General features: G+C 67.3%; 115 protein-coding genes and 1 tRNA gene (2 of these 116 running past the window's edge). 48 read left to right on the forward strand and 68 right to left on the reverse strand.

All coding sequences use genetic code 11. From position 1 onward, the window contains the following. The 4 genes from pstC to ACFCV3_RS03275 all read right to left on the reverse strand — a co-directional run. On the reverse strand, nt 1–242 hold the 5' portion of the coding sequence (gene pstC, locus ACFCV3_RS03260; RefSeq protein WP_376025648.1) for a phosphate ABC transporter permease subunit PstC. 763 nt of this gene lie to the left of the window's left edge; 242 of the gene's 1005 nt are visible here — the first part of the coding sequence; it begins with the start codon at nt 240–242; its stop codon lies beyond the left edge, outside the window. Continuing rightward, nucleotides 239–574, reverse strand: coding sequence for a hypothetical protein (locus ACFCV3_RS03265; protein ID WP_376025650.1), 336 nt, complete (start codon nt 572–574; stop codon nt 239–241). Before ACFCV3_RS03265 ends, pstC begins: the two co-directional genes overlap by 4 nt. Nucleotides 575–807: 233 nt before the next feature. Continuing rightward, the gene (locus ACFCV3_RS03270) at nt 808–1335 is read right to left on the reverse strand and encodes an isochorismatase family protein (protein ID WP_376025652.1); all 528 of its coding nucleotides are present in this window, start codon (nt 1333–1335) and stop codon (nt 808–810) included. Beyond that, on the reverse strand, nt 1332–5999 hold the full coding sequence (locus tag ACFCV3_RS03275; protein ID WP_376025654.1) for a DUF2961 domain-containing protein: 4668 nt from the start codon (nt 5997–5999) through the stop codon (nt 1332–1334). Before ACFCV3_RS03275 ends, ACFCV3_RS03270 begins: the two co-directional genes overlap by 4 nt. Before the next feature lie 186 nt (nt 6000–6185). Here ACFCV3_RS03275 and gndA point away from each other — a divergent pair, with 186 nt between their 5' ends. Together gndA and ACFCV3_RS03285 are read left to right on the forward strand one after the other, a co-directional pair. Then, nucleotides 6186–7625, forward strand: a complete 1440-nt coding sequence (gene gndA, locus ACFCV3_RS03280) for an NADP-dependent phosphogluconate dehydrogenase (RefSeq protein WP_376025656.1) — start codon at nt 6186–6188, stop codon at nt 7623–7625. Between the two features lie 110 nt (nt 7626–7735). Next, nucleotides 7736–8164, forward strand: coding sequence for a DUF6319 family protein (locus ACFCV3_RS03285; protein WP_376025657.1), 429 nt, complete (start codon nt 7736–7738; stop codon nt 8162–8164). Nucleotides 8165–8317: 153 nt separating this feature from the next. Here the strand turns inward: ACFCV3_RS03285 and ACFCV3_RS03290 are convergent, their stop codons facing one another. The 3 genes from ACFCV3_RS03290 to ACFCV3_RS03300 are packed head-to-tail and all read right to left on the reverse strand — an operon-like array spanning nt 8318 to nt 10704. Continuing rightward, complete coding sequence (locus tag ACFCV3_RS03290; RefSeq protein WP_376025659.1) at nt 8318–8929, reverse strand: Type 1 glutamine amidotransferase-like domain-containing protein; 612 nt, start codon at nt 8927–8929, stop codon at nt 8318–8320. Between the two features lie 9 nt (nt 8930–8938). Further along, nucleotides 8939–9949 (reverse strand): alcohol dehydrogenase catalytic domain-containing protein, encoded by a 1011-nt coding sequence (locus ACFCV3_RS03295; protein ID WP_376025660.1) that lies wholly within the window; start codon nt 9947–9949, stop codon nt 8939–8941. 11 nt (nt 9950–9960) lie between these two features. After that, nucleotides 9961–10704, reverse strand: coding sequence for an SDR family oxidoreductase (locus ACFCV3_RS03300; protein WP_376025662.1), 744 nt, complete (start codon nt 10702–10704; stop codon nt 9961–9963). A 113-nt stretch (nt 10705–10817) separates the two neighbouring features. Between ACFCV3_RS03300 and ACFCV3_RS03305 the strand changes: the two genes are divergently transcribed. Next, on the forward strand, nt 10818–11732 hold the full coding sequence (locus ACFCV3_RS03305; protein WP_376025664.1) for a LysR family transcriptional regulator: 915 nt from the start codon (nt 10818–10820) through the stop codon (nt 11730–11732). On the opposite strand, the gene ACFCV3_RS03310 is transcribed toward ACFCV3_RS03305, so the two are convergent. Continuing rightward, entirely contained in the window at nt 11718–11855 is a 138-nt protein-coding gene (locus tag ACFCV3_RS03310) for a hypothetical protein (RefSeq protein ID WP_376025666.1), read from the reverse strand. The two genes, ACFCV3_RS03305 and ACFCV3_RS03310, sit on opposite strands and share 15 nt — an antisense overlap. A 204-nt stretch (nt 11856–12059) precedes the next feature. Between ACFCV3_RS03310 and ACFCV3_RS03315 the strand changes: the two genes are divergently transcribed. Both ACFCV3_RS03315 and ACFCV3_RS03320 read left to right on the forward strand, forming a co-directional pair. Continuing rightward, nucleotides 12060–12596 (forward strand): DUF6817 domain-containing protein, encoded by a 537-nt coding sequence (locus ACFCV3_RS03315; RefSeq protein ID WP_376025667.1) that lies wholly within the window; start codon nt 12060–12062, stop codon nt 12594–12596. Nucleotides 12597–12641: 45 nt separating this feature from the next. Next, on the forward strand, nt 12642–13052 hold the full coding sequence (locus ACFCV3_RS03320) for a hypothetical protein (protein ID WP_376025669.1): 411 nt from the start codon (nt 12642–12644) through the stop codon (nt 13050–13052). A gap of 12 nt (nt 13053–13064) precedes the next feature. Here ACFCV3_RS03320 and ACFCV3_RS03325 read toward each other — a convergent pair whose 3' ends face one another. Genes ACFCV3_RS03325 through ACFCV3_RS03345 form a run of 5 tightly spaced genes read right to left on the reverse strand, consistent with a single transcriptional unit; the run spans nt 13065 to nt 17916 of the window. Then, nucleotides 13065–13787 carry a PIG-L deacetylase family protein gene (locus tag ACFCV3_RS03325; RefSeq protein ID WP_376025671.1) on the reverse strand — a complete coding sequence of 241 codons (723 nt, stop codon included), beginning with the start codon at nt 13785–13787 and terminating at the stop codon, nt 13065–13067. A 10-nt stretch (nt 13788–13797) separates the two neighbouring features. Continuing rightward, nucleotides 13798–15102: a D-arabinono-1,4-lactone oxidase gene (locus tag ACFCV3_RS03330; RefSeq protein ID WP_376025673.1), complete on the reverse strand. Its 1305-nt coding sequence runs from the start codon at nt 15100–15102 to the stop codon at nt 13798–13800. Next, nucleotides 15099–16256 carry an amino acid deaminase/aldolase gene (locus ACFCV3_RS03335; RefSeq protein ID WP_376025674.1) on the reverse strand — a complete coding sequence of 386 codons (1158 nt, stop codon included), beginning with the start codon at nt 16254–16256 and terminating at the stop codon, nt 15099–15101. Before ACFCV3_RS03335 ends, ACFCV3_RS03330 begins: the two co-directional genes overlap by 4 nt. A gap of 43 nt (nt 16257–16299) precedes the next feature. After that, the gene (dapC, locus tag ACFCV3_RS03340) at nt 16300–17412 is read right to left on the reverse strand and encodes a succinyldiaminopimelate transaminase (protein ID WP_376025676.1); all 1113 of its coding nucleotides are present in this window, start codon (nt 17410–17412) and stop codon (nt 16300–16302) included. An 18-nt stretch (nt 17413–17430) separates the two neighbouring features. Beyond that, a complete protein-coding gene (locus ACFCV3_RS03345; protein WP_376025678.1) occupies nt 17431–17916 on the reverse strand; it encodes a MarR family winged helix-turn-helix transcriptional regulator in 486 nt (161 codons plus the stop codon). An 86-nt stretch (nt 17917–18002) separates the two neighbouring features. Here ACFCV3_RS03345 and ACFCV3_RS03350 point away from each other — a divergent pair, with 86 nt between their 5' ends. After that, nucleotides 18003–18380: a DoxX family protein gene (locus ACFCV3_RS03350; RefSeq protein ID WP_376025680.1), complete on the forward strand. Its 378-nt coding sequence runs from the start codon at nt 18003–18005 to the stop codon at nt 18378–18380. Between the two features lie 16 nt (nt 18381–18396). Next, nucleotides 18397–19434, forward strand: a complete 1038-nt coding sequence (locus ACFCV3_RS03355; RefSeq protein ID WP_376025682.1) for an FAD-dependent oxidoreductase — start codon at nt 18397–18399, stop codon at nt 19432–19434. On the opposite strand, the gene ACFCV3_RS03360 is transcribed toward ACFCV3_RS03355, so the two are convergent. From ACFCV3_RS03360 to ACFCV3_RS03385, 6 genes are read right to left on the reverse strand one after another with little or no spacing between them, the layout of a single operon-like run. After that, nucleotides 19425–19718 (reverse strand): GroES family chaperonin, encoded by a 294-nt coding sequence (locus ACFCV3_RS03360; protein ID WP_376026441.1) that lies wholly within the window; start codon nt 19716–19718, stop codon nt 19425–19427. The genes ACFCV3_RS03355 and ACFCV3_RS03360 overlap by 10 nt on opposite strands. Nucleotides 19719–19759: 41 nt before the next feature. After that, nucleotides 19760–20023 carry a DUF3618 domain-containing protein gene (locus tag ACFCV3_RS03365; RefSeq protein WP_344165541.1) on the reverse strand — a complete coding sequence of 88 codons (264 nt, stop codon included), beginning with the start codon at nt 20021–20023 and terminating at the stop codon, nt 19760–19762. Between the two features lie 17 nt (nt 20024–20040). Beyond that, on the reverse strand, nt 20041–21084 hold the full coding sequence (locus ACFCV3_RS03370) for a glucose 1-dehydrogenase (RefSeq protein WP_376025684.1): 1044 nt from the start codon (nt 21082–21084) through the stop codon (nt 20041–20043). A 4-nt stretch (nt 21085–21088) separates the two neighbouring features. Next, on the reverse strand, nt 21089–21931 hold the full coding sequence (locus ACFCV3_RS03375) for a transglutaminase domain-containing protein (RefSeq protein WP_376025685.1): 843 nt from the start codon (nt 21929–21931) through the stop codon (nt 21089–21091). Continuing rightward, a complete protein-coding gene (locus ACFCV3_RS03380) occupies nt 21928–22872 on the reverse strand; it encodes an alpha-E domain-containing protein (protein ID WP_376025687.1) in 945 nt (314 codons plus the stop codon). Before ACFCV3_RS03380 ends, ACFCV3_RS03375 begins: the two co-directional genes overlap by 4 nt. Nucleotides 22873–22888: 16 nt before the next feature. Further along, nucleotides 22889–24385 (reverse strand): circularly permuted type 2 ATP-grasp protein, encoded by a 1497-nt coding sequence (locus tag ACFCV3_RS03385; RefSeq protein ID WP_376026443.1) that lies wholly within the window; start codon nt 24383–24385, stop codon nt 22889–22891. Nucleotides 24386–24598: 213 nt separating this feature from the next. On the opposite strand from ACFCV3_RS03385, the gene bcp reads away from it, so the two are divergent. The 4 genes from bcp (at nt 24599) to ACFCV3_RS03405 (ending at nt 28556) form a co-directional block, all read left to right on the forward strand. After that, nucleotides 24599–25066, forward strand: coding sequence for a thioredoxin-dependent thiol peroxidase (gene bcp / locus ACFCV3_RS03390; protein WP_376025689.1), 468 nt, complete (start codon nt 24599–24601; stop codon nt 25064–25066). A 315-nt stretch (nt 25067–25381) separates the two neighbouring features. Then, on the forward strand, nt 25382–27040 hold the full coding sequence (locus ACFCV3_RS03395; protein WP_376025691.1) for a substrate-binding and VWA domain-containing protein: 1659 nt from the start codon (nt 25382–25384) through the stop codon (nt 27038–27040). Nucleotides 27041–27088: 48 nt separating this feature from the next. Further along, nucleotides 27089–27169 (forward strand) — tRNA-Leu (locus ACFCV3_RS03400). Nucleotides 27170–27275: 106 nt separating this feature from the next. After that, nucleotides 27276–28556, forward strand: coding sequence for an erythromycin esterase family protein (locus tag ACFCV3_RS03405; protein WP_376025693.1), 1281 nt, complete (start codon nt 27276–27278; stop codon nt 28554–28556). Here ACFCV3_RS03405 and ACFCV3_RS03410 read toward each other — a convergent pair. Beyond that, complete coding sequence (locus ACFCV3_RS03410) at nt 28553–28987, reverse strand: VOC family protein (RefSeq protein WP_376025695.1); 435 nt, start codon at nt 28985–28987, stop codon at nt 28553–28555. The genes ACFCV3_RS03405 and ACFCV3_RS03410 overlap by 4 nt on opposite strands. A gap of 84 nt (nt 28988–29071) precedes the next feature. On the opposite strand from ACFCV3_RS03410, the gene ACFCV3_RS03415 reads away from it, so the two are divergent. Both ACFCV3_RS03415 and ACFCV3_RS03420 read left to right on the forward strand, forming a co-directional pair. Next, a complete protein-coding gene (locus tag ACFCV3_RS03415) occupies nt 29072–30298 on the forward strand; it encodes an RNA polymerase sigma factor (RefSeq protein ID WP_376025696.1) in 1227 nt (408 codons plus the stop codon). A gap of 234 nt (nt 30299–30532) precedes the next feature. Continuing rightward, nucleotides 30533–31636, forward strand: coding sequence for an IS701 family transposase (locus ACFCV3_RS03420; RefSeq protein ID WP_376025698.1), 1104 nt, complete (start codon nt 30533–30535; stop codon nt 31634–31636). Nucleotides 31637–31691: 55 nt separating this feature from the next. Here ACFCV3_RS03420 and ACFCV3_RS03425 read toward each other — a convergent pair whose 3' ends face one another. The 7 genes from ACFCV3_RS03425 to ACFCV3_RS03455 form a co-directional block, all read right to left on the reverse strand. Then, complete coding sequence (locus ACFCV3_RS03425) at nt 31692–32480, reverse strand: maleate cis-trans isomerase (RefSeq protein ID WP_376025699.1); 789 nt, start codon at nt 32478–32480, stop codon at nt 31692–31694. Nucleotides 32481–32492: 12 nt separating this feature from the next. Further along, nucleotides 32493–33155: a transglutaminase family protein gene (locus tag ACFCV3_RS03430; protein WP_376025701.1), complete on the reverse strand. Its 663-nt coding sequence runs from the start codon at nt 33153–33155 to the stop codon at nt 32493–32495. A gap of 9 nt (nt 33156–33164) precedes the next feature. Next, the gene (locus ACFCV3_RS03435; RefSeq protein ID WP_376025703.1) at nt 33165–34283 is read right to left on the reverse strand and encodes an acyl-CoA dehydrogenase family protein; all 1119 of its coding nucleotides are present in this window, start codon (nt 34281–34283) and stop codon (nt 33165–33167) included. A 75-nt stretch (nt 34284–34358) separates the two neighbouring features. Then, on the reverse strand, nt 34359–34733 hold the full coding sequence (locus tag ACFCV3_RS03440) for an ectoine synthase (protein WP_376025705.1): 375 nt from the start codon (nt 34731–34733) through the stop codon (nt 34359–34361). Nucleotides 34734–34750: 17 nt separating this feature from the next. After that, entirely contained in the window at nt 34751–35017 is a 267-nt protein-coding gene (locus ACFCV3_RS03445) for an acyl carrier protein (RefSeq protein WP_376025707.1), read from the reverse strand. Continuing rightward, nucleotides 35014–36489, reverse strand: a complete 1476-nt coding sequence (locus ACFCV3_RS03450; protein ID WP_376025708.1) for an AMP-binding protein — start codon at nt 36487–36489, stop codon at nt 35014–35016. The genes ACFCV3_RS03445 and ACFCV3_RS03450 overlap by 4 nt, the downstream gene beginning before the upstream one ends. A gap of 216 nt (nt 36490–36705) precedes the next feature. Next, on the reverse strand, nt 36706–37149 hold the full coding sequence (locus ACFCV3_RS03455) for a MarR family winged helix-turn-helix transcriptional regulator (RefSeq protein ID WP_376025710.1): 444 nt from the start codon (nt 37147–37149) through the stop codon (nt 36706–36708). Between the two features lie 139 nt (nt 37150–37288). Here ACFCV3_RS03455 and ACFCV3_RS03460 point away from each other — a divergent pair, with 139 nt between their 5' ends. The 4 genes from ACFCV3_RS03460 (at nt 37289) to ACFCV3_RS03475 (ending at nt 39273) form a co-directional block, all read left to right on the forward strand. After that, complete coding sequence (locus ACFCV3_RS03460) at nt 37289–37609, forward strand: multidrug efflux SMR transporter (RefSeq protein ID WP_132405587.1); 321 nt, start codon at nt 37289–37291, stop codon at nt 37607–37609. Between the two features lie 33 nt (nt 37610–37642). Next, nucleotides 37643–38047 (forward strand): DMT family transporter, encoded by a 405-nt coding sequence (locus ACFCV3_RS03465; RefSeq protein WP_376025712.1) that lies wholly within the window; start codon nt 37643–37645, stop codon nt 38045–38047. Nucleotides 38048–38143: 96 nt separating this feature from the next. Further along, the gene (locus ACFCV3_RS03470) at nt 38144–38629 is read left to right on the forward strand and encodes a nucleoside deaminase (RefSeq protein WP_376025713.1); all 486 of its coding nucleotides are present in this window, start codon (nt 38144–38146) and stop codon (nt 38627–38629) included. After that, on the forward strand, nt 38626–39273 hold the full coding sequence (locus ACFCV3_RS03475) for a DsbA family protein (RefSeq protein ID WP_376025715.1): 648 nt from the start codon (nt 38626–38628) through the stop codon (nt 39271–39273). Before ACFCV3_RS03470 ends, ACFCV3_RS03475 begins: the two co-directional genes overlap by 4 nt. Here the strand turns inward: ACFCV3_RS03475 and ACFCV3_RS03480 are convergent. Genes ACFCV3_RS03480 through ACFCV3_RS03495 form a run of 4 tightly spaced genes read right to left on the reverse strand, consistent with a single transcriptional unit; the run spans nt 39270 to nt 42029 of the window. Then, nucleotides 39270–39857, reverse strand: a complete 588-nt coding sequence (locus ACFCV3_RS03480) for a hypothetical protein (protein ID WP_376025717.1) — start codon at nt 39855–39857, stop codon at nt 39270–39272. The two genes, ACFCV3_RS03475 and ACFCV3_RS03480, sit on opposite strands and share 4 nt — an antisense overlap. Nucleotides 39858–39860: 3 nt before the next feature. Then, nucleotides 39861–40466 (reverse strand): RdgB/HAM1 family non-canonical purine NTP pyrophosphatase, encoded by a 606-nt coding sequence (gene rdgB / locus ACFCV3_RS03485; RefSeq protein WP_376025719.1) that lies wholly within the window; start codon nt 40464–40466, stop codon nt 39861–39863. Next, nucleotides 40463–41218 (reverse strand): ribonuclease PH, encoded by a 756-nt coding sequence (gene rph, locus ACFCV3_RS03490; protein ID WP_376025721.1) that lies wholly within the window; start codon nt 41216–41218, stop codon nt 40463–40465. The genes rdgB and rph overlap by 4 nt, the downstream gene beginning before the upstream one ends. After that, entirely contained in the window at nt 41190–42029 is an 840-nt protein-coding gene (locus ACFCV3_RS03495; RefSeq protein ID WP_376025722.1) for an SGNH/GDSL hydrolase family protein, read from the reverse strand. Before ACFCV3_RS03495 ends, rph begins: the two co-directional genes overlap by 29 nt. A gap of 147 nt (nt 42030–42176) precedes the next feature. Here ACFCV3_RS03495 and ACFCV3_RS03500 point away from each other — a divergent pair, with 147 nt between their 5' ends. The 3 genes from ACFCV3_RS03500 to ACFCV3_RS03510 all read left to right on the forward strand — a co-directional run bounded on the left by ACFCV3_RS03500 (nt 42177) and on the right by ACFCV3_RS03510 (nt 45439). Beyond that, nucleotides 42177–43349, forward strand: coding sequence for a Gfo/Idh/MocA family protein (locus ACFCV3_RS03500; protein WP_376025724.1), 1173 nt, complete (start codon nt 42177–42179; stop codon nt 43347–43349). 154 nt (nt 43350–43503) lie between these two features. Next, nucleotides 43504–44337, forward strand: coding sequence for an SAM hydroxide adenosyltransferase (locus tag ACFCV3_RS03505; RefSeq protein ID WP_376025726.1), 834 nt, complete (start codon nt 43504–43506; stop codon nt 44335–44337). A 133-nt stretch (nt 44338–44470) separates the two neighbouring features. Then, a complete protein-coding gene (locus ACFCV3_RS03510; protein WP_376025728.1) occupies nt 44471–45439 on the forward strand; it encodes a DNA glycosylase AlkZ-like family protein in 969 nt (322 codons plus the stop codon). On the opposite strand, the gene ACFCV3_RS03515 is transcribed toward ACFCV3_RS03510, so the two are convergent. The 3 genes from ACFCV3_RS03515 to murI all read right to left on the reverse strand — a co-directional run bounded on the left by ACFCV3_RS03515 (nt 45426) and on the right by murI (nt 47979). Further along, the gene (locus ACFCV3_RS03515) at nt 45426–46292 is read right to left on the reverse strand and encodes an alpha/beta fold hydrolase (protein WP_376025729.1); all 867 of its coding nucleotides are present in this window, start codon (nt 46290–46292) and stop codon (nt 45426–45428) included. The genes ACFCV3_RS03510 and ACFCV3_RS03515 overlap by 14 nt on opposite strands. Further along, nucleotides 46273–47019 carry an MBL fold metallo-hydrolase gene (locus ACFCV3_RS03520; protein WP_376025731.1) on the reverse strand — a complete coding sequence of 249 codons (747 nt, stop codon included), beginning with the start codon at nt 47017–47019 and terminating at the stop codon, nt 46273–46275. The genes ACFCV3_RS03515 and ACFCV3_RS03520 overlap by 20 nt, the downstream gene beginning before the upstream one ends. A 147-nt stretch (nt 47020–47166) precedes the next feature. Continuing rightward, nucleotides 47167–47979 carry a glutamate racemase gene (murI, locus tag ACFCV3_RS03525; RefSeq protein ID WP_376025732.1) on the reverse strand — a complete coding sequence of 271 codons (813 nt, stop codon included), beginning with the start codon at nt 47977–47979 and terminating at the stop codon, nt 47167–47169. Nucleotides 47980–48173: 194 nt separating this feature from the next. On the opposite strand from murI, the gene ACFCV3_RS03530 reads away from it, so the two are divergent. Further along, complete coding sequence (locus tag ACFCV3_RS03530) at nt 48174–48533, forward strand: hypothetical protein (RefSeq protein WP_376025734.1); 360 nt, start codon at nt 48174–48176, stop codon at nt 48531–48533. Nucleotides 48534–48546: 13 nt separating this feature from the next. Here ACFCV3_RS03530 and ACFCV3_RS03535 read toward each other — a convergent pair whose 3' ends face one another. The 5 genes from ACFCV3_RS03535 to ileS form a co-directional block, all read right to left on the reverse strand. After that, entirely contained in the window at nt 48547–49494 is a 948-nt protein-coding gene (locus tag ACFCV3_RS03535; protein WP_376025735.1) for a PLP-dependent cysteine synthase family protein, read from the reverse strand. Between the two features lie 2 nt (nt 49495–49496). Beyond that, a complete protein-coding gene (locus tag ACFCV3_RS03540; RefSeq protein ID WP_376025736.1) occupies nt 49497–49775 on the reverse strand; it encodes a MoaD/ThiS family protein in 279 nt (92 codons plus the stop codon). A gap of 1 nt (nt 49776) precedes the next feature. Then, a complete protein-coding gene (locus ACFCV3_RS03545) occupies nt 49777–50244 on the reverse strand; it encodes a Mov34/MPN/PAD-1 family protein (RefSeq protein ID WP_376025738.1) in 468 nt (155 codons plus the stop codon). Between the two features lie 72 nt (nt 50245–50316). After that, complete coding sequence (locus ACFCV3_RS03550) at nt 50317–51294, reverse strand: aldo/keto reductase (RefSeq protein ID WP_376025740.1); 978 nt, start codon at nt 51292–51294, stop codon at nt 50317–50319. Between the two features lie 10 nt (nt 51295–51304). Then, a complete protein-coding gene (ileS, locus tag ACFCV3_RS03555; protein ID WP_376025741.1) occupies nt 51305–54385 on the reverse strand; it encodes an isoleucine--tRNA ligase in 3081 nt (1026 codons plus the stop codon). A gap of 120 nt (nt 54386–54505) precedes the next feature. On the opposite strand from ileS, the gene ACFCV3_RS03560 reads away from it, so the two are divergent. Beyond that, complete coding sequence (locus ACFCV3_RS03560; RefSeq protein WP_376025743.1) at nt 54506–55465, forward strand: hypothetical protein; 960 nt, start codon at nt 54506–54508, stop codon at nt 55463–55465. Nucleotides 55466–55516: 51 nt separating this feature from the next. Here the strand turns inward: ACFCV3_RS03560 and ACFCV3_RS03565 are convergent, their stop codons facing one another. Beyond that, complete coding sequence (locus ACFCV3_RS03565) at nt 55517–56068, reverse strand: DUF2017 domain-containing protein (RefSeq protein WP_132413637.1); 552 nt, start codon at nt 56066–56068, stop codon at nt 55517–55519. After that, on the reverse strand, nt 56065–56352 hold the full coding sequence (gene clpS, locus ACFCV3_RS03570) for an ATP-dependent Clp protease adapter ClpS (protein ID WP_344152419.1): 288 nt from the start codon (nt 56350–56352) through the stop codon (nt 56065–56067). The genes ACFCV3_RS03565 and clpS overlap by 4 nt, the downstream gene beginning before the upstream one ends. Nucleotides 56353–56467: 115 nt before the next feature. On the opposite strand from clpS, the gene ACFCV3_RS03575 reads away from it, so the two are divergent. Together ACFCV3_RS03575 and ACFCV3_RS03580 are read left to right on the forward strand one after the other, a co-directional pair. Further along, nucleotides 56468–57757 carry a nicotinate phosphoribosyltransferase gene (locus ACFCV3_RS03575; RefSeq protein ID WP_376026445.1) on the forward strand — a complete coding sequence of 430 codons (1290 nt, stop codon included), beginning with the start codon at nt 56468–56470 and terminating at the stop codon, nt 57755–57757. Then, complete coding sequence (locus ACFCV3_RS03580; RefSeq protein WP_376025745.1) at nt 57754–58224, forward strand: MarR family winged helix-turn-helix transcriptional regulator; 471 nt, start codon at nt 57754–57756, stop codon at nt 58222–58224. The genes ACFCV3_RS03575 and ACFCV3_RS03580 overlap by 4 nt, the downstream gene beginning before the upstream one ends. 103 nt (nt 58225–58327) lie before the next feature. On the opposite strand, the gene ACFCV3_RS03585 is transcribed toward ACFCV3_RS03580, so the two are convergent. Together ACFCV3_RS03585 and ACFCV3_RS03590 are read right to left on the reverse strand one after the other, a co-directional pair. Continuing rightward, on the reverse strand, nt 58328–59716 hold the full coding sequence (locus ACFCV3_RS03585) for a PepSY-associated TM helix domain-containing protein (RefSeq protein WP_376025746.1): 1389 nt from the start codon (nt 59714–59716) through the stop codon (nt 58328–58330). Nucleotides 59717–59810: 94 nt separating this feature from the next. Beyond that, nucleotides 59811–61034 carry a D-arabinono-1,4-lactone oxidase gene (locus ACFCV3_RS03590; protein WP_376025747.1) on the reverse strand — a complete coding sequence of 408 codons (1224 nt, stop codon included), beginning with the start codon at nt 61032–61034 and terminating at the stop codon, nt 59811–59813. A gap of 104 nt (nt 61035–61138) precedes the next feature. Here ACFCV3_RS03590 and ACFCV3_RS03595 point away from each other — a divergent pair, with 104 nt between their 5' ends. Together ACFCV3_RS03595 and ACFCV3_RS03600 are read left to right on the forward strand one after the other, a co-directional pair. After that, nucleotides 61139–62122: a hypothetical protein gene (locus ACFCV3_RS03595; protein WP_376025749.1), complete on the forward strand. Its 984-nt coding sequence runs from the start codon at nt 61139–61141 to the stop codon at nt 62120–62122. A gap of 37 nt (nt 62123–62159) precedes the next feature. Beyond that, on the forward strand, nt 62160–63158 hold the full coding sequence (locus ACFCV3_RS03600) for a YdcF family protein (protein WP_376025750.1): 999 nt from the start codon (nt 62160–62162) through the stop codon (nt 63156–63158). On the opposite strand, the gene ACFCV3_RS03605 is transcribed toward ACFCV3_RS03600, so the two are convergent. After that, nucleotides 63155–63895 carry a sulfite exporter TauE/SafE family protein gene (locus ACFCV3_RS03605; protein WP_376025751.1) on the reverse strand — a complete coding sequence of 247 codons (741 nt, stop codon included), beginning with the start codon at nt 63893–63895 and terminating at the stop codon, nt 63155–63157. The two genes, ACFCV3_RS03600 and ACFCV3_RS03605, sit on opposite strands and share 4 nt — an antisense overlap. Before the next feature lie 20 nt (nt 63896–63915). Further along, nucleotides 63916–64617, reverse strand: a complete 702-nt coding sequence (locus ACFCV3_RS03610; RefSeq protein ID WP_376025753.1) for a FadR/GntR family transcriptional regulator — start codon at nt 64615–64617, stop codon at nt 63916–63918. Nucleotides 64618–64697: 80 nt separating this feature from the next. Between ACFCV3_RS03610 and ACFCV3_RS03615 the strand changes: the two genes are divergently transcribed. Genes ACFCV3_RS03615 through ACFCV3_RS03625 form a run of 3 tightly spaced genes read left to right on the forward strand, consistent with a single transcriptional unit; the run spans nt 64698 to nt 70360 of the window. Then, complete coding sequence (locus tag ACFCV3_RS03615) at nt 64698–65954, forward strand: SLC13 family permease (RefSeq protein WP_376025755.1); 1257 nt, start codon at nt 64698–64700, stop codon at nt 65952–65954. Then, nucleotides 65948–67336: a carboxyl transferase domain-containing protein gene (locus tag ACFCV3_RS03620; protein WP_376025756.1), complete on the forward strand. Its 1389-nt coding sequence runs from the start codon at nt 65948–65950 to the stop codon at nt 67334–67336. The genes ACFCV3_RS03615 and ACFCV3_RS03620 overlap by 7 nt, the downstream gene beginning before the upstream one ends. A gap of 48 nt (nt 67337–67384) precedes the next feature. After that, nucleotides 67385–70360 carry a BTAD domain-containing putative transcriptional regulator gene (locus ACFCV3_RS03625; protein ID WP_376025758.1) on the forward strand — a complete coding sequence of 992 codons (2976 nt, stop codon included), beginning with the start codon at nt 67385–67387 and terminating at the stop codon, nt 70358–70360. On the opposite strand, the gene ACFCV3_RS03630 is transcribed toward ACFCV3_RS03625, so the two are convergent. The 3 genes from ACFCV3_RS03630 to ACFCV3_RS03640 are packed head-to-tail and all read right to left on the reverse strand — an operon-like array spanning nt 70350 to nt 73164. Continuing rightward, entirely contained in the window at nt 70350–70916 is a 567-nt protein-coding gene (locus tag ACFCV3_RS03630; protein ID WP_376025760.1) for a DUF3105 domain-containing protein, read from the reverse strand. The genes ACFCV3_RS03625 and ACFCV3_RS03630 overlap by 11 nt on opposite strands. Continuing rightward, on the reverse strand, nt 70913–72073 hold the full coding sequence (locus tag ACFCV3_RS03635; protein ID WP_376025762.1) for a hypothetical protein: 1161 nt from the start codon (nt 72071–72073) through the stop codon (nt 70913–70915). The genes ACFCV3_RS03630 and ACFCV3_RS03635 overlap by 4 nt, the downstream gene beginning before the upstream one ends. A gap of 8 nt (nt 72074–72081) precedes the next feature. Continuing rightward, on the reverse strand, nt 72082–73164 hold the full coding sequence (locus ACFCV3_RS03640; RefSeq protein WP_376025763.1) for a ThiF family adenylyltransferase: 1083 nt from the start codon (nt 73162–73164) through the stop codon (nt 72082–72084). A 499-nt stretch (nt 73165–73663) separates the two neighbouring features. On the opposite strand from ACFCV3_RS03640, the gene ACFCV3_RS03645 reads away from it, so the two are divergent. From ACFCV3_RS03645 to ACFCV3_RS03685, 9 genes are all read left to right on the forward strand, one after another. Next, nucleotides 73664–74548: an AraC family transcriptional regulator N-terminal domain-containing protein gene (locus ACFCV3_RS03645; RefSeq protein WP_376025764.1), complete on the forward strand. Its 885-nt coding sequence runs from the start codon at nt 73664–73666 to the stop codon at nt 74546–74548. 121 nt (nt 74549–74669) lie between these two features. Further along, the gene (locus ACFCV3_RS03650) at nt 74670–75791 is read left to right on the forward strand and encodes an inositol-3-phosphate synthase (protein WP_376025766.1); all 1122 of its coding nucleotides are present in this window, start codon (nt 74670–74672) and stop codon (nt 75789–75791) included. 91 nt (nt 75792–75882) lie between these two features. Next, a complete protein-coding gene (locus ACFCV3_RS03655; RefSeq protein WP_376025768.1) occupies nt 75883–76746 on the forward strand; it encodes an SCO3242 family prenyltransferase in 864 nt (287 codons plus the stop codon). Next, on the forward strand, nt 76743–77582 hold the full coding sequence (locus tag ACFCV3_RS03660; protein WP_376025770.1) for a sugar phosphate isomerase/epimerase family protein: 840 nt from the start codon (nt 76743–76745) through the stop codon (nt 77580–77582). Before ACFCV3_RS03655 ends, ACFCV3_RS03660 begins: the two co-directional genes overlap by 4 nt. Then, a complete protein-coding gene (locus ACFCV3_RS03665; protein WP_376025772.1) occupies nt 77579–78121 on the forward strand; it encodes an EboA domain-containing protein in 543 nt (180 codons plus the stop codon). The genes ACFCV3_RS03660 and ACFCV3_RS03665 overlap by 4 nt, the downstream gene beginning before the upstream one ends. An 8-nt stretch (nt 78122–78129) precedes the next feature. Then, complete coding sequence (locus ACFCV3_RS03670; RefSeq protein ID WP_376025774.1) at nt 78130–78981, forward strand: TatD family hydrolase; 852 nt, start codon at nt 78130–78132, stop codon at nt 78979–78981. Beyond that, on the forward strand, nt 78978–80123 hold the full coding sequence (eboE, locus tag ACFCV3_RS03675) for a metabolite traffic protein EboE (RefSeq protein WP_376025776.1): 1146 nt from the start codon (nt 78978–78980) through the stop codon (nt 80121–80123). The genes ACFCV3_RS03670 and eboE overlap by 4 nt, the downstream gene beginning before the upstream one ends. Then, nucleotides 80120–81487 carry an alkaline phosphatase family protein gene (locus ACFCV3_RS03680; RefSeq protein ID WP_376025777.1) on the forward strand — a complete coding sequence of 456 codons (1368 nt, stop codon included), beginning with the start codon at nt 80120–80122 and terminating at the stop codon, nt 81485–81487. Before eboE ends, ACFCV3_RS03680 begins: the two co-directional genes overlap by 4 nt. 39 nt (nt 81488–81526) lie before the next feature. Then, nucleotides 81527–81844, forward strand: coding sequence for a hypothetical protein (locus ACFCV3_RS03685; protein WP_376025778.1), 318 nt, complete (start codon nt 81527–81529; stop codon nt 81842–81844). Between the two features lie 36 nt (nt 81845–81880). On the opposite strand, the gene ACFCV3_RS03690 is transcribed toward ACFCV3_RS03685, so the two are convergent. The 6 genes from ACFCV3_RS03690 to ACFCV3_RS03715 all read right to left on the reverse strand — a co-directional run bounded on the left by ACFCV3_RS03690 (nt 81881) and on the right by ACFCV3_RS03715 (nt 88028). Then, a complete protein-coding gene (locus ACFCV3_RS03690; RefSeq protein ID WP_376025780.1) occupies nt 81881–82945 on the reverse strand; it encodes a hypothetical protein in 1065 nt (354 codons plus the stop codon). Between the two features lie 156 nt (nt 82946–83101). After that, a complete protein-coding gene (locus ACFCV3_RS03695; RefSeq protein WP_376025782.1) occupies nt 83102–84397 on the reverse strand; it encodes an FAD-binding oxidoreductase in 1296 nt (431 codons plus the stop codon). Nucleotides 84398–84476: 79 nt separating this feature from the next. Beyond that, the gene (locus ACFCV3_RS03700) at nt 84477–84998 is read right to left on the reverse strand and encodes a HutD family protein (protein WP_376025784.1); all 522 of its coding nucleotides are present in this window, start codon (nt 84996–84998) and stop codon (nt 84477–84479) included. A gap of 5 nt (nt 84999–85003) precedes the next feature. Next, the gene (locus tag ACFCV3_RS03705) at nt 85004–85312 is read right to left on the reverse strand and encodes a hypothetical protein (protein WP_376025786.1); all 309 of its coding nucleotides are present in this window, start codon (nt 85310–85312) and stop codon (nt 85004–85006) included. A gap of 100 nt (nt 85313–85412) precedes the next feature. Beyond that, complete coding sequence (locus tag ACFCV3_RS03710) at nt 85413–86459, reverse strand: glycosyltransferase family 4 protein (RefSeq protein ID WP_376025788.1); 1047 nt, start codon at nt 86457–86459, stop codon at nt 85413–85415. Between the two features lie 15 nt (nt 86460–86474). Further along, the gene (locus ACFCV3_RS03715; protein WP_376025789.1) at nt 86475–88028 is read right to left on the reverse strand and encodes a B12-binding domain-containing radical SAM protein; all 1554 of its coding nucleotides are present in this window, start codon (nt 88026–88028) and stop codon (nt 86475–86477) included. Nucleotides 88029–88242: 214 nt separating this feature from the next. On the opposite strand from ACFCV3_RS03715, the gene ACFCV3_RS03720 reads away from it, so the two are divergent. The 6 genes from ACFCV3_RS03720 to ACFCV3_RS03745 all read left to right on the forward strand — a co-directional run bounded on the left by ACFCV3_RS03720 (nt 88243) and on the right by ACFCV3_RS03745 (nt 93389). After that, a complete protein-coding gene (locus ACFCV3_RS03720; protein ID WP_376025790.1) occupies nt 88243–89367 on the forward strand; it encodes a hypothetical protein in 1125 nt (374 codons plus the stop codon). 127 nt (nt 89368–89494) lie between these two features. Further along, a complete protein-coding gene (locus ACFCV3_RS03725; RefSeq protein WP_376025791.1) occupies nt 89495–90373 on the forward strand; it encodes an ABC transporter ATP-binding protein in 879 nt (292 codons plus the stop codon). Further along, a complete protein-coding gene (locus ACFCV3_RS03730) occupies nt 90370–91146 on the forward strand; it encodes an ABC transporter permease (RefSeq protein WP_376025793.1) in 777 nt (258 codons plus the stop codon). Before ACFCV3_RS03725 ends, ACFCV3_RS03730 begins: the two co-directional genes overlap by 4 nt. A 3-nt stretch (nt 91147–91149) precedes the next feature. Further along, nucleotides 91150–91920 (forward strand): ABC transporter permease, encoded by a 771-nt coding sequence (locus ACFCV3_RS03735; protein ID WP_376025794.1) that lies wholly within the window; start codon nt 91150–91152, stop codon nt 91918–91920. 91 nt (nt 91921–92011) lie between these two features. Then, a complete protein-coding gene (locus ACFCV3_RS03740) occupies nt 92012–92791 on the forward strand; it encodes an SDR family NAD(P)-dependent oxidoreductase (RefSeq protein ID WP_376025796.1) in 780 nt (259 codons plus the stop codon). 19 nt (nt 92792–92810) lie between these two features. After that, nucleotides 92811–93389, forward strand: a complete 579-nt coding sequence (locus ACFCV3_RS03745) for a nicotinamidase (RefSeq protein WP_376025798.1) — start codon at nt 92811–92813, stop codon at nt 93387–93389. On the opposite strand, the gene ACFCV3_RS03750 is transcribed toward ACFCV3_RS03745, so the two are convergent. From ACFCV3_RS03750 to ACFCV3_RS03775, 6 genes are all read right to left on the reverse strand, one after another. Further along, nucleotides 93382–94914 carry an AbgT family transporter gene (locus tag ACFCV3_RS03750; protein WP_376025800.1) on the reverse strand — a complete coding sequence of 511 codons (1533 nt, stop codon included), beginning with the start codon at nt 94912–94914 and terminating at the stop codon, nt 93382–93384. The two genes, ACFCV3_RS03745 and ACFCV3_RS03750, sit on opposite strands and share 8 nt — an antisense overlap. After that, a complete protein-coding gene (locus ACFCV3_RS03755; RefSeq protein WP_376025802.1) occupies nt 94911–95840 on the reverse strand; it encodes an alpha/beta hydrolase family esterase in 930 nt (309 codons plus the stop codon). Before ACFCV3_RS03755 ends, ACFCV3_RS03750 begins: the two co-directional genes overlap by 4 nt. 88 nt (nt 95841–95928) lie before the next feature. After that, nucleotides 95929–96672: a creatininase family protein gene (locus tag ACFCV3_RS03760; protein WP_376025804.1), complete on the reverse strand. Its 744-nt coding sequence runs from the start codon at nt 96670–96672 to the stop codon at nt 95929–95931. Continuing rightward, the gene (locus ACFCV3_RS03765; protein WP_376025806.1) at nt 96659–97420 is read right to left on the reverse strand and encodes a FadR/GntR family transcriptional regulator; all 762 of its coding nucleotides are present in this window, start codon (nt 97418–97420) and stop codon (nt 96659–96661) included. Before ACFCV3_RS03765 ends, ACFCV3_RS03760 begins: the two co-directional genes overlap by 14 nt. 32 nt (nt 97421–97452) lie before the next feature. Further along, nucleotides 97453–98949 carry a glycoside hydrolase family 20 protein gene (locus ACFCV3_RS03770; RefSeq protein ID WP_376025807.1) on the reverse strand — a complete coding sequence of 499 codons (1497 nt, stop codon included), beginning with the start codon at nt 98947–98949 and terminating at the stop codon, nt 97453–97455. Continuing rightward, nucleotides 98949–99758, reverse strand: coding sequence for an alpha/beta hydrolase family esterase (locus ACFCV3_RS03775; protein WP_376025808.1), 810 nt, complete (start codon nt 99756–99758; stop codon nt 98949–98951). Before ACFCV3_RS03775 ends, ACFCV3_RS03770 begins: the two co-directional genes overlap by 1 nt. Before the next feature lie 74 nt (nt 99759–99832). Here ACFCV3_RS03775 and ACFCV3_RS03780 point away from each other — a divergent pair, with 74 nt between their 5' ends. Further along, nucleotides 99833–100414 carry a TetR/AcrR family transcriptional regulator gene (locus ACFCV3_RS03780; RefSeq protein WP_376025810.1) on the forward strand — a complete coding sequence of 194 codons (582 nt, stop codon included), beginning with the start codon at nt 99833–99835 and terminating at the stop codon, nt 100412–100414. Here ACFCV3_RS03780 and ACFCV3_RS03785 read toward each other — a convergent pair. The 3 genes from ACFCV3_RS03785 to ACFCV3_RS03795 all read right to left on the reverse strand — a co-directional run bounded on the left by ACFCV3_RS03785 (nt 100411) and on the right by ACFCV3_RS03795 (nt 103685). After that, nucleotides 100411–101859: a M1 family metallopeptidase gene (locus ACFCV3_RS03785; RefSeq protein ID WP_376025811.1), complete on the reverse strand. Its 1449-nt coding sequence runs from the start codon at nt 101857–101859 to the stop codon at nt 100411–100413. The two genes, ACFCV3_RS03780 and ACFCV3_RS03785, sit on opposite strands and share 4 nt — an antisense overlap. A gap of 72 nt (nt 101860–101931) precedes the next feature. Further along, the gene (locus ACFCV3_RS03790) at nt 101932–102582 is read right to left on the reverse strand and encodes a response regulator (RefSeq protein WP_376025812.1); all 651 of its coding nucleotides are present in this window, start codon (nt 102580–102582) and stop codon (nt 101932–101934) included. Further along, nucleotides 102579–103685 (reverse strand): sensor histidine kinase, encoded by a 1107-nt coding sequence (locus tag ACFCV3_RS03795; protein ID WP_376025813.1) that lies wholly within the window; start codon nt 103683–103685, stop codon nt 102579–102581. The genes ACFCV3_RS03790 and ACFCV3_RS03795 overlap by 4 nt, the downstream gene beginning before the upstream one ends. A 112-nt stretch (nt 103686–103797) precedes the next feature. Between ACFCV3_RS03795 and ACFCV3_RS03800 the strand changes: the two genes are divergently transcribed. Further along, nucleotides 103798–104052 carry a PLD nuclease N-terminal domain-containing protein gene (locus ACFCV3_RS03800; protein WP_376025815.1) on the forward strand — a complete coding sequence of 85 codons (255 nt, stop codon included), beginning with the start codon at nt 103798–103800 and terminating at the stop codon, nt 104050–104052. Here the strand turns inward: ACFCV3_RS03800 and ACFCV3_RS03805 are convergent. The 3 genes from ACFCV3_RS03805 to ACFCV3_RS03815 form a co-directional block, all read right to left on the reverse strand. Then, nucleotides 104049–104858 carry a hypothetical protein gene (locus ACFCV3_RS03805; protein ID WP_376025817.1) on the reverse strand — a complete coding sequence of 270 codons (810 nt, stop codon included), beginning with the start codon at nt 104856–104858 and terminating at the stop codon, nt 104049–104051. The genes ACFCV3_RS03800 and ACFCV3_RS03805 overlap by 4 nt on opposite strands. Beyond that, entirely contained in the window at nt 104855–105370 is a 516-nt protein-coding gene (locus ACFCV3_RS03810) for an RNA polymerase sigma factor (RefSeq protein ID WP_376025818.1), read from the reverse strand. Before ACFCV3_RS03810 ends, ACFCV3_RS03805 begins: the two co-directional genes overlap by 4 nt. Nucleotides 105371–105438: 68 nt before the next feature. Beyond that, nucleotides 105439–107286, reverse strand: coding sequence for a bifunctional metallophosphatase/5'-nucleotidase (locus ACFCV3_RS03815; protein WP_376025820.1), 1848 nt, complete (start codon nt 107284–107286; stop codon nt 105439–105441). 105 nt (nt 107287–107391) lie between these two features. Between ACFCV3_RS03815 and ACFCV3_RS03820 the strand changes: the two genes are divergently transcribed. Further along, nucleotides 107392–108171, forward strand: coding sequence for a polysaccharide deacetylase family protein (locus ACFCV3_RS03820; RefSeq protein WP_376025822.1), 780 nt, complete (start codon nt 107392–107394; stop codon nt 108169–108171). A gap of 1 nt (nt 108172) precedes the next feature. Here the strand turns inward: ACFCV3_RS03820 and ACFCV3_RS03825 are convergent, their stop codons facing one another. Continuing rightward, nucleotides 108173–108790: a hypothetical protein gene (locus tag ACFCV3_RS03825; protein ID WP_376025823.1), complete on the reverse strand. Its 618-nt coding sequence runs from the start codon at nt 108788–108790 to the stop codon at nt 108173–108175. 48 nt (nt 108791–108838) lie between these two features. Continuing rightward, nucleotides 108839–110035 (reverse strand): homogentisate 1,2-dioxygenase, encoded by a 1197-nt coding sequence (locus ACFCV3_RS03830; RefSeq protein WP_376025825.1) that lies wholly within the window; start codon nt 110033–110035, stop codon nt 108839–108841. Nucleotides 110036–110108: 73 nt separating this feature from the next. On the opposite strand from ACFCV3_RS03830, the gene ACFCV3_RS03835 reads away from it, so the two are divergent. Continuing rightward, on the forward strand, nt 110109–110271 hold the beginning of the coding sequence (locus tag ACFCV3_RS03835) for a hypothetical protein (protein ID WP_376025827.1). Its footprint extends 680 nt past the window's final position; 163 of the gene's 843 nt are visible here — the first part of the coding sequence; the start codon lies at nt 110109–110111; the stop codon falls past the right edge of the window.

The following is a 110271-nucleotide window of genomic DNA, read 5'->3' on the forward strand; positions in this document are numbered from 1 at the left end:
GCGACGCCGATCTGGTTCGCCTCGGGCTGCCAGGACTGCTCGGTGAAGAACTTCCAGCCGTAGGTCTGGAGTGTCGGTTTCGCCTGGTAGGCCAGGAAGATGCCGATCCCGCCGGTGATCAGCAGCACCAGGCCGCCGCCACCGCGGGCGACCAGCCGGAAGATCAGGTCGGAGGGTGCGAGCGACGACCGCAGCTTGCGCGGCGCCGGCTCAGTTGCCGGCTCGAGGGCCGATTCGCTCACCGCTGCTCCCGTTGCGTCAGGTGCCCGGATGTGACCTCGGCCAGCTCAACTGCTTGCGTGAATCGATGGAATGCCCGGCGGGCGTCGATCCGGCGGGCGAACACCCCGGGGCAGCGGACATCAGGCCCGTTGTCAGCAACGAGCTCCCAGCGCCACCGTCCCTCCGGATCCCGCCGCAGGGCCGGCTCCGCGTCGCGCGCGAGCCGCCGTACCGCGGCCAGTTCTTCCTGCGGGGACTCGCGCCCGCCGCGCCCCATCGCGAGGGGCCGGTTGTTCCCCGACAGCAACCGCCAGAGCCGTTCACCTCCTCGCGGATCCTCGAGAAACTGCATCCGCACCCCCACCTCGCCCCTCCAACCTCTCCCCCAGAGCAGTCAGTCAGGTGGACTGTCGCCAGCAGCGGACAACGCGTGGTGAACCGAACCGAAGCGGTGCATGAACACGGTTGCCCCATCGGACGGGGCAGGCTGCCAACTTCTTTCCTGACGGGTGAGGTAGGGCTCTCCTGATTACGGGCGCGACCGGAATGGGAGACGTGCCGGTTCAGGAATCCACCAGTGGAACCTCAGCTGAGAGCGGCGATGTACTCCGTGCCTGTGCAGAGGGTGCCGAGCCGCGGGAAGATGTGGCTGATGGCGAAATCGTGGGCGTCCGCGTCGAGACCGGTCATCGCGTCGGTCAGATAGACGGTCTCGTAGCCGAGATCGTCGGCGGCGCGGGCGGTGGATTCGACGCCGAAGTTGGTGGCGATGCCGGCCAGGGCGAGGGTGTTGATGTCGCGGCGCTGGAGCTGTGCGTCGAGGTTGCTGCGACCGAAGGCGCCCAGCGTGTTCTTGACGATCTCGATGTCGCCGGGCTGCGGTTCGACCTCGGGTGCGAAGCCGCTGCCCTCCGGCTGGTGGTCAACACCAGGGCGCTCGACCCGGACATTGACCACCAGACCGCCGACTGAACGGGTCGCCTCAGCCAGCGCGACACAACGCACCAGCACCTCGTTTCCCTTCAGGGGCGCGGTATCCAGAGCGATGATGCGCGGCATCAGGTCGATCAGGACGAGCGCCGTACGGCGGGGATCAAGGCTGAGCGTGGTCATCCACCGAGCGTAGCCGCCAAGGTGTTCGCGTACGTCACGTCCCGTTCGGTCCCCGAGAAGCCCACCCGCCAGGTGCCACCGTCGTACGTACCCTGCGGCCAAGCGCGGCCGCCGGGTTGCCACAGCGGCTGCCAAGCGACGCCGTCGCTCACCGGGTCGTACCAGTGGTTGTCGTTGGACCAGGCTTTGTGGTGCGCGGTCACGAGGCTCAGACCGGGCCCAGTCGCCATTGACCACTTCGGGAGACCGGGGACATCGCCCTCGCGCCCGAAGCCGCCGGGATCGCCCTGATCCGGAAGGGCCGAATCGACATTGAAGGCCACCTCCCACAGCGACGCACTCGTTGCCCCGTTCACCTTCCAGGACAACCCGGTGTCGAAAGTCCGAGCGCCGAAATCGAACGTCCAGTCAGCCGTCACAGGCTCGTCGCCGAACGGGATGCCGGTCAGCTTGAGACTCGTGTCAGTGGCGTCGACCTGGGCAGCCGGTCCGGTGATGTCAGTAGCGCCGAAACCACCAACTCCCAGGTACGGCGCGGTCGCGCGACCCGTCGAGTCGAGCGCCGCCCGGTACTGGCGTTGGCCCGTGGGATCGACCTCCAGACTGGTGATCGCCGCTCGCGGACTGGTCTGGATCGTGGCGCGGTAATGCTCGTTGCTCACCACGTGCCCGTTCGTCACCTCTTGCCGTGCGAAGTCGAGCGGCGCCAGGAACAGCCCGCCCTTCCCCCAACCAGCACCAGTCACGTACCAGTCGTCGCCATCCTGCACGACCTCCGCGGCGTGCGCCTGGATCGTGCCGACGAGTTGGTCGACGGTGAAGTGCAGCGGATCCTTGCTCTTGTAGACCTTTGTCGACTCGTAGCCGCCGTCACAGCAGACGAACAGGTACCAGTCGGTCCCCCGCTGGACGACGAACGGTGACTCCGTCGGACCGCCGTACGTGCCTGTCGCCGGATGCTGGAACGCGGTCTGCCGCGCGGACCAGTGCTTCAGATCGGTACTGGTGTGGTAGGCAACGATGTGGTTGCCGCCGGACGGCGTCGAGTTGGCCGTGTAGTACATCACCCACTGGTCGCCGACCTTGCGAACCATCGGGTCACGACCGTCGAAACCATCGGTGAACAAGGGATTGGCTGCATCACGCGTCCAGGTCTTGAGGTCTGTGGAGGTCGCGAGGTGCATCCGGTACGCCGTGTGGTCCGGCGTGCCGGCCGCGTAGAAGAGGTAGTAGGTGCCGTTGTCGTAGATGGCATGCGGCGCCCAGATGTGACTCTCACCGGCGTTCGGATCCGCAACCAACGCAGGCGGCTGCTTGGTCCACGGCCCGTTCGGCGTCGGCGCCGTGGCGTGCCCGAAACTCTTCTCGTCGAGCGGATTGGCCGGCTCGGCATGTGTGATCGCGTAGACGTGCCAGGTGCCGGTCGCGCGATCCTGGATCAGCGTGTGGTCGTTGTAGTACCAGGGGCCGGTCTCACCCGTGCTCGGATCGTAGATCTTGGTGAACTTGCCGGCCGCAACCACTGTGCCGGTCTTCGTGTACGGCGTGATCTGGGTGCTGTTCAATTCCAGGTCCAGGAGGTCGAGGCCGACGAGATGGCCGGTCGCGGCCGGGTTCTTGCCGGTCAGCGTGATGGTCAGATGATGCTTGCCGGCGGTGAGTTGCCGGGTGCCGAGACCGACGCGCTGCGTGCTGACGCCGGACGCGACGTACCCGTCGAAGCTCGTGGCCGGATTCCCGTCGACCTGCAGATCGACGATGCCGTAGTCGGCGGCCTTCGTCAGTACGGCGCTGAGCTCGTAGCTGCCGGCCATTGGCACGGTGAACGCGAGCACGGTCTTGTCACCTGACTTGGTGCCGTGGATCCACGCTTGCGCGCCGCCTGACCAGCTCACGCCGCAGCAGTTGCCCTGTGGATCCACCGGCACACTTGAAGAGACAGGTGGCAGCATCGCCTCCCCCTCGACCCGCAGCACATTCCCACTCGTCCCCTCAACCGCCGCCGACCTAGGCCCCACGTTCCCCGCCAGATCGACCGCCGCCACGCGATAAGACCACGTCTCATGGAGTCCGAGGCCACGATGGACGAAGCCTGGCAGCGGCGTGCTCCCGAGCAACGTCTCCCCACCTTGCGCTTTCTCCCCGACCGCCTTGGTCCCATACACGTTGTAGTGCGCGACACCTGATTCGTCAGATGCGTCCTGCCAGCTGAGGTTGATCGCGTTGCCGGTCTGGCCGGTCGCCCGCAGGTCCGTGACCGCGGCGGGTGCGCGGAGGTCGACGTACGGCGTGACGAGCGACTGGACGACGTACCGGCTGGCTGTCCAGGGGCCGGTGGGACGGAGCTCGATGTCTAGGGTCGACCGGCCGGCGGTAAGGGTGGCGGGCAGTTGGTAGTTGTCGTCGAGCCAGCGCTGGTGTGTATTGCCGAGCGGCTGCAACCACGTACCTGCGGCCTTGCCGTTGACGAATACCTGTGCGGACTGTCCGGCGACCTGCTGATCGCTGGTCCTTCGAAGCGTCACGCCTTGGTTGGCCGGGTCGATCTTCGCCGTGAAGCGCAGCCGTTGACCGACCTGATCGGTCAACGCGACATCGTCGTGATCACCTTCGTAGACGGAGGTCAGCTCGGCCCCTTCGACGTTGATGCGATCGGTCTCCCGAGCGCCGAACTTCGCCGACGTGTAGAGGAACGCCGTGGAGCCGTAGATTCCCGGATGGTCGTCCTGCGGACCGTGCTCGATCCCGAAGTCGAGCTGGTTCTGGAAGGCGATCGAGTCGGTGATGTGCAGTCGCCAGGCGCCATCGCATTCGTACTTGCAGAAGCCGGCCTGGACCTCGTGGGCGGAGTTCCCGTGGAACGGCGTGGAGTAGGTCCCGGCATTGAAGTACCAGCCGGACTCGTAGTAGTCCTCGGTCCCCGTCCCGTGGATCGCCGGGGTCCGCTCACCGTCGACGTACACCCGCTCGTCGCCCTCGAGGTAGCCGCGCGTGTTGCCGTCGGCAAGTAATCCCTCCATGGTCTGGACGACGCCGACGAACTTGCCACGCCCCGAGGTCTGCGCGAACGTCCAGTCGCTGCCTTGCATGGTCTCGCCACGTTTCGAGATCGCGCTGAAGTAGCCCGTCTTCCCGGTCACCAGATCGACCGCCTTGCGCGCGTTTCGGGCAGCGGTGACTTCGGACTGACCGGTCAGCGGGTACGCCGATTTGTTGACCAGGCTGACTGTGGCACGGGCGACGTACGGCATCGGCCACCAGGCGGAGTACCAGCCGTTGGGGTCCATGGCGAAGAAGAGCGAGCGGACCGGGTTCTCACCGAGGCCGGAGCCGAAGAACTCACCGATCGGGGCGTCGACGCGCTTCTGACCGTCGATCGTCACCTCGACGCGGACACCGGCGAGCAGGGAGTCACTCGGCTTGACGCGCGCACCGTCGGCCGGGGTGGCGGCGTACGGCATGGTGTGTGCACCGCTCCAGGCCTGCTTGGTGATCTCGTAGCTGTGCGCCTGCTCGTCGGCGACATGGTTCGGTCCGACGTCGAGGGTGTCCGTCCGCTGCGGCGAATCGACCCAGTAGGTGAACTCGTTGAAGTCGAGGTCGGAGGAGATGAACTGGTTGGTGATGGTGATCTGCGACTTGCCCGCGGTGAGTGCGGCGGGGAGGTCGACTGTCTGGTCGTGCCACTGAGCACCGGCGGCCTTCAGCGGTGCCCACTCCCCTGCTTCGACGCCGTCGACCAGGATCTTCGCCCGCTGGTTGCCGATCCGGAGGTCCATCCGGCGCGTCAGCTTCACCCCGGTGTTGGCCGGGTCGATCTTCATCGTGAACTTACTGCTGCCGGTGAACGCACGGCCGTCGTCCGCGAACTCCTCCAGCTCCAGACCGACGATCTCCGGAAGCTTCAGCCGGAGCGCGCTGATCTCACCTGGGCCATAGGTGTCCGCCAGAGTGACTCGCTTGCCTGGGGCAAGTTTGATCGGTGTCTTGGTGGTTCGGCTGTTCGGCTGGGCGGGCTTCGGGTCCTTCGTGCCAGCAGCATTCAGTAGCGCCAGTACGTCTTCCGCCTTCTCGGCTGGGTCGAAAGTGCGGATGCCCTTCGCGTCCGGGAACTCGCGGTAGTCGACGTGGTAGAAGTACGGGTTGCTCTGGGTGGTGATGCGCATCGACGACCGGTACGGCATCGGGACGCGGATGTAGACGCCACCGCTGCTCTGGACTCCGTTCGCGACCAAGGGATAGCTGAACGGCGCTCCGAGCTTGCCGTCGACGATGTCCTGCAGGGAACCGTGCAGCACCTGCTTCCCGTCGAGCTCGACAGTGATGGTGCCGGTCTTGGTCACGTTGCCTTCGTCGCGGGTGAACCAGATGGAAGCGACCTCACCAGGGCCGCTGTCCTCAGCGATCACGCACCCGGCTTCCGACGTACGTAGGCAGGAGAAGGCGCCGTCGAAGCCGTCGTTGTTGGTGCCGTCCCGGCCGAAGCTGGAGAACTGTTTGGTGCGGACGCCGGCCTGGAGTTCCGGCAGGCGGTCCAGGTGACGGTAGACGTCCCATCCGACGGGACCGTTACCGCTCGGGAGCGGCGTCGTACCGGCGGTGGCTGTGGTGGTCGGGAGCATCAGTACGGCGGCGGCGACCACCGCGACTATGCGACGGAACATGGGCGAGCCCTCCGGCGGAATGGATGGCGGGAAATCGATTTCTCAGTGTCTACCATCGTGGGACCGGGCTTGAGAAGGGCTCAGCTTCGAGGAGTTGGGTGTCCGCTGGCCGGGCCGCTGCGGCGACCGCTTGCCGGGCGCGCAAAGATGGGTCCGCACACAACTTGAGACTGCGGGAGAGATTCGATGAGCTCTGAGAAAGCCGAGATCGCCGTCACCGGCCTCGCCGTGATGGGGCGCAACCTGGCCCGGAACCTGGCGCGCAACGGGTTCCGCGTCGCTGTCCACAACCGGTCCCAGGGCCGCACGGACGCGCTGATCGAGGAGTTCGGGCACGAGGGTGACTTCACCCCCGCCGCCGATCTGCCCGCACTGGTGGAGGCGCTCGAGCAGCCGCGCAAGATCATCATCATGGTCAAGGCCGGCGAGCCGACCGACGCCGTGATCGACGAGCTGGTCCCGCTGCTGGACCAGGGTGACATCGTCATCGACGCCGGTAACGCACACTTCCTGGACACCCGGCGCCGCGAGAAGGCGCTGAGCGAGAAGGGTCTGCACTTCGTCGGCAGCGGCGTCTCCGGTGGCGAGGAGGGCGCGCTGAACGGCCCGAGCATCATGCCCGGCGGCTCGGTCGAGTCGTACGCGGCGCTGGGACCGATCCTGACCAAGATCTCGGCCCACGTGAACGGCGAGGCCTGCTGCGTGCACGTCGGCCCGGACGGCGCCGGCCACTTCGTGAAGATGCTGCACAACGGCATCGAGTACGCCGACATGCAGCTGATCGCGGAGGCGTACGACCTGCTCCGCCGCGTGCTGGGCCTGTCCCCGGCCGAGCTGGCCGCCGTGTTCCGCGAGTGGAACACCGGCGACCTCGAGTCCTTCCTGATCGAGATCACCGCCGACGTCCTCAGCCAGGTCGACCCGACCACCGGCGGCGCGTTCGTGGACGTCGTACTGGACCAGGCGGAGCAGAAGGGCACCGGGCGCTGGACTGTGCAGTCCGCACTCGACCTGGGTATCCCGGTGAGCGGCATGGCCGAGGCTGTGTTCGCACGGTCGCTGTCCGGCGACGTCGTACGGCGTGAGGCGGCGGCCGGCGTACTGCCGGGGCCGGAGTCGGCGAAGCTGGATGTGGATCGGGACGCCTTCATCGAGGACGTGCGGCACGCGCTGTACTCGTCCAAGCTGGTCGCCTACGCGCAGGGCTTCGACGCGATCCGGGCTGCTTCGGAGCAGTACGAGTGGAATGTCGACCTCGGCGCGATGGCGACGATCTGGCGCGGCGGCTGCATCATCCGGGCCCGCTTCCTGGACCGCATCAAGGAGGCCTACGACCGGAACCCGGCCCTGCCGTCCCTGCTCGTCGACGACTACTTCAAGGACGCCGTCGCCAACGGGCAGGACGCCTGGCGGCGCGTGGTCGCGACCGCAGCCACGGCCGGCGTACCGGCTCCGGGCTTCTCGGCGGCACTGTCGTACTACGACGGTCTGCGTGCGGAGCGCCTGCCGGCGGCACTGATCCAGGGTCTGCGCGACCTCTTCGGGGCGCACACCTACAAGCGCGTCGACGCCGAGGGAACCTTCCACCTGGAGTGGTCGGGCGATCGCTCGGAGACCAAGTCTTAGGTTGAGCGACACGCGGGCAGGTTGGCATTGGGGTCGAACGTATGTTCTAATGTTCGCACAGTGCCAGCCCGCTCACCGCGGGCGACGTTACTAAGGAGATCGCCGCAACGATGACTGTAGACACTCTGGCAGTAGAAGCGCCGTCGGACGACGTCGACACTCCCGTCACCGCCGACACCACCCCGGCTGCATCCTTCGAGGCGACCTCGGCCCCCGACGCCGAGGCTGCGGCCCCGAAGAAGGCGCCGGCGAAGAAGACCGCTGCCAAGAAGAGCAAGACGATCGAGCTGACGCTCACCGTCACCGGCACCGCCGACGGCGAATGGACCGCCGAGCTCAAGCAGGGCTCGACCTACTTGGCCCGTGGCGTGGCTGTTGCCGCCGCGGCCGTCTCGCGCGCCGCCAAGGAGCTGCACGAGGACCTCTCGACCCCGCTCGACGAGGTCATCGAGGAGGCCCGCGCCCAGCAGGCCGCCAAGGTCGCCGCTCTCGAAGCCGAGCTCGAGGCCGCCCGCCAGGCGCTCGCCGACCTCTCCTGATCCACCCACCCGTTGTCTGGCCCTCGCCGGCCGGACTCTCCGGTCCTGGCAGCCACCTTCCCTGGCGACCATGACCTGCCGATGCTCGTTCTCTTCCCAGGACGCACATCGCCCCCGCAGCCCAGGTGCCCCGCGCGCCTGGGCTGCGGTCTTTCAGATGTCGTCGACGCTGAGCGTTTCTCCGTCGCGCAGGCAGCGGTGCAGCAGGCCGCGTTCGGCGAGATGGGCGGCGGCACGCTCCGCACCCTCCGTCTCGGGATGTTCGGATCGCCAGTGCGGAACGATCCGGAACGGCACCAGACCGAGGCACTCCGCCGCGACAGTCGGCGAATAGCCTTCGGGCAGGACGGTTGGGTCGTCGATGAGTTCGATCCCCTGGAGGTCCGGTCCGGTGACGCAAGCTCCTGCGGAGTACCCGCCGTACGTGAACTCCGGTCGATGCAGCTGCTGCTGAAGGGCATCGCGGAATCCGGCCTGCGTCATGGCCCGAGCCAGGACGAACGCATTGCCCCCCAGAGCCCAGACGAGGTCGAGGCCGCCCAGGCGTTCAGTGAGTTCCTCGGGTCCTGCGAAGTACTCACGCAGATCGAGCTCTTCACAGGAGTACCCCAAGGACTCCAGGGTGCGGTTCTCCCGAGCGTAGTCCCGGGCGCGCGAGACGCCGTACCCATCAAGCGCATTCAGCACGATCCCCGCCCGGCCGCCGGACAGCACCGACGGCCGGTTGTCAGGCGTCAGGAACCAGGAACTCAGCAACAACCTCATCGATGAGCATCATGCCCCAGGTTGGGTTTTCAGGACGATTCGGAGGTTGGCCTTGGGCTGGTGTTGCCAGGCGGCTTCGGCTTCTTCGAGGGGGTAGGTCTCGATGATGGGGCGGATGCCTTTGAGGACGGCGAAGTTGAGGGTGTCCTCGGAGTCCTGGGCCACGCCGGAGTACCAGCCGGAGACGGTCAGGCGGCTGTCGGCGAGGTCGTGGCCGGTGACCTGGATGGGGTCGGAGCCTTCCAGGACGATGAGTTGGCCGTTCGGGCGGAGGCCTTTCACCAGGTCGCTCTGGAGCTCGGCGCGCGAGACGGTGGCCAGTACGGCGGCCGCGCCACCGAGGGCCTTCAGGGCCTCACCCGCGTCACCTTCGGTGCTGTCGATGTACTCGTCGGCGCCGAGCTGACGGGCCAAGGCTTCCTTGTCGCGGCCGCGGTTGATCGCGACGGTCCGGAAGCCCATCTTGTCGGCGAACTGGATCGCCAGGTGCCCGACGCCGCCGACACCCTGGATCGCCACCAGGTCGCCCGGTCCGGCCTTGGCGTGCCGGAGTGCGTTGAATGCGGTGATCCCGCCGCACATCAGCGGGGCCGCTTCCTCGAACGTGAGCCCCTCGGGGATCCGGGCGACGGCGTCCTGCGGGGCGACCATGTATTCGGCGTAGCCACCGTCGTACGACGTACCGACGATCGTGTGCTGCACGCAGTTCGTGAAGTCGCCGCGACGACAGAACTCGCAGGTGAAGTCGACCCCACCGGACCAGCCGACACCGACCTTCTCACCGACCGTCCAGAGCGTCACGCCCTCGCCGACCGCATCGACCACGCCGGCGATCTCGTGGCCGGGGATGCGCGGCAGGACCGTTCCGAACAGCGCGTTGCGCGGGATCGCGTCACCACCGCAGATCCCGCAGGCGTACACCTTCACCCGGATGTGCCCGGCGCCCGGCTCGGGAATCGGCACGTCCGTCACCACGAACGGTCCGCCGGCCTGCTGTACCTGAGCTGCTCGCATTGTCATCGAAAACCCCTTCAGTGCATTCCGCCGTCGGCGACCAGTTGCTGTCCGGTGATCAGGCCGGCGTCGTCACTGGTCAGGAACGCCACCACCCCCGCCACGTCCTCCGTCGTACCCAGGCGCCCGATCGGCACCATCGCGACCAGGCTCTTCTTGTACTCGTCGTTCGCCGGGTCGGTGAAGATGCCCGCGCCGTCGATCGGACCTGGTACGACGGTGTTCACAGTCACGCCACGTGGTCCGAGTTCGAGGGCGAGCACGCGGGCCAGGTACCCGGTCGCCACCTTGCTGGTGCCGTAGAGACCGACGCCCAGCTGCGGGACGGTGGTGGTGTTCGACGAGATCGTGACGATCCGGCCGTTGTCGGCGATCCGCCGGGCCGCCTCCCACAGGACGAAGTACGGGCCCTTGGTGTTGACCCGGAAGAGCAGGTCGAAGTCCTCCTCGGTCACCTCGGTGACCGGGACGTTCACCTTCTCCATCCCCGCGTTCGCGACCACGATGTCGATCCGGCCGAACGCCTCGGCCGCGGCGTCGAAGACCTGCTGGATCCCGTCCACCTGGGACACGTCGGCCGCGACCGTGATCGCCCGCACCCCGAGCGCCTCCGCGGCCGCCTGAACCTCGGCCGCGGCGCTCTCGTCGCGCGAATAGTTGACCACCACGTTCGCACCCAGCCCGGCGAGCCGGAGCAGGATCGCCCGGCCCAGCCCCTTCGACGAGCCGGTGACGAGCGCGGTTCTCCCCTGCAGCGTCATACTTACTTTCTCCCATCAAGTCGCCTTGTTCCGATCGTCCGGCGTGATCGGACCGAACGGAAACAGAGACTTTTTACCGACGTCACAAGAAATCGTTGTGGCAGGATGCTGGTGTGGACCTGAGCTTGCGCCTCCTGCAGGCGCTGGCCGCCGTGGCCGAGGACGGCAGCATGACGCGGGCCGCCCGGAGGCTGAACCTCACCCAGCAGGCGGTCAGCGGGCAGATCCGTCAGCTCGAGCGGGTCGTCGGTACGCCGCTCGTCGTGCGACTGTCGTCGGGAATCGAGCTCACTCCGGCCGGCCAGGTCGTCCTGAAACAGGGTGCGGCGCTGCTGTCCTCCGCCGAGGCGATGATGTCCGAGGCTCGAATGGTCGGGGCCGGCCGGTCCGAACCACTGCGGATCGCGTTCAAAGCACAGAGCACCGCGCATTTCATGCCCGCGGTCGAGGCCGCACTGCTTCGGCAGGCACCGGATCTCGAGGTGCAGCCGATCGCCTCGCACACCCTGCCGGACGAGATCGAGGCACTGGTCGAAGGCCGCGCCGACGCTGCGTTCCTGTGGCTGCCGATCGGCGACGATCCCCGGTTCGTCATTCACCCGCTGTTCGCCGAGGACCGCTGGGTCGCGCTACCGCCCGGGCATCCGTTGACTGCGCGGAACAGCTTGACGATTGCGGACCTGGCCGACGTACCGGTCGTGGGGCCGCGCGAGGGGATGCCCGAAGCGGTCGTCAGCTTCTGGTTCATCGATCCGCGGCCTGACGGGTCGCGGGCCGTGTTCGGGCCGGAGGGCCGGACTCCGGAGGAGTGCCTGCACCTGGTGGCTGCCGGGCACGGGTGCTGGATCGCGCCGGCGTCGACGGTCACGTACTTCGCGCATCCGCGGCTGGTGTGGCTTCCGCTGGTCGACGCGCCGCCGAATCAGCTGGCGCTCATGTGGGCCGTGCACAACCCGAACCCGTACCTGCCGCTCCTGCTCCAGGAGACCAGCCGGGTGCTGCTGCCGATCACGTCACCGACTAGCTGACTGTCCGGTGAACTGGGCCGGCTTGTCGAGGGCGCCGTCGAGGCGCGTGGTGATGGTGATCGTCAGGAGCGTGAGCACGGCCAAGACTGCGATCAGGGTCCAGCGGGCTGCGGTGTTGCTCATGAGGAAATCGTGGCGCGCCGCGGGGCCCGCGCGAAAGGGTGCGGCGCGGGTTTCAGGGGCCGGTCCGGGGTGCGCTCCGGGGGTTCCCCTGGGCGGGAACAGCGGATGAACGAGGTGTGACCGAATCGGCACGCCGGGGTGGTGGGCGATCGGCCGCCGGTGGCCTTACGGTTGGTGCCTGAGCCGGCGCCGAGAAGGGGTCAGATGAGCACTTTCGAGGACTTGGGTTCGTTGTTGCTGGTCCGCGGCGCCGATGAGATCGACCACGCCGGCGGCAGCCTTTATGTGCATCTGCATCGCGTCGCCAAGCGGCTCACCACGCTGGGCGCGTCCGAGACGCTGATCCTGGCCGGGCTGGCCCACGCGGCGTACGGGACGGACGGGTTCCCGACCCATCTGTTCGACTGGCAGACCGAGCGTCCGGTGCTCGAGTCGGTGATCGGGCCGGAGGCCGAGCTGCTGGTCTATCGGTACGGCGCCTGCGACCGGGAGACCAGCTGGCGCGATCTGGCCGAGCACCGCACGGTCACCGACCGCTTCACCGGCACCTCGGAGGAGCTGGGCGGCGAGCAGCTGCGGGAGTTCGTCGACCTCACCATCGTCAACGAGCTCGATGTTCTCGACCACGCACCGAAGCTCGAGCCCAAGCTGCGTCCGTTCCTGCAGGAGCAGATCCCGCGCTGGCAGTCGCTGGCCTCGCCGGCGGTGCTGGCCGACGCGCAGCGGATTCTCGACCTCTGACCCGAGCTCCTGGAATTCCGCCGTCCGGCGACGCATGATCGAAGCATGTCCAGGTACGAAGTGATTGCTCACGCCAAGCCGGTACGCCGCCTGACCGAGCCCGAGTACGTCGCCCTGTCGCTCACCTCGTACCCGCTCGACCGCGGTCTGCGGTTCCAGCGACTCGACGAGCTGCCCGACGGGAAGGTCGCGATCGTTCTCCAGCACAAGACCTCGGCCCGCAAACAGGACCAGGCCTACGCGATGGCCCAGCGCACGCTGTTCCAGCTCGGCATCGCGGCCACCGAGGTGGAGCGCGTCGATCTGCACCGGGTCACGCGCAAGCACGGCCGCACGCTGGTGCGTTCGTGGATCGGTCCGCAGGGTCCGGGCGATCCCGCGGGTGACCGCGAACCGCGGAGGCCGAAACCGAACCCGCCGCACCTGCGCGCCGCGCACGAGCTGCCGACGGACTGAGCCGAGCGGCCGCTACGGAGTGAAGACCTCGAAGCGGGTGGCGTACTTGGTGCCCAGCGCGGTGCCCGTGGGGCGCGACGTCCCTTCGAGGAACTCCTCGGCGTCGAAGTGCGGCCAGTTGAGGCCGTCGATGTAGGCCTTGTGCGCCTTGAGGGACTCGACACCGATCGCGAAGGTGTCGGTCGTGTCGGCGGCGTGCCGTGAGTTCGGCGAGCCGGCCGCCCAGACCTGCTTGACGCCAGCCCAGCGCTCACCGGCGTCGGGGAAGATCCAGCGATTGGCCGCGTCGCGGACGGCGTCCAGCGTGGCGCGGCCGGTGTTGATGTGGTCGGCCTGGTTCAGCAGTACGTCGCCATCCCAGGTGTCGCGGAAGTTGTTCGTGATCACGATCTCCGGCTGGTGCCGGCGGATCACCTCGGCGATGACGCGGCGCAGCGGAACGCCGTACTCGATCGTGCCGTCGGGCTGACCCAGGAACTCGACCGCCGACACCCCCACGATCCGCGACGACTCGATCTGCTCAGCCTCCCGCAGCGGGCCGCACTCGTCGGGTGCGATCCCGTCGATCCCAGCCTCGCCCGAGGTGAGCAGGACGTACACGATCTCCTTGCCCTGTGCGGTCCAGCGCGCGATCGCCGCCGCCGACCCGAACTCCAGGTCATCCGGATGCGCGACCACGGCCAGCGCCTTCTGCCAGTCCTCGTCGACCGGCTGCAATCCCTCCGAAGCACTCATGGAAGGCAGGCTAGTCGCCAAAGACCTTGCGGGTGTACGGATTACTGAAGGTGCGGGTGGGATCGACCCGATCGCGCACGGCGAGGAAGTCGTCGAAGTGCGGGTAGCGGGCGCGGAGGTCGTCGGCGCCGAGGGTGTGCAGCTTGCCCCAGTGCGGGCGCCCCTGGTACTCGGCGACTATTCGCTCGAAGGCCTCGAAGTAGCTGTCGTGCGGCAGCCGGTGGTACTGGTGGATCGCGATGTACGCCGTGTCGCGGCCGGAGGCGGTGGACAGCCAGATGTCGTCGGCCGCGGCCACCCGGACCTCGATCGGGAACGGGAAATGGTGGCCCGAGTTGTCGATCCACTCCCGGAGCCGGTGCAGCACCTCGACCACGTGCTCGCGCGGTACGGCGTACTCGGACTCGCGGAACAGCACGTTGCGCTCGGAAACGAACACCTTGTACGACGCGTCGACGTACTCGCGGGCGGACAGGGCACGGGATGCGAGCCGATTGATGCGCGGCACCAGCGCCGGCCGTCGCATCGCCAGCCGGTTGGTCAGCTCGAACACGCGGTTGGACAGCAGCTCGTCGTCGACCCAGCCGCGGATCGCGTTGACGGGTGACGGCCCGACGCCCGCGGCGACTCGGTTGTTGCGCTTGGTCAGCGCGATCTCGGTGTGCGGGAACCAGTAGAACTCGAAGTGATCGTTGCCGTCGGCAAGCTGATCGAAACCGTCGAGCACTTCGGCCAGCGGGAGCGGCATCTCCTGGGCGCGCAGCAGGTACGCCGGGACGGTCTGCAGGGTGATCGAGCTGATCACGCCGAGCGCGCCGACCGAAACCCGGGCCGCGTTGAAGACGTCCGCGTTCTCTTCCGGGGAGCAGTGCAGGACCGAGCCGTCCGCCGTGACCAGGTCGAGGGCGGCGATCTGGGTGGCGATGCCGCCGAGGCGTGCGCCGGTCCCGTGCGTGCCGGTGGAGATCGCACCGGAGATGGTCTGTTTGTCGATGTCGCCGAGGTTCGCCATCGCGAGGTCGAACGCGGCCAGGCCGGCGTTCAGCTTGCGCAGACCGGTCCCGGCGCCGACGGTGACGCGACCGGACTCCTGGTCCGCGTTGGTGATCGCGGACAGGCCGTCGAGACGGACCATCACCTGCTCAGGCGCGGCACAACCGGTGAACGAGTGACCGGAGCCGACGGCCTTGAGCTTCTTCCCCTGCTCGGCCGCCGCCTTGACCGACGCCGCAAGCTCGTCGACCGAGGCCGGTCGCAGGACCTCGACACCGGTGGCCGCCTCGGTACCGGCCCAGTTCCGCCAGGTGCTACTCATCCGAAGTTCCGCCCCTCACCTCGGTACGTCGTCAGCTCGGTCAAGGTTTCGCCGTCGATCGCATGGACGGTCTCGAATCGTTCGAACATCTCCCCCGCCTTGGCGTAGCGCATCCAGACCCGATCTCCAAGATGCAGGCCGTCGGCGGACTTTCCAAGGACCGGAGTCTGCACTTCTCCGGCACCTTCTGTGCCCAGCAGCTTCAGGCCGGCCGGCCACGCGGGTGATGGGAGCCGGGATTTCTTCGCGGGGCCGGAGGCGACGTAACCGCCGCCGAAGAGGGTGGCGATCCGCGGGGCTGGACGGCGTACGACGTCGAGGGCGTACGCGACCGCGGGTTCGGGCTGGAAGACGTCGTACTTGTCGAACAGGGTCGGACCGTAGAGACCGGAGCCGGCGGTGACTTCGGTGACGGCCGGATCGGCGCTGCTGATCTCCAGGCTGCCGGTGCCACCGCTGTTGACGATCCGCAGCGGTCCGAGCTGCTTGACCGCGTCGACGACCGCACCCCGCCGGTCTGCGAGCTCAGCGGCGGAGCGGCGCTTCACCCAGCGCACAGCTGGGGAGGTGTCGGGCAGACCGGCGATCTGCGCCTCGTAGAACATCACTCCGGTCAGCTCGAACGCATCGTCGGCGACAACCTGGCGAGCCAGCGCGCTGACGTCATCCGGGGTGCGGAGCGGCGAACGCCGTACGCCGAGGTGCTGGCCGAAGACCCGCAGCGACGCGTCGACGTCGAGCGCGACCTGGATCTTGGCGCCGCCACCAGCGGTCACGGAGCGGATGAACGCGAGGTGCTCGGGCGAGTCGATCATCAGCGTGATCTTCGCGGCCGCCTCGGGATTGGCGGCCAGCTCGCGCAGCGCAGTGCGGTTGGTGGTCGGGTAGCCGAGCAGGATGTCGTCGACACCGTTCTCAGCGAGCCAGAGCGCCTCCGGCAGCGAGTAGCCCATCACCCCATGGAACCCGGGCCGCTCCAGCGCGGCCGTGAGCAGGGCACGGCACCGCACCGACTTGGAGGCGACCCGGATCGGGGTCCCCGCGGCTCGACGTACCAAATCGTCCGCGTTCCGCCGGAACGCGGCCAGGTCCACCACGGCGAACGGCGCATCCAAGCCCGCGGTCAGCCGTCCGTACCGCTCGAACTCACCCATTCTGGGAGTGTAAGCGAAGAAATACTGAAAGGTAATACATCTTTCAGACTGAGCTGTTGAGACGGGCGGCTGCCGCCTCGACGCGCTCGTCGGTACCGGTCAGCGCGACCCGGATGTGGTGATCGGCGTCCGGGCTGTAGAAGGTGCCGGGCGCGACGAGGATGCCGTGCTCAGCCAGGGCTGCCACCGAGGCGTAGGAGTCGTACGTCGGGTGGTCCGCCCACAGGTAGAGACCACCGTTGGACAGCGTGATGTTCCAGCCGGCGCCGGTGAGCGCGTCGCGGAGGAGGGTACGGCGGCGCAGGTAGCGCTCGCGCTGCTCGTCCACATGGGCGTCATCGGCGAACGCAGCAGCCATCGCCGCCTGGATCGGCGTCGGCACCATCAGCCCGGCGTGCTTGCGGACTGCCAGCAGCTCCGCGACCACCGTCTCGTCACCGGCGACGAATCCGCCCCGGTAGCCGGCCAGGTTGGAGCGCTTGGAGAGCGAGTGCACCGCGAGCAGATTGTCGAAGCTCCCGCCACAGATGTCAGGGTGCAGCACAGACACCGGCTTCTCATCCCAGCCGAACTCGGCGTAGCACTCGTCACTCACCAGCAGTACGTCGTTCGCCCGCGCCCACTCGACAGCCCGCCGTAGGTCATCCGGGGGCGTGATCTGACCAGACGGGTTGCGTGGCGAGTTCAGGTAGGCGATCCGGACCGGACCGCCGTCGTACGCCGTCGGGTCCGCCACCGGCACGCTGGTTGCGCGCACCAGCGCCGCACCGGCCTCGTAGGTCGGGTAGGCCAGGTCGGGGATCAGCACTGTGTCCCCAGCGCCCACGCCGAGCAGCGTCGGCAGCATCATGATCAGCTCTTTGGTCCCGATGACTGGCAGGACGCCGTACTGCGGGTCCACGCCGACCACTCCGAGCCGACGCGCCAGCCAGTCGACCGCAGCCTGGCGGGCCGACGCCGTACCGAGGGTGGTTGGGTACGCCGGCGCGTTCGCCGCGTCAGCCAGCGCCTTCTGCACCAGTGCGGGCACTGGGTCGACCGGACTACCCACAGACAGGTCGACGATGCCGTCCGGATGGGCGGCCGCCTTGGCCTTGTAAGGGGCGAGCTTGTCCCACGGGAAGTCTGGCAACCGGCTGGAGGTCTCGAATTTCACTCCGCCATTCTCCCCCGCTCATTCACTGCACGGCTTGCCTGGGTCCACTCTCTGGAGGATCTGGTCGGCGATCGCCTTCAGCTGAGCGAGTTGCTCCGGCGCGAGCGCATCGATCACATACTCGCGGACGGTACGGACATGTCCGGGCGCTGCGTCCACCAGGAAGGCGTAGCCGGCCTCCGTCAGGGTGGCGACGGTGATCCGGCCGTCGTCCTCGGCCGGGCGCCGTACGACGAAGCTGCGTCGCTCGAGCCGTTTGACCACATGTGACAGCCGCGACAGCGAGCCGTTGGCGAATCCGGCCAGATCGCTCATCCGCCGGGACCGGTCCGGCGATTCGGAGAGGCCGGCAAGCACCAGGTACTCGAAATGGGTCAGACCGGAGTCCCGCTGCAGCTGGTAGTCGAGCGCTCCGGGCAGTTTGAACATCAGTCCGGCCAGCGACATCCAGGCCGCGAGCTCATCGGGCTCCAGCCACTGGGTGTCCTCGTTCTTCTCCGCCACGCCGCCAGTTTACGCGATTTGTTGACGCTTCAAGTCTTGAGGGTCTACCTTGAGTTGATACATCAACTCATAACCGAGAGTGAGCCATGAACGTCTTTCTGTGGATCCTGGCCGGAGTCCTGGCCGCCTTCTTCCTGGCCGCCGGCGCGAACAAGCTGGCCCAGTCGCACGCCAAGCTGCTGGCGAACCCGAACATGAAGTGGGTCGAGGACTTCTCGCCGGGAACCATCAAGCTGATCGGGGCCGCCGAGGTGCTCGGCGCGATCGGCCTGATCCTGCCGGCCCTCCTCGACATCGCCCCGATCCTGACCCCCCTGGCCGCCGTCGGCCTGGCGGTGATCATGATCGGCGCGATCATCACCCACGGCCGCCGCAAGGAGAACCAGCCGGTCATCATCAACGTGGTCATCCTGGTGCTCGCCGTCGTGCTCGCGATCTTCCGGTTCGGTCCGAACAGCTTCTGACCTCCAGACTGGAGGGATGACGTACGACGTAGCGGTGGTCGGGGCGGGCGCGATGGGATCGGCGGCGGCCAGAGCACTGGCCGCCGCCGGCCGCGAGGTCGTCGTGCTGGAGCAGTACACACTTGGCCACGACCGCGGTGGTTCGCACGGCGGCACCAGACTGTTCCGTGCGGCCGCCGACGACGCCGACGTCGCTCAGCTGACCGAGCGGACCCGGCCGCTGTGGCGGGAGCTCGAAGCGGAGTCCGGTGAGACGCTGCTCGAGGTGACCGGCGGTATCGACTTCCAGGTGACTGACGACCGCGTCGAGGCCTTCAGATCGATACATGCTGCAACAGGAGAGGTGCTGACCGCCGAGGCCGCCGCCGAACGCTGGCCAGGCATCCGCTTCACCACTCCGGTGCTCCACCAGCCCGGCTCCGGCCGCCTGTACGCCGATCGCACGGTCAAGGCCCTGCAGACCGTGGCCGCCCGGTACGGCGCCGAGTTCCGCGGGCAGTCGCCAGTGCAGGCGCTCCGGCGACACAACGGTCTGGTCGAACTCGACGTACCGGGTGGAGCGATCAGAGCGCAGCACGTCGTGGTGACTGCCGGTCCATGGACTCCGAAGCTGCTGACCGGCCAAGTCGCGCTACCGCCGTTCCGGGTGACGCAGGAGCAGCCCCGCTTCTTCACACCGGTCTCGTCCGACCTGGTCTGGCCCAGCTTCGTAGATCAGAGTGCTCGCAGCTATGGCTTGTTCGAGGCGGGCTCTGGCGTCAAGGTCGGTCTGCACGCCACCGGACCTGAGGTGGACCCGGACACTCGCGACTTCCAGGTGGAGCCCGAGCGCGACGCGGAGCTGATCCGGTACGTCGACTCCACGTTCCCCGGCCTCGACACCGGGCGTACGACGGCCATCAGCTGCCTGTACGACAACACACCCGCCGCGGAGTTCGTGATCCGCCGGTCCGGGCCGATCACGGTCGCGGCAGGCTTCTCCGGCACCGGCTTCAAGTTCGTGCCGCTGATCGGGCAGCAGGTGCGCGACCTGGTCCTGTCACCTCACAGGTAGAGGCCGGTCTGCCCGTCTTCGAGGCGGTTGGAGGCGACGGCGTGCAGGTCGCGCTCGCGCAGCAGGATGTAGTCGTCGCCGCGGACCTCGACCTCGGCGCGGTCCTCCGGGTCGAACAGGACCCGGTCACCGACCTCGACGGTGCGGACGTTGGCGCCGATCGCGACGACCTTCGCCCAGGCCAGGCGGCGGCCCATCTGGGCGGTGGCGGGGATCAGGATGCCGGCCGACGACTTGCGTTCGCCCTCGGCCTCCAGCGAGACCAGGACGCGGTCGTGCAGCATCCGGACCGGCAGCTTGTCGTCGGTCAGCTTCTTGCGAACAGTCACCGGCGTCCCACCAGGCGACGGATCAGCAGCAGCACGGCGACGACGCCGACGGCAGCACCGGCGACCGCGACGACCTTCTGGGTGCGCAGCTGCCCGGTCTCGTCGAACACCTGGGACTTGGCCTGCTCGACCTGTCGCAGGGCCACGTTCTTCGGGTGCGCGCGGTCGACCAGCTCGTCCACGGTCGAGGCCAGCCGGGCCCGGGTGGCGGCGATGTCCGCTTCGATCTGCTCGGCGGTCCGAGCTTTCGTCTCCGACATACCCCCATCCTCGCAGGTCAGCCCTGCATGTCCACGACCACCTTGATGTCGTCCGGCTCCCGGGCCAGCGCCGAGGTCCAGTCGGACAGCGGGACGGTCCTGGTGATCAGGCGCTGCAACCAGTCCGGATCAGCCGCCTGCAGCACGTCCACCGCATCGGCGTAGTGCCGCTTGGCGGCGTTGACCACGCCGATCACCGAGACGTTGCGCACCACGAGCTGCCGGATCAGCGCATCGAGCTGTACGTCGATCGAGGCCGGCCCCGGCGAGATGCCGATCAGACACATCACCCCGGCCGGCCCCAGCAGCTTGGCGCAGTCGAACACGACCTGCCCGACACCGGTCGCTTCGATGATCACATCCGGTACGACGGACAGCTGGCTGAGGTCCGTCAGATAGCTCGCCCCGAGTGCACGGACCAGCTCCGGCTTCGGGCCGTCGGTCACCCGGTCGAGCACATGCACGTCGTACCCACGCTGCCGGGCGACCATGGCGGCCAGGAGCCCGATCGGCCCGGCCCCGGTGATGAGGACCTGTTCAGGGCCGTACCAGGACCGCCGTCCGACCGCATCGATCTGTTCCCAGCTCTTGGTGAGCACACTGGTCGGTTCGACGAGTACGCCGAGGTTTCCGAGCTCGGCCGGGACCGGTACGGCGAAGTAGGGGTCGACGCGCCACCGCTCCGCGCCGTACCCGTCCAGCTCCTTGATCCCGCGCTCGGTGTAGCGGCCGTTGCGGCAGAAATCCCACTCACCGCGTGCACAGGCCGGACAGGGCACCGGGTCCGGCCGGCGGACCACTCCGGCGACCAGGTCACCCTCTGCGAAGCCGGAGCCCGCAGGTGCCTCGAGGACCCGGCCTAGCGACTCATGACCGATGACCAGCTGGTCAGAGCCCGGCCGACCGGATCCGAAGTGTGCGGACACCAGCTCCAGATCGGTCCCGCAGATGCCTGTCAGCAGGGCTTCTACCAGGATTGAACCGTCAGTGGCCGGCGGTTCTGCCACCTCACCCAACTGCGCCGAATCAGCCTTGCCCGGTGTGATGGTCATCGCCCGCATGGGTTCAGGCTAACCGCGTCATGTCCACTGTCACCTCGATTGCTGTCGCCGCGCCGCCCGAGTAGATGCCCTTCAACGGGGACACGTCGGCGTAGTCGCGGCCAGTGGCGACCCAGACGTGCCGGTGCGCGATCGGAAGGTCGTTGGTCGGGTCGAAGCCCCACCACTCACCGGTCCAGGCTTCGATCCACGCATGACTCTCACCGACGACTGTTTCACCCACTGCCGCGTTGGGCTTGGTGTGGAGGTAGCCGGAGACGTAGCGGCTCGGGATACCGACAGCACGCAGCATGGCGAGCGTGAGGTGCGCGTAGTCCTGACACACGCCCTCACCGGCCTGCCACGCGTCGATCGCCGACGAGTGCACCCCTGTGGTGCCGCGCTGGTACTTGAGCGTGTCGTGCACCCACTTGGACACCGCGAGCACTGTCTCCTGGGGAGTCCGCCCCTTACGCAGTCCGCGGGCCACAGCGGTCAGCTCGCGGTGCTTCGGCACGTAGCTGGTCCATTCGAGGTACTCGGCGTACAGATCGACGCACTCCGCGGACCGCACCTCGTGCCAGGACGCATCGACCTCGGGGAGCGGATGTCCGGTCGTCTCGACCACGGAGGACGCCACGACCTTCAGCTCGGTGTGCGCGGTGAACAGGTCGAAGGCGTTGACCTCGGTGCCCCAGTAGTCCGTGTACTTGTAGGCCCGGGTCGCGGGGACGGTGTCCAGCCGCGCCACCATCAGGTTCTGCCGGTCGTCACTGCGCGGGGTGAGCCTTGCCTCGTTATAGGACTGGGCTACGGGTCCGTCGTACCGGTAGCCAGTTGTGTGCACAACTCGGAGCCGCCACTTCACAGGTTCACCTCCGCGTTGTTCCACTCGATCCACGGCACGGCGTGGAAGTACTGCCGGGACACTGCCTCGCCGACCTCGCGCACTGTGGTCTGCAACGCCTGCAGCCGGCCGGTGAGGTTGTCCAGCAGCTCAGCCGGGCGCAGGAACTCCAGATCGCTCCGCGCCTTCCCCAGCAACCGGGACGCCTCGGCCCCAGTACCGATCCGGGCCGTCGGGCCGCGGTCGAGCTCCTCCAGGCACGCCTCGGCTTGCAGCAGCGCGTGGAACGCCGACCGCGGGAACAGCCTGTCGAGCAGGAGGAACTGCACGACCCGGGACGCATCGAGTGCACCCCGGTACGTGCGCAGATACGTGTCATGAGCGCCCGCAGAGCGCAGTACTGTCACCCACCCGGGAGACGTCGGCTTGTCACCCACCCGGGACATCAGCAGCCGGACGATCATGTCGACCCGCTCCACCGAGCGCCCCAGCACCAGGAACCGCCATCCGTCGTCGCGGCTCATCGTGGAGTCGGCCAACCCGGCGAACGTCGCCGCCCGGTCCTCCACAAAGCTCAGGAACCCGTGCGGTCCCATCCGCCGCGCAGCACGCTGCCGCTCCGGTACGGCGTTGTACGTCGCGTTGATGCACTCCCAGAGCTCGCTCGACACCACCTCCCGGGCGACGCGGGTGTTCTCCCGGGCACTGGAGATCGACGAGATGATCGAGCCGGTCTCCGGTGACATGGCGACGAGCTCGGTCAGTCCCCACACGTCCAGCGGTACGCCGTCCGGCGGATTGATACCGAGGACGTGGAGCAGTGTCCGGCTGGCCGTGTCGGCATCGACCGAGGCATCCTCGAGCAGCTGGTGCACCGAGACGTCGAGGATCCGCGCGGTGTCGTCCGCGCGTTCGACGTACCGGCCGATCCAGTACAGCGATTCGGCGTTGCGTGCGAGCATCGTCAGCACCTCCCCATCACTGTTGCTGCTGCTGGGCGATATTGAGTTCCGGACCGCGCTCGGGAGTAGCCGCGTCTTCTGATGTCACACCGAGCCCTGCGCCACCGAGCTCGGAGACCCCTGTCGAAGCACGTGGCGCCAGAACCCAGGTGTCCTTGGAGCCGCCGCCCTGCGACGAGTTGACGACCAGACTGCCTTCGGGAAGCGCCACTCTGGTCAGTCCGCCCGGCAGGACGAAGACGGAGTCACCGTCGTTCACCGCGAACGGCCGCAGGTCGACGTGCCGCGGCTTGAGCCGTCCACCGACCTTCGTCGGCACAGTCGACAGCTGTACGACGGGCTGCGCGATCCACCCCCGTGGATTCGTCTTGATCCGGCGCCGCTGGGCCTGGAGCTCCTTGGGCGAGGCGTCCGGTCCGAAGACGATGCCATAGCCGCCAGAACCCTCGACAGGCTTGGTGACCAGCTCGTCGAGCCGGTCCAGCACCTCATCGTGTTCAGCGGGCAGCCAGCAGCGGTAGGTGTCCACGTTGGGCAGCAGTGGTGCTTCACCGAGGTAGTACTTGAGGATCTCCGGCAGGTACGTGTAGACGAGCTTGTCGTCACCGACACCGTTTCCGATCGCGTTGGCGATCACCACGTTGCCTGCACGCGCCGCGTTCACCAGGCCCGCGACACCGAGCACGGAGTCCGGTACGAAGTGCACCGGGTCGAGGAACTCGTCGTCGATCCGCCGGTAGATCACATCGACCCGCTGCTCCCCCTCGGTGGTCCGCAGGTAGATGACGTTGTTCCGGGCAAACAGGTCGCGGCCCTCGACCAGCTCGACGCCCATCTGCCGGGCCAGCAGCGAGTGCTCGAAGTACGCCGAGTTGAAGACACCTGGTGTCAGTACGACGACGTTCGGATCAGTGGCTCCTGGTGGGGCCGCAGCTCGGAGTGATCTGAGCAGGTGGACCGCATAGTCGCCGACCGGCCGCACCCGGTGCTTGGCGAACAGGTCCGGGAAGACTCGCGCCATGGTCCGGCGGTTCTCCATCACGTACGACACCCCGGACGGACTGCGCAGGTTGTCCTCCAGCACCCGGAAGTCGCCCTGCTCGTCGCGAACCACGTCGATACCGGCCACGTGGATCCGGACGCCGTTCGGCGGGATGATGCCGGCGGCCTGGCGGTGGAAGTGCTCACAGGAGGTGATCAGCCGACGCGGCAGTACGCCGTCCTTCACGATCTGCTGGTCGCCGTAGATATCGGCCAGGAACGCCTCCAGCCCGCGGACCCGCTGCACGATCCCGCGTTCCAGCCGGGCCCACTCCGAAGCCGTGATGACCCGCGGCACCAGGTCCAGCGGGAAGGGCCGCTCCTGGCCGGACAGGCTGAACGTGATGCCCTGATCGACCAGGGCCCGGTCCAGCGCCTCGGACCGCGTCGTCAGGTCCGCCGGCTGCAACGGGCTGAGGGAATCGTGCAACCGCTTGTACGCCGTCCGGACGCCATCGACCGGATCGAACATCTCGTCGTACGCGTCGGCATGTGGCCGGCGTGGATCGAGGTATCCGGCGAACAACTGCGGTTCCGCGGGGCGGGAAGAAGCGCGGTTCATCTCCGCATCCTCACCCACGACAGCCATGTCCGCACCTGGAACGGAAGGTGTGCCCCCTGAGGCGTGGTCAGAGTTTTCACGCACGTAACATTGCGGGCATCTCACTCGATCCGTGGAGGCCTGATGTCCGAGCGCTTGTCCGTCGGCGATGCCGCACCTGATTTCACCCTCCAGGATGCCGACGGCAACGAGGTCGCATTGAAGGACCTGCGCGGCCAGAACGTGATCGTCTACTTCTACCCGGCCGCGATGACCCCGGGCTGCACCAAGCAGGCCTGCGACTTCCGCGACTCGCTGGACTCCCTGCAGGCCGCCGGGTACGCCGTACTGGGGATCTCCCCCGACAAGCCGGCGAAACTGGCCAAGTTCCGGGAGCGCGACGGCGTGACGTTCCCGCTGCTGAGCGATCCCGAGAGGGAGACGCTGACGGCGTACGGCGCCTTCGGTGAGAAGACCATGTACGGGAAGAAGGTGACCGGGGTGATCCGGTCGACGTTCGTGATCGACCCGGACGGCAAGGTCGCGGTGGCGCAGTACAACGTGAAGGCGACCGGGCACGTGGCCAAGCTCCGGCGCGATCTGGGGCTGTAGAACGCCGTTGCCGATTCACCGGCCGGAGGTCTTCCGCGGAGGAAAACCTTCGACCGTTTCATGTGAACAGTCCGTACAACGGTCTGGGCCCCGGGCACGTCGGTGTGATTTGGATCACACCGGTAGTTCAGCGGTCCGCAGCTGGAGCATCACCCACCGTGAGTTTTCCCGCTTTCCTGTGAACGAGCAGTACTCCGGAGGCTGTTGCAGTCTTCCGGAGAAGCCGTTTCGGTTCGTTGCGAACTTCGCCCTGACCTGCCCAAACCGGGTACTCTGCGCGCGCAGTGAGCCTCTGGGAGGGAGGGACCAACCGCGATGGGAAAGCATTCCTCTGCGGTAACGCGAAGTAACAAGAGCAACAACAACCGCCGGCCGGTGTACATCACCGCGGTCGGACTACTGGTGCTGTCGATCGGCGGCGTCTTCGTGGTCCGGTCCTTCGGCTCGGAGGCTGGGGCGGACGGGATTCTCGGCGGCAAGGCGTGCGACGATCCGGCGCAGGTCAAGCTGACCACCGCGCCCGAGTTGCAGCCCGCTCTCGAGACCGCGGCCAAGTCGCTGTCGGCCAAGGGCGGCAAGGACGGCGTCCCGTGTCTGCAGTTCACCATCACCGGCGCCTCGGCGTCGAAGGTCGCCCGGAACCTCGCGACCGGTAGCGACGACCGCCCCGACCTGTGGATCCCCGACTCCTCACTCTGGGTCTCCCAGGCCGACGACGGCGAGACCGTCCCGTCCGTCGCCGTACCGTCGGTGGCCAGCTCGCCGATGGTCCTGGTCGGCCGCAACGCCAACTTCGCCGACACCTCGTCCTGGCTGCGGGCCCTCGCCGGCGCCCAGCCGGCCCTGCTCGACCCGTTGGGTACGTCGCCGGGTGCGCTCGCGCTGCTGGCGATCCAGGCGGAGCGGCAGCAGACCTCGACGTCGAACACCACAGTGAACAACGTCGTCGTACCGCTGGCGCAGCGGCTGGGCTCGATGCCCAAGCCCTACACCGATGTGAACCCACTCCTCGGCCGCGCGGCCCAGGAGGGCAGCACGGTCATCGTGCCGGCCTCGGAGCAGGCGTTCGTGAAGTACCAGGAAGAGCACCCCGAGGGCGGGCTCAAGGCCGTCATGCCCGCCACCGGCACGCTCTCGCTGGACTACCCGATCGTGGTCACGGCCAAGGGCGACACCGCCAAGGCCACCGAAGCCGCCAAGACACTCGGCGCGGAGATGATCGGCGACGTCGCCGGCCAGGCCCGCGACCAGGCCGGCTTCCGCGACCAGCTCCTCGGCCAGCTCAGCGGCGGCCGTGGTGTCGGTGAGGTCGACCAGCTCCCGAAGCCGAACGCCGACGCGATCGAGCGCACGCTCGGTACCTGGAGCCGGCTCTCACTGTCCACCCACTCGCTCGCGGTGATCGACGTCTCCGGCTCGATGGCGGAGAAGGTCGGCAACAAGACCCGGATGCAGCTCACCATCGAGGCGGCCACCGGCGGTCTCTCGCTGTTCCCGGACACCGCATCCCTCGGCCTGTGGACGTTCTCCTCGAACAACGGCCAGGACGGCGCCGACTACAAGAAGCTGGTGCCGATCGCTCCCTTGTCGCCGAAGCAGCGCAAGACGATCGGCAACGTCCTGAAGGTCCAGAAGCCGATCCCGAACGGCGGCACCGGCCTCTACGAGACCGCGATCGCTGCCGTCCGCGCGGTGCGCAGCAACTACGACCCGAACGCGGTCAACTCGATCCTGCTGTTCACCGACGGCAAGAACGACGACCCGGGCAGCTCCGACCTCGACGCGACGATCCGCAGCCTCCAGAGCCTGAACGACCCCGACCGCCCGGTCCGCATCATCGCCCTCGGTATGGGCCCGGACGCCAACCCCGACGAGCTCAGCCGGCTCGCCCAGGCCACCGGCGGCCGCTCCTACGTCGCCCAGAACCCCAGCGACCTCCGCCAGGTCTTCATCGACGCCCTGCAGAGCCGCTGACGTCACCCGCTCCCCTAGGATGTCTGTCCTAGGGGAGCCATTCCCCTCGCCAGAGTGGTGGAACGGCAGACACGCCGGCTTTAGGTGCCGGTGCCCTTGGGCGTGCGGGTTCGAGTCCCGCCTCTGGCACAACCAGCGGTGATGGTGGCGTACGCGCCACCCCAGATCGGGCGCAGGCTCCAGTGTGATCGGAGCACGCGACTCCTAGCGTCGAAGCGACCCTAGGAGGGGCCCGATGAAACTCATGATTCTTCCTGTACTGACCGCGCTAGTGGGCGGACTCCTGACCGATCCCGCAGCTGCCGACCTGGCCAAGGTCGCGCACCCGATCGTCTCCGTCGAACCCGGTGGCGATCTCAGCGACCTGGCGATCCTGGGCCGGCAGGTCGGCTCGGCCCAGGTGGTGGGGATCGGTGAGGCGACCCACAGCTCGCACGAGTTCTTCACGTTCAAGCACCGGGCGTTCCAGGCGCTCGTCGAGCAGAAGGGCTTCACCACGTTCGCGCTGGAGGCGGCCTGGAGCACCGGGCTCGCGCTGGACCGGTACGTGGTGACCGGAGCGGGCGATCCGCGCGAGATCATGCGGCGCGAGTTCCAGGACTCGTACCGGTTCTGGAACACCCAGGAGTACCTCGACCTGATCGAGTGGATGCGTTCGTACAACCAGACGCACGCACGCAAGGTCCGGTTCATGGGTGACGATCTCGGGTACGTCGGGCCTGAGGTGCCGGATCGCGTCGTCGAGTTCGTCCGGAAGGCACGGCCGCGGCTCGCGGCGACGGTGTCCAGGCTGTACGGCGGGATCCGGTCGACGGCCGAGGCGAAGGAGTGGACCGAGCAGTACCTGGCGAAGTCCCTCACCGCCCGCCGGCAACTCGAGGTGGACGCGCGGAAGGCCCTTCAGCTGGTGTCTTCGGTGCCCGGCGGTCGTGAGCAGCGTTGGGCGGTCCAGCACGCACGGACCGTCTGGCAGGTAGCAAAGATCTATTCGTTCGACCTCGACGACCCGGAGCTCGCGCCGAAGTCGATGCTGTTCCGCGATCAGGTGATGGCGGACAACGTCGCCTGGTGGGTCCGGGAAACCGGCAGCAAGACGGTGCTGTCGGCACACAACGGTCACATCGCCACCCAGGCGTACGAGCCGGACAACTATCCGAAGGTGCAGGGGCAGTTCCTCCGCGAGCAGTTCGGCCGGGGATACGTCGCGCTGGGTACCACCTTCACCGAGGGGTCGTTCAACGCCCATGACCCGCGCGACCCGGCGCGGCCGCTCCGCGTGGTCACCCTGGGCCCGCCCCCGACCGGCAGCAACGAAGAAACCCTCGCCGCGGTCCCCGGGAACTACCTGGTCGACCTGCGCACGCTCCCCCCAGCGGCCGCCCGCTGGATCCGCCCGGACCGCCTCACCCGCGAGTACGGCACCGACTACCCGGTAGAACCGGTGAGCCTGTCCCTCAAGAAGTCCTTCGACATCCTGGTCCACCTGCGCCAGATCACCGCAGCAAACCTGCTTTAGTCCAGGCAGAACTCGTTGCCTTCGACATCCTGCATGTTGATGCAGGACTCGTTGATGCCGTCGGCGTACAGGATCTGGCCCTGTACGGCGCCGAGCGCGACGAGGCGGTCGGACTCGGCCTGTAGTGCGGCGAGCCGCTCGTCGCCGACGAGGCCGGTCCCGGCGCGCACGTCCAGGTGCACGCGGTTCTTGACGACCTTCCCCTCCGGGACCCGCTGGAAGAACAGCCGCGGTCCCACCCCGTTGGGGTCGACACACGCGAACGCCGACCCCTGGCTCTCCGCCGGGAGCGAGTCGTTGAACTCGGTCCACGACGCGAACCCCGGCGGTGGGGGCGGCACCTCGTAACCCAGCACCTCGCACCAGAACCGCGCAACCCGCTCAGGATCCGCGCAGTCGAATGTCACCTGAAACTGCCTGACCGTTGCCATCCCCCAACCTTATTCGTGCCCCCGGTGCATTAGCTTGTCGAAAGTGGACAGCGGGCTTCGTTGCAGGGGTGTAGGGATGCCGAGATGAGTGCTTCGGTGAGCGACGCGATCACGAGGGTCCACCGCGAGGAGTGGGCACGGGTGGTCGCCGGGCTCGCGCGGCGGTTCGGGGACCTGGACGTGGCCGAGGAGGCTGCGGCCGAAGCGTTCGCGGTGGCGGTCGAGCGGTGGCCGAGCGACGGCGTACCGCCCAATCCCGGCGCGTGGCTGACGACGACGGCGAACCGGAAGGCCATCGATCGGCTCCGGCGGGAGAGCAAGCGCGACGATCGGCAGAAGGAGGCTCAAATGGCGTACGACGAACCTGCCGAGCCTCTCGGGGTGATCGACGACGAGCGGCTGCGGCTGATCTTCACGTGCTGCCATCCGGCGCTGGCTCCGGAGGCGCGGGTGGCGTTGACGTTGCGGATGGTCGGTGGGCTGACCGTGCCGGAGATCGCGCGGGCGTTCCTGGTGCAGGAGACCACGATGGGCCAGCGGATCACCCGGGCGAAGGCGAAGATCAAGGCGGCCAAGATCCCGTACCGGGTACCGGCTGCGGAGGATCTTCCGACGCGGGTGACCGGCGTACTCGCGGTGCTGTTCCTGGTTTTCAACGAGGGCTATCTGGCGACCGGGCCGGATACCGATCCGGTCCGCGCGGACCTCACCGCCGAGGCGATCCGGCTTGCCCGCCTGATCCGTGGGCTGTTGCCGGCCGACGGCGAGGTCGCGGGGTTGCTGGCGTTGATGCTGCTGACCGAAGCCCGCCGTACGGCGCGTGTCTCGGCGACCGGGGAGTTGGTTCCGCTCGGCGAGCAGAACCGCGGGGCCTGGGACGCCGACCTGATCGCCGAAGGCCACCAACTCGTCCGCGAACGCCTGGCCGCCGGCGTCGCTCCCGGCCGGTACCAGATCCTGGCCGCGGTGAACGCCGTCCACACTTCGGCGCGCGATGTCCGCGACACCGACTGGTCGCAGATCGTGGCGCTCTACAACCAACTGTTCCGCGTGGACCCCTCGCCGATCGTGGCGCTCAACCGAGCCATCGCGATGGCCGAGCTGGACGGGCCGGAGGTAGCGCTGGGCGTCATCGACCAACTGGAACCGAGCTTGTCGGGGTATCACGCCTACCACGCGACGCGGGCCGATCTGCTTCGCCGGCTGGGCCGCAGCGGTGACTCACGGGCTGCCTACGACCAGGCGATCGCCCTGGCCGGCAACACGGCCGAGGCCGCCTATCTGACCCGTCGCCGCGATCAACTGGGCTAGCCCGGAAACTATTCAATTCAGGTCGAAACAATCCATCCAAACGCTTGGCCGAATACCCATACAGTGACCGCGCAATTACCCAAGCGCTAACTCCGGCGAGCTTTTGTGGAACACGGCTTGGCAACATGGTGAAGTTGCAGCGAGATGCCCGCTTCGACCTAAAAAACATAGCGGTTGTTCTTTATTCTCTTGAGGGTGCCCATCAGCCCCGGTGGGTCTCAGGGGAGGACCATAGTGATCGCTGCGCAATCGACGACGCTCGACGGATTTACCGACCAGTTGTTCAGACGAATACCCAGGGCCGATCAGCGGCGGTGGGCCGAGGTGTACGTGCAGGGCCTCCTCACGACACCGGGCAAGAAGTCGGTACGGCGGATGGCAGCCGCGGTCACCGATTCCGATACCGCGGCGCAGGCCCTGCATCAGTTCGTCAATGCAAGTCCCTGGGAATGGGAACCCATCCAGACCGAGCTCACCCAGTGGGTCGAGCGGCACACCCGGCCGCGGTGCTGGACCATCGCACCCGTCGTGCTCCCCAAGCGCGGCGGGCAGTCCTGTGGTGTGCACCGCCGGTTCATCCGGCAGACCGGGCGGACCGTCAACTGCCAGATCGGCATCGGAGCCTTCCTGTCGTCGAGCACCGGGGACCTGCCGGTGGCCTGGAACCTGCTGATCCCCGAGGAATGGTCGGACACCGCACGTCGCCGACAGGCACGCATCCCGGGTAACGCGACGGCGGCCTCGGCGATCCAGAACACCGTGAAGCTGACCAACGGACTGGGCCTGCACGCGGCCGAGGATTCGCTCCCGGTGGTGGCTGACCTGGTCGGCTATCTGGACACATCCGCCATGATTCGCGGGCTCGTCGAACGCGGGCACAACTTCGTGGTCGCCGTACCGGACAACCTGTTGCTCCAGCCCGGCAGTCACCTGGCCGCTCGGCAGTGTGCTGAAGGCGCGCCGGTGCGCGCTGCGCAGTTCATCGACGGACGCGCCGGCCACGCCCCGCACCCGTCCGGTCTCGTCTACCTGCCGCGCACCCACACCCGGCCGGGTCTGCAGCGCACCTACCGGCTGTTCGCACGTCCCGAGGACGACCGTGGCCGGCCCGGCGGGCTCTGGCTGACGAACATGACGAACCGTCCCTTCGGCGAACTGCTCGCACTGGTGGACGCGCAGACAACGACAGCGACCACCATCGGCCGCCTGGAGCGCGACTTCGGACTGCGGGACTTCGAGGGCCGCTCATACCCGGGCTGGCATCACCACATGACGCTGGTCTCCACGGCGTACACCTATCAGCAGTTGGCAGTGCGCCAACTGCGTCGCGCCGCCTGACAACACAGCAGGGCCGCGCTCTTCACGATCCCGAAGAGCGCGGCCCTGGCTGTTGTCACGGCTTGGTCGTGAACAGGTGCCCGTAGTCGGTGATGCCGGCGGCGACATCCGCGGCGTCGGCGAGATGCAGGGCATGCCACATGATCACCTGGTTCGCGGTGACCACGTTGAAGCCGAGCTCTTCCTCAAGGGGCTTGATGGTGCCGACCGCGCGAATGCCGTTACCAGCAACGAGTACGGCGTCCGGCTGGTGCGCGGCGACCGTGGTGCGGATCCAGGCCGACAGGTTGGTCGGCGTGATCGCCTTCTGGTTCGACGGCAGGCCGCACGGCCCGTGGTGTACGACGTCGAACCCGAACTCACGGAAGTAGTCCGCGCCCTGTTCCGACAGGACGTCGTCGAACCACGGCGGATTCACGATCGCGATCTTCTGCGCACCGAGTGCGTGGAACGCCGCCCGAGCCGCCTTGGTCGTTCCGGTGATCGGGAAACCGCGGGTGACGGGGGCGAGTCGTTCGTAGAGCTCCTCCTCCCCCTTCGCCTTCAGCACATAGCTCGACGAGGTGAACCCGAGCGCGAGAGCGTGCAGCGGGGCCGCGGCCACGAGCTCGACCGCCTGATCCAGGAACGGCGGTTCGACGAACGCGCGGACCGGGTCGTGCGGGATCTTCTCGTCCATCTCGCCACCGGCCCGCATCGCGGCGAAGTGGATCCGCGATCCGTGAACGGACACCGAAGCAGGAGCCATGGCCTGGAGCTCGGCCTCCGGACCGACATCGGCATGCGGTACGACGACTCCGATCCGCGTACTCGCGTCCCAGCCGTCGAGTGGTGCGTTGGTCATATCCGCGTCTCCCTACTGTGCTTCCGCGGCGAGGCTGCCGCCGGCGACCGTGCCGGTGCCCGACAGGAAGTTGGGGTGTTTGGCACGCATAGTGGTGATGACGAAGTCGTACGGGACGTCGTCGAAGGTGCCGTGGTCGGTGAGGAACTCCATCGACCCGCCACCGTCGGCGTACGGGTGGTAGAGGCTGTCGCTGGTGCCGTCGAACTCCAGGGCCTCCATGCCGTACAGCTTGCAGAGCATCTTGTTGAACACCGGCGTGGCCTTGACCCACTTGCCGTTCAGGTGGACCTGGGTGAGGCCGTGGAAGAACACGTCGCCGCCGATGTGCTCGATCAGACGCGGCGAAGCCAGGTGGTTGCGGACATCGCCGTACACGAGACGCGACGGGATGCCGACGGCGCGGACAGCTGCCGCGTAGACCGCGGACTTGTGCAGGCAGAAGCCGGACTTGGCCCGGACAGTGCTCGACGCCTTCAAGCCTTCGGGCGAAAGGTCGGCGTCGTACACCTCGTAGAAGATTCCGTCGCGTACGGCGTAGTACAGCTCGGTCGCGATGGTTGCCGGGTCGGCCGCGCGGTCCTTGACGGCGTGGTCGACGAAGGCCTGGACCTCGTCGGTCTCGTAGTCGAGGAACTCGGTCGGCCGGGTCAGCTCGTTCAGGTCAGCAGTCATGGAAACTCCTCAAAGGCCCATCAGGGTGGCGATGCGGTTGCGCTGGATCTCGGAGCTGCCGGAGTAGATCGTCCCGGCGATGGAGTTCCGCAGCTCCCGCTCCATCCCGAACTCGGTGAGCACCCCGCGACCGCCGTGGATCTGGACTGCGTCGAGCGCGGTCTGCACGTTGGCCTCCGAGACGATGGTCTTGGTGGCGGCCAGATCGAAGGCGGCGTCCTGCCCGGCCTCGACCTTGGCGCCGGTGTCGGTCAGCCACTTGCGGGCGGTCTCGACGCGCATCTTCATGTCCGCGAGCTTGTGCGAGACGGCCTGGTACTTGCCGATCGGTTGCCCGAACTGCGTGCGGCTCTTGGCGAACTCGACGGTCTCCTCCAGCCGGCGGGTCATCTCGCCGAGGGTGAGGGAGAAGCCGAAGAGGACCTCACGCTTCATCACGTAGTCCAGGACCAGGAATCCCGCGCCCTGGGCACCGATCCGGTTGGCCACCGGCACGCGCAGGTCGTCGAAGGCGAGGGTGCCGATCGGGCTGGTGCGCAGACCGAGCTTGTCCATCGTCGGTCCGACGGACAGGCCCGGCGTACCGGCTTCGACCAGCAGCGTGGTCAAGCCGAACGGGCCTGGGTTGCCGGTGCGGACGTACAGCAGGAACAGGTCGGCGATCGGGGCGTTGGTGATGAACATCTTGGTGCCGTTGATGACGTAGTCGTCACCATCGCGATGCGCGACGGTCGACACGTTCGTCGCGTCCGAGCCGCCGGTCTCCTCGGTGATCGCGTGGGCGGTGATCAGGTCACCGGCCACGATCCGCGGGAGGTACCGGGACTTGAGCTCCGGGGTCGCGAACCGCTGCATCGGGATGCCGACGGAGACGATCTGGGTGGACGTGGAGAAGGACAGGCCCGCGTCGCGCGACGTGTACCCGAGGCCTTCCAGGGTGCGCATGGTCTCGGTCAGGCTACGGCCGCTGCCGCCGAACTCGGTGTCGAAGGGGGTCCGCAGGATCCCGGAGTCCTGGATGGCCTTCCACTTGTCCTGCGGAAAGGCACCGGCGGCGTCCGACTCCTGCAGGCCGGCGTTGAGCTGATCTGCCCACGGGGTGGCGAGGTGGAAAAGGTCGTCGTTCAAGAGGTGTCCTCGGGGTCGAACTGCGGGGTGGGCCCGCCGGTGGTTGCGCTGGGCAACCACCGGCGGGGGCGGTACTCAGTACTGCGAGAAGCCGTCCGCGGACAGGGTGTGCTTCTCGTCGCCGTTGATCGGCGGGTTGAAGACGGAGATCAGGTGCAGGTCCTCGTCCTCGGATGCGATCAGGTAGTGCGGGTCGTGCTCGTTGAGGGCGTACATGGTGCCTTCGACGATCTTGTGGCGGGTGCCGTCCTTTTCGACGACCTCACCCGAGCCGCCGATGCAGAAGCAGGCCTCGAGGTGCGCGCGGTACTGCAGCGCGCTGGTGGTACCGCGCCGGACGAGGGTGTCGCAGATGGCAAAGCCCATGCCGTCGGCCTGGGTGAGGACGCGGTAGCTGAGGCCATTACCCCATTCGACCGGGGCGATGGTGTCGATGCTGCGCACGATCATGTTCTTGCTTTCTCTTTCTACTGGACGGGTGTAACGGAGTGGGTTTCGATCAGGGCGACGATCGCGTCGAGGCTGCGGAAGTTCTCCGGGCCGAACTCGATGTCGTCGAAGGAGACCTGGTAGGTCTCGGTGAGGTGCGAGATGAGCCGGATCAGCCCGAGGCTGTCGATGACGCCCGCGTCGATCAGGGCGTAGTCACCGGTCAGGTCGGAGGTGTCCTCGCCGGCCAGGTACTCCGCGACCACGTAGGCACGGATCTCGGCGGCGATGTCCTGGCTGTTCACTGGTGGATCTCCTTCAGGCGGTTGCTCTTGATCAGGTTTCGGTCGGGCTTGCCCGTGGACGTGCGGGGCATCGGGTCGTCCGTGATGTGCACGGACGTGGGAATGGCATGGCGAGGCAGGTGCTGACCTGCATGGGTGCGCAGGCGCAGGCCGGTCAGCGCGCTACTGAGGCGCCTGCTGACATGGGCGTGCAGCCGTACGCCGGCCTGTTCGTCGGGCAGCGGTACGACGACCGCCTCGATCACATCGGGGTGCGCGGAGATCACGCGCTCGACCTCTTGCAGGTTGGTGCGCACGCCCCGGACCTTCACCTGCCAGTCCGCACGGCCCTGCAGGCTGTACAGACCGTCGTCGTCGCGGGTGACGAGGTCGCCGGTGCGGTAGAAGGTGCGGCCCTCGATTGTTTCGAAAGCCTCCGCGTTCAAGGCGGTGTTGAGGTAGCCGTCGGTCTGGAACGGCGTTGCCACCAACAGTTCGCCGTCGCGGATCAGGGCGTCGGTTCCGGCGATGGGACGGCCGATCGGCATCTTGCCGGTCACCGTGGCCGGGTCGACCTCGTGGATGAACGAGTCGTTGGTCTCCGTGCAGCCGAAGATGTTGTGGAACCTGGCGTTCGGGAAGGCGTCGTGGACCGGCTTGAGCAAGGACTCCGGCACGCTGTCGCCGGTGAAGATCACCTCGCGGACCGTGGCGAACCGACCGGGGCGGTGGGGTGGGGAAGGTATCGATTCAGCACCGGCTTCTGTCAGGAGGCGGTAGAGCATCGGGACGCCCTGGATAAAGGTGACGTCCGCGACCAGGCTTTCGACGTACGGCGCATCCGTCGCTCGGCCTTGGTCGACCAGCACGACCTGGGCTCCCAGCTGCAGGAAGGTCCAGATGTCGAGGAGTGCGAGGTCGAAGTTGAGGGGTGCGTAGGAGAGCGCAACGTCATTGTCAGTAAGGGCAAACTCCTCCGTGGCCCAGGCGGCGAACGCGTCGAAGCCGGTGGCCGCGATGGGCACGATCTTCGGGGTGCCGGTGGAGCCTGAGGTGGTGAGAAGCAGACACGTGCGGGCCGGATCCGCCGCTGCGAATCCCGTCGCCTCCTGCTCGTCGGCCTGCACCGCGTCCGCAGTCAGGGCATCGATCGCGACGGCGACACTACTGGGGGTGAGGACATGGGTGGCGCGGGCCTGCTGCGCCAGGCGGGCCAGTGCGGCCGCGCCGAGATCGGGTGCGGGAGCCAGTACGACGAGGCCCTCGAGGAACGCGGCGAGCAGCAGCGCGATGGTCTCCGGCGACTTGTGCGCCGGGACGCAGATCGTGCTTCCGGCCGGCAGGTTCAGCTCCAGCAGGCTCTGCCGGAAGGACTGCGTGAGCTCGCCCAGTTCGCCGTACGTGACGGTGCGGTCAGCGGAGACCAGGGCGGTTTCGTGGGGTCGTAGGTGGCCGTGAACGGCGACGGCTTCGGCCAGGCAGGGCGATGGCACGGCGGAATTCCTCGCAGTAGGGAGAACTCTGGACGCGCACACCACTCGTTCGAATGTTCGAATCCGGTGGCGGCGATCCCGAAGGTATCCCGCGAGGTACATGCTTGGTCAAGCATCTACTTGGCGAAGTCGTAGTGAGCAGGATCATTGGTGCTTGTGCGGGCAAACAAAAACCCCCGAACGCCGGAGGGCGAACGGGGGGCAGAGCGCGCAGTACTACGAGGTGCGCAGCGCCTGGACCGTGGGACCCAGCTGCGGGTCGGCGGCAAAAGCGTTCAGGGCTGCCGAGAGGACCTCGACATACGTGGCATGGGCGGACTGGTACCGCTTGCGGCCTTCGTCGGTGATGACCGCGTAGACGCCTCGCTTGTCCGACGGGCAGAGGTCCTTGAAGGCGAAGCCGGCCGCCTCCAGACGCCCTACCAGGCGGGTGATCGACGACTGGCCGAGGCCTACTTTGTCGGCGAGATCCTGCATCCGCAGCTCGCTGGTCTCGGAGGCGACGAGATGCTCGAGGGACCGGTACTCCGACAGGCCGATACCGTGCCGGCCCTGCAGGGCGGCGGCGAGCTCACGCTCGACGTGAGCGTGCAGCGTGAGCACACGATCCCAGGCGCTGCGGTCGGATGTGCGCGCGGGCGCCAGCTGCGAGGTTGTCATGGAGCACGGTCCTCCTCGATTGATTCTTGAATCAGAGTACATGCTCGTGCAACCTCTCGGGGTTTCCCTTGCTCAAGTGTTTGGCGTACAGTCTGAGCCAGACGCTTGCATGTACAAGCAACTCAACGGAGGACATTTCATGCACTGGCTCCTACTCGGTATCGCCGTCGTCTTCGAGGTCGTGGTCGCCATCGCGGCCGGCAAGGCCGAAGGCTTCAAGAACCGCAAGTGGACGATCATCACCCTCGTCAGTGGTGCGTTCGGCACCTTCTTCCTCAGCCGGGCACTGCTGACCTTCAACGTCGGCGTCGGCTACGCCCTGTGGACCTCGATCTCCGGGATCGGCATCACCGTGCTCGGCGTCCTGGTGTTCGGCCAGAAGCTGAGCTGGCGCAAGGGCCTGGGCATCGCCGCGATCATCGCCGGCGTCGTCGGGCTGCAGCTCAGCGGCGCAGCGTAGTACTTCCCTCCCTCTACGAAAGGAACTCCGCAGATGTCCTCGACGTCCCCCTCCGCTGCCAAGTCCTGGCTGATGCTCCTGCTCGCCGGTGCGTTCGAAATCGGCTACGCGCTCTCCGTCGGCGGCAGCCACGGATTCACCCGGCTGACCTGGTCCCTGGTCGCCGTCGTCTTCTTCCTGCTGACCCTGTGGGCGCTGAGCGCCGCGCTGCGCACCATCGAGGTGGGGATCGGTTATGCAGTCTGGGCAGGAATCGGCGCGGCCGGAGCGGCAGCACTCGGCCCGGTCTTCTTCGACCAGAGCCTCACCCTCGTGCAGTCCCTGTGGCTCGGCCTCATCGTCCTCGGTGTCATCTGGCTCAAGCTCGCCGACAAGTTCGACGCCCCCAAGACCCCCGTCGAGCAGCCGACGCAGGAGCCCGAGAACGCCGGCGTCTGACGCAACCCCCTCGACGCACCCGGAGCGGCAACTCGCTCCCGTCCGAGCCGACGGGCCGCTCCGGGTGTTCCCTCCCTCCCAAAGGACATGCGCCTGATGTCAACTGACCTTCTCGACCACCTGACTCCTCACATCGAGGAGGCCGTCCGGATCAGCAGCAGCCACGTCGCCGAAGGCGGTATCCCGTTCTCCGGCATCGTCGTCCGCGACGGCCACGTCCTGGGGACCGGTTTCAACCGGGTCCTCGAGGACGACGACCCGACCGCCCACGCCGAGGTCGTCGCCCTGCGCGCCGCCGCCAAGAAGTCCGGCCGGTTCGGCGTCGCGGGAGCCACCCTGATCGCCTCCGGTGAACCCTGCGCCCTGTGCTACATGGCCGCGCTCTACTTCAACATCGAGCACATCGTGTTCGCCGCCGACCGCAAGACCGCCGAGGCCTACGGCTTCAACTACTCCAGCTCCTACTCGATCTTCGCCACCGACCCCACCACCTGGCCGATCCAGGTGACGCACGCCCCGATCGACGGCCACGAGGCGCCGTTCGAAGAGTTCATGTCCGGCCGGAAAGGTGCCCAGCGATGACCGACAAGGTCAAGATCAAGATCTTCTCCGACTACGTCTGCCCCTTCTGCATGCTCGCCGAAGGCCCCATCGAAGAAGCGACCAAGGATTTGTACGTCGACATCGAGTGGATGCCGTTCGAACTCCGCCCGCACCCGCACCCCACCCTCCGCCCCGAGGACGAGTACCTCCCCGCCATCTGGGCCCGAGCCGTCTACCCAATGGCCCGCCAACTGGGCGTAGACATCACCCTCCCCACGGTGTCCCCCCAGCCCTACACGCACCTGGCCTTCGAGGGCTACCAGTACGCCGCCGCCCACGACAAGGGCACCGAGTACACCCACCGCATGTTCCAGGCCTTCTTCCAGGAAGACCAGGACCTCGGCGACCCCGACGTACTCGAAGCTCTAGCTCTGGAGATCGGCCTCGACGCCCCCGCCTTCCGCAAGGCCCTCGACAACCGCACCTACCAGCCCCAGCACCAAGACGCCCTCCGCGAAGCCCAGGCCCACCAGATCCAGTCGGTCCCGACCATTCTGGTGGGGAGCACCCGCATCGAAGGTGTACCCACCCCCTTCGAACTCCGCAAGGCAATCCTCGACGCCCAGGCCGAGCAGCAGGTGGCCGCCGCGTTCGGCGGCTCCTGCAGCATCGACGGGTGCTAGTCGAGCGTCTTCAGGTATGCCGTGCCGCGGGGGGTGAGCTCGTAGCCGGTTTCTAGGCTGTAGGTCAGGCCCAGGTTCTTGAGTTTGCGGACGTCGAGTTTGAAGGGGGCGGTTTCGCGGCCGAGGTCGGCGGCGAGGTCGGCTGCTCGGGTGGCCGGTTTGGACTGGATCAGGCGGAGGGTTTGGACCGCCCAGGGGCCGTGGGGGTTGGCGGCGTCGAAGCGGGCCAGGCGGTCGGTGAGATCGGTGATGTCCTCGTCGCTCAGATCTGACTGGGCGGCCAGCTCTTCGCGGGGGTCCGGGCCTTTGACCAGGTGGAAGCGGATCAGGAAGGTCGGCCAGGACTCGTCGCCGCGGAGGCGGCGCAGGATGTCGCCGGCGTTGCTGCGGTCGGCGCGGGCGACGTCGGGGTCGTTGTCGGCGATGAGGGCCGGGTTGATCTCGCTGATGCTGTCGATCTGGATGCGGCCGGCGTTGGTGCGGTAGATGCGGCCCTCGACCACGCGGGGCTCGGACCAGCGGCGGTAGGCCGAGGTGATCCAGCCGTCCTCGACGCCTTCCTTGTCACGTCCTGCGAACAACATGCGCTAGACCCCCAATGCTTTCGCCACGATCGGAGCCAGGGCGCGCAGGGCCTTCCCGCGGTGGCTGATCGCGTCCTTCTCTTCGATCGACAACTCGGCCGTGGTCCGGTCGTAGCCGTCGGCCTGGAACAGTACGTCGTACCCGAAACCGCCGGTACCGCGGACCTCACGGATCACCGAGCCGCGCATCTCACCGAGCACCAGCTCGTCGGCTGCGCCCTTCCGCACGAAGGCGACGGCCGCCACGAACGACGCGCCCCGCCGCTCGTCCGGGACATCCTCGAGCTGACCCAGCAGGAGCTGGTTGTTCGCGTCGTTGTCCTTGGCCGGGCCGGACCAGCGCGCCGACAGTACGCCGGGCATCCCGTTCAGCGCGTCGACGCAGATCCCGCTGTCGTCGGCGATCGACGGCAGCCCGGTCGCGGCCAGCGCGGCGTGTGCCTTGAGCAACGCGTTGCCCTCGAAGGTCGGCTCGGTCTCCGGCGGCTCCGGGTACGCCGGTACGTCGCCCAGCCCGAGCACCTCGATCCCCGGCACGATCGGGGTCAGGATCCGGCGCAGTTCCTCGAGCTTCTTCTTGTTGTTCGAGGCAAGTAAAACCTTGGTCATCCGAGGGCCTCCTGCTGGAGCTTCGTCAGGTCGGCGCAACCGGCGAGACCCAGGGAGAGCAGGCTGTCCAGTTCGGCGCGGTCGAAGGGTGCGCCCTCGGCGGTGCCCTGGACCTCGATGAACTTGCCGTCGCCAGTGATGACCAGGTTCATGTCGGTCTCGGCCCGGACGTCCTCCTCGTAGCAGAGGTCGAGCATCGGGGCGCCGTCGATGATCCCGACCGACACCGCGGAGACCGTCCCGGTCAGCGGCTCGCTCTTCAGCAGCTTGCGATCACGCAGGTACGAGACCGCGTCCGCCAGCGCGACGTACGCGCCGGTGATCGCCGCCGTCCGCGTCCCGCCGTCGGCCTGCAGTACGTCGCAGTCCAGCAGGATGGTGTTCTCGCCGAGCGCCTTGTAGTCGATCACCGCACGCAGCGAACGCCCGATCAGCCGCGAGATCTCATGCGTCCGGCCACCGATCCGGCCCTTCACCGACTCGCGGTCCGAGCGCGTGTTCGTCGACCGCGGCAGCATCGCGTACTCCGCGCTGACCCAGCCCAGCCCGGAACCCTTCCGCCACCGCGGTACACCTTCGGTCACGCTCGCCGCGCAGAGCACCCGCGTCTTGCCGAACTCCACCAGCACCGACCCTTCGGCGTGGTCGAGCCACTTCCGCGTCAGGGTTACCGGGCGAAGCTGGTCAGGGGTACGTCCGTCGATGCGAGCCATGGCTGCAACTTTATGCCTCCAGACGCTGGACCTCCGCATTGGTGAGAGCTCCGGAGGCGGGGCGACGCTGCGACAAGGCCATCCGGGCAACGAACGGGAGCAGGTCGCCGGCGCGGCGGCCCAGCCACGGGACGCCCTCCTTGACCATCCAGACGGTGTCGGCCCACTTGCTCGGCGGTTTGTAGGCACAATCGAGATTCGGCGGTACGTCGATCCGCACGCCCCGCCTGCTCAGTTCGTCGGCGAACATCCGGGCGAGTTTGCGGTGTCCACGCTCCCCCGGATGCATCCGGTCGATACTCCAGAAGTCCCGCCGATACACCTCGGGGTAATCGGCCATGTCCAGCCGGATCCCGCCGTACCGGCTGTGCAGGTCGTCGTACACGAGGTTGACCTGCTCGATCCGCTGCCACAGCGGCCGGCCCATCCACTTCGGCAGGCCGAAGATCTTGGCATGGTCGTGGAACCGGACAGTGAGCAGCAGCGCGCCGCGCGCGGTCAGCTCCTCGGCACACACGTGCAGGTGGTCGCGGACGCGGCCCGGGTCGAAGGTGGACCGCAGGGTGTCGTTGATACCGACAATCAGTGAGGCGATGTCGATCGGCCCGCTGCCGATCTCGGGGAGTTGCTGGGTGGCGACCAGATCGCTGGTCGCGCCACTGGTCGCGAAGTTGGAGAACGTCACACGGTGGGAGCTGCCCAAGGAGTCAGCGAGCAGCGAGGCCCAGCCCCGCCACCCTTCCCCCGGGCGCGCACCGGCACCGGAAAGGTCGGTCGTACTGCTGCCGTTCATCGGGTCCCCGACACCAACTGTGGTCGAGTCCCCCAGTGCCACGTAGTGGAGGCTCACATTCCGTCATGGTGGCGACACGGGGCGAGGTACCGCTGTCGACTGGGTGACCAGGAAGGCAATTCCACACAGAGGACAGGTGATTGAAGGACGGAACTGCTCGGAGTTAGGGTGATTCAAACAACTATGTGCAGGAGTTGCTGGCTGATGACTGATCTTCGACTCGGCGTGGTGGGACTCGGTGCCCGGAGCTACCTCGCGGGACACGCCCACCGCCCTGGGGAGGGCAGCGCGATCGTCGCCCTGGCCGACCCGGCCGCCGCACAGCGCGACCTGGCCCTGGCGAAGTACCCCGAGGCGACCGCGTACGCCGATCACACCGAGCTGCTCGAGCAGAAGCTCGACGGTGTCTTCCTGACCACCCCGGACGACCTGCACGAGGGCCCGGCGATCGACTTTCTCACGGCCGGCGTCCCGGTCTTCGTGGAGAAGCCGCTGGCGATCACCACCGAGGGGTGCGACCGCGTCCTGCAGGCGGCCTACGAGTCCGGCGCCCGCCTGTACGTCGGTCACAACATGCGCCACATGCCCGTCGTACAGACCATGCGGCAGCTGATCCAGGACGGAACCATCGGCGGGGTGAAGGCAATCTGGTGCCGGCACTTCGTCGGCCACGGTGGCGACTTCTACTTCAAGGACTGGCACGCAGACCGTCGCCGGACCACCAGCCTGCTGCTGCAGAAGGGGGCCCATGACATCGACGTGATGCACTGGCTGGCGAACGGGTACACCCGGCGCGTCAACGCGATGGGCGCGCTCACCCTGTACGGCGGGATCGAGGACCGGCTCGACCGGACCGGCCAGCGGTTCTCCGACTTCGTCAGCTCGGACAACTGGCCGCCGCTGGAGCAGAAGGGACTCGCGCCGGTGATGGACGTGGAGGACCTCTCGATGGCGAACCTCCTGCTGGACAACGGGGTTTTCGTCACCTACGAGCAGTGCCACTACACGCCGGACTACTGGCGCAACTACACGGTCATCGGCACCCACGGCCGCCTGGAGAACTTCGGCGACACCGCGGGCGGCGTGGTGAAGGTCTGGAACAGCCGCCGCTCCGGCTACCGCGAGGACGCCGACCTGGTCGTCGAGATCGCCGGTGAGAGCGACCACCACGGCGGTGCCGACCCGCACCTGGTCAACGAGTTCCTGAACTTCGTCCGGGACGGCGGTACAACGTTGACCTCCCCGGTCGCCGCGCGCGCCGCAGTCGCCGCCGGCGTCGCTGCCACGAACTCTCTGCGGTCGAACGGCGTACCGATCGACGTACCGGAGCTCGATCCGGCCTTGATCGCCTACTTCGACAACGGTCAGGTGCGGTGAGGTAGCATCGGCGACGTGACCAGGAACATCATGCGAATGCTGAGCCCTCGATACGGAGGATCCTCGGCAGCGTAGTCACGTGTGCTTGCAGCGAGAGGCCTCCCTGTCGGGGGGCCTCTTCTCATGTCTGCAACCACACCCCAGGAGACCTCGCATGTACCCGATCACCTACCTGACCGACTGTGTCGGCGGGAACGCCCGCGCCCGCCTCAGCACCCGCATCGGCGCCCTCTTCGGCCAGTCCCCCACGATCATCGCCCTCGACGGCCCCGATCCCGAGGCGTTCGCGGCGTTGACCCTGCTCGACTGTCTGAGATCGACGGAATCCCTCGGCGGGCCCGGCCACCCGACCATCACCCTGCTCAACCTCGCACCTCGTGACGGTCATTGGCCGAACGGCGTCCCGTTCTGCTTCTTCTGGTACGGCGAACAGCTCGTGGCGAGCACGATCACCCCGCGAGCACTCGACCTGGTACGGCGTGAGCTCGGGATCACCGAGGTCCAGGTGACCGATATCGCCGAGGTGCTGACGGCGTTGGACTTCGACCCGGTGGAATCCGAGCGAATCATCACCACCCAGTTCCGCAGCCTGTGGTACTTGCCGCTGCTCGCGAGATGGGTCGTCGACGGCCGCCCGGTTCCCTCCACGCTGACCGCGATCCCGGAGGTTCCGGACGACGGACCGATCGTGAGCGTCATCGACAACTTCGGCAACTGCAAGTTCAACTGCCCACCCGAGGACCTCACTCTCGGCACGTCGGTCCGGGTCGCTCGACGCGGCGCCGACGGCAGCACCGAGTACGTCGAGGTCAGTCGCTATCCGCATTTGACCGCCGTACCGCGGAATACGGCCGGCCTGATCCCGGGGAGCTCCGGAACGGGCTTCGCGGAACTCGTCATCCGCGGCGGCTCCGCGGCCGCGGAGTTCGGTTTGCAGGTCGGTGACGCTCCGATCCCAGCTCGGCAAGCGGTCGGAGCGGCCTGCTAGCCGCGGCACGAAGGACAAGGACGTAGGCGTCTACGTATATCCCTTGCCACGCCTGGGCTCAGCGCTGCCGGCGCCGATTCGGCGACCACCTCCTGTCGTTCGTGCTGTCGGAGCGGGCTGGTAGACAGCTGGTATGACTGCGCGGCTCCAGATCGATCGTCAGCAGGCGGTTCGGTATCGGCTGGCGGTCAATCGATTGGGCGAGCGGTTGCCGGCGGGGGCTTATGTGGAGGCGGCGCGGTTCGGGTTGCAGGACACTGCGCCTCGGGATGCGTTGATCGGGATGCATGCGCGGGTGGCGGACTGTGAGCCGTCGGCCTGGGAGGCGCCGGGGTTGGTTCAGACGTACAGCCCGCGGGCTGCCGTCTATGTGCTGCCTGCGGATGACTTCGGCGTGTTCACGATTGGGCGGATGCCGCTCGATCCTGCGGAGCAGCAGTCGGTGGCGGAGTTGGCTGAGCGGATCTGCGGGGAGTTTGCGGGGGTCGAGAAGCGGCATGGGCATCCGGAGTTGCGGGGTGCGTGTGCGACTGGGCGGGTGGTACTGCGGTGGACGACCAGTGCGCTGTACGCGCGGGAGGTGCCGGCCCCGGAGATCGACTTTCGGGAGGCTCATCTGGAGTTGTGCCGGCGACATGTGCGCGCGTTCGGGCCGACGACTGCGGAGACCTTCGGGTGGTGGGCCGGACTGTCGCGGCCGGATGCGCGGACTGTCTGGAGCTGGCTGGAGGACGAGTTGCTGCCCGTTGAGCTGGAGGGACGGGCCGCGGCGATCCTGGCTTCCGACGAGGACGCAGTACGGACTGCGCCTGCTGTGACGGGTGCACGGTTTCTGGTGGCTTCGGATCTGCGGTTGTTCGGGGCTGACCGCTACGGATTGTTCGCCGGGCCCGGGCAGAAGTCCCGGATCGAGTTGAACGACTGGCATCACCCGCATGGGCTGATGCTCGACGGCGAGATTCGTGGCGCCTGGGGCCGGCGGCAGGGGGCGATCGAGCTGCGCGTCGCCGGTCGGCTCTCGCCGGCTGAGCGGGCTGCGATCGAGGCGGAAGCGCTGTCGATGCCGATCCCGGGCGCGACGATGTCGGTCAGGGTGTCTTGAGGACCACCGAGCGGAGGATTTCGCGGATGGCGTCGGGTTGCTCGCGCCACGGTGAGTGACCGGCGTCCGGAATCAGGTGGAACGACGGTTGCTGGGCGTGTTCAGCCAAAGCCTGTACGGCGGTGTGCGGGCGCGGGTCGCCTTCGCCGTGGATGAACGTGATCGGCGCGGGGATCGCGGCGACGTCGTCGGATTTACGGCTGTCCGGCCAGCTGTTGATTTCGTTGCTCAGGGCGCGGTTCACGGCCCAGCTGATCGGCAGATCGACGGAGGCGTCCTCCAGGGCCCACTCCATCGCGCGCTCGGGGTCCGCGAAGTCGGGGAACCAGGCAAGCACGCGGAACTCGATCTCCTCGTCCCGAGTGCGGATCCGCCCGGAGGCCCCGTCCCGGCGGATCTCCGACAGCTCGTCCAGGCGGGCCAGCTGCTCGGGCGTCATCCGGCGCTCGCGCACCTCTCGGTCGCCGGTTCGCCAGTCACCGATGCCGACGCCGTCGAGGTAGACCACTCCGGCCACGTGATCGGGGTACATCGCGGCATAGGTGACCGCCAGCGTGGCTCCGAAGGAGTGGCCGATGACAACGATCTTCTCGTGGCCCCAGAACGCCCGCAGTTCGTCGATGTCCTGCACGCTTCGGGCCATCGACAGTTCCTCGGACATGCCGGATCTGCCACAGCCGCGCTGGTCGAAGCGGTGCACGACGGTCAGATCGTCGACCATCGCCGCGAGCCGCGCATGGTCGTCCCACGTGCCAGGGCCGCCATGAAGGATGATCACCGGCGCGGCGGCAGAGGTCGCCGTACCGGTTGTTGCTGTCCACAACAGGACGTGGTCAGATGTCGAAAACTGCATGGGGCGTCGCAACCTCGATCGGTCCCGAGTAGGTGCGGCGCGCGTTCTCCGCCTGGGTCACCCGGTTGTACCACGGTGGGACGTGCGTGATCACGAGCTTTTTCACACCGGCCTTCTTGGCGTGTTCGCCGGCGTCGGACGGGGTCAGGTGCAGGTCGGTCGGGTTGTTCGGATTCTCGTCCTGCAAGGCCGCTTCGGACAGCAGGAGGTCGGCACCACGGGCGAGCTCGATCAGTGCGTCGTTCGGCCCGGTGTCTCCGGTATACACCAGCGCCTTGCCGCCGTACTCGACTCTGATCGCGTACGCCGGGACCGGGTGCACCATGGCTGCGGTCCGGACCGTGAACGGGCCGATCTGCTGAACGTCCTGCCAGGTATGGAAATCCAGCTCTTCCTCCATCCCTGGATCGAGTGGGAGGTCATAGGCCAGGGCCATCCGCTCCGCCGCTCCGGGCGGGGCGAACACGGGGATGCGGGGAATCGGTGAACCTGGCGCGTACTTCGCCGCGACATAGAGGCCGCACAGGTCCATACAGTGGTCAGGATGCAAGTGGGACAGGCCGATCGCGCCGATCTGCGGGACGGCGATATGCCGCTGGAGCGCTCCGAGTGCACCACTGCCGAGATCGAGGACCAGGTGGAAGTCCTCGGCAGTGACCAGATAGCTCGAGGCGGCCGAGTCCGGCCCGGGGACGGACCCGGAGCAGCCGAGCACGGTGAGCTTCATATCTTGAAGATTACCGGCGGGTTGCCGGCTTCGCAGGGAAACTCGTCGCGTCGCCGGGCCGCCGAACGGGTTACCTGGCTAAGATTTCGGGGAGGTCACGACCGGAACCGGTGCCGAGGACAACATCTGGGGCACCGCCTGAAGCGCTTAGCGAACCCAGGCGAACTGGTCTACCCCGGAGAGCACCGGGCCGAGGAAGCGCGATCCGATCACCTCGAACTCGGACGGGGTGCCGGTCGTGACGAAACGGTGCTTGGGCTCGGCCAGCGAGTCGGAGCGGAGCAGTCCGGTCTTGGTCAGGACGCCGTACACATCCTTGGCGCACTCCTCGGCGCTGCTGACCAGGGTCACGGCGTCGCCGACGACGTACTGGATCACGCCGGTGAGCAGCGGGTAGTGCGTGCAGCCGAGGATGAGCGTGTCGACGCCGGCATCGACCAGCGGATCGAGGTACTCGTGAGCCGCCTCGAGCAACTCCGGGCCGGACGTCACGCCGGACTCGACGAAGTCGACGAACTTGGGGCAGGGCCTCGTGATCAGCTCGACCTGCGGTGCCGCGGCGAACGCGTCGTCGTACGCGAGCGACTGCGCGGTGGCGCGCGTGCAGATCACGCCGACCTTCTGATTGCGGGTCGCGGCAACGGCTCGCCGGGCGGCCGGGAGGATCACCTCGACGACCGGTACGTCGTACCGTTCGCGGGCGTCACGCAACATCGCGGCACTGGCCGAGTTGCAGGCGATGACCAGCATCTTCACGCCGGCCTCGACCAAGTGATCCAGACACTCCAGCGCATACTCACGAACCTCGGCGATCGGCTTCGGCCCGTAGGGCTGCCGGGCCGTGTCACCGAGGTAGAGGATCGGCTCGTGCGGCAACTGATCCAGCACGGCGCGGGCGACAGTCAGACCGCCGAAACCTGAATCGAAGATCCCCACCGGCGCATCTGTCACGCCACGCATTCTATCGGGGACGCGCCGGGAGCCACCCGGCGCCCGTAACCAGGGCCGGATTCGGGTCGTTCTAGTAGACACCCCGTCCCATCTCTAGAAACGACACGCCGAACCTTGTCCACATCTTTACGTTATGTAATTGCCAACGGACGTGATCCGCGCCACTCTGGACCGATGTTCGTACGATCCGCCCTCGAGCAGCCATGAGTCTGGCTCACCACTTCGTCGCGGTGCTGAGCAGCACCGCCGGACCGAATCCGCAACCTGATCACGTCTCCGCCTCCGGGCAGGCCGCGAATCAGGCTGCCGAACCCAACAGCACCGCCGCGGACATCGCGTCGTCCCTCGGGCCGACCGGAGTCCTGCTGCTGATGCTGATGGCGGCGTTCTTCCTGTACGTCGTCTCGCTGTCGCTGCACCCGAATGCCAAGTGCAACCGTTGTAAGGGCGCCGGCCGTCACCACGGTGGCGTCTTCAGCTACGCACAACGCCCCTGCACCAGCTGCAAGGGACGTGGCGTGCATCCCCGCATCGGCCGCCGGATCCTCTTCAAATCCCCATAGCAGTCACGACTTCTCAGGCCCAGAGCTGACCCTCGAGGCGGTCCTCCGCCTCGTCGATCGTGCCCTCGTAGGCGCCCGTCGACAGGTACTTCCAGCCGCCGTCGGGGACCACGAAGGCGATATCGGCCCGTTGTCCGTCACGCACGCACTTGGCCGCCTGGCCGAGCGCGGCGTGCAGGATCGCGCCGGTCGAGACGCCGGCGAAGATGCCCTCGTTGTCGAGCAGCTCGCGAACCCGCCGGACGGCGTCCCGCGGGCCGACCGAGAACCGCGCGTCGATCAGGGTCGCGTCGTACAGCTCCGGGACGAAGCCTTCCTCGAGATTGCGCAGACCGTAGACGAGCTCGCCGTACCGCGGCTCGGCGGCGACGATCCGGACCTCCGGCTTGTGCTCACGGAAGAAGCGGCCGGCACCCATCAGCGTGCCGGTCGTGCCGAGGCCTGCCACGAAGTGCGTCACCGACGGGAGGTCGTCGAGGATCTCGCGCGCGGTGCCGTCGTAGTGGGCGGCCGCGTTCGACGGATTGCCGTACTGGTAGAGCATCACCCAGTCCGGGTGCTCCGCGGCGACCTGCTTGGCCACCCGGACCGCCTCGTTCGAACCGCCGGCGGCCGGGGACGAGATGATCTCGACGCCCCACATCCGCAGGATCTGCCGGCGCTCCTCGGAGGTGTTCTCCGGCATCACGCAGACCATCCGGTAGCCGCGCAGCTTGGCCGCCATCGCCAGCGAGATCCCGGTGTTGCCCGACGTCGGCTCGAGGATCGTGTTGCCCGGCCGGAGCCGGCCGTCCTTCTCCGCGTCCAGCAGCATCCGCAGCGCCGCCCGGTCCTTGATCGAACCGGTCGGGTTGTGGTCCTCCAGCTTGGCCCACAACCGGACATCGGCCGACGGCGACAGCTTCGGCAGGCCCACCAGCGGTGTGCCTCCGACCGAGTCGAGCAGGCTGTCGAAACGCATCGTCAGCCGCCGGCCACCGCAGGCAGAACCACGACCACGTCGCCGTCCTTCACCCCGGTCTGCAGCCCACCGGTGAACCGGACGTCCTCGTCGTTCACGTACACGTTCACGAACCGGCGCAGCTCCTCCGGCTCACCCTCGACGATCCGCTCCTTGAGGCCCGGGTGGTCGCCGTTCACGTTGTCGATGAACTCGGCCAGCGTGGCGCCGTCGCCGTTGACCGCCTTCTCGCCACCCGTGTAGGTCCGCAGGATGGTCGGGACGCGAAGCTCGATCGCCATCTCAGTTGTCTCCTAGTTCGCTGCTGTCTGATTCGCTGTAGTCCGCCACGATCTTCACTTCTTCTTCGGTGACCACGCCGTCGACGATCCGGTACGACCGGAACTCCACCGGACCGTCGTAGTTCTGCTGCTCGGCCCCGTCCCGGGTCGAGACGATGACGTAGTGCGAGTTCGGCTCCTCGGCCCGGGCGATGTCCGTCCGCGACGGGTACGCCTCGGTCGCGGTGTGCGAGTGATACGTCACCACGATCTCTTCGTCCCGCTCCCACAGGTCCTTGTGCACCTTGAGCAGATCCTCGGACGAGAACTCGTAGTACGTCGGTGACATCGCCGCGTTCGGCACCGGCACGAACCGCTCCGCCCGCCCCGACCCCTCCGGCCCGGTCACCACGCCACACGCCTCATCCGGATGATCCCGCCGCGCATGCGCCAGGATCGCGTCGTACGTCGCCTGGTCGATGATCAACACACCACCAACGGTACGGCGCGCGCAGCGGCACCCCCGCCAAGGCGGGGGTCAGTCCAGCATGCGGACAGGCGGCTACCAGCGGTTGTGGATCTGGGGGCGGATGAGCTCGTCGTAGATCTCTCGTACGGCGGTCAGGTGGTCTTCGGAGAGTGGTTGCAGGGCGGCTGCGGCGATGTTGCCGGCGACCTGCTGGGGGTTGCGGGCGCCGGGGATGACGACGGAGACGCCGGGCTGGTCGATGATCCAGCGGAGGGCGAACTGGGCCATGGTGGCGCCGGCGGGGAGCCAGGGCATCAGGCGGCGGACGGCTTCGAGGCCGGTGCTGAAGTCGACGCCGGAGAAGGTCTCGCCGACGTCGAAGGCCTCGCCGTGGCGGTTGTAGGTGCGGTGGTCGTCGGCGGCGAAGACGGTGTTCTCGTCGTACTTGCCGGAGAGCAGGCCGCTGGCGAGCGGGACGCGGGCGATGATGCCGACGCCCGCCTGCTGGGCCGCGGGGAGGACCTCGTCGAGCGGCTTCAGGCGGAGCGCGTTCAGGATGATCTGGACGCTGGCCACGTTCGGCCGGGCAATCGCCGTGAGCGCTTCGGCGCAGGTCTCGACACTCACGCCGTACGCCGCGATCCGGCCCTCGTCGACCATCGCGTCGAGATCGTCGAAGACCGCGTCGGTGGAATAGACCGGGGTCGGCGGGCAGTGCAGCTGGACCAGGTCGATGGTGTCGACACCGAGGTTCTGCCGGGAGCGGTCGTTCCAGGCGCGGAAGTTGGCCGGGTTGTAGTTCTCCGGGAGCTGCTCGACCCGGCGCCCCATCTTGGTCGCCACGGTCAGGCCCTCATGTTCTTTGAGGATCTGACCGACGAGCCGCTCGCTCCGGCCGTCGCCGTACACGTCGGCGGTGTCGATGAAGGTCACTCCACCCTCCACCGCGGACCGCAGTACGGCGAGGGCCTCGCTCTCGTCCACCGAACCCCAGTCGGCGCCCAGCTGCCAGGCGCCGAGCCCGACCACGCCTACATCCCGACCGGTCCGTCCCAGCTTCCGCGTCTCCATGCGGCCTAGGTTAGGACCTGAGGTCGATCTCCAACTCAGAGCCCTCCTGTACGGCGAGGTCGGTGGCCAGCGTCTCGCGCATGATCAGCTCCCGATGCGTCTCGACGGCTCGAGCCACCGCGGATTCCGCGGTCACTGTCAGCCGGATGCGATCGGTCACCTCCAGCCCCGAATCGCGCCGGGCCTGCTGGATCGACCGGATCACGTCCCGCGCCGTACCCTCAGCCTCGAGCTCCGGAGTGATCGTCGTGTCCAGGACGACAAAACCGCCGCCAGGCAACAGTCCACTCGACGACGCGGCCGCACCACCCGCCGACCCGCCCGGAGCCGCCTCGGTCGCCAGTGTCGTCGTCAGGGTGTACTCCCCCTCGGCCAGCTCGATGCCCCCGGCAACCACTACCCCGTCCACGGAGACCGACCAGTCTCCCGCCTTCGACGCCTTGATTGCCGTCTGCACGGCCTTCCCCAACCGCGGTCCGGCCGCACGTGCGTTCACCGTCAGCTGTTGCGACACGGGTGCGTCGACCGCGTCCACCGAGGTCAGCACGACCTGGCGGACGTTTACCTCGGCGGCGATCAACCCCGTCACCGCCTGCAGGTCGGCAGACGTTGCCACGGTCAACTTCTCCAGCGGCTGGCGTGCGCGGATCCCGGCCGCCTTCCTGATCGCGGACGCGACCGAACACACCTCCCGCGCACGCTCCATCTGCGCCACCAGCTCCGGATCGTCCGGCAGGTCGCCGACGGTCGGCCAGTCGGTCAGGTGCACCGACCGCTCCCCCGTCAGTCCGCGCCAGATGTCCTCGGCAACCAACGGCAGCAGCGGCGCGACCGCACGACAGAGCGTCTCGAGCGCCGTGTACAGCGTGTCGATCGCCGCCTGCTCACCCGCCCAGAAGCGATCGCGGGAGCGGCGGATATACCAGTTCGTGAGCACATCGACGTACTCGCTGACTGCGTCACAGGCCGAAGCGATGTCGTACCGATCCAGCTTCTCCTGGACATCGGTGACGAACAGCCGCAGCCGGGCCAGCAGGTAGCGATCCAGCAGATCCGTCGGCTGCTTGGTCGCTTGCCCCTCGATACCGGCTGCATTCGCATAGAGGGCGAAGAAGGACCACGCGTTCCACAGCGGGATCAGCACCTGCCGGACACCCTCGCGGATGCCCTCCTCGGTGACGATCAGGTTCCCGCCACGCAAGATCGGGCTCGACATCAGGAACCAGCGCATCGCATCCGCGCCGTCCCGGTCGAACACCTCGCGCACGTCCGGGTAGTTCCGCAGCGACTTGCTCATCTTCTGCCCGTCGCTGCCGAGCACGATCCCGTGGCTCAGCACCGACTTGAACGCCGGCCGATCGAACAGCGCCGTCGCGAGGATGTGCATCGTGTAGAACCAGCCACGCGTCTGCCCGATGTACTCGACGATGAAGTCGCCCGGGAAGTGACTCTCGAACCAGTCCGTGTTCTCGAACGGGTAATGCACCTGCGCGAAACTCATCGACCCCGAGTCGAACCACACATCCAGTACGTCGGGCACCCGGCGCATCGTCGACTTCCCGGTCGGGTCGTCGGGATTCGGCCGGGTCAGCAGGTCGACGTACGGGCGGTGCAGGTCCGTGACCTCGACCCCGAAATCACGCTCCAGCTCGGCGATCGAGCCGTACACGTCGACCCGCGGGTACGCCGGATCGTCCGATCGCCAGACCGGGATCGGGCTGCCCCAGAAGCGGTTCCGGCTGATCGACCAGTCGCGAGCGTTGCTCAACCACTTGCCGAACTGCCCGTGCTTCACGTGCTCCGGGGTCCAGGTGATGTCCTCGTTCAGCTCGACCATCCGGTCGCGGAGCCGCGTCACCTCGACGAACCAGCTCGAAACCGCCTTGTAGATCAGGGGATTCCGGCACCGCCAGCAGTGCGGATAGCTGTGCACATAGCTGTCCTCGCGGATCAGGGCGCCGGATGCCTTGAGATCGCGGATGATCGGGCGGTTCGCCTCGAAGACGTGCAGGCCCTGGTACGGCGGGACCACGCTCGTGAACCGGGCCCCGTCGTCCACGGTCAGGATCGTGGGGATTCCGACGGCATCACAGGCCAGCTGGTCCTCCTCGCCGTACGCGGGAGCCATGTGTACGACGCCGGTCCCGTCGTCGGTGGTGACATGCTCGGCCGCGATGATCTGGAAGGCGTTGGGGGTGTCTTTGAAGAAGTCGAACAGTGGGGTGTAGTGCTTGCCGATCAGCTCGCTGCCCTTGAACCGCCTGATGACGTCGGTGAATCCATAGGCTTGCAGTCGGGCCTCGGCGAGGATCATCGGGCGACCCTCGTCGTCTTTCACCGTGACGTAGTCGAGGTCCGGCCCGACCGCCATCGCGAGGTTGCTCGGCAGCGTCCAGGGCGTGGTCGTCCAGGCGAGCAGCCGCTCCCCCGTCTCCAGCTCGACCGCGACCGTCACCGAGGGATCCTGCCGCTGCTGGTAGACGTCATCGTCCATCCGCAGCTCGTGGTTGGAGAGCGGAGTCTCGTCGTTCCAGCAGTACGGGAGGACGCGCAGGCCCTCGTACACCAGCCCCTTGTCGTGCAACGTCTTGAACGCCCAGATCACCGACTCCATGTAGTCAGGACTGAGCGTCTTGTAGTCGTTGTCGAAATCCACCCACCGCGCCTGCCGCGTGACATAACTCCGCCACTCGTCGGTGTACTTCAGCACCGCTTCCCGGCAGGTCGCGTTGAACTTCTCGATCCCCAGCTCGAGGATCTCCGCCTTCGTCTTCAGCCCCAGCACCCGCTGGGCTTCCAACTCAGCCGGCAACCCATGCGTATCCCACCCGAACCGCCGCTCCACCCGGAAGCCCCGCATCGTCTGGTACCGCGGCACCAGATCCTTCACATACCCCGTCAGCAGATGCCCGTAATGCGGCAACCCATTGGCAAACGGAGGCCCGTCATAAAAAACGAACTCGTCCTTCGTCCGCCGCTCGACGGACCCCCGAAACGTATCGTCCGCCTCCCAGAACGCCAGCACCTCCCCCTCAACCTCAGGAAAGTCCGGCCCCCCACCCACCCTGCCACCAGTCCTCGGATAACTCACCCCCGCATCGTATGCGCGCACGGCAGCGACCCGACCGGATTTTTCATGGCGCGCGCTCTGTACGTCGACCGAGCCGATCGACAAGATCAGGTTTCGGTGACAACGCAGTGGGGGGACCACATGAGCACAACCGGCGACGACCTGCTGACCACACTCGAACCGACCTTGCGATCGGCGCTCCAGGCCGCCGAGCAGAAGGTCCAGCTCGCCAGCCCCTACATCGGGGCAAGCACACTTCTCTGGTTGCAGGATCTTGCGCTCCGATCGGCCGCCGAATGGCAGGTACTGGTACGCCTGGACCCGGTCGCCGTGGCCTACGGCAGCCTCCACCTGCCGGGCCTGCTGTGCCTGCTCGAGGCGGGGGCCGAGATCCGCCACCTCGACAACCTCCACGCGAAGCTCTTCCTGACCGAAGCCAGTGGCTTCGTCGGATCAGCCAATCTGACCGCGGCAGGTCTCGGCGTCGGCACCCTTGCCAACGCGGAGCTCACAGTCGCACTGTCTCCGCGGCAACAAGCGGCGGCCGGTGAGATCTATCAGGTGTGGTACGACGCCGCCGAGATCGTGACTCCCCAACTGATTCGGGAATGCGAGCAGCAGGCAGCCGAGCTGCCCGCCAAGATCTCCAGGCCGCCCGGACAGACGGCCGAAGCCGAAGCGCGGGTAGATCTGGGCGACGAACTGCTCGAGCTCGCCACGGACGTCAGCGTCTGGATCAAAGCAGTCGACGATGCCGGACACGGTTGGGAGCCCGGCGACTGGATCAGCAACAGCAAGCGAGCCAAGTTCTCGGTCGGCGACCTTGTCGTCGTGTACGGCAAGGCCCAGCAGGCGTGCACTGCGGTTCTGCAGGTCGACAAGCTCGCCTACTACGACCCCCAGGTTCTCCGCGACGCTGGGTATTCCGAGGAGAACGCCAACCGCTGGCCTTGGATCTCGGACGTCACCTGCCTGCTCGAGTTCTCCGAGCCGAGGTATGTGCCGATCACCGAGCTGGGAAAGACCGCCAAGTCACTGCAAGGCGGCTATTGCCGAATGCCGGTCGGAGGATTGGCTGCCGCACTGCGCTACGCCCTGTGAGCAGTGCCAAGGCAGCAGCGGAGGCGCGCCGCCGGAGGCGGTGTCCTTGCGTTAGCGCATGTTGTGGAGGAGGGCTGATTGGAGGTAGCCGAGCCAGTCGTAGAGGTCGTAGGTGAGGCGGCGGGGGTCGTCTTCGGGGAGCTTTTCCCAGGTGGCGTGGTCGTCTTCGTCTTTGATGTCGAGACGGGTGCCGATGGCCAGGCGGAGGTCGTTGAGGGCCCGGAGCCAGGAGAGTTGCTCGTCGGGTTCGAGGGCGATCTCGTCGGCGCCGGACTCCTCCAGAGCGGAGAGGACGCGTTTGGCGTCGGTGATCTTGCCGTCGCGCAGGCCGCGTTCGGTGAAGCGGCGGAACTCCGAGGAGGCCATGTCGTCGGAGCCGTAGGCGTCGGGGAAGAGGCGCTGCAGGACGATGTCCTCGGGCGGGGAGGTGGGGCCGTCGGAGTCCAGTAGGGCGGCGAGCGGGTCGCTGGACTGGGTGGCGCGCGGGGGCATGCCGTCGTACAGGAGTTCGACCAGGTTGCGGAGCAGGTTGGCGAGGATGTCGGCCTCGTGCTCGGCGAAGCTGACCGCGACGATCTTGCGGCGCTTGCGGAACCGCGTCACGACTTCTCGCAGGTGGCCCACAGGCCGTAGGAGTGCATCGCCTCGACGTCGCGTTCCATGGCTTCCCGGTTACCGTTCGACACCGCCGACTTGCCCTCCTCGTGGACCTGCATCATCAGCTTCTCGGCCTTGGACTTGGAGTAGCCGAAGTAGGTCTGGAAGACGAAGGTGACGTAGTCCATCAGGTTGACCGGATCGTTCCAGACGATCGTCACCCACGGTGGGCTCAGCTGGATCGCCTCGTCGACTTCGGGGCTCTCGAGCTCGCTCGGTGCGGTGGTCACTGACCCATTCTTTCCACTAGACCCGGTCTTCTCGCAAATAGGTACGGCGGCTTCGCAATAGGCTGCCCTTGTGAACACCTCGACCGCGCTCCTGACGGACCACTACGAGTTGACCATGTTGCAGGCCAGCCTGGCCGACGGCACGGCGCAGCGCCGCTCGGTCTTCGAGCTGTTCGCCCGCCGGTTGCCCGACGGCCGCCGCTACGGCGTCGTCGCCGGGGTGAACCGGCTGCTCGACGCCCTCGAGCAGTTTCGCTTCGACGAGCAAGCGATCGCCTTCCTGGCCGATCGGGGTGTTGTCGACCAGGTTACCTCCGACTGGCTGGCCGACTACCGCTTCAGCGGAGATATCTCCGGGTACGCCGACGGCGAAATCTTCTTCCCCGGCTCCCCGGTCCTGGTGGTGGAGTCGAGTTTCGCGGAGGCGGTGCTCCTGGAGACCGTGTTCCTGTCGATCCTGAACCACGATTCCGCGGTCGCCTCGGCCGCGTCCCGGATGACCTGGTGGGCCGGCGGCCGGCCGTGTATCGAGATGGGCTCCCGGCGGACCCACGAGGAGGCCGCGGTCGCCTCCGCACTGGCGGCGTACATCGCGGGCTTCGCCACCACTTCCAACCTGGAGGCCGCCCGCCGCTACGGCATCCCCAGCGCGGGCACGTCGGCGCACTCGTTCACCCTGCTGCACGACACCGAGAAGGAGGCGTTCACCTCGCAGGTGGATGCCCTCGGCAAACGCACCACCCTGCTGGTCGACACGTACGACGTCGCCGCGGCGGTCCGGACCGCGATCGAGATCACCGGCCCCGAGCTGGGCGCCGTACGGCTGGACTCGGGCGACCTGCCGTCGCTGGCCGCTCAGGTCCGCGAGCAGCTGGACGCGCTCGGCGCGACCAAGACCCGGATCATCGTGACCTCGGACCTGGACGAGTTCCAGATCGCCGCGCTCGCGCCGGCACCGGTCGACGGCTACGGCGTCGGTACGTCGCTCGTCACCGGCTCGGGCTATCCGACCTGCGGGTTCGTCTACAAACTGGTGGCCCGCGAGGATGCGAGTGGCGAGCTGCTCCCGGTGGCGAAGAAGAGCCCGGACAAGATGTCGATCGGCGGCCGGAAGTGGGCCCTCCGCCGCCGGACCAGCGCCGGTGTCGCGGAGGCCGAGCTGATCGGTGTCGGCAGCCGCCCCGAGGACGACGGTGACGACCGCGAGCTGCTGCGACCGCTCGTCAAGGGCGGCGAGATCGTCGGCCGCACCACCCCCGCCGAGTCGCAGGCCCACCACCTGAAGGTCCGCGACGAGCTCCCGCGCTTCGCCAGCCAGCTGAGCCGCGGCGAGCCGGCCCTCGCCACCCAGTACGTCGGCGACTTCGCCGCGCAGAACCCCTTCACCCCGCGGAGCCACACATGACCGCGCTGGACGAGAGCTGGCCGGTTGATTCGCCGGCCGGACCCCGCGACGTGCTGATCGCGTTGCGGTTCGCCGACCGCGCCGCCCGGAAGGCGGTTGCGGCCGAGCTGGTCGGTACCGGACTACACACCGGTCAGGAGCTGGTCCTCGCCAAGCTCCTGCATCACGGCTCGCTGCCGGTCGCGAAGCTGGCCAAGGTCCTCGACGTCGAGGTGCCGACCGCGACCAAGACCACCCAGCGGATGGAGGCGGCCGGCCTGGTCCGCCGCGTGAAGAACGCTACCGATGCCCGCCAGGTAGCCATCGAGCTGACCGACCACGGCGCCGAGCTCGCCCGAACCGTCCAGGACATCTACGACCGCGCCGGCAGCCGAGCCTTGGCCGGCCTGTCCGCCGAAGACCGCCGCCAGCTCCGCAACCACCTCTGGACCCTCACCACCACCCTCGAAGGCGACCCGCGCGACTGATGTCCGGACCGCCAGAGCATCACAACTGGCCGGGCGATGACCTTCCACGCTGGGCCAGGGAGCGCAGCGGGCAATTGTGATGGCCTGGGGGTCCGCACGAGGCTCACACGAGTAGCTCGTCGCTCTCCCTCGCGGGCTGCGGTGCAGCGACGCGCCAGCGGTAGAAGCCGATGGCCAGATCGACGACCACGAAGGCCGCGAGGGACAGGCCGAGGAGCGGGAGGAAGAGGCCGGCTCCCACCGCCAGCACCAGGATGGTGAGCAAGGCCGGGATCGGCAGCTCACGCCAGGCACCGCGGCGGGCGGGGCGGCCGAACCGGAGCGAGTGGCTTCTGGTCGGCCGGCGCAGCCACCACATCCGGTAGCCCCAGATCACCATCGCCACGATAGTTCCGGCGACGATCAGCAGCCCGACCTGATTCACCACTCCGAACAGCACACCCATGTGGGCGTCGATCCCCCACCGCGAAAGCTTCGCCGCCAGCGGATAGTCGGCGAACCGGACGACATCGACCACCTTGCCCGACATCGGATCGACGGCCACCGCGTCGGCCTGCGTCGGCCACGCCTTCCCGATCTCCTGGACGGTGAACGACGTACCGGCCTTCTTCGGCGCGGTGATCTCGAGCGGACCGTCCAGCTGGGCGGATCGCGCCGACTGCAGGGCCTGATCCCACTGGTCGGCCTTGGGATCGACCGACCCGCCGGGCATCTGGTGACCCTCGTGACCAACATGATCCGCCGCGGTGAGCGCCGTACTGACCGTGGGTGTCTTCCACTGCAGCGACGCCCGCAGGTCTCCCACGTTCTCGCCGGCGTAGGTCGACCAGGTCAGGCCGGTCGCCGACAGGAAGAGCATCCCCACGATGACCCAGGTGCCAAGGACACCGTGCCACGACAAGGTACGCCGTCGCGCGCTGCCGGTGCGTTCGACCCGAACCCGGGATCCGGTCCGGCGGCCCGTCCACCACAGCACGAGCCCGGCCAGCGCGACCACCCACAACCACGAGGCCGCGAGCTCGCTGTACAGCCGGCCGGGCGTGCCGAGGTGCAGGTTCGCATGCAGATGCGACAGCCAGGTCCGGAACGGCAACGCACCGCTGGAGCCATAGGCAGTCAGTTCACCGGTGACCGCGGCGGTGGCCGGATTCACGAACACCGCAAGGCGTTCCGACTCACCGAGGCCGGGTCCGTCGAACAGGACCCGGGTCGTGTCACCCGGCCCGGCGGCCGGACGTACGGCGAGCAACGTGCCATCTGGCTGCCGCTCCCGAGCTGCCGTGACCTGCTCGCTGAGCGGCACCGTCGTACCGGAGCTGTCCACGAACATCGTGTCGCGGTAGAGCGCGTTCTCGATCTGTGGCGCCAGCGCGTACACGAAACCGGTCAGTGCGGTGACGAGCAGAAACGGGCCGACAAGGATGCCGGCATAGAAATGCAGCCGCACCAGCAATGGCCTGGTCCGGGACAGAGCGTCAGCAACTGGGGGCATTCAGTCACTGTGGTGGGCTCATGTTGCCTGGACCAACCACTCCGGTTGCCGCCGAGTTTCTCTTTGCTCTCGTCAGTTATGTGCCACTGAGAGGTCACCTGGGCAGGTAGGTGTCCAGGTACTCGTTGCGGAACTTGCCGTCCGGGTCGTACCGGCCGGCCAGCGCGATGAAGTCGCCCACCTTCGGGTAACGCGCGGCGAGGGTGGCGGCATCGGCGGCGAAGACCTTGCCCCAGTGCGGACGGGTGTCGAGCGGGGCCAGCGCCTCTTCCAAGACCTCCAGGACCGGCCGTACGGCGGCCTCGTCCTGGATCCAGGTGAAGTGCAGCGCGACCGTGTCCCGCCCCTGGCTCGGGCTGAGCCAGAGGTTGTCGGCGGCAATCGTCCGCACCTCGGAGACCTGGATGACCTCGGCAAACTGCTTGCCGAGGGCCCGCAAGATCTCGACCGCCTCGGCAGCACGCGCCCGCGGAACGAAGTACTCGGACTGCAGTTCGTCCCCGTTGCTCGGCGTGAACTCGAGCCGGAAGTGCGGCAGCCGCTCGTGCCAAGGACCCGGTACGCCGCCCTGCTGGGTCGCGTAGTCGGCCGGCATCACCTTGATCGGGTGCCGCGGGCCGTCGGCAACCTTCGCTCCGAGCCACTCGCGCTCGTACGACGCGGTCTTTTGCTTGCGCCACACCATCACGTCGGGATCGACCCAGTCGGTGAACGCGCTGACGCTGTAGGCGCTGCTCATCACCCTGTCGAAGTCCGACTGCAGTCGCCGCACCGGCAGGCCGTCGTACACGACCTGACTGATCTCGTACGTCCGCTCCACGTTGAGCGTGAGGCTCACGATCACGCCGAGGGCGCCCAGCGAGATGACCGCCCCGTTGAAGTCAGGGTCGTCGCGGGTCAGCGTGACCAGCTCGCCGGACGAATCGACGAACTTGATCGCGTAGACGGCGTCGGCCAGCGGCCGGTTCGTGTCGCCGGAGCCGTGCGTCCCCGTCGAGCAGGCGCCGGCCACCGAGATGTGCGGGAGCGAGCCGAGGTTGTGCAGCGCCAGGCCACGGGCCTGCAGGGCCGCGGTGATCTCGCCGTACCGCAGACCGGCCGACACTGTCACGCCGGAGGTACCGATCTCGAGCACCTTCGGCAGGTCCGCGATGCTGACCAGCGTGCCGGGCGTGTCGGCGATCCGGTTGAACGAATGCCCGGTGCCGAGCACCCGCACCTTCTCGGAGCGAGCCACCAGCTCCTGCAGCTCGGCCACGGATCGTGGCCGCTCGAGCACACTGGAGAATTCAACATTTCCGGCCCAGTTTGCAACCACGGCGCGTCCCTTTCCGTCGTACCGGTCCCAGCTGACTCTTTCACACCCCTCGACGTTAAGGTCGGGGAATCGTCTCTCGGAGAGGAATCACCTTGCGTTTCGACATGACCCGTCGCCGGGTCGCGCTCAGCCTCGGCCTGGCCGGCCTGCTGGCCGCCGGTACCGCCACCACGGTCGCCCTGACCGGCCCCGAAGCATCGCAGGCCGCGACGACCACCACCGCCGCCGCGACCCGGGCGATCAGTTGCGACACCAAGGCCGGCAGCTCGGACTTCTACGACGGCCCGTCGGCCTCGAAGAAGTACGACGCCCGGTTCAGCAACAGCGCCTCGCTGCCGCACCTGGGCAAGTACATCCCGCAGGGCATCGGCACCTGGTGGAACTGGTCCGGCAAGAAGAACCTGCTGCTGGTCACGATGTACCACCCGGGGCAGCCGTCGCTGATCGTCGGCATCGACCCGGCCACCAACAAGGTCGTCGGCGACGTCAAGATCGACGAGACGCACGGCGGCGGCATCACCACGTCGATGGGCTGGGCGTTCGTCCAGGGCAAGACGAACGGGATCCGCAAGTACAAGCTGTCCACGCTCGCCGCCAAGATGAAGGAGGCCGGGACGCCGACGATCAAGCCGGTCGGCGCCGAGCGCAAGGTCTACGGCGCGTCGTTCCTGACCAGCTACGGGGACTCCCTGTGGGCCGGGAAGTTCAACGACAAGGGCCGCGACAAGATGTACGAGTACAAGATCAAGGCCAACGGCTCGCTGGTCACGGTCAACCGGGCCTGGGAGGTCCCGACCAAGACCCAGGGCCTGCTCGTCACCAAGTCGCACTTCGTCTACAGCACGTCGTTCGGGCGCGACAAGCTCAGCAACCTGTACGTCGTGCGCCGGGGCCAGCCGGATCTGGACAAGGCCAAGCTGTCCTGCTTCCGGGCGCCGAGCATGTCCGAGGGCATCACCGAGTTCGGTGGCCGCGCCTACCTGGTGTTCGAGTCCGGCGCCTACAAGTACCGCTCGGACCCGAAGACCAAGAACGTGATCACCCGGTTGCACAAAGCATCGATTTCGTCACTGACCAGCCTGGCGTGAGGTGATCGGGCGCCGTCCGATGGTTGGATGGCGCCCGATGACCATCTGCTTCTCGATCGCCGGGTTCTGGTTCCTGATCTTCTTGATCAGCTTCCTGTACGACCGGCGGCTGTTCCGCAACAGCATCTTCCTGGTGCTGGCCCTGATGTTCGCCGGGCTCGGCGCGATCTTCGCCGTCGAGTCGGTGAGCCGGGGCCTGGCCGAGGTCCTGGTCTACGGGATCCTCTTCCTGATCCCGGTGACGATCGCCGTGCTGGCCGTGTTCCTGGTGATCAACGGCGTCACGATGCTGCGCCGCGAAGGCCGGCGCCCGGCCAACCTGCTGTCGCTCGCGGCCGGGGTCGGGATCTTCGGGCTGGTGATCTTCGGGGTCATCTCCTACCTGATCGACTTCCGGCCGCTGTCCGCGCTGCTGACCGCGATCACCGGGGTGCTGACCTATGTCTCGTTCCTGTTCGTCTGTTTCCTGATCTACGCCTTCGTCTACAGCCGGGTCCGCTCGTCGCGGAAGATCGACTTCGTGATCGTGCTCGGCTCCGGGCTGCGCGGCTCCCGGGTCCCGCCGCTGCTGGCCAGCCGGCTCGACCGCGGCAAGCTCGTCTACGACCGCGCGATCCGCAAGGGCCGCAACCCGATGCTGATCACCTCCGGCGGCCAGGGCCCGGGTGAGGACATCCCCGAGTCGCACGCGATGGCGACGTACCTGGTCGATCACGGGGTTCCCGCGGACCGGATCCTGCGGGAGGACCGGTCGACCTCGACCACCGAGAACCTGCTGTTCAGCCGCGAACTGATGGTCGCCCGGGTCCCGAAGTACCGGTGCTTGATCGTCACGAACAACTTCCACGCCTTCCGGGCCGCACTGACCGCCCGCAAGGTCAAGGTCAACGGTCAGGTGGTCGGGTCGCCGACCGCGCGCTATTACTGGCCGACGGCAACGATCCGCGAGTTCGTCGCGATCCTGTTCAGCCACAAGTGGATCAACGGCATCATCTGCGGCGTGCTCTTCGTGCTCCCGTTCGTCCAGTTCATCTAGCGCAGCATCAGGATCGCTGCGGTGATGCCGGCGATGACGATCAGGGCGCGGAGGAGGCCGCCGGGAATGCGGCGGCCGAGGTGGGAGCCCAGGTAGCCGCCGACGATAGAGCCGGCGGCAAGGAGGGCGGCGGCGGTCCAGTCGACCTCGGCGATCACGACGAAGATGGAGCCGGCGACGACGTTCGCGGCCAGCAGGGACAGGGTTTTGAGGCCGTTGACGACGCGCAGCTCCAGGTCGAGACCCAGCCCGAGCACGGCCATCATCATCACGCCGGCGCCGGCCCCGAAGTAGCCGCCGTACACGCCGGTCAGGGCGGTGAAGAAATACGTTGCCGGGGACATCGAAGTCCGCAGTGCGTGCGGGTGATCGCTGCGGGCGCGCAGCCAGCGGGAGATGCGCGGCTGGGCGCCGACGATCAGGCAGGTGAACAGGATCAGCCACGGCGCCGCGGCAGCGAAGACGCCGGGTGGCAAGGCGAGCAGCAGTACGACGCCGCCGATCGAACCGACCGCGCAGATCGCGACCACCGCGATGGTGACCGGCCGCGGTACCTCACGCAACTCGCGGCGGTAGCCGAACGAACCGGACAACGCACCGGGAAGCAGGCCGATCGTATTCGAGACGTTCGCGACGACCGGCGGGATCCCGAGCGCAATCAACACCGGAAAACTCAACAACGACGCAACACCCACCGTCGACGTGAGGATTCCGGCACCGAGACCCGCAGCGATCACTGCAAGATGCTCAGCGCCTGTCATTGGTTGTCCCGTAGGAGGGCTACGTCGGACACGAGCATCACGTGTTCGTGCATGGCGAGGGCTGCTGCGGTGGGGTCGCCGGCGGCGATGGCTTCGGCGACTTTGCGGTGGCCGGCGAGTGAGTCCTTCGGGCGGCCGGGTTGGGACAGGGACTCCAGGCGGGTTTCGCGGATCAGGTCGTGGATCGTCTCCATCATCTGCGCGAGCAGCGACGACTGGGCCGCGGCCGTGACCGCGCCGTGGAACGCCTCGTCCGCCTCCACGCCGCGTCCGCCCGCGGCGATGTCCCGCTCCATATCGGCCAGCGCCGTACGGATCGCGACCAGGTCGGCATCGGTACGGCGGGTTGCGGCGAGCGCGGCGAGTTTCGACTCGAGTGCGTCGCGCGCGTCGATGATCTCGGGCAGCCGGTCGGCGTGCGCCCGGATCGCCTCGATCACCGGCCCGGTCCGGGCCCGCTCGGTCAGCACCGTCCCATCGCCGTGCCGGACCAGCACCGCGCCGATCACCTCCAGTGCCACCAGCGCCTGGCTCAGCGTCGCCCGGCTCACGCCCAGCCGCTGCGCCAATTCACGCTCCGGCGGCAGCCGGTCCCCCGGCTGCAACCCGTTCTCGCTGATCCAGGTCCGGATCTGGTCGGCCACCTGTTCGTACAGGCGGGAGCGCGGCACCGGACGGGGAGGTGGCGGCAAGTCCATGCCCCCACTGTATTGACAGATGGCTCATTGGACTATTGGCTAGGCCACTCAGCCAATACTACTGTGAGGTAGGGCACGAAATGGGACCGGAATGGGTGGCGATCCTCGCGCTGGTCGCGTTGTTCGTGGTGGGCACGGTGCTGCCGATCAACATGGGCGCGCTGGCGTACGTCGCCGCGTGGCTCGTCGGCATGTACTCGCTGCACCTGTCGGAGAAGGAGATCCTGGCCGGGATCAGCGGTGATCTCGTCCTCACCCTGATCGGCGTCACGTTCCTGTTCGCGATAGCGAAGAACAACGGCACCGTCGACCTGATAGTCGCGGGGGCGGTGCGAGGAGTCGGCGGGCGGGTCGCGCTGATCCCGTGGGTGATGTTCGCGGTCACCGCCGTACTGACCGCGATCGGTGCCGCCAGCCCGGCGGCCTGCGCGATCATCGGGCCGATCGCCCTCGGCTTCGCCGCGCGGTACCAGATCAACCCGCTGATGATGGGCATGTTCGTCGTCCACGGCGCCCAGGGCGGCGGCTTCTCGCCGATCAGCATCTACGGCACGATCACCAACTCGGTGATGGCCGACAACGGCCTGCCGAACAGCGAGCTGACCGTCTTCTTCTCCAGCCTGGCCGTCAACCTGGTGATGGCGACCATCCTGTTCGTGGTCCTCGGCGGCCGCAAGCTGCTCGCCCAGCGGGCCGACCAGCTCGAGCTGCCCGAGCGCACCGGCGACGAGCCCCAGGGCGCACGCCGCGATCAGATCCTGACCCTGATCGCGTTCGTCGGGGTCGCGGTCGTCGCACTGGCCTTCGACAAGAACATCGGGTTCGTCGCGATCACCGCCGCGGTCATCCTCGCGATCCTCTCCCCGATCAAGAACAAGGACGCCGCCAAGCAGGTCGCCTGGCCGACCGTCCTCCTGGTCGCCGGTGTCAGCACGTACGCCGCGATCCTCACCCAAGCGGGTTCGCCGCAGTTCGTCGGCAAGTGGGCCGCCGGGCTCGGTGCGGCCGTGATCGGCGCACTCGTGCTCTGCTACGTCGGCGGTGTGGTCTCGGCGTTCGCCTCCTCGACCGCGCTGCTGCCGGTGATCATCCCGATCGCGTTGCCGCTGATCGCCCACGGCCATCTGAACGCCGGCCTGTTCGTCGCCGCACTCGCGGTCGCCTCGACCATCGTCGACGTCAGTCCGTTCTCCACGAACGGCGCCTTGATGCTCGCGAACCGCCCGGACACGATCACCGAACCCGTGTACTACAAGCAGATCCTGACCTACAGCGTGATCGTGGTCGTCGTCGGACCGCTGCTCGTCTGGGCGGCGCTGGTGGCCCCGGGATGGTGAGTACCGCGCGCGGTCTGATCAACGCGTTCCTCGACACCGACTCGTTCGAGTCCTGGGATCAGCCGGCCGTGCAGGTGGCCGATCCCGAGTACCAGGCGCAGTTGCGCCGCGCGGCCGAACGAGCCGGTACGGACGAGGCCGTGCTGACCGGGCGTGGCAGCGTGCACGGGCGGCCGATCGTCGTACTGGTGAGTGAGTTCGCGTTCCTGGCCGGGTCGATCGGGCGGGTTGCCGCGGAGCGCATCACGGCCGCGATCCGCCGCGCGACCGCAGAGCGGCTGCCGATCGTGGCGTCGACGGCATCCGGTGGGACGCGTATGCAGGAGGGTGCACCGGCGTTCGTCGAGATGATCTCGATCTCGACCGCGTTGATGGCGCACAAGGCGGCCGGGTTGCCGTATCTCGTGCATCTGCGGCACCCGACGACCGGCGGCGTGTTCGCCTCCTGGGGTTCGCTCGGGCATGTCACCGTGGCCGAACCTGGTGCACTGATTGGGTTTCTCGGCCCGAAGGTATTCGAGGCGCTCAACGGACAAGCCTTCCCGGAAGGTGTGCAGACCGCCGAGAATCTCGCTGCGCACGGCGTGATCGACGGTGTCGTCGCGACGGCCGATCTCCCGGTCCTGCTGGACCGGGCGCTCGCCGTACTGGTCGATCCACCGGTCGCGCCGCAACTTCCGCGCCGTACCGGATCGATCGATCCTGGTGATGCCTGGGCCTCGGTCCTGCGCACGCGGCGGCCCGAGCGCGCCGGCGTCCGCGACCTGCTCCGGTACGGCGCGACCGGGACCGTGCGGTTGACCGAGCCGGACGCGAGTGTGCTGGTCGCGTTGACCCGGCTCGACGGTCAGCCGTGTGTGGTCGTCGGCCAGGATCGTTCGCAGTCCAAGCCGATGGGCCCGGCCGCCCTCCGGCAGGCGCGCCGCGGCATGAACCTGGCCGAGTCGCTGGGCCTGCCGCTGGTGACGGTCATCGACACTGCGGGTGCCGAACTCTCCCCCGCCGCCGAGGAAGGCGGGCTGGCCGGTGAGATCGCGCAATGCATCGCCACCTTGGCCACGCTGACCGTCCCGACCCTCGCCATCCTGCTCGGCCAAGGCACCGGCGGCGGCGCACTCGCCCTCCTGCCGGCCAAGACCGTCATCGCCCCCGAACACGCCTGGCTCGCACCACTACCACCCGAAGGCGCCAGCCAGATCGTCCACCACGACGTCGACCACGCCGAAGCCCTGGCCAGGCAGCAACGCATCACCGCCCTCGACCTCCACCTCAGCCGCACCATCCACCAACTCATCCCCGAGAACACCGACGACACCGCCGCAGATCTGGCCATCGCAGTCGTCGCAGAGGTCGCGGCACAACTCCATCGCGGCGCCCACTGAGCGAGACGCAGCCACGACACTGCTCCCCTCACCAGGCAGACTGTTGTAGTGACCGGGCAGCTACGCATCGAGATCCTCGGCCCGCTACAAATCCTGCACCACGACGAGCCGATCACCGTGGGCGCCCATCGTCTCCAGGCCCTCCTTGCCGTCCTGGCCCTGCGCGCCAATCAGGTCTGCACACCGGAGGATCTCCTCGACCTGGTCTGGCACGACAACCCACCGGGCACCGGCCTCAAGGTCCTCCCGCCGTACATATACCGTCTCCGCCGCACCCTCCCGGTCGATGTCGTCCACCATACGTCGAACGGCTACGTCCTGCGGCTACCGCCCGACGCCCTCGACATCACCGAGTTCGAGGCCATCGCGACGCACGCGGGCCAACTCCGCGATCGCGGTGACCTCAACGCGGCAGCCGCGGCGTACAACCAAGCTCTGGCGCTCTTCCGTGGCGAACCGCTGTCCGGGCTTCCCGGTCCGTACCTTGCTGCGCAGCGGCGCCGGCTGCTCGAACGCCATGACCGAGTCTTCGCCGACCGCGTCGACCTCGACCTGGATCGTGGCCGGACCGCCGAGCTCGTCGCCGAACTGGTCCCGGCGGTAGCCGCCAGACCTTTCGACGAACGCCTGGCCGGCCAACTCATGCGAGCTCTGGCAGCCGATGGCCGCCAGGCCGACGCACTCGACGTCTACCGACGGGCGCGCGACGTACTCGTCGACCAGTTGGGCGTCGAGCCCGGCCCGGGGCTGCGCGAGATCCAGCAGGGTGTCCTCCGCAACCAGGAGGCGGCTCGCACGCGCGACGAACTCCCGTACGCGGGCGCTGTCTTTGTCGGACGGGAGGCCGAACTCGGCCGGCTGACCCAGGCTCTCGGCGGCAGTGGCAGGTCGGCACCGCCGATCGCGGCCATCGACGGGATGGCAGGCACCGGGAAGACGGCGCTGGCTCTGCACGCCGCGCGCCGACTGGCCGCCCACTACCCCGACGGTCTGCTGTTCGCCGACCTGCACGGTCACACGCCGGGTCACCGTCCACGCGACGTCAAGTCCGCACTGGACCACCTGCTCGTCGGCGCCGGGGTCGGCGCGACAGCGATCCCGGCGAATCTCGAGGAAGCACAGACGTTGTGGCGGGCGACAGTGGCCGGGCGGCGACTGCTGATCGTGCTGGACAACGCCCTCGACAGCAGCACGGTCGTCCCCTTGCTGCCGGGTTCACCGACCTGCGGCGCACTGATCACCAGCCGCAGTCAGCTGACCGGACTCGACGTCCACGAACGCCTACATCTCGGCCTGCTGGACGCACCCGACGCGACGGCCCTCCTGACTCAACTGGTCGGTGCCGACCGCACGGTCAAAGATGTTGCTGCAAGCAACGGTCTCATCGCCCGCTGCGGCAACCTCCCACTCGCGCTCCGGATCGCCGGTGCCCGCCTGCGACATCGCCCCACCTGGACCGTCGCCCACATCAACGAGCGCCTCGACCGTGTCGGCCGTCGGCTCTCCGAACTGACCGCCGACGGGCTCGGAATCTCCGCTGCGTTCGCCCTCTCCTACGAACAACTGCCGCCCGACCAGCAGAACTTCTTCCGGCTGCTCAGCCTGCTGCCCGGCCGCGACCTCGACCAGTACGGCGCCGCTGCGCTGACCGGACTCGACCCGCACAAGGCCTCGGATCTCGCCGAGTCGCTCGTCGACGCCAATCTGCTGGTCCAGCGAGCCCCTGGCCGCTACGAGTTCCACGACCTCCTCCGCGAGTACGCCACCCATCTCACCGAATCCACCGATGCACCGGAGTTCCGGACAGCCGCCCGCGACCGCCTGCTGGAGTACTACCTCCAGGCCTGCTTCCACCCGTTCTGCGAGCAGGAGGGCATGCGCTACTTCGATCCTGGACCGCGCCCGCCACAAGCCGTGCCACCGCACGCCACGCTCAAGGAGGCGAAGGCCTGGGCCGACGCGGAGGCCGACAACCTGGCGGCAGCGGTGGAGTACGCGGCCACGACCGACGACCACGTCCGGACCTGGCAGCTAGCTCTGTCCGTGGTCAATTATCTGGAGCGTCGCGGAAAGATCCAGCACCAGGACCAGGTCCTCGACCTGGCGCTGGTGGCCGCCGGCACGCTTCACGACCGCGAAGCCGAGGCGCGGATCCTGCTCGCTCGCGGCCGCTTGATCCGTCCGCAGCGTGGGGCCCGGCCGTCCGCCGAGCAGTTGCGGCGAGCCCTGGATCGGTTGCCCGCGGACGGCGACCTCCTACTCCGTGCTCGGATCCTGTCCGGTCTGGGGAGTGCGCTGCGGACACTCGACCCGTACGGCGAGGCCCTGACTGTGCTGGAGGAAGCAACCCAGCTGGCTCGAGAGTTGCGCGCGGACCGGCTGCTCGCAGCCAGTCTGTCCTCGATTGGCATGCTGCACGGCAATGCGTTCAACTTCGAGGCAGCAGTCGTCGCCCATGAGGAGTCCGTGGCTGCCTTCCGCCGGTTCGAACCCACTGGCCTACTGGCCGACACACTGGCCAGTCTCAGCATCAATTACCTGGCCCTGGACCGAGTCGATGAGGCGATCGCGACCGGGACCTCGGCGTACGAGCTTGCCGTCGAGCTGGACAACAAGTTCAGTCTGCCCTGGGCCCTGGGCGCACTCGGTGCGGTCTACCGCGACAGCGGCCGCGATCTCGCGCGCGCGGTCGATCTGCACCGGAAGGCCCACGAAGCGGCGCAGAAGACCGGCTCGAAGCTCACCGTCTGGGCCATGGAACTGCACCTCGGGAACAGTCTGCTGGCAGCAGGCGACGCGGACAGCGCCTTGGAGTGGTTCGGGCCTGTCCTGGATGGGGCGATGAGGGACAAGGACCATGTGTACGTCATCGCCGCCCACGAAGGCCTCGCTGATCATGCCGCGGCGGCCGGTGATTCGCTCACCGCCGTCGATCACCTCAGCCAGGCGATCGCCTTGGCCGACGAGCATGTCCCGCCTCGCAGCCACGCCCTCCGGAAGAAGCTGGACGCTCTCAGGGGGTGAGGCAGTCGGTGGCTCCGTTGCGCCATTGGTGGTCGTAGCGGCCGGCGACCTTGGTGATGAAGTCCTCGATGCGGTTGTTGTCCAGGGCATCCAGTTTGTCCAGGCGTTGCCAGGCTGTCAGAGCGATGCCCGTGGGGAGGTCTCGGTAGGGTGCAACGATCACGTCGCGGGGGTGGCGGCGGCCGATGCGTTCCAGGCGGTCGATGTCGGCGGGGCTGGTGCCGGCGGCGTACTGGAGGAGCACGTGGCCGTGTTCGAGGATGTGGACCTGGAGCTCGGGTGGGATGGGCGCTCGGTAGATGCCGGGGATGACGACCCTTGGTGAGTGTGGGCCCGAGGTGGGCGGAATGGTTTTGTACGGATCGTGCGGGGCGTTGTGGTACGCGAGGTGACGGTTGCCTTCGGAGGGTTGGGGAGTGCCCGGAATCTCGTGGCAGGGCAGGGCTTTGCGGTCGTTGAACTGGCCGAGGAGGACGCCGAAGGCGAAGCTGGACATGGTGAGGACGCTGAGGGTGGTCACGAGGATGCCGACGGCGAGACCGAAGCGCTTCTTCATGCTGCGGCCGCCCTTCGCCGGTTGCGGATCGCGACACCGAGCGGCAGGAAGACGTTCAGCGAGGTGAAGGCGAGCAGGATCAGGCCTTCCAGCCAGTAGAGACTGAACGGCGGTGCCTGCAGCAGTACGCCGAACGCCCAGCCGAAGGTGACTTTCGCGCTCGGCACGATGAAGTGAACGGCGAACCAGACCATCCAGATCAGCCCGGTGATATACAGCAGCCGATACCAGCGGGCCACCCGGAGATCGCGGTCGTGGGCCGTGCTCAGGACATTCGCCTCGGCGGGGGTGAGACGGCGTACCAGGCGTTTCAAGGACAACCGGGTGACCTGGTGCAGGTTGCCGCAGCCGGTGGCGGTGGCCATCACGAGGTACATGTCGGTGCGGAGGTAGGCCAGGGTCTGGAAGGCGAGTTTGGCGACCTGGCTCAGGACGACCATGGCGAGGATGCGGATCAGCAGCGGCGACAGGTCGATCCAGCCGCGCGACCACGCGTAACGAGGGGCGACCGCGAGGACCAGTACGACGCTGTCGATCGCCATCCCGGCGAGGAACGGGCCGTAGCGCTTGGCCGGTGGCAGCGCCCACAGGCCGGACAGGTCGGTTTCGAGGACCGGGAAGATCCCGCGCCGCTCCAGCCGGAGCCGGGACGGTACGCCGACGGCCGCGCCGGCGAAGGCATGCCAGATCTCGTGCAGGAAGGTCAGTGCGATCACGACCACGTTGGTGACCAGCAGGCTCAGCACGATGTCGGGGAAGACGAACGTGTCCTCGTACGTCGGTCGCAGCGACGGCTCGATCACGAACATCACCAGCGTGATGGCCAGGCAGGCGCCGTACACGACCCAGGCGGTCGGCCCGAAGAACGGCCGTACCCAGCGGGCCGGGATACGGGAGATCGACCAGTGCTGGGACCCTTCCGCGGATCGGGTGATCCCCGCGTCGCGCAGTACCTCCAGGAAGTCGGCGGCGTCTATCACCTCACCGGTCTCTTTGTGAACCTGCGCGGCCGCCTCCTCGACGGTCCGGCCGGCCACGAAGAGCTCGACCAGGCGGGCCCCGAGCTCCGGTACGACGACGAAGTTGCCGCTGGCCGGATCGCCGACGACGTACTCGTCCTCGCCTTCTTTCCGTACGACGACATGCGCGAGGCTCATGTCCGTACTCATCGCCACCCGCAGGTCGGGCAGGTGGCGCCGGGGGTCGGGCGGACGGTGTAGTGGTAGGTCAGGTCGGTCAGGCTGAGGTGGTACATCAGGCCGCGGGTCGTGGTCGGGATACCGCCGAGGTGGTAGACCGCGTCGAGTGCGGCGAGGTGGCCGGTCAGGTTGGCGGTCGGCGCGATCACCGCGTGGCCGGTGAACGGGAACAGGTCCTCGGGCTCCTGACCGTACTGATCCCGCAGCCGGTCCCGGACGCTCGGCAGGCAATCCGGGCAGCAGGTCTCCCCCGGCACGAACAGGCCGACGACGGCCATCGGACCGGCGTACTGAGCCAGCATCCACGGGGTCTTGGTGCGGAGTGCGGCCGCGTTCGTCCACTCGCGGATCGTGTGCATCGGCTGATCGGCGCACAGCATGAGCAGGTCGCCCTGGTCCATCAGGTAGGCGACGGCGTCGGCCGAATCGACCTTGAGCTCCTCGCCGGTGACGACCGTATGCCTGTTGAGTTTGCTCAAACGTTCGACTGCGACCGGGATCTTCGGCTTGCCCAGATCGTCCTCGGTGTACAGCAATTGGCGGGTCAGATTGCCGGCCTCGATCACGTCGAAGTCGGCACAATGCACCGCGCCCACCCCGGCTGCGACAAGTGATGCAGCAACCGCTGAGCCGGTACCACCAAGACCCAGTACGACGACTTTGCTCGCCTTCAGCCGGGCTTGTACGTCGTACCGGGACGGGCGCGGAGTGAGGTCGACCCAGGCGTAGTAGGTGAGCGCGCGGTCGTAGCGGTCGACCTCCTCCGGACTCAGACTGTCCGGAGGTGGTGCGGCCGCGTCCTCGACGTACCCGGCGTCGATGATCGCCTGCATCGCTTCGGCGGCCTCGGCTGCCGTCAGGTCGTTGCCCAAGGCTTCGATGATCTCAACGCGTGTTCGGCTTCCGTCCATCAGGCCCAGCAAGCGCCAGACCACACCGTCCTCGTCGTCGATCTCGGCGCCGATCCCTTGCTGCCGGCCACCGACCGACACCAGCGTCGGCGTCAGTCGCGCCGGTTTGTGGATCCCCTTGATCCGCGGTTTCTCCATCGAGCCCCTCCCCAGAAGCGCGCGAACCGGGGCGTGGTCGGCGCCACGCCCCGGTCCTGATACTGGTGACTAGCCGCAGACCTCGTTGCGGCAGCCCGGATCGGTCACGATGATCGCGGTGGTCTCCAGCTTCTCCAGCCGGCGCACCATGATCTTGCGCGGTTCCGGCGTGGTCTCGACCTTCTCCATGACGGTTTCCCCTCTTTGTCGGGCGGCATTACAGGAAACGGCGGGCCCACCGCGACCCTCAGTAGAACACCGAACCCCGATCCACGGGATGGGGGAAATCCCCATGATTTCAAGGCCTTTTCAAACCCTCGAATGAGAATCGGTACCACTAGGACGGATAAAGGGAATGCGCGACGCCGGCGAATTGCATCATCGGTGCCTGGCCGGCATTGTTTGCGGTGCGGCGGCTTTGGTAGCACGATCCGACCGGGTTCTTGCCTGATCCGCTCCCTCGCGGCCGGGATCGGGCAAGGCGGGGTTTACTGGGGTCATGGACGCTCTGACCTCGCTGCGGGATCTGGTGCTGGCGATGACCGGTGCCCCGGATCGGTGGATCGAGGTCGACGGGATGACGCTGGTGCAGAACTCGCGGATGACCGAATCGATGGGTTCGACGACCAACCCGACGGTCGCCTTCGTGCTGCAGGGCGCCAAACAGTCGACGGTCGGCGAGCAGATCTACGACTACCGGGCCGGGCAGTTCCTGATTGTGACGGTTGATCTGCCGATGATCGGGCGGGTCACCGAGGCGTCGGAGGAGACGCCGTTCGTCGGGCTGGGGATGCCGCTGCGGGCCGCGCTGATCGCCGAGCTGCTGCTCGAGGGACCGCCAGAGCTCCGCCGGGTGGCGACCCGTGCCGCTCCGGGGCTGGCGGTCAGTACGGCGGATGAGCACTTGCTCGATGCGATCACCCGGCTGCTCCGGCTGCATCGTCGGCCGACTGACTACCAGGTGCTCGCCCCGGGCATCATCCGGGAGATTCACTGGTGGCTGCTGACCGGTTCGCAGCAGTCGCTCGTCCGCCAGCTCGGCGACACCGAATCCGGTACGACGCTCGTCGCGGCGGCCGTGCGCTGGATCCAGCAGAACGTCGATCAGCCACTCCGGATCGACGAGCTGGCGGCCGGGGTCGGGGCCGGCGTCTCCACGCTGAACCGGCATTTCCGCGCGGTCACCCAGCTGAGCCCGCTGCAGTACCAGAAGGCACTCCGGCTCCAGCGCGCCCGGCTCGCGCTCCTGTCCACCCGAACCGAGATCGCCCGGATCGGGCACGAGGTCGGCTACCAGTCGCTGTCCCAGTTCAGCCGCGAGTACCGCCGGATGTTCGGCGTACCGCCGTCGGCCGACCGCGCCGGTGCGGCCGCGACGCTTTAATTCGGCGGTTGACCCAACAAAGTCGGGACAACTGCTTCCCAGGAAGCATTCCTGGACCTTAGAGTCCCCACTGCCACGGATAGTCCGCCGTCCATCACCATCCGTGGCGTGAGGAGCTTCCATGCGTCCACGCGTTGGTGTCTGGTTGTTCGGAGCCCGAGGATCGGTCGCGACCACGACCGTGGCAGGCGCGGCCGCGCTCGCCCACGGCGCGCCACCGGCCGGAGTGGTCACCGCCGGGCCTGCGTTCAGCGGTGCCGGGCTGGTGCCGATCGAGAGTCTGGTCTTCGGTGGTCATGACGTCACCGACACTCCGCTCAGCAAACAAGTCGAGCGACTCGTCGCCGGTGGGGTCCTTCCAGCCGGACTCGACGGGCTGATCGCCGCGGAACTGGCCGCGGCCGAGAGGAACCTGGTGGTCCTCCCGGTCGCCGCCAACCAGGCGGAGCTGATCACGCGGATGGCCGAGGATCTGCGTGCCTTCCGCCTGCGCAACGACCTCGACCAGGTCGTGGCCATCAACGTGGCCTCGACGGAGCCGCCGTACGAGGTCGGGTACGACGACGTCGCCGTACTGCGGGAAGCGCTGCGGAGCGGGAATCCGCTGCCGGCGAGTTGTGTCGCGGCGCTGGCTGCGTTCGAAGCGGGGGCCCCGTTCATCGACTTCACGCCGTCGACCTCGATCCGGCCGCAGGTGATCCGGGACTGGGCTGTTGAGCGTGGAATGCCGTTCGGTGGGCAGGACGCGAAGACCGGAGAGACGCTGGTGAAGAGCGTGCTCGCGCCGATGTTCACCGCCCGCGCTCTGCCGGTCCACGCGTGGTCCGGCACCAACCTGCTCGGCGGCGGCGACGGCGCCACCCTCGCCGATCCACGCGCGGCTGAGTCCAAGAACGTGTCCAAGGAACGCGGTCTCACCGACATGCTCGGCCCGGACGTGGCCGGCCAGGTCCACATCGACTACGTGGATCCGATGGGCGACTGGAAGACCGCCTGGGACCACATCCTGTTCTCCGGCTTCCTCGGCGTCCGCATGACCCTGCAATTCACCTGGCAAGGCTGCGACTCCGCCCTGGCCGCTCCCCTCGTCCTGGACCTGGCCCGACTGTCGGCCCTGGCTCTGGAACGCGGTCACGTAGGCCCCATGCCCTTCCTCAGCTTCTACTTCAAAGACCCCATCGACTCCACCGAGCACTCGCTCCCCACCCAGTACGACGCCCTAGTCCAGTGGGCCCACGGATGACCCCGCGACTGGCGCCACTCTGCACCCATCCCCCGACTGTGCGAACCGTGCCGTCGCGGGGGCACGGTGGGTTCAGTCGCGGGGGTGTGGCATGTTGAGGGCGTTGGTGGAGCTGGTGCGGGCGCCGGCTGGGTTGACGGTGCCTGGGGATGTGCTGGCCGGGGCTGCGGCGGTTGGGGATCTGCGGGTTGGGCGGGCGGTTGGGTTGTCGGCCTCGTCGATCTGCATTTACTGGGCCGGGATGGCGTTGAACGACTGGGCCGATCGGGAGCTGGATGCGGTCGAGCGGCCGGAGCGGCCTATTCCGTCGGGGCGGGTGCCTGCGCAGACTGCGTTCAACCTGGCAGCCGGGCTGACCGCGGGTGGGCTCGTGCTGTCGGCATTGAGTGGCGGCCGGTCCACGCTCGCCACGTCAGCCGCGCTGGCCGCCACCGCGTGGACGTATGACGTGGTCGCGAAGAACACGATCGCGGGCCCGGCGGTGATGGCCTCCGCCCGGGCGCTCGACGTACTGGTCGGTGCGGGCGCTGAACGGCGGCGTGCGCTCGCCCCCGCGCTCGCCGTCGGCGCCCATATCCTCGCCGTCACCACCCTGTCCCGAGGCGAAGTCCACGGCGGCACACCAACCCCCGCCAGAGCTAGCCTCGCCACCACCGCCGCCCTAACCCTCCTCGCCTCCACCCCACAACCACGTGCTCCTCACCTGAGGCTCGGGTGGGCTACGGCGGCTGCGTTGGCTGGGTGGTTTGCGCGGGGGGTGGTGCCGGCTCAGTTGGCTGCGGCTCGGGAGCCTGATGCTGCGCATGTTCGGGGGGCTGTGGGGGCTGGGATTCATGGGCTGGTGCCATTGCAAGCGGCTTGGGTTGCTCGGGCGGGGGCGCCGCGGTTGGGGGCTGGGTTGGCGTTGGCGTTTCCGTTGGTGAAGGCGTTGGCGAAGAAGGTGTCGTCGACATGAGGCTCGGTTACGGGACGAACGGGTTTGCGAACCATCGGCTGGCCGATGCGCTGAGCGTGATCGCGGACCTTGGATACGACGGGGTTGCGCTGACGTTGGACCACAACCACCTGGACCCGTTCGGGCCGTGGTTGCGGGAGCGGACCGCTGAGGTCGGGCGGTTGCTGGAGCGGCATCAGCTGAGCGTGGTGATCGAGACCGGTGCTCGGTACGTGCTGGATCCGTTCCGCAAACACGCGCCGACCCTGCTGCACACCGATGGCGCCGAGCAGCGGATCGACCTGTTGCAGCGAGCGATCCAGATCTCCGCCGACCTCGGGGCCGAGGCGGTCTCGTTCTGGTCCGGCATCCTGCCGCCGGAGGTGGAGCCGACTGTCGGTTGGCAGCGACTCGTCGCCGGATGCGAACAGCTCGCCGGGTACGCCGCCGACCGCGGCGTGCGGCTCGGGTTCGAACCGGAGCCCGGCATGCTCGTCGACGACCTGGCCGGCTATCTCAAACTCCAGGCCGAGGTCGGCAGCGATGCCCTCGGACTGACCCTCGACATCGGGCACCTGGTCTGCAACGAGCCGCAGTCACCACCCGACTGCATCCGCACCGGAGCGCCGTACCTGGTGAATGTGCAGATCGACGACATGGTCCGAGACGTCCACGAACACCTCGAGTTCGGGACCGGCGAGGTCGACTTCCCACCGGTTTTCGACGCGTTGCGCGACGTCGGGTACACCGGTCTCGTCGCGGTCGAGCTCCCCCGGCACTCACACGCCGCGCCGACTATCGCGCGCGACTCCATCACCTTCCTGAAAAATGCACAGATCCGCGAGGCACAACGATGAAGGCCGCCGACCTTCCCGTTGATGTCTCCGGTCTCCGCGACCAGCCCCTGGCCGAGGTGTTCCCGGCCGTCGGCCGGATCGTCGGTCGCGAACTGCTCGGCAACGGCTGGACCACCGACGAGGCCGCCCGCGCTGTCCTGCTCGCCGGAGCGAGCGCCGCCGAGATCGCCGAGATCTATCGGTACGGCGATGCTGCCGAGAAACGTGCCGTCCTCAAGGCGCTCGCCTTGGACGAGGTCGCCACCACCATGAGCGTGCGTGGTGTCGAGCTGCTGGACGACGCGATCCGGACGAACGATCCGAGACTGATCACCGCCGCACTCGGGTCGCCGTACGCGACCGAGAAGTTGCCGATGGCAAGTTTTCGGCACGCGGTCCTGAAGTGTGTCTTCGCCGGAATCCCGCTGGCCGAGGTCGACGGTCTGCCGGACCGGGTGGACGCCGAGCTGCTCCGGATGATGTCCGACTTCGCGGCCGAGCGGACGGCCGCAGGCCGCGCCGTACCCGCCGATCTCACGCCGTACCTGACCGAGAGGTGACTGGACCGATGCGCATCTTCGACCCGCACATCCATATGACGTCCCGGACCACCGACGACTATGCGGCGATGGCCGCGCACGGCGTCCAGGCCGTGGTCGAACCGGCCTTCTGGCTCGGCCAGCCGCGGACCAGCGCCGCGTCGTTCGTCGACTACTTCGACGGGCTGATCGGCTGGGAGCCGTTCCGGGCCTCGCAGTACGGGATCAAGCACCACTGCACGATCGCCCTGAACCCGAAAGAGGCGAATGATCCGCGGTGCCGCGAGATCCTCGAGGTGCTGCCGCGGTACCTGGCCAAGGACGGGGTGGTCGCGGTCGGCGAGGTCGGCTACGACTCGATGACGCCGGCCGAGGACGAGGTGTTCGCGCACCAACTCGAGCTCGCCGTCCGGTTCGGGCTGCCCGCGCTGGTGCACACCCCGCACCGCGACAAGGCGACCGGTACGACGCGGACGCTCGACGTGGTCCGGGAGTCGGGGATCGCGGCGTCGTACGTCGCCGTCGACCATCTGAACGAGGTCACGGTCGAAGAGGTCGCGAACTCGGGTTGCTGGATGGGCTTCTCGATCTACCCGGACACCAAGATGGATCCGGATCGGATGGTCGCGATCCTGCAGCGGTACGGCACCGAGCGGATGCTGGTGAACTCGGCCGCCGACTGGGGCCGCTCCGATCCGCTGCGCACGTATGCGACCGGGCAGGCGATGCTCGCCGCGGGCTTCACCGATGACGACGTCGACCAGGTGCTCTGGCGGAACCCGATCGCCTTCTACGGGCAGTCCGGCCGACTCGACCTGAGCTCGGTCGAACCGGCCGAAACCTATGCGGGCAACTCGATCCTGCGGGGAGCACCGGCATGAGGTTCCGGCATCCCGACGGCTCGCTCATCCACCTCGCGTACTGCACGAACGTCCACCCGGCCGAGGATCTCGACGGCGTGATCGCGCAGCTCGACAGCTGTTCGGCGCTCGTGCGGAAGGAGCTCGACGTACCGGTTCTCGGGGTCGGTCTCTGGCTCGCTTTTGAGCTCGCCGAGCAGCTTGCGAACTCTTCGCAGGCGCTGGATCGGCTGCGGCAGGCCTTGCTGCGCAACGGCCTGGAGGTCGTGACACTGAACGGCTTCCCGTACGCCGGGTTCCACGACGAGGTGGTCGGGAAGAAGGTGTATCTGCCCGACTGGACTCAGCCCGAACGACTCCACTACACGCGCAACCTGGTCGACGTACTGGCGCAGTTGCTGCCGGCGGATGCCGCCTACGGCTCGATCTCGACGCTGCCGTTGGCGTGGCGGGACCCGTGGTCGGTCGACCAGGACACGCTGGCGCGGGCGGCGGTGAGCCGGCTGGAGATGCATCTGGCGCGTACCGAGGAGTCGACCGGGCGACGGATCCGGGTCGCGTTCGAACCCGAGCCGGGGTGTGTGATCGAGATGGTGCCGCAGGGTGCGGAGTGGCTCAGCCCGTACGGCGCGGGCGGGCGGATCGGGTTGTGTCTCGACACGTGTCATCTGGCGGTGCAGTTCGAGGACCCGGCGACGGCCTTTGCGGTGCTGGATCGGGCTGGGGTGCCGGTGGTGAAGAGCCAGGTGTCGGCGGCTCTGCACGTGGCTGATCCGGGTGATGCGGAGGCGCGGCGGTTGCTCGCCGAGTTTGCCGAACCGAAGTTCCTGCATCAGACGCGGGAGCGGGGTGGTCGTGGGATCGACAATCTGGATGCGCTTGATCAGTTGGCGGGTGCTGATGCTTGGCGGGTGCATTTCCATGTGCCGGTCCATGCGGCGCCGCGACCGCCGTTGAGCAGCACGACCGACGTACTGGAGGAATCGCTCGCTCACCTGGTGGGCGGTGAGCACCCGCGGACGCTGCATTTGGAGTCGGAGACCTACACCTGGTCCGTGCTGCCGTCGTCACCTCGTGACACGGCGGAGCTTGCCGAGGGGATCGCCGGTGAGCTGGATTGGCTGCGTTCGCGCATCACTGCTCTTGGTTTGGAGGCCGTATGACCCGGCAGGTCGTTGTCATCGATGTGGTCGGCTTGACTCCGCGGCTGCTGCGGAAGATGCCGCGGTTGCGGTCGTTGCCGTTGACAAGGAATCTCGAGACGGTACTGCCGGCGGTGACGTGTTCGGCGCAGGCGACGTTCCTGACCGGCACGCTGCCTTCCTCGCATGGAATTGTGGGGAACGGGTGGTACTTCCGGGATCTTGGTGAGGTGCTCCTGTGGCGGCAGCACAACCGGCTCATCCAGGGTGAGAAGGTCTGGGACATCGCCCGCCGGCGCGACCCGTCGTACAAGGTGGCGAACGTCTGCTGGTGGTACGCGATGGGCGCGGAGACCGATCTGCTGGTGACGCCGCGGCCGATCTACTACGCGGATGGGCGCAAGTCGCCGGACTGCTACACGCGGCCGGTCGCTTTGCACGATCGGCTGACGTCTCGACTGGGTGACTTCCCGCTGTTCAACTACTGGGGGCCGACTGCAAGCATCAAGTCGAGTCAGTGGATCGTGGACGCGGCGCGGGACATCCTCGCGACGGATTCGCCGGATCTGCTGCTGACGTATGTTCCGCATCTGGACTACGACTTGCAGCGGTACGGCGCTTCGTCCGTCGAGGCAACGCGTGCGGCGATCGAACTGGACGCCGTACTGGCGCCGCTGCTCGACGATGCCGCTGCCCGTGATGCCACGGTTGTTGTGGTGTCGGAGTACGGGATCACCGATGTCAGCCGCCCGGTCGACGTGAACCGCCTGCTCCGGCGCGAGGGTTTGCTGGAGGTGCACACTCAGGACGGGATGGAGTATCTCGACCCGTTTGCCTCGCGGGCCTTCGCGGTCGCCGATCATCAGATCGCCCATGTGTATGTGCGCGAGCCGGCCGACATCGAGGCCGTGCAGAAGCTCTTGTCCGGGCTGCCCGGTGTCGCCGAAGTACTGGATGCCGAAGGCAAGAAACGCCACGGCCTCGACCACGAGCGCGCCGGCGAACTGGTCGTCGTCGCGGAGCCCGACTCCTGGTTCACCTACTACTACTGGCTCGACGACGCCCGGGCCCCCGACTTCGCCCGAGCGGTAGAGATCCACCGCAAACCCGGCTACGACCCCGCCGAACTCTTCTTCGACCCCACCGACCCCCTGGTCAAACCACGAGCCGCCTCCTACCTCCTCCGCAAGAAACTCGGCTTCCGCTACACCATGCAGGTAGTCCCCCTGGACCCCTCCCCCGTCCGAGGCTCCCACGGCCGCCTCCCCTCAAACCCCGAAGACGGTCCAGTCTTCCTCAGCACCGACCCCACCCTGGCCCCCGAAGGCCCAGTCCCCGCCACCGCAGTCCGAGACCTTCTCCTGAAAGCCGCCAACCTGGCCTGACGTCCGAGAACTGTCCCCAGTGGCTGGCATGCTGCCCAGATGACCAACACCAGCAAGCTAGTCCGCGACCGCATCCCCGAAATCATCCGCTCCCACGGCGAGGACCCCACCTACTACACCGCCGACCCCGCCGAATACCGCAACCGCCTCCGGACCAAACTCACCGAAGAAGTCACCGAGTTCCTGGCGGCCACCGACGACGACGCCCCCGACGAACTGGCCGACATCCTCGAAGTCGTCTACGCCCTGGCCGCCGACCTCAACCTCACCGAGCCCCAACTCGACAAGATCCGCCACGACAAAGCCACCACCAAGGGTGCCTTCGCCGACCGCATCATCTGGACCGGCGTGCGTTGAGGCCCACACCTCTGCAGGTGCGGGCCCCACGGTGGATCAGAGGATCGAGTTGGCGCTGACGGTGAAGCCTGTGTTGATCGGGGCGCCGGCGTTGGTGAAGCAGTTGACGTCTCGGACTATGAGGTCGGGGCCTGAGGTGCTGTTGGTCCAGAAGGTGTTGAGGCCGCAGAAGTTGGAGTTGGAGCCGTGGGCGGTGACCTGGACGGTGTTCTGGGTGAAGGCGATCCGCGGGAAGGTGACCAGGGAGAGGCCGGTGCCTGCGGGGAGGATGGTGTTGGCGCCTAGGCCCAGGATCGAGTTGAGGTTGGTGGAGGGCGGGCCGGCGGGTGGCTGGTTGAGGAAGTAGCCGTAGTACTTGGGTGGGACGGCGGCGCCGTACAGGGAGACCTTGTGCTGGTAGGTCAGGGTGAAGCGGGTGTTCAGCAGGGCGCCGGCGGCGTTGAAGCAGAGGACGTTGACGGTCTGGCCGCTACCGCTGGAGACCCAGTTGCGGATCTTGCAGCGGGCGCCTTGCTGCGGGTTGACCGCGGTTGCCTGCAGGCTGCCGTCGAGGGTTCCACCGGCCACCAGGCCCGGGAACTTCACCTGGTACTGACCGACGCCGAGGTTGGTCGACGTGTTGCCGGCGCCGGCCGAGTTGTACTGGCTGAAGAGCGCGCCGGTGGCGGACGAGTCGACGTACCCATAGGGGCCAGGCGCGGGACCACCGGAGGCGCGGACGAAGAAGACGCTGAAGCTCGACACATCCAGCGCGCCACCGGCCCGGTAGCAGCGGATGTTGATGATCTCGTCGGCGCCGGACTGACCCCAGTTCTCAGCCTGGCACCAGTGCGGCGTGGTGTTGATCGCGGTGACGTGTACGACGCCCTGTGGCGCGCCCTGGCCGATCAGCTTGACCTGGTAGCGGCCTGGCGAGATCGGGATGACGGAACTCCCGGCCGGCCAGGTACCACTCGGCACGACGGCGCCGGCGGTCTGGTTCCACAGCGCCCAGCCCTTCCGGTCCGGGACCGCGGCATCCGCGGGTGAAACAACGGTGAGGAAACCCGCCAGCATCAACAGACTTGCTGCGAAGCGGGCGGGCAAAGACAGACGTGGCATCGGATTCCCCCCTCAGGAAATTGGTGACCGATTACTGGGGGAATGCAAGCACGCACACTCGGCATCGAGCAATAGCCCAATGTCATGAATTGTTTACGCGGAGCGTTTGTTTGGGTAATTCACGAATGCAGCACAAAGCCGCCGGCACCGACCGGCTTATTCTTCGGAGTCCGCGCCCGGGTCGCCTGATACACCGGCCGGCAGCGCCGTTGCGGTGAAGACGCCGCGCCGGTCCAGGCGGTGCTTGATCCGGAGCAGCCGGGCGGCGTTCGGGCCGTAAGCCGCGGCGGTCTGCGACTGGTCGTCGGGACCGAGCAGATTCGGGTAGCCGCCAGGCAGCGAGTACTGCGCCAGCAGCGTGCTCGCCGCCCGCGCCCACCGGCCATCGCCGCCGACCTCGATGAACTCGAGCATGAAGTGGTCGTCCCGCAGACCGAAGGCGGACCTCCTGATCGGCACCCGGCTCGCGGCGCCGTGGAAGTGATGAATGTTGATGAACGTGCCCGGCGAGGTGCGGGCGGCGTACGCCTCGAGCAACGCCGTCACGACCTCCGGGGTAAAGCCGGTGACGTTGCGAGTGCGGATCGCGTAGCGAACTCCATCCGGGAACGCACCATCGAACTCGCGCAGTTTCGCCAGCGGGGACTTCACACTCACCTCCGCCTGCAACGGAGTACCGAGCGCGGCGAACCCGTCGAGGACATCCTTGCCCTCGGCAAGATCCCCCGACCAGGTCGGCGCCACCGAGACCAGCGGATTGCCCTCGGGATCGGTAACGATGGCGATCACCGAGGTGAGCTCATCAGGTCCACAGTCGAGAAGTTCGCCGTACCGGAGGAACACCTGCTCGGCCTCCTCGAACGGGAAGGCGAACGACCCGACGAGCACCTCGGCCAGCGGGTGCGCGGCGATCCGGGCGGAAGTGACCACACCGAAGTTGCCGCCACCACCACGCAACGCCCACAACAGCTCGCCATCAGCCTGTACGGCGCTCCCGTCGGCAAGCACGACCTCCGCGCCCAGCAGGTTGTCGGCCGCGAGACCGAAGCGCCCACTGAGCGGACCGTAGCCCCCACCGAGTGTCAGCCCCAGCAATCCAACCGTGCCAACGGTCCCTGTCGCCACCGCAAGCCCCAGCGGATCCGCAGCCGCAGCGACGTCCTCAGCAGTCGCACCACCGCCCACGGTCGCCACACCAGCCTCGATCGAGACCTGCCGCATCCGGGTCAGGTCGATCACCAGACCGCCGTCCCGAAGCGCGCGGCCGGCCCAGTCATGACCGCCGCCGCGGACCGACAGCGGCAACCCGCGCTCGCGGGCCACGGCAATCGCCTCCCGTACGTCGGCAGTCGTCGTACAGATCGCGACCACCACCGGGCGGTTGCCGACAGCACCGTTCCAGATCGCGACAGCGGCGTCGTACTCGGGTCCTTCGGTGACGAGTTGAACCATGCCGGCAAGCTATCTACACCCCGCCGCGATCACCCGGCCCACAAGCGAAGCCTGCCCGGACTACCCACGAGGTCTGCCCTCAGGTGATGCGGACGAGCGCCACCACTCCCGCACCGGCGACCGTCAGTCCATCAGGCGGATCGCAGACCACGTCACGCGGACCGAGCACGACACCGTCGACGGTCAGAGAACCGTCCAGCACCACGAGGAAGTCCGCGCCCTGGAGGTTCTGCTCGCCGGCGATCCGCTGACACGCCACCGCGGCCGCAGCGCGACCCCGCCGAGTCATCACGTTGAAGTTGATCGTCGAGCCCGACGGCTCACCCTGAACCTCGGCTTCACCAGGAAACGCGAACGGCTCGAACGGCCGCAGCACCTGCACCTCACCGCCCGGCATCGTCAGCGCCAACTGCCGACCGGCCACCAACGTGATGATGCGATCAATACCGGGAAAGCTGGAGAACGGGCCCGGCCGTTCGACGACCGCGAAGCTCAGCCGCCAATCGACGTCGGCCCCCGCGGACCGGGCCACCTCGTACGTGTGCCCCAGCCCGTTCTTCCACAGCACCCGCCGATGATCGGCCCGCCGCAGAACCCGCAACTCGATCAGTCCTGCTTGACCTGCGACCGTCGCGCCAGCGCGCCACGCACGAAGTTGACCACCAGGATCGCCGGCAGAAAGAACGCCTGGAAGAACATCCAGTAGCTGTCCCCCTCGGAGATGAAGCCAAGGAAGACGCCGTACCCGAGGAAGGCCGCGCCGACCACGCCGCCGAGGATCCGCGCCCCGTCCGACTGCCCGGAGTTCTTCACGAGCGCCATACCCACCATCGCCACGCCACTGATGCACAGCAGCACGACGTACCACGAAAACGTCGAATCGGCCCCGAAGTCGATGTTCACAAGATCCCCCACCAGTAAGCAGTCGAATGAATCCCCCGCGCGGGACAGTACCGGACACGCAGGTCAGGCAGGCTCCGGGCAGCCGGTGGCCGGTCGCCCGGCGGAGTGCCGCTCAGCGATGTGAACGGGAGTGAAGGATCGACTCGAAGAACTCCACATAGGCACTGACGAAACGCTCAGGAGAGAAGTGGTCGAGCGCATAACGCCGGCAAGCCGCTCTCGACAACTTGCCGACCTCATGCATGGCAACCACAAGAGCTTCCTCGTCGTCACATAGTGCGCCGGTCTCCCCCGCCAGCACGAGCTCTGGCAACGAGCCACGGGAGGTACCTAGGACGGGCGTTCCGCAAGCGAGACTCTCGGCCACAGCGATACCGAAGGCCTCATCCCATTGAATCGGAGCAAGGAGCGCGCGAGCGCCGCCGAGCAGCCTGGCTTTCTCGTGACCGTAGACAGCTCCAAGGTATTCCCGGCGAGAATCGAGCTCAGGCGCTACAGCAGACTCGAAGTACTTGCGCTCGTCGGGACTCGTGCACGGGCCGGCGATCAACAGCCGTACGCCTGCGGATTTGGCTGCCGAGATTGCCAGGTGAACGCCTTTCGTAGGCGACATCCGGCCAAAGAAGATGAAGTAGTCTCCGTCGCCGTTCCCGGCCGGAAAATTCTCGAAGTCAACCGGGTTCCCGATGATGCGATGGTCACCATGAAAAGGAAACGTCTGGGCATGCGCGGCGGAGAGAAAGACAGCCGGAAGTCCTGCCGCTTGCGTATAGACTTCGTCAAAATCGGCTGCGTGCCCAAAAGGAGCGTGCCAGGTCACCGCTACCGGGCAGCCGGTATGACGAGCGCCGATCGGCGGCCCCAGCAGCGTATGGTCGTGGAGTATGTCCAGGTCGTCCGAGCTGCGGTAGGCATACTCGACATGCGACAGATCTACCGCCCTGGACGACTTCTGGCGGCCGGCGGTCCGGTTCCGCTTCGCTTGCGGCACAATTCCCCGCAGTTCAACCGGGCACTGCGAGTCGCGTGACGCCCAGAGAATCACGTCGTGCCCTTTTTCGGACAGGCCCCGCGCGAGAACATCTATCATGTATTCGATCGGCCCGTAACCAGCAGGTGGAACGGAGGCGCTCGTCGGCGCGAGGAGTCCGATGCGCATCACTGCCTCCTGCACTCAAGCATCGTGGGCACATTCGCCGAGATGTGCCGATGGAAGGCCGAGCTCAGCCAGCAGTGAGCCAAGAACTTCGCGATCGTCGCCGCTGCCGTCCTGACAGGCCTCGAGCAGCGTCGGAAACCATCTGACGAACGCGTGATAGAAGGTCTCGGCATCCAGAGCCGTCCCACCCACGTTCGTCAGTGCAGCCACCTCACCAAGGATGCGCGCGACACGCGCGACGCGCGCATCGGTATACACGGCCTTGAAGAACGGGAAAGTGCCTTCAAGGCGGCCGGCTGCACGCAGTTGCCGCTCGAGTGTCGTGCCCGGATGCACCTTCAGACTTGAAAAGAAGTGGTGCGGTGTCCGGAGGTCGAGGTCGACCAGGAGGTCGAAGCTGGAGCGGAGGCCGGCCAACGAATCGGTGGGGTTGAGGAAGATGAAGCCTACGGCGGTGGTGACGCCGAGCTCATCGAGAATGCTCAACCTCTCCCGGATGATTTTGGGGTGGTAATGCTTGTTCAGGTCCAGTAGCGCAGTCTCGGAGGCCGACTCGACGCCCACGAAAACCTTGCGGAGTCCAGCTCGCGCCAGGAGGGCCATCACCTCCCGGTCGATACCGTCGACTCGGCAGTCGATCATGAACGTCAATTCGAGTTTGCGCTCGAGAACTTCTTCGGCAAATTCCCGGGCGTGCGACGTCCCGGTCTCGCCCTTGGCGAGGAAGAGATCATCGACAATCGTGACGTGATCGACCCCGAACCTCGACTGAAGATTCTCGAGTTCGTCGACCACAGACTTGACGGACCGCCGCCGCCAACGATCAGAGCCACGGAATCCAAGCTGGTCCGGCACCTCGCCGGTCGTACAGAAGTTGCATCGATAGGCACAGCCGCGCTGGGTCCACAGAGCGGCCGACATCCGGCAATCGAGGACCTGGGAGGTATCACTGCGGCTGGCCCACGCGAGGTCATCGAGGTTGGCAATGGCCGGCCGCGGGCGATTCCGGACGATCTGCCCGCGGTCATCGCGATAGGTCAGGCCCGGCACACCCGAGAGATCCCCCAGCTCCAATCCATCGAGCAACTCGACCATAGTCTGCTCCCCTTCACCTCGAACAACTGAATCAAAGTTGTCGAAGGTGCGCAGGAACAGTTCGTCGTTCAGCGTCGCGAAATCGTGACCGATCGTGATGTGACCGGCGAATCCGTGCTCGCGTAGTTTCCGCGCGAACCAGGCATTCTCACCGACCACGTTCACCGGGCCGGAGAACCCAACGACGTCCGGCGCCGACGCGAGTATCGCGTCCAATGCCTGCTTCAGGGTGGAATGCATCTCCGCACACGCGTTGAGCAATTCCACTTCACGCCCCGCTGCCGACAGACTTGCCTCTATGCTCTGTAGCCCCAGATGCTCGCCCGGGAATGTCGAACGCCGGCTGGACGTGCCGACGTCGGAGGACACGAGGCGCTGATAGTAAGGCACCTGGACGACTTCAGCGACCGAGTTCAGATCCTCGAACGTCTGCATCTTGTGGAGCGTCGGCGGATTGACAAGAAGCGTCTTCACGATCTGAATCCCTCATCTTCCTCCTGAAGGCGGATCCGTACCAACTGTCACGGCCGGCCGCGACCTCCGTCAACAGCCCTGCTCGCACAGCCCGAGCGCTGTCCAACTGTGCATCTTCCGCAGTCACACACAGCACTTCACGGCGCCTACGCTCGACAATGGTCCGCTATTGATCCACAAAGTCACCGCACGGCGAAAGCATCGGAGGCAGCGAATGCCGGTTCAACAATACAAAAACTTCATTCTGAATCTGGACCTGCTCTGCCATGACCGACGGCCGTTCTCAGAACTTGCCGCGCTGGTGCTGGAATATGATCCACTGATCCTCCGGCTGGGCAACTTCTTCAAATGCAACGTGGATCTTCTCGAACGGCTGCCACCGCGAACCAAAGTGGTTTGGAAGCTTGAGTACTTCGGAAAGGACGCCGGACTCCACCAGATCTGGAGTTCGTTCGGAAGTGACCCATCGGCGTTGGTCAGAGATATGAATTCAACTGGCCACGAAATCATCTCCTACGCGTATAGCGATTGGAATAGAGCGGGCCTGCGCGAGCTCGTTCCAGAGCTGCAGAATGTTCCGGTCGGAACTCTGCCGCTGGCGCTGAAACCAAGGTCGGCCCATGCTGTGCCGGCGCTTGAGGTCCGCACCGAATATGACATTCCGCACGACGCGATCGCCTTCGGCGTCGGTGGCACCCGCCAGCATCTCAAGGGTATGGAAGAAGTCGTTGCAGCCTTCGCCGAGACCGCAACCGAAGATCAGTTTCTGCTGTGTACGGTACTGGGCCAGGGCGGCGAGACGGCAGCCGATGTGTACGCCTCGTGGCGGCGCCGAATGCCGGGCCGCGGTCTGGACCGCGTCCGGGTCCGGGTGGGTAAACGCGATGAATGGGACTGGATGTGCGGGTTCTATGCGGCGGTCGACCTGGTTCTTGTCAATTCGGAGCTGGATTCGTGGGGACGTATGGTCGCTGAGCCCTTGAGCCTCGGCACGCCTGTCGTCGTCCGGGAGTCCACCTCTGGCACTAACCAGATCCTGGACTCGCTCGTTCGCGTCAGGTCCTTTTCGGACTTCGGCGGAGAAGAGTTTCTGGACGCCGCTGAACGAGCCCGGCAGAGTGCAGCGTCACTTGCTGAGCAGAGCTGGCAGCGCTACTCGCCGGATCTGGTCAGGAGACATTTTGCGGCGCTAGTATCTGAGTGGCTCGACGATTCACAGAAGGCCCAGATGGAAGAGTTCCTGGGGATGGAAGAATGGCGCCGGGAGCTGGACCTGATCTTCCAGAGCCGCTCGCCAGGGGTGCTGCCCGGCCCCGGCGCACCGTCCTGGGCCAAGTGAAGGCCATCGCCTGTCCGCCCGGCCGGCGGGTGGCGACTGGAAGGTGCCCGCGACCGATTGGACAGCAATGGTGTCACCGGCAATTGAGGCCCGCACCCTTTCGAAGCGATTCGGCAAACGATCTGCAGTGGACAGTGTCAGCTTCACGATGGAGCAGGGCGAGTCGGTGGCACTGCTCGGTCCGAATGGCGCCGGAAAGACAACCACGATGCGGATGATATGCAGCGTCTCGCCGCCTACCTCGGGAACGCTGCACGTTCTTGGTATGGATGTGCGCAAAGATGGGATTGCCATACGCCAGAGAATCGGCGTGTGCCCTCAAAATACCAGTCTGGACCTGGAGCTCTCCGCCGAGGAGAACCTGTTCGTTTACGCTCGCTATTTTGGCCTGCGGCGGCAGGAAGCGAGGGCACGGGCAGCTTCGGAGCTGGCCAGGATGGGCCTTGCCGACCGTGCGCGCGACAAGGTGACCGACTTGTCCGGAGGAATGCAGCGCCGCCTGGTGATAGCGCGGGCGTTGATCAACCGGCCTGCTCTGCTGATGCTGGACGAGCCGACGACCGGCCTCGATCCCCAGGCAAGAAGTGACCTGTGGGAGTCGCTGCGCGAGATCCGCCAGTCCGGCATCAGCCTCCTCCTGACCACCCACTACATGGAAGAGGTCGAAGTACTTGCGGAGCGAGTGATCTTCATGCACTCCGGACGGGTGGTGGCCGATGGACCGAGTGCGGCGCTGGTCAGGGAGCACACCCACAAGTACATCGTCGAGATTCCATATATCGAGGAGGACATTCCGTCCGCTCTGGCTGTTCTCGACGACACCAGGGTCGAACGACTTCCGACCAGATGGCTCGTCTACACCGAGCGCCCCGAAGAAGTTCGCGCAAGACTGCGGCAGTACCTGGTTCCGGATCTCGATGACTCCGTCATCGCAGTTCGGGAGTCGACGCTCGAAGACGTATTCTTGACCATCAGTGGTCGCGGCCTCAGGGACGGGGCCGGGTGAGCGCGACGCCGGCCGGTCGCATTGCGCGAACGCTCGCTGCGATCGAATACCACGCTCTCCATTATCGCGGAATGTTCCTCGCAACCTTGGCGACCACGATTGTCACACCGTTGCTCTACTATCTGGCCATCGGCGAATTGCTCGGGCGTCATGTCGACGCAACCCGGTTCGGCTCTGATTCGTACATCGATCATCTTGCCCCTGCTTTGATTCCGACATTTGCATTGCAGCTGGTAGTCGCGGCAACCGTGAATCCTGTCGTGGCATGCTGGAAATGGACCGACACCTATGCGACGATGCGCACGTCGCCGATGACTGCCGGTGAGATCGGTCTTGGTCACGTTTCATTCGTATGGCTTCGGCTAGTCCTTTCCTGCTTGATATACACAGCTATAGCCCAGCTGTTTCTCCACGATTCTCTTTCGGCCGCCGCCCGGTGGTTCACGTCCGGCCTGGTAGTTGGCATGTCGATGTCCACCGTGCTGTACGCACTGGCCGTCAGGGTGAATCACGACGCAACCCTCGCCTTGGTTTCCCGACTGGTCGTGCTGCCCATGACCTTCTTGTCGGGAGCCTTCTTTCCTTACGATCAGCTACCTGCGCCGCTTCGTCAGATCGCCGTCGTGTCACCTCTCACGCACGGGACTTCGCTGGCAACCGGAGCGGACGAGTCCGCGCTCGGTGTGGTACTGAGAATTGCCTATCTCGCCGCGATCATGGCCGCCGGCGCCGTGGCGTCCAGATCGGCCTTGAGAAATAGGCTGGAGGTGTAGACGATGCCGCTTCTCCCTCGAGGGATTCCAATCCTGGAACGCAACCTCACCGTGCAGCGTCGCTCGTGGATCTCACTCTCCACGGGGGTCATCGAGCCGGTTCTCTTCCTGCTCGGCATCGGCTACGGCCTGGGAGCGTCGGTGCACGGACTGGTCGGTGATGACGCGTCGAGCTATGCCGAGTTTGTCGCTCCTGCGCTGCTGGCGGTCTCGGCGATGAACGGGGCCGTGGCAGACGGATGCTACGGATTCTTTGTGAAACTCCACTTGTCCGGTATCTACCGGGTTGCATCCTTTGCGCCGGTACGGCCCTACGACATAGCCTGCGGGGAGATTCTCAGCGCCTCTGTCCGGGCGATCGCCTACGCACTGCCGTTCGTTGTCGCGGTGGCATTCTTGGCGCAAATGAGTATGCCGCGGGTTCTCTTGACAGCTGTCGTCGCCTGCTTCCTCGGCGTCTACTTCAGTGCCATATCGATCGCTATCGCCACCTTGATTCGCCGAAGGCAGCAATTTGAGTTCCTGAGTCTTGCGATCCTGCCGCTGTTCCTGTTCTCGGGAGTATTTGTACCGGTCTCGTCCCTCCCGCCTGCAATTTCTGTCCTGATCGAGTTGACCCCGCTCTATCATGCGATCAGCCTCGTTCGTGGAACTGTCTCGGCGGCACCGATCATGTCGCTCGTTCCTTCGACCGCCTACATCGTTGCCGTGACGGTTCTTGCCGTCTTCGTAGCCTCTCGTCGCACGCAGAAGATCCTTACCCGGTCCTCGTGAACCCCGACCACCGCTCCGGACGCTTGCAGTCTGATAGTTAGTCGGCTAAGTTTTCAGTATTAGCCGACTAACTATCTCATGGGGTGCGTTCATGGAGCTGGGTCTGCAGGGTGCGGCGGTGCTGGTGACTGGGGGTTCGTCCGGGATCGGGCGGGCGGCGGCGATCGGGTACGGGCGGGAGGGGGCTCGGGTCGCGATCACCTACGGGTCGCGGAAGGAGGCGGCTGCGGAGGTGGTTGCGGAGGTCGAGGAGGCCGGCGGGCAGGGGTTCGCCGTACCGATGGATCTGAATGATGCGGGGTCGATCGAGGCTGCGGTGGCGGCGGTGATCGAGCGCTGGGGCGGGCTGGACGTGGCCGTGGCGAACGCGGTCAACTGGGGCAAGCTGGGCTTCCACGGGCGGCCGGAGAAGATCGAGGACGCGCCCGAGGATTGGTGGACCGAGGTGCTGCGGGCGAACCTTGAAGGCAACTTCCGGTTGGTGCAGCAGGTGGCGCCTGCATTGCGGCGGTCGGATGCCGGGCGGTTGGTACTGGTGTCGACCGACGTCACCCTGCGGCCGCTGCCAGGTTCCTGGCCGTACGGCGCTGCCAAGGCCGGGCTGCACGGATTCATGACTGCCCTGAGTTACGACCTGGGCGCGGACGGCGTACTGGTCAATGTGGTGATGCCGGGGATCACGCTCGAGGACGGAAAGCACCGGGTGATTCCGCAGGAGGCGACCGACGAGATCGCCAAGGCCTTCAGTGCGCGGCGGCTGCCGCACACGACCGAGGTGGCCGACACGATCCTGTTCCTGACCTCGCCGCGGACGCCCGCGATCCAGGGCGAGATCATCCGCGTCACCGGAGGTGCGCTACTCCAGCAGTAACCGGCTGTACCTTGGGGACATGACTCGGGCACTGATTGTGGTGGACGTGCAGAACGACTTCTGCGAAGGCGGAAGCCTGGCGGTCAGCGGTGGCGCGGACGTCGCCTTCCGGATCGGCGAGCTGGTGCACAAGTGGCACGAGGCCGAGCCGGACGAGCGTCACTACCAGTACGTCGTGGCCACCCGGGACCACCACATCGACCCGGGCGACCACTTCTCCGACGAGCCCGACTTCGTGAACTCGTGGCCACGGCACTGTGTGGCCGGGACGGACGGGGTGAGCTTCCACCCGAATCTGGATCCGCAGCCGTTCGACGCGATCTTCGACAAGGGTGAGTACGCGGCCGCCTACTCGGGGTTCGAGGGCAAGTCCCACGAGGGCGGTCGTGGGCTTGCCGAGTGGCTGCGCGACCGCGGTATCACCGAGGTCGACGTCTGCGGGATCGCCACCGACTACTGCGTGCGGGCGACGGCGCTGGACGCCCGCGTCGAAGGCTTCGGTACGACGGTCCTCACCGCCCTGACCGCTGGTGTGGCCCCCGGCAGCACGGAGCAAGCCCTGAGCGACCTGCGTGCTGCCGGGGTCACACTCACCTGACCGGAGCGCCTGGGCCGAGCGGGATCCCGAGCGCCCACCAGGCCAGGAACAGCAGCGTCCAGGCGACCGTCATCGCGAGCGCCAGTGGCAGCGTGTACGACGCGAGCGTGCCGATGCCGGCGTTCTTGCGATAGCGCTGCAGGAAGCCCAGCGCCATCACGAAGTACGGGCTCATCGGCGTGATCGCGGTCGAGCCCGAGTCGGCGATCCGGAAGAGCGCCTGGGTGGTCTCGGCCGGCACGTCCAGCAGCATCATCATCGGGACCAGGATCGGCGCGGTCAGCGACCACATCGCCGAGCCGCTGGTGACGAGGATGTTGATCAGCGTCAGCAGGACCAGGATGCCGAGGAAGATCACGATCGTCGGCGCACCGAGGTCACCCAGCCAGCGGGCCGATTCGGCCGACAGCAGGTCACCGATCCGGCTCCAGCTGAAGTAGGCCAGGAACTGCGCGATCGCGAAGAACAGCACCAGCACCGGTGCCATCTGCTTGATCCCCTCGGCCATCAACCTCGGTACGTCGGCCGCCTTCTCGATCGCGCCGACCGTGACGCCGTACGTGATGCCGACCAGCCCGAACAGCACCGCGACGACCATCGCGATCCCGTCCAGGAACGGCGAGTCGACGATGCTGCCGTTCTCGCCACGCAACGGCGAGTTGTGTGGCGCCAGTACGGCGACGATCGCGACCGCGGCGAGCCCGAACACGATGGCGGCCCGCAGCAACCCGGTCTTCTCGCGGGACGACAGCGTCAACGCGTCCGGATCGTCACCAGGGGCATCCGGATCGGCTTCCAAGTCGTCTCGTTTGCTCAGCACCAGCTTGGTGACGAGCGTGATGACGAGCGCGAGCAGCACCGACGACGCGATGTTGAAGAACCAGTTCGACAACGGCGAGACCGAGGCATTCGGGTCGACGGTCTTGGCCGCGGCCTCGGTGATCCCGGCGAAGATCGCGTCGTTCGGCGTCGGGATCGGGCTGGCGTCGTACCCGGAGGCGATCGCGGTGTAGGCGACCACGATGCCGAGGATCGGTGACCTGCCGACCGCCCGGAAGGCGAGCCCGCCGAGCGGGACCAGGATGATGTACGCCGCCGCCGACGCGACATGCGCCATCGTGCCGGCGAAGGCGACCGCGAAGACCACCATCGAGGTCGGTACCCGGGAGACGGTCACCTTCATCAGCGACTGCAGGAAGCCGGTCCGCTCGGCCAGCGCGACACCCATGATGACGACCACGATGGTGGCCATCGGCGGGAACTCGGCGAAGTTCGAGACCGCGGTGGAGACGGCCATCTGGAGCCCGTCACCGGACAGCAGGTTCTGGACCGCGACCGTCTTGCCGTCCTTCGGCGAGACGACCGACACGTCCAGCGCGGCCAGGATCGCGCTCACCACCGCGAGGATCGCGGACAGGATCCAGAACAGCCAGAACGGATGCGGTAGCGCGTTGCCGACCCGCTCGATCACGGCCATCGCCCGGATCAGGCGTGGCAGCTCCTTCGTATCGGTTGCGGTGCTCATCGCCGGTGCTCCTTGAAGAACTTCCCGATCAGCTCGTGCGCTTCAAAGGTCTGAGTGACATACCCCGGACCCGACGTCGCGTCGGAACCCGGCCAGCTGTGTCCACCATCCGTGACGGCGACGTGCACCACGTCCGCCTCGCAGTCCTTGTACGTGAACTTGAGGACATCGTCACCCTGCTGGGACACTCGCGGATCCTGATCGCAGTGGTTGCGCACCGACCAGTCCCGGACCCACGTCTGTACGTCGGGAAGATCGCGCTGACCGTCGCCGCCGTACGGGATCGTGGTGTCGCCGGTGCCGTGGATGTCGAGAACGGGGATCGGCCGGCTCGGAGCACAGCGACCGCCCTCGATGTAGAACGCGCCGTCCACCGGTGCGATCGCCGCGAACCGGTCGGCCATCCGGCAGGCCAGGATGCCGGTGAAGGCCGCGCCGTTCGACTTACCCGTCGCGTAGACGGACCGGGTATCGACGCAGTAGTTGGCTGCCAGCTGGTCGAGCAGGTCGGCGGTGAACTTCACGTCGTCCACACCCTTGGCCGCGTACGGCGCTCCTTGCCAGGCCTGCTTGGCTTCGTCCCCTAGCACCCCGTTGGGGTAGGCAACCACCGCATCGAGCTTCGACAGGTCGGAGAACGCCTCGGTCTGCGCGCCGGTCTTGCCCCGGCCGTGGAAGACGAGGATCAGCGGATAAGCCTTGGACGGCTGGTAGTTGTCCGGCACGTGCAGCCGATAGGTGCGCGCCAGACCGCCGCTCTGCACGGAGTAGTCGCCGGTGGCCGCGGCCTTGCCGCAGCCAGCGGTCCGGGAGGCGGTCGCTGCAGTTGCCGTCGGCAACACAGTAGCGGCGGTCACCAGGCCGGCCGCCACCGCAATCGCGCCAACCGTCTTCAGGCGCAGGGTTTTCGGGCATGCGAATCTCATCAGGGGTGCCTCCTCAGGCGAGCCACCGCCCCAGCCCCATTTGGTGGGAGCGGGGGGATACGGGCGGTGCGGGGGTGGGGTGTGGGGGTTAGGCCGAGAGGAGTTCGTCGGCGAAGGCGGCGATGCGGTCGGCGGCGGTCTCGACGAGGAGACGGCCGGCCTCGGCAGTGGCGGTTCGGGGGTCACCCAGGACGCCACGCTTGTGGTACTCGTCGAACCCGACGGACAGCCGCGGCCCCCGGCCGCGACGGGCGAGCCGGGCTGGGACAGACAGCTCGTGGAGCGTGGTGGCGCCCGGTTCCAGGCGGTCGGCCTGGACGAGTTCCGGGGCCAGATACAGCATCTGCGCGGTCTCGGCCTCTCCTGCGTGGCCGTGCACCTCGCTGACACCGGTGATCAGGTCGGCCACCACTTCGGTGACCGGTGTCCAGATGAAGGTGAGGTCCTCGCGGAGGTACTCCTGCGCCAGGACGGACAGCGCGGCGTTGTTGCCGCCGTGCCCGGTCACCACCAGGAACTGCTTCCAGCCATGCGATTGCAGGCTGGCCATCAGATCCCGGAGCACCTGCATGAAGGTTGCCGGGGACAACGACATGGTTCCGGCGAAGGCCAGGTGATGCGGCGAGACGCCGTACGGTACGACGGGTGCCACCACTGCTCGGCCGGCCAGCCGCTCGGCTACGCGGTCGGCGACTCCAACTGCTCGGACGGTGTCGGTGGACATCGCCATGCCGCCACCATGCTGCTCCTGCGCACCAACCGGGATGATCACCAGCGGTGCCGTGCGGACCGCCGCGGCGGCTTGGTCGGTGGTCATTTCAGCGAGCCGCATCGGAGCCTCCCGTGTCGGGCGTGGAGCCGGATACGGCTGCGGAGCCGAGCGCGGGCGGGGAGTCGAGGGCAGCGGCGGCTTCTACTGCTGCGCGGATGTTGTTGAGGTGCTCACGGGTTAGGCGCTCGGCGCGCTCGGAATTACCAGCCCGGACAGCCGCCACGATCGCGACGTGCTCCTCGTGGTCGCGGGTGCGGTTGTCGTACAGCGCACGAATCTGCTGCTGCTCGCGGACCCGCACCTTGAGCAGCGAGGCGAGCACCTCCTGCAGGAGCGGATTCCCGGACGCGGCGGCGAGCTCAATGTGGAAGTTCAGTGCGAACGACGGTCCGCCCGGCGGGACGAGCGCGTTCGTGACGGCCGCTTCGAGTCGCTCGAGGTTCTCCGACTGACGCGCGAGCGCCGACTGGGCCGCGATGGCCGGTTCGATCACCAGGCGGGCGCTGATCAGCTGCAGCACCGACTCCTTGGTGATCGGCGGCCGGTGCGGGTTGGCCAGCACCACGTTGTTGATGGTCGGGCCGACGTACGTCCCGGAGCCGTGCCGGAACTCGACCGCACCGGTCGCCTCCAGCTTGCGCAGCGCCTCCCGGACGGTCGGCGTGGTGATCGCAAAACGTTTCGCGAGCTCGCGGGCCGACGGGATGGCGTCACCGGGGCCCAGCCCGCCGTCCCGGATGATTCCGAGAATCGACTCGGTCAACCGGTCGGACAGGCTGGGGGGCGCCTCGGATGCTGAGTAAGTCACAAAGTGACTAAATCACTTAGCCTTTCGGGCCGTCAAGAGCTCGGCGCTGAGCCAACAGCGGTGATCCGCCCGGCGAACTGGGTGTAGAACGGCGGCGTGGGACTTCGCCACGTGTGCTGAGCCATCACCCGCAGCCGCGGGTACACCTCCGCGGCCAGCTGTTGCTCGTTCTGCCGATCGGGCTGATCACACCACAGGTGCAGCTTGGCGCCGAGACTGTCCGCCAGCCTGCTGCCGTCGACGAACAAGCCGGGGTCCCAGGTGTCGTACATGATCGCCGGCGCGGTGTTGAGCAGTGCACCGAGCCCACCCACGGTGTAGTACGTCGGCGTGATCGAAGCATTCATCACCTTGTGGCCCGCGGCAACCAGTTCGGCCGGACGCCACGCCGGGCCGGCCCACGGCGTCAGCCCGCTCATCGACCAGTGCTCGACGACAACGGCAGGGTTCACCGTCAGCGTGCCGCCGGTCCGGACGAGGCCGTCGTTCCACATCCGCGTGGTCTTGCCGGCCGCCCGGACGATCTCGTCGGCCCAGTTCACGAAGCCGAGATAGGCGTCCTGACCGGTGGCCGCCGGTCCGTAGCGCTGCTTGGCGTACCGCTCGAGCTGCGGGTACTCGGCGAAGTTCTGCACGTACTCGTCCGCGCCGATATGCCAGTAACGGCTGGGGAAAAGCGGCAGGAACTCCGTGATCAGGTCGCGCATCAGGTCGTACGCCGCCGGCTGCGACAGGTCGATATTTCCGTGCTGGACCTGCCCGTTCGCCGCGACCAGCTTCAGCTCGGGATGAGCGGCGAGGATCGTCTGCATGTGCCCCGGGAAGTCGAGCTCCGGGACGACCTGAATGCCGTAGCGGCCGGCGTACTCGATCAGCTCCCGGATCTCCTGCTTGCTGTAGTGCTGCTCGGCGGTGATCTCCGGATGAGTCGCGCTCTCCAGCCGGAAGCCGTGCTCGTCGGACAAATGGAGATGCAGGTAGTTGAGCTTGAGATAGGCCATCTCGCGGATCTGCGTGCGCAGCCACTCAAGACTCAGGTACTTCCGGCCGAGGTCGACCATAAATCCCCGCTCCTGGTACGTCGGCCAGTCGCGCACCTGGCCACCGGCCAGGCGGCTCTGTTGGCGGAGCAACTGGACCACCGACCGGGTCCCGAGCCGAACCCCGGCCAGGGCGCCCTCGACGCCAAGCACCTGCCCGATCTGCAGCACATAGCCTTCGGGACCGCCGGGCGACGTACCCAGCCGCAGCTCGATGTCGCCCGGTGCCGCCGGGCCGCCGACGACGTAGCCGATCGGACGGTTCATCACCTTGGCAAGATCCTCGGCCAGCAGCCGAGCCGGACCGGCCAGCGCCGAGACCGCGACCACTTTGCTGCTGCTCGTGAAGGTGTAGCCGACGCCTCCGGGATGCCACTCACGCACCGCAGGGATCGTCGGTGGCAGGACAGCCGTTCCGCCCCGTGCGGGAACGGTTGTCGTGGTGATGCAGACCAGTAACGCGACGAGGGCAAGCAGGATCCGCTTCATCACGGCAGCCTGTGGGCGGACAGGAATCGCCACGCGCGCTCGCGGAAGTCCGCGCCGGCCGGGCCGGACGGGTACGCGTGACCGAGGCCCTGGTACGAGCGCCAGCTGACCGCGACACCGGCCGCGCAACCTCGGTAGGTCTGGGCAGTACCGTCGCTGACCGGCTCGGTCACGGGCACCGGCGAACACTTGTTCCGCGCGACCCACTCGTCCCGGGTACGGCGACCCTCCGCGACCGGGATCAGCGGGTCACTCTCGCCATGGAAGAGCGCGACCGCGATCGGCCGACTGGGTCGGCAACCGCCGAAGGTGTTCGGTGACCCGCCCATGAATCCCGCGGCCGCGGCGAAGGTGCCTGCGGCGTCGCACGCGGCCCGCTGACTCATCCACGAGCCGAGGGAGCCACCCTCGACGTACACCCGGGAGCGGTCCACACAGGACTCGGCGGCGATCCGGTCGACGACGTCACGGAGGAACCGGACGTCGGGCGAACCCACCGCCAGATTCCAGTTCGGGTCACCGGCGGGATAGGCCACGATGAACTTCTCGGCGTCGGCGGTCGCGGTCCAGCCGGTCGCCTGCTCCTGGAAGAACGGCGCCGAGCCGAGCCCGTGCAGGCTGAGCAGGAGCGGGGCGTTGCCGGTCAGACCGGCCGGGACCCGGAGATTGTAGGAGCGGGCGGAGGCGGGGAAGAAGCTGCGGGTGACGGTGCCGCCGGTGGGCGCGCAAGCCGTGGCGGCAGTGGCGGTCGCCGGCGTTGCCACGAGGGCACCGGCAACCAGGGCGAGACTGAAGACCAGACGATGCATGGCACTTCTCCGGAGAGTCGGGGGCGGGATACCCGACGGTAATGTAAGAGCACTCTTACGTCTACAGTTGCGCTGTGGCTACTGGCACCCGAGACCGGATCATCGACGCGGCTCTCGCGCTGTTCGCCGAGCGCGGTGTCGCCGCGGTCCCGGTCACCGCGATCGAGGCCGCGGCCGGCCTCGCCGCCGGCAGCGGGGCCTTCTACCGGCACTTCCGGAACAAGACCGAGCTGGTCGACGCCCTCGTCGACCGGGAGCTCACCCGAGCACGCGACCGGGTGCCGCCGGCCCGCGCCGAGGCCGACGGCGAGGCCACCGAACTGCTCGCCACGCGGCTCCGGGCCGACTTGGACTTCCTGCGCGAGCTCGGTCCGCTCATCCACATCCTGGTGTGGGAACGCGGGCGGAACCCGGATTTGGTCGAGCGGCTGCGCTCGACCGCCTTCGAGGCCAGCATCGAGTCCGGGATGGCCGACGTACTGTCCCTGGCGCCGCCTCAGGCCGTCCGCGACGATCCCGAGGCGGCGGCCCAGGTGATGCTGTCCGCGATGATCGGCTTCTTCCTGGCCGAGGAGTACTACGGACGCCCGGCCGGCCCTGTCTCCGCGGAGCGGTTCGCTCGCGCTCTCGCCGCGCTCCTCACCAGCGGGCCCTAAGCCGGACCCACCTTCCAGTCCGGATACCCCGGCATGGCGGGGAGGGTCTTGCCGTAGAGCCAGGACCGCAGGAACGGGCCGAGATCCTCACCGGCCACTGACGAGGCGAGCCGGATGAAGTCCTCGGTCCCGGCGGTCGAGTTCGCGTACCGGTGTACCCAGGCCCGCTCGATCGCCTCGAACGTCTTCGCACCCACCTGCTGCTTGAGCGCGAACAGCACCAGCGCTCCCCCGGCGTACGCCGCATCGCCGTACGGGCGGATCTCGGCCGAGTCCCCGGTCCACTTGGCCGGGTCCGGCGCCGCGATCGGGCCGTTGTCGAGAATCGCGTTCCCGCGCTCCTCATAGGCGTGTTTCGCCGAGTCGACGACCTTCGCGCCGCGTGTGATCTCGCTGTACTCGCCCTCGTAGAAGACCGCGTGGCCCTCGTTCAGCCAGACGTCGGACCAGCGGCGCGGCGACACGGAGTTGCCGAACCACTCGTGCGCGACCTCGTGCAGCACGACACCATCGGTGCCGTTCTGCTCGAACCCCTCCTTGGTCATGTGGGACGCGGTCAGCATGGTCAGGCCCTGCGTCTCCAGCTCGCCGCCGAGCGGAGTGATGTAGGCCCCGGCCTCGGCCCCCGGGAACTTGCCGAGCCGCTGCTCCAGGAACCGGACCGAGGTGTCGAACGAGTTCAGCTGTGGCTCGATCTCTGCGAGCTGCTTGGTCGGTACGGCGTACCGCATCGGAAGGCCGTGCGGACCCTTCCGGTTCAGCACGGTGAACGGGCCGACCCCGATCTGGAACAGCTCCGGCGCGATCTTGCGCTGCTCCCGGAACACGCGGGTGGTGTTGCCGCCACTCGAGCGGACACTGAGCAGCTTGCCGTTGGCCACCGAGTTCTGATCGGCCGGCGCGGTGATCGAGAAGGTCGCCGGTGCCTTCTGCACCGGATGGTCGGCGACGGCAAGGATCTTCCGCGCGCCCGACGGCTGGTTGAGCGCCTGCACGAAGCCTTCGTGCCAGATCAGACCGGGCGGCAGGGCGCTGGTCTTCGTCACGTCGGTCACGTCACTGCGAACGTCGACCCGGACCACGAACCGCCCGTGTTTGCGGACGGCCTCGGCCGGCGTGATCACCAACTCCCCGTTCGGTGCCGACCGCCACGTGCTCGGTGCGCCGTTCACCTGCACACCGGTCACCTTCGGCCCGAGAAGATCCAGGTCGAACGCGCTCAGATCCTGGGTCGCCCGCGCCGACAGCAGGGTGGTCGCCGTGTACGACCTCAGACCTTTCGCGAACCGGAAGTCGAGCCGCTGGTCGAGGACGTCGTACCCGCCGTTCCCCAACTCGGGCCAGACCGTGTCACCGACCCCCGCATTTCCTGGTGCCGGCGCGGCCTCCGCGGGAAGACCGAGCAGGGACACTGCCACTGTTGTCGCAACAAGACGTTTGAACATGCCTTGAAAACTAGGCAGTCCCGGGCCCGCGATCATCGGCCCTCAGGTGGGACCGGGCGTCATCCTGAGGTCTTAGGCGAGGCCGAGGTCGTGCACCAGCAGGGCCAGCTTGGTCCGGTTCGAGAGACCGAGCTTGGCCATGATGTGGGTGATATGCACCTTCACCGTTGACTCGCTGAGCACGAGCTTGCCGGCGATCTCCGCGTTGCTCAGCCCTTCGGCGACCTCGATCGCCACTTCACGCTCGCGTGGTGTCAGGTCCTTCAGCGGATCGTCGCCGACCTCAGCAGGGCCCGGTGCCGGGTGGGCGGTGTAGGAGCTGATCAGCCGCTTGGTGATCCGCGGCGAGAGCATCGAGTCGCCCTGCACGGCCTGCTCGACCGCCTCGACCAACGCCCGCGGCGCGATGTCCTTCAGCAGGAACCCCGTCGCCCCCGCCTGCAACGCCTCGTACACGTACTCATCGAGATCGAACGTGGTCAGTACGACGACCGGCGGCGGATCCGGCAGTGCGGTCACCCGCCGGGTCACCTCGATCCCGTTCACCTGCGGCATCTGGATGTCCGTCAGCACGACGTCCGGCCGGTACTTCTCGACCAGCTCGACCACGTTCGCGCCATTGGTGTCCTCGGCAACGACCTCGGCGGTCCCACCGGCCTGGAGGATCAGCCGGATCCCGTTGCGGACCAGCCCTTCGTCGTCGAGCAGGAGCACCTTGATCATTCCGCCACCTTCACCGGGAGCTTTGCCTGGACTCTGAAAACACCGTCGTCCCACCCGGTCCGCAGTGTGCCACCCGCCAGCGAAACCCGCTCCTGCATCCCCAGCAACCCGTACCCCGAACCCGGCACCTCCGTGTGCTGGACACCGCGCGGGTTGCTCACCTCAACGGTCAGATTCTCCTTGTCCACCGTGACATTCACGGTCACCACCACCCCGGGCGCATGCTTGGTGGCATTGGTCAGCGCCTCCTGAACCACCCGGTACGCCGCGCGCCCGGTCGCCGGTGAGACCTCGGGAACCGGATCGGGCAGCGTCAGATTCACCTTGAGCCCGGTGTCGACCGCATCGGCCACCAGCACCGGTACGGCGTCCAGCGCGGGAGCCACGTGTCCCGGCTCACCGGGCAGCTCGTCCCGCAGCACCTGGAGAATCTCCCGGAGCTCCGTGAGCGCCGCCGTACTGGTCTTGCGGATTACCTCCGCGACCTCTTCGGTCTGCTTGTCCGGAGCCGTCATCGTCAGCGCCCCCGACTGCAGGGCGATCGCGCTGACCCTGTGCGCCACGACATCGTGCATCTCGCGGGCGATCCGGCGACGTTCGGCGACGACCACGCGCTCGGAGCGCAGGTCCCGCTCGCGCTCAGCCTGCTCGGCACGTTCCCGCAGCGCAGTCAGGAGTGCGCGGCGCTGGTAGATCCAGAGCCCGACAAGCATCGGCACCAGGTCGAAGAACACGATGTAGCCGATGGATTCGGGAATGCTGATCTGGCGGTTCAACGGCCAGATCACCAGCACAGCAGCGCCGTACACGAACGAGACCGCGGTCTGCCAGTGCAGACCCTTGCGGCTGGCAACGGTGTACGCCGCGATCGTCACCTGCACGCTCGGCCACCACTGTGCCACCGGCGTGATCGCCATGAACAGCAACGGGAACCGCCGCCGGACGATCATCGCTGCGAACGGCACCGCGACGAGCGGGAACGTGTACCACTTCAGTTCCCTGTTCTTGGTGATCTCCAGCACCAGACCAGTTGCCACCAGCAACGCGAACAGGACGTCGAACGCCAGGATCCGGCGCTTACCGTCCCACCACGCGAGCCGCATACCTGAACCGTAGCGCCACCGACGTTCGGCCCAGCGTCTAACACCTTCGTACTACCGCAGATTGCGCTCCTCGGCCGATGCCTCCAGCACCCGTTCCCGAGATGCTGGAGGCATGCTCACCCTCATCGCACACACCACCAACTCGACCGACCAGATCTGGGGCTTCCTGGGCGGCGCGGGCATCATCGCCGTGCTGGCCGCCTACTTCCTGCTGGTGGTCGGCGCCTTCTTCAGCGCCCTGTTCTCCCCGGCTTCGGGCGGGATGAAGCTGGTCTGGATCGTCTTCATCGTGATCGCGCCGTTCATCGGCAGCCTGCTCTGGTTCATGGTCGGCAAACGCAACGCCCTGGAAGCCGCCTACCGTTAAGGCGTCTCGACGAACAGGATCACGTGCTGGTCCGAGCTCGGAACAGCACCCTGGACCACCCAGCTCGGTGGCGCGGAGGCAGACTCCTCGGACTTTTCACCGACCCGGTACTCGGCCGTGAAACCGCGCTCGGCGAGCTTGCCGAGGACGTAGCCGACGGTCCGGCCCTTGTAGTCGACACCCTCCAGAGCCTCACCCGGGCCGGTGATGTCGCCGGCGCTGGAGTAGGCCTCGCCGGGCTTGGCGGTGCGGCCGACGTACAGATCGGCCTGACCGCGGAAGCTCAGCGGGACGGTGAACTCCGGCACGCACGGGGATGCCGGGGTGCCCTTGCAGCCCTTGGGATAGCGGCCGGGGGTGATCTGCACAGGGTCGTCGGAGGTGCCCGACATGGCGATGTCCTGGCCGACGATCGACGGCGACACCGGCTGCAGCCGCAGGGTGATGTTGAGCCCGTGCTGCTTGAACTCCTCGTTGTACCGGGCAACATCCGCCTCCGGATCGAGGACGCGCACCTTCATCACGTCTCCTTCGGTGGTGAAGGACAGCGCCGCCCCGAGGGCCTGCGGTGGCTGGTTGTTGTCACCCGGCACGTGGACCACGAAGACCGTGATCGCGGCGACCGCGGCTGCGGCGGCGAGCACGGGCACGAGGCGACGCCGTACTGGGCGAGGGCTTTTGAGGGGCACCGGGGTCGCCGTGATGCCGCGGAGTAGATCGGCTCGGGTTTCCGGGGTGACCTGCGTGGCGGGGTCGGCGGTTGCGGTCGGGTCGAGGGTGCGGACGAAGTCCAGGGAATTGGTCATGACTTTGCTCCAGCCGGGGTGTTGTCCAGGAGGCGCACGAGCCGGCGGCGGGCGCGGTGCAGGCGGACCATGGCCGCGTTCCGCGAGCAACCGAGCGCGGCGGCGAGCTGGGTGGTGTCCAGGCCCTCCCAGGCAGCGAGGGAGAGCACTTCACGGTCGGTGTCCGACAACTGCTTGAAGACCTCGGCAGCCTCGACGGCTACCGGCTGAGGATCCGGTACGGCGGTGCGCAGGTCGTCGCGCAGCCGGTTGGCCAGGCCGTGCCGCCGGGACTCACCCCGGCGATGGTTGCTCAGGACACGCCGGGCGACGCCGTACAGCCAGGGCAGGATCTCCCCCTTCGGTACGTCGTCCAGCCGGCGCCACGCGACCAGGAACGTCTCGGCCACCAGGTCGGCCGCATCGGCGCGGATATCGAGCCTCCGCACGAAATACCGCAGTACGTCGTCGTGGTGGCACGTGAACAGCTCTTCGAAACGGACCAGCCGGGGGTCCGGCGGAGGCTCAGTCACACGCACAGCCCCCCTTGTGAGTAAGTGCGTCATACCCGGTTGATGTCCGGGTACGACGCGTTCTTACCTCATGGGTTGACGACGATGGGGGCGCCGTTGGAGACGAGGGACCAGTCGGTGGTGTGGAAGGCGGCCGGGTCGACCTCGCCGGTGGCGGTGACGTAGTCGATCATCAGCTGCCGGATCTCGACCTGGCGGTTGTAGACGACCGGCGCCTTCGAGACGTGCGGGAAGTTGCCGCCGCCGGACTGACGGTAGTTGTTCACCGCAACCACGAACTGCTGGTCGTCGGTGACCGCGACCCCGCCGTACTGGAGGTCGAGGATCCGGGAACCGGCCGCATTGGCGATGTCGATCTTGTAGGTGAGCGGCTTGGCCAGGCCGCCCATCACGTCGTAGTTGTAGTCCGGTGTCCCGGGCGGCGCGGTCGGGGTCGGGGCGTTGGTGACCTCGCTGGACGGGAACGGGCCGGGGCCGCTGACCTGCTTGTAGTACCGCGCGGAGAACTCCAGGTACGCCTTGATCTGGACGCCCGTCATCGTGACCCCGAGCAGGGTGTTGTCGAAGATGTAGAGCCCGGCCACGTCGCGCACCGAGACATCGCCGGCCGGGATCTTGGCTGCCCGGTTGAACGGCGCGGCGATCGCCAGCACCGGCAGATCCGCCTGCGGCGTACCGGCGAGGGCCTTCGAGACCGCGTCGGCCTGGACGAAGTTGATGAAGTCGAGGGCGGCGGTGTCCTCCCAGGGCGCGGTCGCCGCGGACATCGCCTCCTTGCAGGTGCCGATCTTCGAGTTCACGTAACCGACGACCTTGTCGTGGTCCTTCTGCAGGACGTCAACGACCTTCGGGTCGGCGGCGACGGTGTTCGCGTTCAGCACCTGGCTGTGCCGGCTGACGACCTTCCAGCACCCGCGGACGTGCTGCAGGTCGAGGTCGATCACGGACAGCCGCATCCCCCACTTGAGCGGCTCGGTCAGCACGACCTGCTCGCCGGTGACCTTGTTCGTCACCAGCCGCTCGGGGATCTCCTGGTGAGCGTGACCGACCAGGACCGCGTCGATGCCAGGCACGGTCTCGGCCATCAGGATCGACGCGTTCTCCGGGACCGGCAGGGCGTCGCCGTACGACGAAGAGGTTTCCATGCCGGAGTGCGCGGAGACGATCACCACGTCGGCACCAGCCTTGCGGACGCGCGGTACCCAGAGCTTGGCCAGCTCGACGATCCCGCCGAACTTGATCTTGTTCTCGACGACCGCCTTGTCCCAGATCGCGGTCCCGGGGTTCGTCAGGCCAAGAATACCGACCGTGATCGGTGCCCGGCCGGGAACGTGCACCTTCTTCAGCACGTACGGCGGGAAGACCGGCAGCCCCGTCGTCCAGTCCTGCGCGTTCGCCCCGAGCAGCGGGAACTTCAGCTGCTGCTGGAACCTGCGCAGGATGTCGAGGCCGTAGTTGAACTCGTGGTTGCCGAGCGCGGCGGCGTCGTACCCGATCGCGTTCATCGCGGCGGCCATCGGGTGGATGTGGCCGCCGGTGATGGGCTCGATCTTGGCGAAGTAGTACGACAGCGGGGTGCCCTGGATGGTGTCGCCGGCGTCCAGCAGCAGCGGTCGCGGGGCGTGCCGGTCCTTGGCGAGCTGCTCGCGGTAGGCGGTGACGAGCGTGGAGATCTTCGCCAGGCCGATGTCGTTGTGCGCGGAGTCGTCGTACTCGGCGTTCTTGAAGTAGTCCCAGTTGAAGACGTTGCCGTGCAGGTCCGTGGTGCCGAGCACACTCAGCCGCACGGTCTTGTCGTGGCCGTGTCCGCTACCCGCGTACGCCGGGGCTGCCTGGAAGCCGGCCGCCGCGAGCGCTGCCGCGCCACCGATCGCTGTCCGCCTCGTCATCGTGGTCCGCTCACCGCTGTCCGTCATTCGTCTGCCTCACGCATCGTCGGGTCTGGCCTCCGCCACCTTACGCGCGACACGCCCCCAGTCCCGATTCGGAAATGGCCCTTGCGCTGAGGAAAGATGCAGCCCATGACCAAGCCGCCCGGCAAGCTTCTGCCGTTGGTCGCCGCCCTGCTTTGCGGTGCCGTTCTCGCCCAGGCCGCCCAGCCTTCCGACGTACCCGTCACGGCGTCGTCGCCTGCCGTCCGCACGGTGGCCGCAGGCCCGTTGAGCGGGAGCCCGATCGCGGCCAAGCCGGCGCCGCCGGGGCCCAAGCGCCACGGGCAGTCGCCGCACACCAAGCAGCCCGCCGACGACTGGAACCTGACCAAACACGGCAAGGTGCTGTATCTCACCTTCGACGACGGCCCCCACCCCGGCTTCACTCCGAAGGTCCTGCAGATCCTGCGCAGGCACCACGCCAAGGCGACGTTCTTCGTACTCGGCGTCGAGGCCGCCAAGCGACCGGACCTGGTCGAGCAGACCCGCGCCGCCGGGCACCACATCGGCAACCACACGTGGGACCATCCGATGCTCACGAAGCTCCCAGCCGCCAAAATGCGCCAGGAGATCTTCTCCGGGGTGAAGTCGAAGTGCTTCCGCCCGCCGTTCCGCGACACCAACGCTTCGGTCGAGGCGACCGCCAAGGCCAACCACCAGCGCCAAGTCCTCTGGGACGTCGACACCTACGACTGGAAGAAGCCCGGCGCCGCCGCCATCGAGCACCGCATCCTGGCCGGCGCCTTCCCCGGCGCCATCGTCCTCCTGCACGACGGCGGCGGCAACCGCACCCAAACCCTCACCGCCCTAGACCGAGCCCTAACCAAACTCCACCGCCAGGGCTACACCTTCAAAGCCCTCCCCTGCTGATTCAGTGGCGGACGGCGGCGGTGCCGGCTGAGTAGTGCTGGAGGGCCTGGTCGATGACGTGGACCGGCTGGTCCAGGGCTTTGACGAGGAACATGCCGATCGGGTGCAGGAGCGGACTGGGCTTGACGACGGCGCGTACGGCGGGCTGGTCGAGACCCCGTACGCCGGCCGTCGTGGCGCCGACACCGGGTGCGAGGGCCAGCTCGAGCATGTACTGACCGAACAGCTTCTTCTGGCGGAAGCCGTGGACGGTCCCCCACGGGAGCATCACCGGGTAGCCGGCCCCGTCGCACGCGAGTTCGAGACCACGCTCGGACATCCGCATCGCGACCGGCTGGAGCGGGAAAGCGGCGTACCAGCGCTGGCGCTCGGCGTCGAGGCGGAGGGCGAATACGGTGCTGACCACCAGCGGCAGCATGGCCAGGATCAGCAGGACGGCGAACGGCCAGAGCCCCGAATACCGCAGCGTGATCAGCACGTAGACCGCACCAAGGATGCCGATGGTACCGATCGCCAGCGTCGCCCAGGCCCCCCGGCGCAACACCGTGCTGACAATCTCACGCCGCCGCATCACCGCCTGCCGGTCGACCCCGACGACGAACCCCGCCTCCTCGCTCATCCGGTAAGAATCCCATCCCGGAGGTCCGGCCGCCGACCCGGGCGGGTGTCACGACTCTTTGCGGCGGCCTGCCCAGGTCCACGCGTAGACGCCGTCGTCGACGCTGAGGCCGCCTTCACCCAACTCCAACGGGCGGAAGGTGTCGACCATGACGGCTAGTTCTTCGAAGCGTTCGGCGCCCAGGCTTGCCTCGATCGCGGCGGGTTGGGGTCCGTGGGCGTAGCCGCCGGGGTGGAGGGAGATCGAGCCCAGGGCGATGCCGGAGCCCTTGCGGGCCTCGTAGTCGCCGCCGCAGTAGAACATCACCTCGTCGGAGTCGACGTTCGAGTGGTAGTACGGCACCGGCACCGAGAGCGGGTGGTAGTCGACCTTCCGGGGCACGAAGTTGCAGATGACGAAGTTGTAGCCCTCGAACACCTGGTGCACGGGTGGCGGCTGGTGGATCCGCCCGGTGATCGGCTCGTAGTCGCTCACGTTGAACGTGTACGGGTACAGGCAGCCGTCCCAGCCGACCACGTCGAACGGATGCGTCGCGTACGTCATCCGGCTGCCCACGATCCCGCTCGGACCATGTCCGCGGTGCTTCACCAGCACCTCGACATCCGTCCCCTCGGCCGTGAACGGCTCGGTCGGCCCGTGCAGGTCTCGCTCGCAGTACGGCGAGTGCTCCAGGAACTGCCCGTACCGCGACAGGTACCGCTTCGGCGGCGCGATGTGCGAGTTCGCCTCGATGCAATAGGCGTGTACGCCGTTCGGCCCGGGCAGCCAGCGGTGTGTCGTGGCGCGGGGGATCAGCACGTAGTCGCCCTCGACCGCGTGCAGCACCCCGAACACGGTCTCGACCGTGGCCGTGCCCTTCTCGATGTACACGCACTCGTCGCCGATGGCGTTGCGATAGTACGGCGAGGGCTGCTCGGCAACGACGTACGAAATCCGTACGTCGCCGTTCCCCAGCACCAGCCGCCGCTGCTCGACCACATTGGTGGCAGACGTGTCACCGAACAGCTCATGAAGTTTCAGGTGCCGCGGCGTCAGCGGGTGGTTCGGAACCGTGGCCAGATCGGGCAGCTCCCAGATCTGGGAATCGACGATCGCCGACGGGACACCGGAGTGGTAGAGCAGCGACGAGTCCGACGAGAACCCCTCCTCGCCCATCAGCTCCTCGTAGTACAGACCACCGTCCGCGTTCCGGAACTGGGTGTGCCGCTTGGGCGGAATCTCCCCGACCTGCCGGTAGAACGTCATCTCTTCAGACTCCCGAGTACGATAATCGAACGCATGCGTCCGCTTACCGAAAGCATCCGTTAGGCTCGGAGCCATGTCAACCGTCCCTGCCCTGTACCGGCACCTGGTCGACGACGCGGCGATGTTCCCACCCGGCGAGCTCCCGCTGACCGAGGCCGTCACTGCCCACCACGCGCACCGCGCCGCGCCGTACGCCGAACTCGTCGGCACCTTCGTGTGTACCGACACCGACCTGA

It is taken from the genome of Kribbella sp. NPDC056345, assembly GCF_042262745.1.
In the GTDB taxonomy this organism is placed as follows: Bacteria; Actinomycetota; Actinomycetes; order Propionibacteriales; family Kribbellaceae; genus Kribbella.

What these genes read in the sequence shown, in the direction of transcription:
- ACFCV3_RS03805 (WP_376025817.1), bottom strand. Translation starts at nt 104,858, where the DNA reads ATGACCAATTCCCTGGACTTCGTCCGCACCCTCGACCCGACCGCAACC.
- ACFCV3_RS03365 (WP_344165541.1), bottom strand. Translation starts at nt 20,023, where the DNA reads ATGTCGGAGACGAAAGCTCGGACCGCCGAGCAGATCGAAGCGGACATC.
- ACFCV3_RS03425 (WP_376025699.1), bottom strand. Translation starts at nt 32,480, where the DNA reads ATGACCAACGCACCACTCGACGGCTGGGACGCGAGTACGCGGATCGGA.
- ACFCV3_RS03370 (WP_376025684.1), bottom strand. Translation starts at nt 21,084, where the DNA reads ATGCGGGCGATGACCATCACACCGGGCAAGGCTGATTCGGCGCAGTTG.
- ACFCV3_RS03795 (WP_376025813.1), bottom strand. Translation starts at nt 103,685, where the DNA reads ATGCGGCTCGCGTGGTGGGACGGTAAGCGCCGGATCCTGGCGTTCGAC.
- ACFCV3_RS03745 (WP_376025798.1), top strand. Translation starts at nt 92,811, where the DNA reads ATGACTCGGGCACTGATTGTGGTGGACGTGCAGAACGACTTCTGCGAA.
- ACFCV3_RS03760 (WP_376025804.1), bottom strand. Translation starts at nt 96,672, where the DNA reads ATGCGGCTCGCTGAAATGACCACCGACCAAGCCGCCGCGGCGGTCCGC.
- ACFCV3_RS03295 (WP_376025660.1), bottom strand. Translation starts at nt 9,949, where the DNA reads ATGACAATGCGAGCAGCTCAGGTACAGCAGGCCGGCGGACCGTTCGTG.
- ACFCV3_RS03670 (WP_376025774.1), top strand. Translation starts at nt 78,130, where the DNA reads ATGCGCATCTTCGACCCGCACATCCATATGACGTCCCGGACCACCGAC.
- ACFCV3_RS03740 (WP_376025796.1), top strand. Translation starts at nt 92,012, where the DNA reads ATGGAGCTGGGTCTGCAGGGTGCGGCGGTGCTGGTGACTGGGGGTTCG.
- rdgB (WP_376025719.1), bottom strand. Translation starts at nt 40,466, where the DNA reads ATGACCAAGGTTTTACTTGCCTCGAACAACAAGAAGAAGCTCGAGGAA.
- ACFCV3_RS03415 (WP_376025696.1), top strand. Translation starts at nt 29,072, where the DNA reads ATGAGTGCTTCGGTGAGCGACGCGATCACGAGGGTCCACCGCGAGGAG.
- ACFCV3_RS03355 (WP_376025682.1), top strand. Translation starts at nt 18,397, where the DNA reads ATGACGTACGACGTAGCGGTGGTCGGGGCGGGCGCGATGGGATCGGCG.
- ACFCV3_RS03510 (WP_376025728.1), top strand. Translation starts at nt 44,471, where the DNA reads ATGACTGCGCGGCTCCAGATCGATCGTCAGCAGGCGGTTCGGTATCGG.
- eboE (WP_376025776.1), top strand. Translation starts at nt 78,978, where the DNA reads ATGAGGTTCCGGCATCCCGACGGCTCGCTCATCCACCTCGCGTACTGC.
- ACFCV3_RS03595 (WP_376025749.1), top strand. Translation starts at nt 61,139, where the DNA reads ATGACCCGTCGCCGGGTCGCGCTCAGCCTCGGCCTGGCCGGCCTGCTG.
- ACFCV3_RS03820 (WP_376025822.1), top strand. Translation starts at nt 107,392, where the DNA reads ATGACCAAGCCGCCCGGCAAGCTTCTGCCGTTGGTCGCCGCCCTGCTT.
- ACFCV3_RS03630 (WP_376025760.1), bottom strand. Translation starts at nt 70,916, where the DNA reads ATGAAGAAGCGCTTCGGTCTCGCCGTCGGCATCCTCGTGACCACCCTC.
- ACFCV3_RS03395 (WP_376025691.1), top strand. Translation starts at nt 25,382, where the DNA reads ATGGGAAAGCATTCCTCTGCGGTAACGCGAAGTAACAAGAGCAACAAC.
- ACFCV3_RS03620 (WP_376025756.1), top strand. Translation starts at nt 65,948, where the DNA reads ATGGTGAGTACCGCGCGCGGTCTGATCAACGCGTTCCTCGACACCGAC.
- ACFCV3_RS03335 (WP_376025674.1), bottom strand. Translation starts at nt 16,256, where the DNA reads ATGGGTGAGTTCGAGCGGTACGGACGGCTGACCGCGGGCTTGGATGCG.
- ACFCV3_RS03755 (WP_376025802.1), bottom strand. Translation starts at nt 95,840, where the DNA reads ATGAGATTCGCATGCCCGAAAACCCTGCGCCTGAAGACGGTTGGCGCG.
- ACFCV3_RS03285 (WP_376025657.1), top strand. Translation starts at nt 7,736, where the DNA reads ATGACTGTAGACACTCTGGCAGTAGAAGCGCCGTCGGACGACGTCGAC.
- ACFCV3_RS03790 (WP_376025812.1), bottom strand. Translation starts at nt 102,582, where the DNA reads ATGATCAAGGTGCTCCTGCTCGACGACGAAGGGCTGGTCCGCAACGGG.
- ACFCV3_RS03640 (WP_376025763.1), bottom strand. Translation starts at nt 73,164, where the DNA reads ATGGAGAAACCGCGGATCAAGGGGATCCACAAACCGGCGCGACTGACG.
- ACFCV3_RS03825 (WP_376025823.1), bottom strand. Translation starts at nt 108,790, where the DNA reads ATGAGCGAGGAGGCGGGGTTCGTCGTCGGGGTCGACCGGCAGGCGGTG.
- ACFCV3_RS03735 (WP_376025794.1), top strand. Translation starts at nt 91,150, where the DNA reads ATGCCGCTTCTCCCTCGAGGGATTCCAATCCTGGAACGCAACCTCACC.
- ACFCV3_RS03600 (WP_376025750.1), top strand. Translation starts at nt 62,160, where the DNA reads ATGACCATCTGCTTCTCGATCGCCGGGTTCTGGTTCCTGATCTTCTTG.
- ACFCV3_RS03310 (WP_376025666.1), bottom strand. Translation starts at nt 11,855, where the DNA reads ATGAGCAACACCGCAGCCCGCTGGACCCTGATCGCAGTCTTGGCCGTG.
- ACFCV3_RS03300 (WP_376025662.1), bottom strand. Translation starts at nt 10,704, where the DNA reads ATGACGCTGCAGGGGAGAACCGCGCTCGTCACCGGCTCGTCGAAGGGG.
- ACFCV3_RS03665 (WP_376025772.1), top strand. Translation starts at nt 77,579, where the DNA reads ATGAAGGCCGCCGACCTTCCCGTTGATGTCTCCGGTCTCCGCGACCAG.
- ACFCV3_RS03325 (WP_376025671.1), bottom strand. Translation starts at nt 13,787, where the DNA reads ATGAGTGCTTCGGAGGGATTGCAGCCGGTCGACGAGGACTGGCAGAAG.
- ACFCV3_RS03410 (WP_376025695.1), bottom strand. Translation starts at nt 28,987, where the DNA reads ATGGCAACGGTCAGGCAGTTTCAGGTGACATTCGACTGCGCGGATCCT.
- ACFCV3_RS03265 (WP_376025650.1), bottom strand. Translation starts at nt 574, where the DNA reads ATGCAGTTTCTCGAGGATCCGCGAGGAGGTGAACGGCTCTGGCGGTTG.
- ACFCV3_RS03575 (WP_376026445.1), top strand. Translation starts at nt 56,468, where the DNA reads ATGTTGCAGGCCAGCCTGGCCGACGGCACGGCGCAGCGCCGCTCGGTC.
- ACFCV3_RS03695 (WP_376025782.1), bottom strand. Translation starts at nt 84,397, where the DNA reads ATGGTTCAACTCGTCACCGAAGGACCCGAGTACGACGCCGCTGTCGCG.
- ACFCV3_RS03540 (WP_376025736.1), bottom strand. Translation starts at nt 49,775, where the DNA reads ATGGCGATCGAGCTTCGCGTCCCGACCATCCTGCGGACCTACACGGGT.
- bcp (WP_376025689.1), top strand. Translation starts at nt 24,599, where the DNA reads ATGTCCGAGCGCTTGTCCGTCGGCGATGCCGCACCTGATTTCACCCTC.
- ACFCV3_RS03685 (WP_376025778.1), top strand. Translation starts at nt 81,527, where the DNA reads ATGACCAACACCAGCAAGCTAGTCCGCGACCGCATCCCCGAAATCATC.
- ACFCV3_RS03770 (WP_376025807.1), bottom strand. Translation starts at nt 98,949, where the DNA reads ATGAAGCGGATCCTGCTTGCCCTCGTCGCGTTACTGGTCTGCATCACC.
- ACFCV3_RS03550 (WP_376025740.1), bottom strand. Translation starts at nt 51,294, where the DNA reads ATGGAGACGCGGAAGCTGGGACGGACCGGTCGGGATGTAGGCGTGGTC.
- ACFCV3_RS03645 (WP_376025764.1), top strand. Translation starts at nt 73,664, where the DNA reads ATGGACGCTCTGACCTCGCTGCGGGATCTGGTGCTGGCGATGACCGGT.
- ACFCV3_RS03535 (WP_376025735.1), bottom strand. Translation starts at nt 49,494, where the DNA reads ATGCGTTTCGACAGCCTGCTCGACTCGGTCGGAGGCACACCGCTGGTG.
- ACFCV3_RS03290 (WP_376025659.1), bottom strand. Translation starts at nt 8,929, where the DNA reads ATGAGGTTGTTGCTGAGTTCCTGGTTCCTGACGCCTGACAACCGGCCG.
- ACFCV3_RS03460 (WP_132405587.1), top strand. Translation starts at nt 37,289, where the DNA reads ATGCACTGGCTCCTACTCGGTATCGCCGTCGTCTTCGAGGTCGTGGTC.
- murI (WP_376025732.1), bottom strand. Translation starts at nt 47,979, where the DNA reads ATGCGTGGCGTGACAGATGCGCCGGTGGGGATCTTCGATTCAGGTTTC.
- ACFCV3_RS03470 (WP_376025713.1), top strand. Translation starts at nt 38,144, where the DNA reads ATGTCAACTGACCTTCTCGACCACCTGACTCCTCACATCGAGGAGGCC.
- ACFCV3_RS03580 (WP_376025745.1), top strand. Translation starts at nt 57,754, where the DNA reads ATGACCGCGCTGGACGAGAGCTGGCCGGTTGATTCGCCGGCCGGACCC.
- ACFCV3_RS03475 (WP_376025715.1), top strand. Translation starts at nt 38,626, where the DNA reads ATGACCGACAAGGTCAAGATCAAGATCTTCTCCGACTACGTCTGCCCC.
- ACFCV3_RS03380 (WP_376025687.1), bottom strand. Translation starts at nt 22,872, where the DNA reads ATGCTCGCACGCAACGCCGAATCGCTGTACTGGATCGGCCGGTACGTC.
- ACFCV3_RS03515 (WP_376025729.1), bottom strand. Translation starts at nt 46,292, where the DNA reads ATGCAGTTTTCGACATCTGACCACGTCCTGTTGTGGACAGCAACAACC.
- ACFCV3_RS03320 (WP_376025669.1), top strand. Translation starts at nt 12,642, where the DNA reads ATGTCCAGGTACGAAGTGATTGCTCACGCCAAGCCGGTACGCCGCCTG.
- ACFCV3_RS03315 (WP_376025667.1), top strand. Translation starts at nt 12,060, where the DNA reads ATGAGCACTTTCGAGGACTTGGGTTCGTTGTTGCTGGTCCGCGGCGCC.
- ACFCV3_RS03465 (WP_376025712.1), top strand. Translation starts at nt 37,643, where the DNA reads ATGTCCTCGACGTCCCCCTCCGCTGCCAAGTCCTGGCTGATGCTCCTG.
- ACFCV3_RS03560 (WP_376025743.1), top strand. Translation starts at nt 54,506, where the DNA reads ATGAGCACAACCGGCGACGACCTGCTGACCACACTCGAACCGACCTTG.
- ACFCV3_RS03480 (WP_376025717.1), bottom strand. Translation starts at nt 39,857, where the DNA reads ATGTTGTTCGCAGGACGTGACAAGGAAGGCGTCGAGGACGGCTGGATC.
- ACFCV3_RS03800 (WP_376025815.1), top strand. Translation starts at nt 103,798, where the DNA reads ATGCTCACCCTCATCGCACACACCACCAACTCGACCGACCAGATCTGG.
- ACFCV3_RS03650 (WP_376025766.1), top strand. Translation starts at nt 74,670, where the DNA reads ATGCGTCCACGCGTTGGTGTCTGGTTGTTCGGAGCCCGAGGATCGGTC.
- ACFCV3_RS03720 (WP_376025790.1), top strand. Translation starts at nt 88,243, where the DNA reads ATGCCGGTTCAACAATACAAAAACTTCATTCTGAATCTGGACCTGCTC.
- ACFCV3_RS03275 (WP_376025654.1), bottom strand. Translation starts at nt 5,999, where the DNA reads ATGTTCCGTCGCATAGTCGCGGTGGTCGCCGCCGCCGTACTGATGCTC.
- ACFCV3_RS03615 (WP_376025755.1), top strand. Translation starts at nt 64,698, where the DNA reads ATGGGACCGGAATGGGTGGCGATCCTCGCGCTGGTCGCGTTGTTCGTG.
- ACFCV3_RS03385 (WP_376026443.1), bottom strand. Translation starts at nt 24,385, where the DNA reads ATGTTCGATCCGGTCGATGGCGTCCGGACGGCGTACAAGCGGTTGCAC.
- ACFCV3_RS03330 (WP_376025673.1), bottom strand. Translation starts at nt 15,102, where the DNA reads ATGAGTAGCACCTGGCGGAACTGGGCCGGTACCGAGGCGGCCACCGGT.
- ACFCV3_RS03405 (WP_376025693.1), top strand. Translation starts at nt 27,276, where the DNA reads ATGAAACTCATGATTCTTCCTGTACTGACCGCGCTAGTGGGCGGACTC.
- ACFCV3_RS03585 (WP_376025746.1), bottom strand. Translation starts at nt 59,716, where the DNA reads ATGCCCCCAGTTGCTGACGCTCTGTCCCGGACCAGGCCATTGCTGGTG.
- ACFCV3_RS03785 (WP_376025811.1), bottom strand. Translation starts at nt 101,859, where the DNA reads ATGTTCAAACGTCTTGTTGCGACAACAGTGGCAGTGTCCCTGCTCGGT.
- ACFCV3_RS03430 (WP_376025701.1), bottom strand. Translation starts at nt 33,155, where the DNA reads ATGACTGCTGACCTGAACGAGCTGACCCGGCCGACCGAGTTCCTCGAC.
- ACFCV3_RS03500 (WP_376025724.1), top strand. Translation starts at nt 42,177, where the DNA reads ATGACTGATCTTCGACTCGGCGTGGTGGGACTCGGTGCCCGGAGCTAC.
- ACFCV3_RS03505 (WP_376025726.1), top strand. Translation starts at nt 43,504, where the DNA reads ATGTACCCGATCACCTACCTGACCGACTGTGTCGGCGGGAACGCCCGC.
- ACFCV3_RS03270 (WP_376025652.1), bottom strand. Translation starts at nt 1,335, where the DNA reads ATGACCACGCTCAGCCTTGATCCCCGCCGTACGGCGCTCGTCCTGATC.
- ACFCV3_RS03360 (WP_376026441.1), bottom strand. Translation starts at nt 19,718, where the DNA reads ATGCTGCACGACCGCGTCCTGGTCTCGCTGGAGGCCGAGGGCGAACGC.
- ACFCV3_RS03660 (WP_376025770.1), top strand. Translation starts at nt 76,743, where the DNA reads ATGAGGCTCGGTTACGGGACGAACGGGTTTGCGAACCATCGGCTGGCC.
- ACFCV3_RS03530 (WP_376025734.1), top strand. Translation starts at nt 48,174, where the DNA reads ATGAGTCTGGCTCACCACTTCGTCGCGGTGCTGAGCAGCACCGCCGGA.
- ACFCV3_RS03520 (WP_376025731.1), bottom strand. Translation starts at nt 47,019, where the DNA reads ATGAAGCTCACCGTGCTCGGCTGCTCCGGGTCCGTCCCCGGGCCGGAC.
- ACFCV3_RS03690 (WP_376025780.1), bottom strand. Translation starts at nt 82,945, where the DNA reads ATGCCACGTCTGTCTTTGCCCGCCCGCTTCGCAGCAAGTCTGTTGATG.
- ACFCV3_RS03815 (WP_376025820.1), bottom strand. Translation starts at nt 107,286, where the DNA reads ATGACGGACAGCGGTGAGCGGACCACGATGACGAGGCGGACAGCGATC.
- ACFCV3_RS03455 (WP_376025710.1), bottom strand. Translation starts at nt 37,149, where the DNA reads ATGACAACCTCGCAGCTGGCGCCCGCGCGCACATCCGACCGCAGCGCC.
- rph (WP_376025721.1), bottom strand. Translation starts at nt 41,218, where the DNA reads ATGCGGAGGTCCAGCGTCTGGAGGCATAAAGTTGCAGCCATGGCTCGC.
- ACFCV3_RS03680 (WP_376025777.1), top strand. Translation starts at nt 80,120, where the DNA reads ATGACCCGGCAGGTCGTTGTCATCGATGTGGTCGGCTTGACTCCGCGG.
- ACFCV3_RS03350 (WP_376025680.1), top strand. Translation starts at nt 18,003, where the DNA reads ATGAACGTCTTTCTGTGGATCCTGGCCGGAGTCCTGGCCGCCTTCTTC.
- ACFCV3_RS03610 (WP_376025753.1), bottom strand. Translation starts at nt 64,617, where the DNA reads ATGGACTTGCCGCCACCTCCCCGTCCGGTGCCGCGCTCCCGCCTGTAC.
- ACFCV3_RS03775 (WP_376025808.1), bottom strand. Translation starts at nt 99,758, where the DNA reads ATGCATCGTCTGGTCTTCAGTCTCGCCCTGGTTGCCGGTGCCCTCGTG.
- ACFCV3_RS03830 (WP_376025825.1), bottom strand. Translation starts at nt 110,035, where the DNA reads ATGACGTTCTACCGGCAGGTCGGGGAGATTCCGCCCAAGCGGCACACC.
- gndA (WP_376025656.1), top strand. Translation starts at nt 6,186, where the DNA reads ATGAGCTCTGAGAAAGCCGAGATCGCCGTCACCGGCCTCGCCGTGATG.
- ACFCV3_RS03440 (WP_376025705.1), bottom strand. Translation starts at nt 34,733, where the DNA reads ATGATCGTGCGCAGCATCGACACCATCGCCCCGGTCGAATGGGGTAAT.
- ACFCV3_RS03655 (WP_376025768.1), top strand. Translation starts at nt 75,883, where the DNA reads ATGTTGAGGGCGTTGGTGGAGCTGGTGCGGGCGCCGGCTGGGTTGACG.
- ACFCV3_RS03710 (WP_376025788.1), bottom strand. Translation starts at nt 86,459, where the DNA reads ATGCGCATCGGACTCCTCGCGCCGACGAGCGCCTCCGTTCCACCTGCT.
- ACFCV3_RS03635 (WP_376025762.1), bottom strand. Translation starts at nt 72,073, where the DNA reads ATGAGCCTCGCGCATGTCGTCGTACGGAAAGAAGGCGAGGACGAGTAC.
- ACFCV3_RS03750 (WP_376025800.1), bottom strand. Translation starts at nt 94,914, where the DNA reads ATGAGCACCGCAACCGATACGAAGGAGCTGCCACGCCTGATCCGGGCG.